The organism is Streptomyces sp. SP18BB07, assembly GCF_036322545.1.
GTDB lineage: Bacteria > Actinomycetota > Actinomycetes > Streptomycetales > Streptomycetaceae > Streptomyces > Streptomyces deccanensis.
Window position 1 is genome coordinate 56,695 of record NZ_JAQYWT010000271.1, and the last position, 114,679, is coordinate 171,373.

Here is a 114,679-nt window from a genome sequence, read left to right on the forward strand (position 1 = left end):
GGACGTCGTCGAGGGAGACGGTGTGCCCGGGCTCCGGGACGACGTAGAGGCAGACCCGCTCGCCCAGCCGGTCGTCCGGCATGGCCACGGCGGCGGCGCGGGCGACGCCCGGGGTCTGGTACGCGAAGTTCTCGATCTCCTCGGCGGAGATGTTCTCCCCACCCCGGATGATCATGTCCTTGTCGCGTCCCTCGACGACGAGGTTGCCGTCGGGCCGCAGCCGCACGATGTCGCCGGTGCGGTACCAGCCGTCCTCGGTGAACGCGCGAGCGTTCTGCTCATCGGCCCGGTAGTAGCCGCGCGGAGTGTACGGGCCCCGGGTGAGCAGCACACCGGGGCTCCCCTCCGGGACCGGGTCGCCCAACTCGTCCACGACGAGAAGCTCGTCGTCGTCGCACATGGGGCGCCCCTGGGTCGTACAGATGACGTCCTCGGAGTCGTCGAAGCGCGTGTAGTTGAGGAGGCCCTCGGCCATGCCGAACACCTGCTGGAGCGTGCAGGCCAGTTCGGGGCGGACGCGGCGGGCGACGTGGTCGGCGAGGCGGGAGCCGCCGACCTGGAGGAGGCGCAGCGAACTCAGGTCGTGCCCGGGGTTCTCCCGGTGGTGGTCCAGCCAGCGCTGGGCGATGGCCGGCACCAGGGCGCTCACGGTGACGCCCTCACGCTCGACGATCGGGAACGCCTTGTCCGGGTTGGGCGAACCGAGGACGACCCGCCCGCCGTGCAGCAGCGTGCCGAGCAGCCCCGGGCAGGCGAGGGGGAAGTTGTGCCCGAGGGGCAGGGCGGCGAAGTAGACCGTGTCGGGGCCGAGTTCGCAGACCTCGGCGCTGCGGCGGGCGTTGTAGAGGTAGTCGTCATGGGTGCGGGCGATGAGCTTGGGCAGTCCGGTGGTGCCGCCGGACAGCAGGAAGACGGCGATGGAGCGGCTGTCGGGCCGGTACGCGTCGACGGCGTCCCGGACGCCTGGCGCGGCGGGCTCGGCGCACAACTCCCGCAGATCCACGGCACTGTCGCCCACCTTGTCGCCGAGGACCAGCACATGAGCGAGAGTTGATGACCCATCAGCCACCTCGAATGCCATCGACTGATGGTCGTGGTCCTTGAGGAGGTCCGGGACGGCGATGGCCACGGCCTCGCTGTGCTCGACGAGATAGCCGATCTCGTGTCTGCGGTGGCCGGGCAGCGCCATCACCGGGATGACACCGAGGCGCAGACACGCGTACGTGAGGATCACGAACTCGGCCGTGTTGGGCAGCTGCACCACGATCCGGTCGTCCGGGCGGAGGCCCAGCGCGGCCAGGCGCAGCGCCGCGGCGTCCGCCCGTTCGGCGAGTTGCCGGTACGTCAGCCTGCGGTCGCCGTCGACGACAGCGATCGCGTCGGGGGTCGCGTCGGCGCAGGCGTGCAGCCGGTCGCCGAGGGCGATGCCCTCCCAGTAGCCCTTCGCGGTGTAGCGCTCGGCGTACTCCGTCGGCCAGGGCACAGCTCCGTCGCTGCTAGGCCTGGGCATGGTCAGTCTCCTCAGTGGGCACGATCACGGCGTCCAGGGCGATCAGCCCGTCGGCGGTGAGCCGCAGCGGGTTGATCTCGATCTCGGCGGTCTCCGGGCTCGCGGCCAGGGCGGCGGCGAGTGCGGCGACGGTCCTTCCGAACTCGGCGCGGTCCAGCACCGGCCCGCCCCGCCAGCCGTCGAGCAGGGCGCGGGCGGCCAGTTCGTCGGGCATGGTGGCGGCCTCGGTCACGGACAGCGGGGCGAGCCGGATCGCCACGTCGGCGAGCGCCTCGGCGGCCGTACCGCCCAGCCCCGCCAACACGACCGGCCCGAACACCGGGTCCCGCCGCACGCCGAGCACGAGGTCGACACCGGCCGGGGCCATCGCCTCGACGAGGTAGCGGCGGTCGGGGCCGATGGCATCCAGCGCCGCGTCGAGTTCCTCGGCGGTACGTACGCCCAGGTGGACCCCGCCGATCTCCGTCTTGTGCAGGATCGCGGCGTCGAGCACCTTGACGGCGACGGGGCCACCGAGCCGGCGCAGGGCGTGGTGGGCCTCGGCGCGGTTGTCGCAGGCGACGCGGTCGGGGGTGCGGATGCCGAGTTCGGCGAGGAAGGTCTTGGCGGCGTCCTCGTCGAGGGGGCCGGCGGGTACGGCAACGAGCGCCTCCGAGGGCAGCCCCTCCGTGTCCGACGAGGCCCGCTGTCGCGCGTCCGTGACCAGTGCCTGTACCGCGTTGGCGGCTGAGGCCGGTCCGGTGAGGGCCGGGACCCCGGCCTTGTGGAGTCGGGCCCGTTGTTCGGCCACGTCCTCGGGGAGGCCGCCGACGACCACCACGGCCGGGGAGTCGGCGCCGAGACCGGCGTCCTGGGCGGCGGAGGCGAGGTCGACGCTGTCGGGCTCGGTCAGGGCGTAGACGGCGAGGAGGTCCACCGCCGGGTCGGCTGCCGTGGTGTCGAGGACTCGGGCGAACGTCTCGGCGGGGCGGCCGGTGTCGACCGGGTTCCGCTGGTAGGTGAGCGGGGGCAGCAGTTCGCTCAACGCGTGCCGTGTGGTCGAGGTCAGCTCCGGTACGCGGATGCCGTCGGTGCCCGCCCGGTCCGCCAGGAGCAGCCCCGGGCCGGCCTGGGCGGTCACGATGCCGAGCCCCGGGTCCGACAGCGGGCGCAGCCGGATGCGGGACAGCGCGGTGAGCGCGTCCACCAGTTCCCGCTCGTCGTCCACGACCACCGCCCCGGCCTGCCGCAGCGCGGCCCGTGTCGTACGCCAGGACGTGGCGAGCGCGCCGGTGTGCGACCGGGCGAAGTCACCGATGTCACTGCGGCCGACGACCAGCGCCACGACCGGCTTCACGACAGCCAGCCCGCGCACGGCCGCCACCAGACGTGGTCCGTCCGGAACCGTCTCCAGATGCAGAGCCACAGCCGTCGTACGGCGGTCCTCCACGAGGTGCTCCAGGACGTCCGCGGCGGTGACGTCGAGGCCCGCCCCGATGCCGACGCCGAGGCTGATGCCGTTCCCGGCGGCGACCAGGTCGAAGGAGAGCGCGTGGTTGACGCCGCCGCTGGCCGCGACGACGGCGATCTCCCCGGCCGGAAGCTGTCCGGCGGCCGGTACGAAGCTGGCGGTGAGGCCCAGGTGGGGCGCGAAGAAGCCGGAGGTGTTGGGACCGAGCAGCCGGACCCCGGTCTCCCGGGCCACGCGCCGCAGTTCGTCGGCGTACTCCTCGCCCTCCGGGCCCGCCTCGCCGAAACCGCCGGCGCAGACCAGCGCGGCACGGCAGCCGGCGGCGGCCGCCTCGGCCAGGGCTTGCGCGCAGCCGGACGCGGGCACGCACAGGACGGCGAGGTCGAGCCGCCCGTCGGTGTGCGCGGCGGCCTCGGCGACGGAGGCGTACACGCCCTCGGCGGGGTCGGGGCGGCGGGCGTTGACCAGGGCGCGGGCGCCGGGGAAGGAGGCGAGGGAGCGGGCCATGGCGGCGCCGAGCTTCCCGGCCTGCCGCGAGGCGCCGATCACGACGACGCCCTCGGGCGCCAGGAGCGGAGTCAGGTCCGTGGTCATGCCTCGCCCCGTCCTTCCCCGGTGGAGGCGACCAGATCGGCCCGCCCCGACAGCAGCAGCGTCTCCGCCCGGTCGTCGTCCATCGCGTCCTCCACGATCAGCGCGGGCACGCCGTACACCAGCCGGGCCTGCTCGGCGAGCAGGGAGCGGGTGAGCGGGGTGCCGTCCTGGACGGCCACCAGGTCCGGGGGTACGTCATCGCGCAACGCGGCGGCCAACTGCTCGTACAGGGAGGGGAGTTCGGCCTCTCCGTCCGGCGCGGTGAGCCACAGGCAGCGGGAGCCCTCGGCGCGCAGTTCCGTGAGCTGGGCCGGGGTCAGTCGCCGACCGTCGAAGTCCATGAACGGGGTGTCGAGAGGAGCGGAACCTTCGTGGGCGACGCGCCAGTCCCGTACGACCGTGTCGACGAACTCGGGGTCGCGGCGGGCGATCCGCTCCTTGCCGATGCTTCGTGAAATGAAGTGGAAGGCGAACTGGGTGGGCCGGAACGCGTCGTGGTAGCGCCCGAAGTTCTCCCACCAGGACAGGCTGGGCCGGGCGGCGCCCTGGATCTTCTCGACCGAGGGGCGGCGGGCGGCCTCGTACGCCTCCAGGGCGGTCGGCAGGTCGTCGCGGTGGGCGAGGAGGGTGTCGGCGAGGGCGACGGCGTCCTCCATGGCCATCTTGGTGCCGGAGCCGACGGAGAAGTGCGCGGTGTGGGCGGCGTCGCCGAGGAGGACGACGTTGCCGCTGTGCCAGCGGTGGGTGCGGCGGGTGCGGAAGTTGCCCCAGCGTGAGTTGTTGACCAGCAGCTGGTGGCCGTCGATCTGCTCGGCGAAGAGCTTCTCCAGGTAGTGCCGGGTCTTCTCGTCGCTCGGGCCCGGCGGCTGCGCGGTGTCGAACTCGTCGAGGCCCGCGCGCCGCCAGGACTCCTCGTCGGTCTCCACGATGAACGTGCTGACCTGGTCGCTGATCGGGTAGCCGTGCACGGCGAACGTGCCGTGCGGGCCGTGCTCGTGGACGAAGGTCAGACCGTCGAAGAGGTAGTCCGTGCCGAACCAGATGAACTTGGCCGTCGCGACCTCCACCTCGGGCACGAGCACGTCGGCGAGCCGGTCGCGGAAGCGGGAGTTGGCGCCGTCGGCGGCCACGATCAGGTCGTAGTCGGCCAGTTGCTCCGGATCGGCGGGGATCTCGTGGCTGAAGCGGAGGTCGACGCCGACCTCCTCCGCGCGCCGGTGCAGGAGCTGGAGCAGGGCCTTGCGGGTGATGGCGGCCATGCCGTTGCCGCCGCACCGGATGCGCTGTCCCTTGAGCCGCACCTCGATGTCGTCCCAGTGCCGGCCGTGGTCCGCGAGCGCGGTGCGCAGCACGGGGTCGGCCTCGTGGATGGCGGCGAGGGTCGCGTCGGAGAACACCACGCCGAAGCCGAAGGTGTCCTCCGGGCGGTTCCGCTCGAAGACCGTCACCTCGACCGACGGATCGGCCTGTTTGATGAGCGCCGCGAAGAACAGCCCACCGGGGCCGCCTCCCACGCAAGCGATCCGAGAAACCATGGCCTCCGCCTTCACGTTCGAGTACAGGCCCAGACTCAGGCCCGCAGGCATCCTGTGTCAACAGATACACGGGCGTCAATAATTTGTTGCGCATTTCGAGCTGTGATTCCAGGGGACTGACTCATTCTGGCAACGGCCGTCCGTGTGACATAGTCGCTTTCGTGAAGCCTCGATCGATTGTCTTCGACCTGTTCGGCGACTACGTCCGCTACCGCGGCGGTGCCGCCCGGATGCGCACTCTGAGCACGCTGATGGGCTGCTTCGGCGTCGGTGAGAGCACCGTGCGCGTGGTGCTCGCCAGGCTGCGCAAGGAGGGCTGGTTCGATGTCCGACGCGAGGGCCGGGAGACCGTCTACGCGCTGAACAAGCGCAGTCTCCAGCTTCTCGACGAGGGCCGTACCCGCATCTTCGACCGGGCGCCCGCCGACTGGGACCGGCACTGGTACATGGTCATCTACTCGGTCCCGGAGACCGAGCGCGGTGTCCGGGACCGCATCCGCAAGGAGCTGGCGTGGCTGGGGTTCGGCCCGCTGGCACCGTCCACGTACGTGTCCCCGCACGACCGGCTCCAGCAGGTCCGGGAGAAGTTCGCGGACGAGCCCGCCGTACGGCTGGACACGCTGCGCTGCCAGTCCGGCGGGCTGCCCGTCGACCGGGAGATGGCGGCGCGGGGCTGGGACCTCGACGGGCTCAACGAGGACTACCGGGACCTGCTGCGCACGTACCGGGGGCGGATGGCCTCGTACCGGGCCGGGCATCTCAGTCCCGAGGAGGCCCTGGTCGAGCGGATGCGGCTGACGTACGACTACCGCCAGTTTCCGTTCCGCGATCCTGACCTGCCGACCGAGTTGCTGCCGGCGGGGTGGGTGGGGCGTGAGGCGTACGAGATGTTCATGGAGGCCCATGATGTGCTGGGGCCGGCCGCCGAGTCCTACTACGACGAGGTGGTCGGCAGTCGCAACTGAACGCTCCCCTGGGAACGCCGCGCCGCAGGATGCGCCTCGCCATGCCGTCGGGCGAGTGCCGCTGCGTCGTGGCTGGTCGCGCAGTTCCCCGCGCCCCTTTCGGGGCGCGGTTGTGGACCTACGTCAGGTGGCCCAGCTCGTGCGATGCCTCCGTCACCGTCGTCCGCAGTTCTCGGGTCACCTCGGCCACGTGGTCCGGGGTGCCCAGGCTTTCCGGGAGGACGACCGAGATGGCCAGGGGCAGCGGGTCGCCGGCGGCGAAGACGGGGGCGGCGATCGAGATGATGCCCGGGATGACGCTGCCGCGGGTCTCGGCGTAGCCCTTGTCGCGGACCTGTTCGCGGGTGGCCGCCAGGCGCTCGGCGGGCCAGTCGGTCTCCTTGCCGCGGAGTTCGTCGCGGAGCACCTCGTCGGTGAGGCTCTCGGGGAGATGAGCGAGGAAGACACGGCCGACCGATGAGGTGACCAGGGGCAGCGTCGCGCCGACGCGCACCGTCAGGGGTAGGGGGCGGGTGCCGTACGCCCAGCTGACGACGATGGGGCCGCGGTCGCCCCAGACCGCCAGGTTCACGGAGTGGCCAGTGCGGTCGCGGAGCCGCATGGCGTGGCCGCCGGCCACCGCGACCTCGTTCGTGCGGCGCAGCGCCTCCGCACCCATGCGGCGCATCGTGGCCCCGAAGTCGTAGAGGCCGGACGCGGCGTCCTGCGAGGTCAGGCCGATGCGGCCGAGGCTGACGAGATAGCGGTGCACCTTGCTGGGCTGCATACCGCTGGCCTGCGCGATCGCCGACAGGCTCAGGGCGCCGCCGCCGCTCTCCAGGGCCAACAGGACCCGCATCGCGGTCTCGACGGACTGGATGCCCTGCCGATCCCCGTTGGTCCCGTTGCTCTCCCTGGGCTCAGTACTGGTCACGGCACAGCCCTCTCCCCTGCCTGCGGTTGAACGCGATCAGCCTATCGGCGCGACAGGCGGACCAGCGTCTTCAAACAGATCCTACATTCACTATTGCGGAACGCGTTACGTTCTGGTGAACTGCGAACCGGTGGTGCTCACGCCACCCCGGCTGCTCCCCCGTCGCACCGACGGCCCGCTCGCAGCCACCGATGAGCCGCCTTCTGTCAGCGCACACGCCAGCGCTCCCCAGTGCCCGGTCACTCACACCCGACCCGCACCGCACCCCCGCTCCCCCGTCTCAACCCCGCTCCACCCGCACCTCCCTCGCCGCACTGGCGATCCCCCGAGGAGAACTCCGCAATGAAGCTGATCGGCCTCGAAGAGCACTTCGTGACCCCCGACCTGGTGGGCCATGGCGCGTCCACCGCCTCCATCGCCCAGCCCCATGCGTGGGCCGAGGCCTCCCGTCGGCTCCTCGACCTCACCGAAGAACGCCTCGACGGCATGGACGCGGCAGGCCTGGACATGCAGGTGCTGTCCCTCAACTCCCCCGGCCTCCAGGCGGAGAAGGACCCGGCCGCCGCCGTACGCCAGGCGATCGCGGTCAACGACTTCCTGACCGGTGTCATCGCCGAGCACCCCGACCGCTTCTCCGGCTTCGCCGCCCTGCCGCTCCAGGACCCGAGGGCGGCGGCCGACGAACTGGAGCGGGCGGTCACCCAGCTCGGGCTGCGCGGCGCCCTCGTCAACGCGCACACCCATGGCAGGTACCTCGACGACCCCGCCCTGCGCGTCGTCTGGGAGCGCGCCGAGCACCTCGACGTGCCGCTCTATCTGCACCCGGCGAACGGCGTCGACACCGCGCATGTGCTGTCCGGCCACCCCGAACTCGTCGGGCCGATGTGGAGCTGGGGCATCGACACCGCCACCCACGCCCTGCGCCTGATCTTCGGCGGCGTCTTCGACGACTTCCCGAAGGCCAAGCTGCTGCTCGGCCACATGGGAGAGGGCCTGCCGTTCGTGATGTGGCGCATGGACTCCCGCTGGGACTTCCACGCCCACCACGGCATCGAACTCAAGCGGGGCCGCCCCTCGGAGTACCTCCGGGAGAACCTCTACATCACCACCAGCGGTGTCTGTTCCTCCGCCCCGCTGCTCACCGCGCTGCTGTCGATGGGCGCCGACCACATCCTCTTCGGCACCGACTACCCGTTCGAGGACATGGAGACGGCCACGACGTTCCTCCGGAACGCGCCGATCAGCGACGCCGACCGGCAGAAGATCGGCCACCTCAACGCCGAGAAGCTGCTCGGCCTCGCCCCGACCCCGGCACCCGCGTACGCCGGTGTCTGAGCACGAGGGGACCCACATGTACGACGTCGCCGTCATCGGGTACGGACCCGTGGGCATGGTCACGGCGGCACTGCTCGGTCAGGCAGGCCACGACGTGATCGTGCTGGAGCGCTACCCCACCCTCTACAACCTGCCGCGCGCCGCCATCTTCGACGATGAGACGATGCGGACGTTCGACCGGCTCGGACTCTCCGAGACCCTGCTGCCCACGTTGCACGTCCAGCGGAACTACGAGTGGCGCAGCGGCGCGGGCGAGTTGCTCATCGAGCACGACTTCGCCGCCGTCGGCGGCCAGGGCTGGGCGGAGTGGTACATGATGTACCAGCCCTATCTGGAGGACGCCCTCGACGGCCTGGTCCGCGATCTGGAGAACGTCCGGATCCGGATGGACTCCCGGGTCACCGGACTCCACCACACCGATCAGGGTGTGGACATCCAGGTCGAGGGGGCCGACGACGCCGTCTCCGCCCGCTACGTCGTGGCCTGCGACGGCGGCAACAGCTTCACCCGCACCTGGCTGGGCATCGGCCAGGAGGACTACGGCTTCTCCGAGCCGTGGATGGTCTGCGACTTCCGGCTGACCGAGGGCGGGGGCGCGGACATCCCCAAGGCCCGCCAGGTCTGCGACCCGAAGCAGCCGATCTCGATCATCTCGCTGGGGCCGAAGCACCACCGGTTCAGCTTCATGCTCGACTCCGAGGACTCCTTCTCCGTCGAGCGGGAGCCCGACCGGGTGTGGGCGAGGGTCGCCGCCTATGTCGACCGGTCGCAGGCCGAGCTGATCCGGGTCGCCACGTACACGTTCCGCTCGCTGGTCGCGGAGCGGTGGCGCAGTGGCCGGATCCTGCTGGCCGGGGACGCGGCGCACCAGATGCCGCCGTTCCTCGGGCAGGGCATGTGCTCGGGCATCAGGGACGCGCAGAACTTCGCGTTCAAGCTCGACGCGGTGCTGCGCGGCGCGGACGACGCGGTGCTCGACTCGTACCAGAGCGAGCGTGAGCCGCATGTCCGGGCCATCATCACCAAGGGCATCGAGCTGGGCCGGGTGCAGACCATGCGCGACCCGGTGGCCGCCGCCGAGCGGGACGCCCGGCTGATCGCCCAGCGCGAGGCGAACGGGCGCCCGGAGAAGATGCGGTTCCCGGGGCTCGGCCCGGGTCTGCACGACGCGTCCCCGCAGGCAGGACACCTGATGCCGCACGGCCGCGTCGAGCACGACGGCACCGAGGGGCTCTTCGACGCCGTAGTCGGCCGTGGTTTCGTCCTCCTCGTCGACGGCCGCGACGGCACCTCGCTCGACGCCTCGGCCACAGCGGAGGCCACTCGGCTGGGCGTCCGCGTCCACCACCTCACCGACCGTCGCCTCACCACCGAGGGGTTCACCGATGTCGGCGGCGTCTACGGGCGCTGGTTCGACGAGACCGGCCGCGCCGCCGTTCTGTGGCGGCCCGATTTCTACATCCTCGGCACCGCGGACACCCTCTCCGGTGTCCCGGCGCTCCTGAAGACCCTTGCCAACGCAGTAGAGCCCATGCAGGCTCCTGCCACCGTCGGAGAAAGGATCCGGCCATGACCGCTCCCACCGTCATGCGTACGCGAATCAGCAGAGTGCCCGCGAACACCTTCATCCTGGTCGCCGCCTGGATCGTCTCCTCCCTGGAGGGCTACGACCTCGCCGTGTACGGCGTCACCGTCCCCTCCATCCTGGGTGACCCCTCGCTCGGCATCGACAAGGCCGAGGCGGGCACGATCGGCTCGCTCGTCGGCATCGGGATGCTGATCGGCGCGGCCTTCGCCGGAGCTCTCGTCCACCGCACCGGCCCGCGCCGGCTGCTGCTCGCCGGGACCGCCCTGTTCACGCTCGGCATGGCGATCTGCACGGTCGCGGGCGGTGTCCCGTCCTTCGGCACCGGACGTCTGATCGTCGGGCTCGGCCTGGGTGTCGTCCTGCCGACGATCAACGCGTACGTGGCCGATCTCAGCGACCCGGGCCGCCGCAGCCGCAACGTCGCCCTGATCATGAGCGGTTACGCGGCCGGCGCGCTGCTCTCCCCGCTGCTCGGCACGGCCCTGCTCCCGGACGTCTCGTACCGGTGGCTGTATGTGATCGGTGTGCTCCCGGTGTTCCTGGCCATCCCGCTCGTGCTCCGGCTGCCGGAGAGCCCGTTCCACCTGCGCCGTACCGGCCGCGCCGACGAGGCGCGCGCGGTGGAGGAGCGACTCGGGCTGGCACCCGCGGCGGACGCGCCGACGGCGGACCCGGGCCGCTGGCTGGGCCTCGGCTCGCTGCTGACCGGCGGACTCGCCGTCTCGACCGTCCTGTTCTGGGCCATGTCCTTCTGCGGGCTCCTGCTGGTCTTCGGCATCAGCACCTGGTTGCCCAGCATCATGCAGGCCGCCGGCTTCTCCCTCGGCTCGGCGCTGCTACAGACGGCGGCCATGTGGCTGGGTGTGGGCGTCGGGGCGATCGTCGGCGGCCGGATCGCGGACGCACTGGGCGCCAAGCGGGTCGTGGTCGTCGCCTTCCTGGTCGGCACGCTCAGCCTGATCGCGATGAGCACGCGTCCGCCGACGGCCGTGATGTTCGTGCTGATGTTCATCAGCGGCTTCGGGTTCATCGGTTCACAGATCCTCGGCAACGCGTTCATCGTGACCCGCTACCCGGACGCCGTGCGCGGCAACGGTCTCGCCTGGGCCCTGTCCATCGGCCGGTTCGGCGCGATCGTCGGCCCGTCCCTGGGCGCGTTCGTCCTGAGCTCGGGCGCCGACATCGAGTGGGCGTTCTACGCCTTCGCCGTCCCCGCGCTCCTCGGGGCGTTCGCGGCGGGTGCCGTGCCCCGGGCCCGGACGGTGGCCGCGTGACCGCTTCCGTGGTCTACGAGTCCTGGGGCCAGCGAGTCGTCTTCGGCTCCGGCACCGCACGGGACGACGTGGCGGCCGCGGTCACCGGACTCGGCGCGAGCCGGGTCCTGGTGATCGCGGCCGACGGGGAGCGGGCCCTCGCCGAGGACATCTGCGAGGACCTGCCCGTCGTGGCGGTCTTCGGCGAGGTCCGCCCCCATGTGCCGGTCGAGGTCGCCGAGGCCGTACGCGCCGCCGCCCACCAGCACGAGGCCGACCTGCTGCTGAGCGTCGGCGGCGGCTCGACCACCGGCACCGCGAAGGCGGCGGCACTCACCACCGGGCTCCCGATCCTCGCCGTCCCGACGACGTACGCCGGCTCCGAGGCGACCCCCGTGTGGGGCCTCACCGAGGACGGCCACAAACGCACCGGCGTCGATCCGAAGGTCCTCCCCCGGGTCGTCGTCTACGACGCCACGCTGATGCTGTCGCTGCCGACCCGGCTGTCGGTGACGTCGGGACTCAACGCCCTCGCCCACTGCGTCGACGCGTGGTGGGCGCCCCGGCACAACCCGATCAGCTCCGCCCTGGCCGCCGAGGGCGTCCGGTCGCTGGCGTCCTCGCTGCCGCGCGTCGTCGCGGACGGCCAGGACGTCGCGGCCCGGCGCGACATCCTCTTCGGCACCTATCTCGGGGCGGTCGCCTTCGCCGGGGCCGGTTCGGGGCTGCACCACAAGGTGTGCCACGTCCTCGGCGGCGCGTACGACCTCGAACACGCCGCCCTGCACTCGGTGGTCCTGCCGCATGTGGTCGGCCTCAACCTGACGGCAGCGCCGGAGGCGGAGCGGTGGCTGGGAGCGGCGCTCGACGCGCCCACCGATCCCTTCGGGGCACTTCTCGACCTCTACGCGAGCCTCCGACCACCACGTTCACTGGGCGAGTTGGGGTTCGCCGAGGAGGAACTCGACCGGGCCACCGACCTGGTCATGGCACAGGTGCCGGACTCCAACCCGCGCCGCGTGACCCACGACGAGATGCGCGCGCTGCTGGGGCGGGCGTGGCGCGGGGACGTCCCGGTGCAGGTCTCTCTCCTCCCCGGGACGGAGGTTCACCGATGAATGAGCAACGCCTGACCGACCAGGTCGTCGCGAGCTTCGAGTCCGCGAAGGACGACCGTTTCCGTGAGCTGATGCAGGCCCTGGTACGCCACGCGCACGCGTTCGTGCGCGAGACGCGGCTCACCGAGGACGAGTGGAGCGCGGCGATCGGGTTCCTGACGGCGGCCGGTCACATCACGACCGACACCCGCCAGGAGTTCGTCCTCCTCTCCGACGTCCTCGGTATCTCGATGCTGACCGTCGCGGTGAACGAACCGGGCGACGGCGAGGCCACGGAGTCCACGGTCCTCGGCCCGTTCTTCGTCCAGGACTCGCCCGGGATCGAGCCCGGCGGGGACATCGCGGGCGGTGCGAGCGGCGAACCGTCCTGGGTCAGCGGCCGGGTCACGGGCTCCGACGGCACCCCCGTCGCCGGAGCGCGCGTCGAGGTGTGGGAGGCGGACGACGACGGGATGTACGACGTCCAGTACGACGACGGCGCCGGTGAACTCGCCGGGCGCGCACACCTGTTCACGGACGCCGAGGGCGGCTACCGGTTCTGGGGGCTCACACCCACGCCGTATCCGATCCCGGACGACGGCCCGGTCGGCCGGCTGCTGGACCACGCCGGCCGTTCCCCGATGCGGGCACCGCATCTGCACTTCAAGGTGACGGCGCCGGGTTTCCACACGCTCATCACGCACATCTTCGTCGCGGGGGACTCCTGGCTGGAGCGGGACTCGGTGTTCGGGGTCAAGGAGTCGCTGATCCGCCCGTTCGAGCGCCACGAGGCCGGAACCCCGACGCCGGACGGGCGTCGGATCGACGGCACCTGGACCTCGGCGACCTTCGACATCGTGCTGAGGAAGGAGTAGCCGTTCCGGTCTGCCGACGCCGCCGTAGCTGCGGGCCGGTCGGCCCGTGGGGGTCCGCTGGTAAAATGGGGGCACGCTTCGACACCGCCGGGGCCCGTACCGAGGGGTACGGGCCCCGGTGCGTTCCGGGCGCCACACCAGGAAAGGTTCCCCCTTGCACGCGAAGCCGTCGTCCACCCCTGAGCCCCAGAGCGAGTCCCCGGCACCGGAGGCGGTGTCCCAGGAGCTGCCGCCGGCCGAGTCGTTCGACGCGCTCGGCCTGCCGCCGGAACTGCTGCGGACCATGACCGAGCTCGGCGTGCGGGAGCCGTTCCCGATCCAGGCGGCGACCCTGCCGAACGCGCTGGCCGGCCGTGACGTCCTCGGCCGGGCGCGGACCGGCTCGGGCAAGACGCTGGCGTTCGGGCTCGCGCTCCTGGTCCGGACGGCGGGGCGGCGGGCGGAGTCCAAGCGGCCCCTGGCGCTGGTCCTGGTGCCGACCCGGGAGCTCGCGCAGCAGGTGGACGACGCGCTCACGCCGTACGCGCGGACCCTGGGGGTGCGGCTGGCGACGGTGGTCGGCGGGCTGTCGATCAACAAGCAGCAGGCGGCGCTGCGGGCCGGCGCCGAGGTGGTCGTCGCGACACCGGGGCGGCTGGCCGATCTGGTGTCGCGCCGGGACTGCCACCTGGACCGGGTACGGATCACGGTGCTGGACGAGGCGGACCAGATGTGCGACCTGGGGTTCCTGCCGCAGGTGTCGGAGATCCTGGACCAGGTCCGCCCCGACGGGCAGCGGCTGCTGTTCTCCGCCACCCTCGACCGCGAGGTCGACCAGCTGGTCCGCGACCACCTGCACGATCCGGTGCTCGCCTCCGTCGACCGGGCCGCGGGCTCGGTCACCACGATGGAACACCATGTGCTGAACATCCACCCCGCCGACAAGTACGCCACCGCGACCGAGATCGCCGCGCGGGACGGCCGGGTGCTGATGTTCCTCGACACCAAGGCCGGGGTGGACCAGTTCACCCGCCATCTGCGGGCCAGCGGCGTACGGGCCGCCGCCCTGCACAGCGGCAAGTCGCAGCCCCAACGCACGCACACGCTCGGGCAGTTCAAGGACGGCGCGATCACCGTGCTGGTCGCCACCAACGTCGCGGCCCGGGGCATCCACATCGACGCGCTCGACCTCGTCGTCAACGTCGACCCGCCCGCCGACGCCAAGGACTATCTGCACCGTGGCGGGCGCACGGCGCGCGCCGGGGAGTCCGGGAAGGTCGTCACCCTGGTCACACCCAACCAGCGGCGCGACGTCAACCGGATGATGTCCGAGGCCAAGATCCGGCCGACGGTCACCCAAGTGCGGTCCGGCGAGGCGCAGTTGACCGTCATCACCGGGGCCAAGCGGCCACCGACCGACACGAGGTCCAGCGGGGGCAACGCGCCCTTCCGGGGCCTCGGTACCCGGCCGGGCCGCCCCGCGAAGGAGTCCCGCAAGGCCGCCGAGGCCCGGAAGACGGCGGAGGCCCGCGCGGCCGCACGGGTGCGCAAGGGCCGCTGACACCTGGGCGCCACCGGCGGGCCGCGCCGGAGGCGGCGCGGCCGACTCTCAGGAGTCGGGGGCGAGGCCGAGGGCGGTGAGGGCAGCCGTGCCGGTGGCGGTGTGCTCGCCTCCGGCGAGGAGGAGGGTACGGGCCGACTGGTAGGGGCAGTCGGCGGCGTCGAATGCCGTGGCGGCTGCGAACAGACCGGGCAGGTCGCCGTCCAGGAGCGCCTGTGCGCGGTCCAGTTGGGCGGTGGCGACCGGGTTGCCGGCAACCAGGTTCCGGGCGGTGGCGACCCGCGAACGGGCCTCCGGGTGGCCGGCGAGGACCGAGGCCTCAGCACGCAGGCCCACGTACCAGTGGTGCCAGATCCAGGAGACCCACTTCCACACCTCGTCCGGTTCCGGCGCGAGCCGGGCGAGGGCCGCGTCGGGGTCGCCGTGTTGCAGGAGCACCATGGCGTCGAAGACCGCGCCGTAGCCATGGTGGTGCTCCGCCGCGGTACCGGCCTCCGTGACGACCGCCAGCCAGCTCTCCCGCGCCGCGTGGTCGCCGCGCAGACCGTGGATCATCGCGACGCCCGCGGCGGCGGGACCGAGGGAGTACGACCGCTGCCGTCCGCTCCGGCGCCATGCGTCGAGGAACCGTTCGCTGCCGCCGAGCACGTCCCCGCCGTTGCCCGCGAACGCGTCCGCGACCATCAGCCAGGACGTGGCGTGGTGCTCCACCTCGGCGAACAGGGGATGGTCGGCGAGCTGCCTGGCCCACCGGCGGGCCTGCGCCAGCTCGCCCACGCCGAGTGCTGTGCCGGCCGCCATGGCGAGGGCGTCCATCAACTCCTGCGTGGCGGCAGGGGTGTGCGGCAGCGGGGTGAGGATTTCGATCCGGCGCCGGGCGGCCGCCGCCGCGCCGAACGAGTCACCGGCCCAGGTCCGGGCCCCGGACAGCGCGTCGAGAGCGGCGGACTCGGCCACGGGATCCCCCGCCGCCCGAGCCAGCCGGACCGCCCGCTCGGCACAACCGACCGTCTCCCGCGCACTGTTGTCGACGTCCCCCTGCACGGCCCCGAAGGCATCCCTCACCACGGCGGCTTCGGCGAGCACGAGAGCGGCGACGACGGAGACGTCCGCGGCGACTGCCGGCTCGGGCGAGGGGGTGGGGGCTGGGGAGGCCGACGAGTGGGGCGCTGGGTCCGTGGCTATGGGGGGCAGGTCGGGGGTGGAGAGGGTCAAGCCGAGACCGGGCAGCGGGCCGGGGGCGCCGGGGGGAAGATCCGTGGCGCCGGGCGGCGGGTCTGCGGCAATGGACGGCCGGTCGGCGGCGACGGCCGGCAGTCCTGTGGCGCGGGAGGGCAGTTCCGTCGCGCCGGGCGACGGTTCCGTGGCGCCGGGCGGCAACTCCACGCCACCCGAGAGCAGGCCGGGGGCGCCGGGCGGCGGATCCGTGACGCCGGACAGTTGGTGCGCCGTTGTCAGGAGCGCGGTGGCCTCCGCCGGAGTGGGGAGGTGCGCGAACTCGCTGGAGAAGCGGTACGCGACCGTGGCGGCGGCTGCCAGGTCGCGGGCCGCGCCGGTGTGGTCACCGGCGCGCAAGGCGGCCTCGGCGGCCGCGCGGTGCAGGCGGTACATGTCATCGCCGAGCCGACGGCAACCGGCCACCCCTGCCGCCTCCCGCAAGGCCGCGGCAGCAGCAGCGGCACCGCCCGCCCCACCACCCCGACCACCCACGCCCCCCACCACGCCGGCCTCGTCCACACCGGTAGCGTCCGCAACCGCCCGGTCCGGGTCCGCGCCGCCCACGGCCCCACCAGCGACGCCGACGGCCTCGGCGAGCGTCGCCGCCTGCTCATAGCGTTGCTGGCTCTCGCCCAGCAGGTTGCGGGTGAAGGTCAGGCCCGCGAGGGCCAGGGCGAGGCGATGGGCGGACGGGCGGTGGTCAGGGTGGGCGGCGGCCCAGGCCAGGGCCGCGCGGAGGTCGTCGGCCACGGCGTCGAAACGTGCGCGCCAGTCCGGTCCCTCGCCCCCGGCGAGGGCGGTCGCATCGGCCAGGCACCAGGCGACGTGACGCGATCGCACGCCGGTCAGCTCCTCGGCGTCGGCGAGCCGCTCGGCCCCGTACTGGCGGATGGTCTCCAGCGCCTGGTAACGGGTCCCGGTCGCGGTCGGCGTCGCGGTGAGCAGGCTCTGTTCGGCGAGCCGGCCGAGCCCGTCGACAACCGCTGCCGGCTGGAGCGGCGCGAACCCGGCGACGGCTTCGGCCGCCTCCGCGGTGAACGGCATGACGAACACCGAGATCCGCCGCAGCAGCGCCCGGTCCGGCGGCTCCAGCAGATCATGGCTCCAGTCGAGCGCGGCCCGCACCGACCGGTGCCGGTCGTCCGCACGGGAGCCGCCCGCGAGGATACGAAGCTGGTCGGAGAGCCCGGCGGTGAGACCGTCCAGTCCGAGGGTGGGCCAGCGTGCCGCCGCCAGTTCGATCGCGAGGGCCATGCCGTCGAGGCGTTCGCAGATGTCCGCGATCCGGTCGCGCAGGGCCGGTTCCGGTGGCCGGCCGACCGCCGCCGCCCGTTCCAGGAAGAGCGTCACGGCCTCCGAGTCGGCGCCGCCGTCCGAGGACAGCGGCGGCACCGGGAACACCCATTCGAACGGCACCATCATCCGGGCCCGGCTCGTCGCGAGCACCCGGAGCCTCGGGCAGGCGACCAGCAGCCGTTCCAGGAAGGGCGCGACCCCCTCGCGTATCTGCTCGCAGTTGTCCAGGACCAGCAGCGCCTCACGGTCCGCCAGGGCCGCCGACACCGATTCCTCGACGCCGCGCCCGGGTTGTTCGCCCACACCGACGGCCGCCGCGACCGCCGCGCCGACCCACGCCGGGTCGGTGACCGGGGCCAGGTCGACGAACCACACCCCGTCGGCGAACTCACCGGCCGCGTCCGCCGCCACCGCCAGCGCGAGCCGGGTCTTGCCGACCCCGCCCGGACCGACCGCGGTGACCTGCCGACGCGTCTTCACCGCGTCGGCCAGTTCGGCGCGTTCGCGCACCCGGCCGACGAACGCGGTCAGCGGTGCGGGGAGGGCCGGTGCCGGGCGACGCCGGTCGGCACGGGCGAGGTCGGCCGCGCGCCGGGCGAGCGCCCGCCGGTCCGGTTCGTCGAGCTTGCGCAGCAGGGCGGAGACATGGGACTCGACCGTGCGTACGGAGATGAACAGGCGGGCGGAGATCTCCGCGTTGCTGAGGTGCTCCCCGAGCAGCGCGAGCACGTCGGCTTCCCGAGCCGAGACCACTGGACTGGACACCGGGTCATTATCCGCCGCTCCGTGGCCTCTCGGTGGCCGCTCGGTGGTGGATTCCGTGCTCACCACGGAGGCGGGCCGTGGCCCCGCCGGGGGAGGCTGTGACCACGGCGAACGCACCCGGCGGCCACACCGGACGGGTCGCGGCCCCGCCCCCGTGAGCCCGAGCGATTCAGGAGTGACCATGCCCGGTTCGTCCGCCACCCAGCCGGCCGACCGGCCTGCCGACCAACTTGCCGACCAGCCGGCCGACCAGTCCGCCGCCGCCCCCGCCGCCCCCCGCCCTCGCGCGGTGCGTCGCCGCGACACGGAGCACCGGCTCACCCACGACGCCGATGTCTGGGTGGCCAGCGCCTCGGTGGACGGTGTGCCGTACCTGGTTCCGCTGTCCTTCGACTGGGACGGCGAGACGTTGCTGCTGGCAACGCCCGGCGACAGTCCGACGGGCAGGAACCTGGCCGCGACCGGCACCGCCCGGCTCGGGCTGGGCCCCACCCGGGACGTGGCCATGATCGAGGGCGAGGTGGAAGTGCTCCCGATCGACGCGCTGTCGGCGGAGCGGGGGGACCGGTTCGCCGCGCGCACCGGTTTCGACCCCCGGGTCTCGGCCGTCTCGTACCGCTGGTTCCGCGTCACCCCGACGCGGGTGCAGGCGTGGCGTGAGGCGAACGAGTTGACAGGGCGTCAACTGATGCGTGAGGGCAGCTGGCTCGACTGACGGACATCATCACTGTGCTGTGCGAGGAAGGAAAACTGTCATGACGAACACGACGAACACACGGAAGACCCCCCGGAGTTCCGCTACGGCCGAGAAGAAGTTCGACGGGTTCTCGGCCGAGGAGCGCGAAGCGATGCAGGAGCACGCGCGGGAGCTGAAGACGTCCGCCCGTCGCGGATCGCGGGCCGCCAAGGGGGACTTGGAGAGCGAGGTGCTCGCGAAGATCTCCGAGATGGAGGACGCGGACCGCGTTCTCGCCGAGCGGGTGCACCGGATCGTCGCCACCGCCGCACCCGGCCTCTCGCCCAAGCTCTGGTACGGCATGCCCGCGTACGCCAGGAACGGCAAGGTCGTCTGCTTCTTCCAGAGCGCGCGCAAGTTCCGGACCCGGTACGCCACCCTCGGCTTCAGCGACCAGGCGCACCTCGACGAAGGTGCCCTGTGGCCGACCACGTACGCCCTGACGGAGCTGACGGCCGAGACGGAGGCACGGATCGGCGAACTCGTCCGGAGGGCGGCGGGCTGAGAGGACAGCGGCTGACTCGGCTGCGGCTGAGAGGTGACGGGCTTCCCACACAAAGAGGCCAACTTCCTTCACAGCAAGGCACCTTGACCCCCATCCCGCTCACTGGTTCCGTGGGGAGGCCATACATGGGAGCGCTCCCAATCGGTGAGAAAGGATCCCCATGCTGACCTTCCCCCACAGGTCCGGCAGAGGCGGCCTGGCCGCCGTCCTCACAGCGGTACTCCTCGCCTGTCTGCTGTCGCTGGCCGGCGCCACCCGGGCGCAGGCCGCGCCGGGCGACGGCTCGGTCTCCGACCCGAACATCGTGTACGTCGGCCGCTGGGACACCAGTTCCGGCACGACGGCCGTCGCGAACTGGACCGGCGCGTACGTGCAGACGTCCTTCACCGGCACCACGGTGAAGGTGCGCGCCAGGGACGTGGTCAACTTCTACGTCAGTGTCGACGGCGGCCCGGACGTCTTCCACGCCGGCGTGCGCGGCACGGTGAACCTCACTCCGCGCCCCCTGGCGCCCGGCACGCACTCCCTGCGGATCGCCTACCGGTCCGGCGACACGGTGTTCCAGGGCCTGGTCCTGGACTCCGGCGCTCGTACGGTCGCGCCGGGCGCGTCACCGGGGCTGGTCGAGTTCGTCGGGGACTCCATCACCGCCGGGGCCCTCACCGACCGGCTGGCGCTCGACTCGTACGCGTGGAAGACGGGCGAGCGGCTCGGCATGCGGCACACGCGGATCGCGCGCGCCGGGTACTGCCTCGTCGCACGGTCCGGCTGCACGGGCCTGAGCGGACAGTTCTTCAAGGTCGGCAGTACGGGTGGCACGGACTGGGACTTCTCCCGGTACCGGGCGAACGCGGTCGTCATCAACCTCGGCACCAACGACATCGGGCACGGGGTGACCGGTGCCGAGTTCCAGGCGGCGTACACCGCCCTGCTGCGGGACGCCCGGGCCAAGTACCCGGACGCGGTGCTCTTCGCGGTGCAGACCCTGAAGAAGCGGTACGTCACCGAGACCAGGGCCGCGGTCGCCGCGCGCAACGGCGCCGGGGACGGCAGGGTGCGGTACGTCGACACGACGGGCTGGCTCACCGACGGCGCCGACTACGAGGACGGCAACGGGCACCCCAACGAGGCGGGGCACACCAAGTTCGCGAACCGGCTGGCGCCCGTCGTCAGCGGCGCGCTGAACGGCACGGCGACCGCGTCCGCCACGTCCGCCACCGCGCGGGCCGCCGCGCCCGGCCAGCCCGGCGACCCGAACATCAAGTTCGTCGGACGCTGGGACACCACCGGTTCCGCCACCGCGTACACGCCCTACTGGGCGGGTGCCTACTACCGCGTCGGCTTCACCGGGCGGACCGTGCAGCTGAAGCAGCGGGGCACGATCGACTTCTGGGCGCGCATCGACGACGGGCCCGTGCGGTTCTACGACGACGTGAAGGGGACGGTGAACCTGACACCGGTCGCCCTGTCGGCCGGCCGCCACACCCTTCAGGTCAACTACCAGGTGGTGGCGGGCTCCTATCGCGGTGACGCCGTGTTCCAGGGGCTCGTCCTGGACAGCGGTGCCACGACCTTCGCACCGCCGGCGCCGAGCAGGACGGTCGAGTTCGTCGGCGACTCGATCACCGTGGGCACGACGACGTCGCAGAACGCCCGTACCGCGTACGGCTGGCTGATCGGGGAGCGGCTCGGCACCGAGCACACCCGGATCGCCCAGGGCGGTGCCTGCCTGGTGGCCGCGGCGGACGGGTGTGTGGGGCTGGAGCGGCAGTACGGCAAGCTCGACCCCAACGCGGCGACGCCGGACTGGGACTTCTCCCGCTACCGGGCGGACGCCGTCGTCATCAACCTCGGCACCAACGACGTGGGCCACGGGGTGAGTTCGGCGCAGTTCCAGGCCGCCTACACCAGTCTGCTGCGCAAAGTCCGCGCCGCGCACCCCGGCGCCTGGATCTTCGCGTTGGAGACCTTCCGGGGACGGTTCGTGCCGCAGACCGAGGCCGCCGTTCAGGGGGCGATCGCGGGCGGGGACTCCCGGGTGTCCTTCGTCGACACCACGGGCTGGCTGGGCGCCGGCGACCTCACCGACTCCGTCCACCCCAACGACCGGGGGCACCGTGCCATCGCCGATCGCCTCGCCCCGGTCATCGCCGCGCGGATCGGCGGCTGACACCCGTCGTGCGACGGCACGGAGTCCGCCGCCGCCCCTACGATGGCGGCATGGCCGTCGTCCTCTTCGCAGGTATCCCGGTGAACGACTACACAGCGGCGCTCTCCTGGTACGAGCGCCTGCTGGGCTCCCCGCCGACGTTCTTCCCGAACGACACGGAGGCCGTGTGGGAGCTGGCGGAGCACCGCTATCTCTATATCGAGCACCGGCCCGGGCGGGCCGGTCACGCGCTGCACACCGTCTTCGTCGACGACCTCGACGCCCGGATCGCCGGGATCACCGGCCGGGGTCTGGAGCCCAGCAGCCGCGAGACCTACGCGAACGGCGTACGCAAGGTCACGTACCACGATCCGGACGGGAACGAGATCGGTCTCGGCGGCGGTCCGGCCCCAGAGCGGTGAGGGGTCGCGTCATCCCACCGGTGCGGTGATCTCCCGCTTGAGGATCTTTCCGCTGGGGCCCGTCGGCAGGCTGTCCATGAGCCACACCTCACGCGGGTACTTGTACGCGGCGACCCGGTCCTTGACGAACTCCCTCAGCTCGTCGGGGGTCGCGTGGGCACCGGGCCGCAGGACGACCGCCGCCGCGATCTCCTCGCCCAGGTGGGCGTGCGGCACCCCGACCACGGCGGCCAGGGCGACGGCGGGGTGCTCGTGCAGGGCCTCCTCGATCTCGCGCGGGTAGACGTTGTAGCCGCCGCGGATGATCATGTCCTTCTTGCGGTCGACGATGTAGAGGTAGCCGTCCTCGTCCTGGCGGGCGAGGTCGCCGCTGCGCAGCCAGCCGTCCGGGATCGCGGCCGCCGTCTCCTCGGGCCGGTTCCAGTACCCCTTCATCACGTTCGGCCCCCGTACGGCGAGCTCGCCGACCTCGCCGGGCGCGACGTCCTGGCCCTTGTCGTCCAGCAGCCGCACCTCCACGTCCTGGATCGGGGTGCCGATGGAGCCGGCCTTGCGGGGGCGGTCCGGGTGGTTGAACGTGACCACCGGGCTGGTCTCGGACATGCCGAAGCCCTCCAGCACCGCGCAGCCGAAGCGTCGTTCGAAGCCGTGCAGGATCTCCACCGGCAGCGAGGCCCCGCCGGAGACGCACATCCGCAGCGTCGACACGTCCGCCCCCGCCGGATGCTGGAGCAGCGCCGCGTACATCGTCGGAACGCCCTCGAAGACCGTGGCCCCGTCGCGGGCGATGGCGTCCAGCACGGCCTGCGGCTCGAAGCGGGGGATCAGGGTGAGCGAGGCACCGGCGCGCACGGCCACGCTCATGGTGCAGATCTGGCCGAAGATGTGGAACAGCGGCAGACAGCCCACCACCACGTCCTCGGGTGTCATCCGCTGGACGTGGACCGTGTTGACCTCGGTGTTGTGCCGCAGTCCGCCGTGGGTGAGCGTGGCGCCCTTGGGGCGGCCGGTGGTGCCGGAGGTGTAGAGCAGCACGGCGACATCGTCGTCCGCCGTCTCCGCCACGCCGGGCAGCGGCTCGTGTCCGGCCAGCGCCTGCGCGAAGGCGGCGGGCTCGACGGCCGTGTGCCGGACACCCGCGGCGGCCGCGCCCCGCGCGCCCTCACCGGGCGCCTGATGCCATTCGAACAGCAGCACCGCCCCGGAATCGGTCAGGTGGTACTCGGTCTCCCGCGTCTTCAGCAGCGGGTTCATGGGGACGACGACGCCTCCGGCGCGCAGCACGCCGTAGTACAGGACGACGAACTCGGGCACGTTCGGCAGCATCAGGGCGACCCGGTCCCCCGGCCGTACGCCCTCGGCCCTCAGCAGCGCGGCGGCGCGGGCACTGCGCTCGTCGAGTTCCGCGTACCCGGTCACCTGGTCCCCCAGGCGCAGCGCGGGGCGCCCCGGCTGCCGCTGTGCCGTCTCCACCAGGTACTCCGCCAGATTGGCCATGGCCCGTCCTCCACGAAAGTCGCCGTCGAAATCCGCTGTTCACGTGCACGACATCGTGCTGCCGCCCACGTCGGCGGCCTATGGGCCGTACGACAGTGCCCGCCGCCCAGGCTTGTCCCGGTGAACAAAACATGGGCGTTAGGCTGCGGTGATGGACATCTCGGGCGTGGCCGCGGCACTGCATTCCAGGCTGCCGGAACTGGGCGAGCGGATCGCGGGACGCATCCGGTCGGACGTCGACGCCTACGCCGACGAGTCGCTGATCCCCTTCGACTCGCTGCGCCGCTCGTGCACGGCCAACGCGGACCTGATCCTCAACCACCTCCGCGCGGGAGCCACCGGGGACCCCAGCCCGGCCCGGGAGACGGGGCGCGTCCGTGCCGTGCAGGGCGTGCCGCTGGCGGACACCCTGCACGCGTACCGGGTCGGCTTCGAACTGCTGTGGACGGAGATCGTGGCGGAGTCGCGCACCCATCCGGAGGTCTCCGCCGACCAGTTGGTGGCGAAGTCCGCGGAGATCTGGGCGCTGTTCGGCCTGTACGCGGAGGCCGTCGCGGCGGCCTACCGGGAGACGGCGGCCGAGTTGACGTCGCGGGGGCAGGCCCGGCGGTCGGCTCTGGTGGAGGCGCTGTTCACGGGTGTGATCGCCGACCGGACGACGCTGTGGGAGGCCGCCCGGGAGCTCGGCCTGCCCGAGCGGGGGCCCTACACGGTCGTCGCGGCGGCGGCCGGCGCGCCCGGCGAGGAGCCGCTGGCGGGGGTCGAGGCGGGGCTGCGTCAGGCGCAACTCCCCTCCGCCTGGCGGTTGTTGCCCGACCAGCAGCTCGGTCTGATCGCCCTGCCGACGGCGGCGGCGGAAGACACCTGCCTGGGTGTGCTGCGCCGGACCCGTGCCCGGGTGGGGGTCAGTCCGAGCTTCGACTCCCTGCGCGACACGCCGCAGGCGCTGCGGTTCGCCCGGCTCGCGCTGGCCGGGCTGCGGGGCGACGGTCCCGGCGTGGCCCGGTTCGACGACGATCCGCTGGCCATGGTGGTCGCCGCCGCGCCGGCCGAGGCGGCGCACCTGGTGGACGTGGTCCTCCGGCCCGTGGTCGACCTCCCGGTCGTGGAGCGTGCTCGGCTGCTGAGGACCCTGGAGCACTGGTTCGCCGCCGCGGGTTCGGCCACCGCCGCGGCCCGCAGCCTGTTCGTCCACCCCAACACGGTCCGTTACCGGCTGCGCCGCGTCGAGGAGCTGACGGCCCGCTCCCTCTCCGACCCACGAGCCGTGGCCCACATCGGCACGGCCCTCCTTGCCGTCCGCGACCCCGGCGCCGGCCACAGGGAACAGCCACTCACCGAGCCAAGCTGAACTGGGCGGACGAACGGGCTGACGGCTGACGGCTGACGGCTGACGGCTGACGGCTGACGGCTGACGGCTGACGGCTGACGGCTGACGGCTGACGGCTGACGGCTGACGGCTGACGGCTGACGGCTGACGGCTGACGGGCATGCGAGCACGGAGCGGGGCGGGGCGCGGGCGCATTGGCTGCGGGTGAGACGCGGCACGGGGACACACGGCGTTCCACGCCACGTACAGCGCGGCAGCGGCAGCGGCAGCGCACGGTCGCATTCGGCACGGCGGCGGAGGTCGCGGCGGCGCGGCGCGGCCGCGGGGGCCATCCGACCCGGTGGGCCATGGCCGCCGTCCGAGGGCGGTGGCCGGGCGGCGCCGCGTGACGCACCGGCCCCCGTCCGGCAGTGCCCGATCCTCGCCACGGCCACCGTCGAGTCTCCATCCGCCCCACAACCCCCGTCCGCATCCACATCGGCACCCACAACCCCCACCCGCACCCGCACCCGCACCCGCACCCGCACCCGCAGCGCCCCCGCACCGATCCCATCGCCGCACCCCGCCCCGGCGAGGTGCCCCACCCGCATGCTGCCGCCGCGCCGTGGGCGTATGGTCCGCATATGGGTGACGATCGGCGGCTGGCCGCTCGCTCCTCCGGACCTGTCCGGGGCGGGTGAGGACGTGCCTGGTAGCGGTGCCCCCGGTCCGGAGCTGCTGGAGTCCGCCCTGATCGAGGTCGCCCGGGAGAGCGGCACCTCGGTGGCGGCGGTGTATCTGCTCTTGCCTGACGAGCCGCTGCTGCAGTTGGCGGTGCTGGGTGGGGTCCCCTGGGAGATCTCCATGCCCTGGGCACGGGTGGCGCTGAAGACCCCCTCCCCGGTCTCCGACGCCGTGCGGGAACGCCGGCTGGTGTGGGTGAGCGGCCAGGAGGAGCTGGCGCGCCGCTATCCACGGCTGGCCCTGGTCGTGCCGTACCGCTTCACACTGGCCGCCGCTCCCATCGCCACGGGTGCGGACACCTGGGGCGGCCTGGTGCTGCAGTGGCCGGCCTCGCACCCGCCCCGGCCGAGCCCCCGGGAGCGGGAGGAGATCACCGGCGTCTGCCACCGGCTGGGGCAGCTCCTGCGGAAGGCGTCCGACGGCGGCCACCCGATACGGCCGGCCGCCGAGCCGGTGATGCTGCCGACGCTGCGGGACCGGAGCGCGGGGCCCGCCGAGGCACAGGGCGCGGTCGACTTCGCCGAGCGTCTCCCCGGCGGCAGCTGCTCGCTCGACGCGGACGGACGGATCGCCTTCGTCAGCACCAAGGCCGCCGAACTGCTCGGCACCGGTATCCCGGATCTGCTCGGCGCCAAGCCTTGGGAGGCGCTGCGCTGGCTGGCGGGCCCGACCGCCGAGGACAGCTACCGGGCGGCCATGCTCAGCCGGGAACCGGTGTCCTTCATCGCCCTGCGCCCGCCGGACCGCTGGCTGTCCTTCAGCCTCGTACCGGACGCGTCCGGCATCAGCGTCCGCATCACGCCCACCACCTCGGCCCACGCCCACACTCCGGTCACACCGACGCCCCGGGCCCGTGCATCGTTGCCCGCCGCGCCCGGACGGGCCGCCTTCCTGTACGACCTGATGCATCTGGCCGCCACGCTCACCGAGGCCGTCGGCGTACGCGACGTGGTCGACCAGGTCGCCGACCAGATCCTGCCCGCGTTCGGCGCCGCGGCCCTCGCCCTGATGACGGCGGAGGAGGGGCGCCTGCGGATCATCGGGTACCGCGGCTACTCCGCCGAGCTGATGGAACGCTTCGACGCCGCCCCGCTCACCTCGGACACCCCCGCCGTACGCGCTCTCGCCACCGGTGTCCCCACCTTCTTCGGCACGTTCGCCGACCTCAAGCGCGCCTACCCCCCGGCGGTCCTCCAGGACGCCATGGCCGCCTGGGCCTTCCTCCCGCTGATCACCTCGGGGCGCCCGGTCGGCACCCTCCTCCTGGCCTACGAGCGGCCCCACCCCTTCGCCCCGGAGGAGCGCGCCGTTCTCATCTCCACCGCCGGACTGATCGCCCAGGCCCTGGACCGGGCCCGTCTGTACGACACCAAGCAGCAGCTCGCACACAACCTCCAGGCCGGCCTGCTGCCCCACACCCTGCCCCATGTCGCCGGACTGGACGTGGCCGCCCGCTATCTCCCGGCCACCCGGGGCATGGACGTCGGCGGCGACTTCTACGACCTCATCCGCCTCGATCCCAGCACGGCGGCCGCGGCGATCGGCGATGTGCAGGGCCACAACGTCAACGCCGCCGCCCTCATGGGTCAGGTCCGCACCGCCGTCCACGCCACCGCCGGCGCGGCCCCCGACGAAGTCCTCGCCCGCACCAACCGCCTGCTCACCGATCTCGACCCCGACCTGTTCACCAGCTGCCTCTACGTCCACCTCGGCCTGAGCGCGCACACCGCCTGTCTGGCCACCGCCGGACATCCGCCCCCGCTGCTGCGCCACCCCGACGGCCGCACCGAAGCCCTCCACCTCCCGCCCGGGCTCCTCCTCGGCATCGATCCGGACGCCGACTACGCGTCCACCGAGATCCCGCTGCCGCCCGGCTCCGTACTGGCCCTCTACACGGACGGGCTCGTCGAGGCTCCCGGTACCGACATCGAGGACGCGGTGGACGACCTGGCCCGCGCCCTCGCGCGCTGCGATCCCTCCGGCCCGCACTCCATGGACGCCGTCGCCGATTCCCTCGTCCAGCACGCCCGTCGCTCCGCGCCGCGCAGCGACGACATCGCGCTGCTCCTCCTCCACCCCAGTTCACATACGTGATTGATGGATCAACCCATTGACCCGGAAGCGAGCCCTCCGTAAGGTTCCCGCCATTCCTACGTACGTGGCGGCTGTTCAGATACATGAACCGCCGGAGGGAGACAACGATGTCAGAAGTCCTCATACCCGATGCCGAGCGGCGTGCGGTCAGCAAGTTCCTGCGCCGTATGCTGCCGATCCTCGTCCTGATGCTGCTCATCAACCAGATGGACCGGACCAACGTCGGTTTCGTCCAGGACGAGTTGCGGGCGGACGTCGGCGTGAGCGCCACCGCGTACGGGCTCGGAGCGGGCCTGTTCTTCATCGGGTACGCCCTCTTCGAGGTGCCGAGCAACATGCTCCTGGAGCGGTTCGGCGCCCGGGTCTGGCTGACCCGCATCATGATCACCTGGGGTCTGGTGATCGTGGCGATGTGCTTCATCCACAACGTATGGATGTTCTACGGGCTGCGCTTCCTGCTCGGTGTCGCGGAGGCCGGCTTCTTCCCCGGTGTCCTGCTCTACTTCACGCAGTGGCTGCCGGACTCCAGCCGGGGCCGGGCGAGCGCGATCTTCCTGGGCGGCTCGGCCACCGCGTACATCGTGACCGGGCCGATCACGGGCGCGCTGCTGGAACTGCACGGGGTGGGCGGGTTCGCCGGGTGGCGCTGGATGTTCGCGCTCGAAGGGCTGCTGTCGATCGTCGTCGGCTTCGTCGCCGGTTTCTTCCTGATCTCCCGCATCGGGGACGCCCCGTGGCTCACGGCGGAGGAGAAGGAGGCGCTGAGCTCGGCGGTCGCCCGGGACGAGGAGGCGCGCAGCCGGGCCCCGAGGGTGTCGCGGATCAAGCTGCTGATCCACCCTCAGGTCGCGCTGCTGACCTCGGTGTTCTTCGCAATGGCCCTGACCGGGTACGCGATCACCTTCTGGCTGCCGAGTCTGGTCGAGGAGATCGGCGGGCTGTCGCCGTTCCAGGTCGGTCTGCTGTCGGCGATCCCCTGGATCTGCGCGGTGATCGCCATGTACTCGATGAGCCGGTTCACCGACCGGGCCCCCGACCGTCGCCCCTATCTCGCGGTCGCGCTGACCCTGTCGGCCACGGGCACCTTCCTGGCCACGCTGGGCTCCCCCTGGTTCGGGCTGGCGGCCATCACGCTCGCCGCGGTGGGCGGCAAGTGCGCGGCCACCTTGTTCTGGCCGATGGCGCAGTCGGGACTCGACCTGAGGATCGCGGCGCCGGGGCTCGCGGTCGTCAACTCCATCGGGAACCTCGGCGGTTTCGTCTCCCCCACGCTCTTCGGCTACCTCAAGGACACCACCGGCACCACGAACGGGGGCCTGTACACGCTGTCGGCGGCCTCGCTCCTCGCGGTGCTGGGGGTGGTGCTGATCCACAGGAACAGCGGGGGCGCGGGCTCGGACTCCGGTTCGGACTCGGGCTCGGTTTCCGGTGAATCCGCCTTCGCGAAGGGGCGGTTGGCGACCGGCGAGGCCCGATAGGCACCCGGACACCGCACCACCCCTGCCCGCACCCGTCGACATCTGGGCCGGCGGCTCAGGGCCCCCTCGCTCATCTCACCCCGCGTGCGCGTCGTTTCATACGGGGCACACGGTCGAAGATCGCGGCGAGGCGGGCCCCCTGGGCGAACAGGCTCTCCGGACGGGAGCGGTCGCCGTCGAGATGGGTGAGGGTCTCCATGCCGAGGTAGAAGGCCACGGCCGCACCGGCCAGAACCCGCACCCGGACCACGGACCCCAGGGGTTTGCCGCGCAGGAGGACCGTGAGCTGTTCCTCGGCCAGGTCCTCCCATTTCCTTGTTTCCAGGGCCAGTTGGGCGGCCAGCCGCGTTCCGGGCCGCGCCCCGGCGTACAGCTCCTGCACGACGGCGATGTGCCCGGTCTCGCTGTCCTCGTCGTACAGCTCGCGCAGCCGCGCGACCACGGGGACGGCGCGGTCGAGGCCGGCCAGTTCGGCACGGTAGCGGTCGACGCGGGCCCCGCTGGTCCGTTCCAGCGCCGCCACCAACAGGTCGTCCAGGTCCGCGAAGTGGTAGTAGATCACCCCGGGCGCGAAGCCGCCGACCTGAGCTATCGCCCGCGCGGTGGTCCCGCCGTAGCCGTGGCGGACCAGACACGCGAGGGCGGCTTCCAGCACCCGGTCACGGGTGCCACGGGGGCCTCGGTGCTCAGACAACGCGCACCGGCCGTACCCCGTGCGCGGCGAAGTGGCCTTCGAGTCTGCGGGCCAGCTCCGGCAGGTGATGACTGGGCACCCTCGGGTACAGGTGGTGTTCCAGGTGGTACGTCAGTTCCAGGAAGACGGCGGGGATGATCCTCCCGCGCAGGGTGCGGGTCTGCGTCAACGGGGTGTCTCCGTAGTCGTGGTGCGGCAGATACACCGTCAGCAGGGGGTACACCCAGCTGCCGACGATCGCCATCACCGTATAGAGCAGCGGTCCCGGCGTGTACGGCAGGAGCAGCACTCCCCCGGTGAGCGCGGCGAACGGGGCCGCCGCCTCCACCAGCAGCCAGCGGCGGTCGCGGCCCCGCCGGTAGGACCAGAGCCAGAGGCGTACGAGGAAGACGGGGCCGTAGCAGACCGCGCCCAGGAAGGACAGTTCGGCGGGGTAGCCCTCCGGGTCGTCGGGGTGCGGGAAGAGACGGTGGTGCTGGGTGTGCGTGGCCCGGTAGGCGTGCCCGCTCTCCAGCAGGGCCAGCCCCATCGCGAACAGCGCCCAGTCGGTCGCCCGTGGGGACAGGCCGATCGTGCGGTGCACCACGTCATGGGTGACGGTCACGACCGCGACGAAGATCCCGAACACGATCAGGGGCGTCAGCCACCACCAGCCGAGCCACACCGCGCCCGTGAACAGCAGAACTCCGGCGCCCGGGCGGGCCAGCGCGACGATCCGCTGCCGGCGCGTGGTGACGAGCAGGTCGTCGCCGAGTTGAGCGAGGGTGGGCAGGCCCGGGGCCGGGCCGTTCGAACCGGTCGGGCCGGGGTCGTCGCATGCGGTCATCGCGCGCGTCTCCTCTCCTTCAGCAGTCCCTCGGCGACGATGCGGCTGCCCAGCACACAGGCGACCGTGCCGAGGCCGGGCCAGGTGGTGTCGCCGACCAGCCACAGGCCGGGGCCGCCGAGATCGTGCGGTACGGCGTGCTGGTTGGTGTTGGCCAGGCGCTGGCGTACGCCGCCGACCGCGCCCTCCGGGCGGAAGGCGAACCGTGCGTAGCTGCGGGGCGTGCCCGTCTCGGTGAACACGGCACGCTCCCCGAGCCGTGGGTACGCACGCCGCGCGAGGGCGACGAGTCGCTCGCCGGCCTCCTTCTTGCGTTGCCCGTACTCCGCGGCGTCGAGGTCGCGCCAGTGGGCGAGGTCGGTGTGGGTCGAGAGCATCACGGCCCGATGGCCGGGCGGTGCGCTGAGGGTGTCGCCGGGCGCGGAGACGGAGACGAACATGTTGTTGCCGTCGCCCAGGGGTCGGTCGTAGGAGTGCAGTAGTTGATGGTGCGTCAACTTCTGGTCGGCGACCCCGGACTCGGGTACGCCGAGGAACGTGACGACCGCGCCGCCGAGGGCGTCCGCGTCGCGTTCCAGGTAGGCGCGCAGCCTGCGGGCCACCGGCAGCCCGGCGCAGATCGTAGCTGTGGTGCCCACCGGGACCGCGCACACGATCCGCCCCGCATGGAAAACACCTTGACGGGTCGTCACCTCGTAGGCGCCGGGCGAGCCCTGGACCCGGGAGACCCGGCAGGCGGTCCGGAGTGCGCCGCCCAGCGCGCGGTAGCGGGCGACCAGCACACGCCAGAAGCCGTGCATACCGCCGCGGTGTCTGCTGAGGCCCGCGCCCCGGATGGTCACCCCGAGGGCCGCGTTGATGAGGGGCGCGTCGTCGACCCCTGTGTGGACGGTGTCCTCGACCAGCATGGCGAGCAGTCCGACCAGCGCGGCGTCCGCGCGCAGACCGTGGTCGCGCAGCGCGTCACCCAGGGTCCGGTGCAGATGGCGGGCGTACGGGAGCCCCGACCAGCCCACCGCCCGCAGGTCGTGCAGGGCGTCGGCGGGGCCGCGGATCGGCAGCCGTATGCCCGCCCGGCTTGCCCGCCAGAAGGTGTCGGCGAGCCGGTCGAGCAGGTCCCAGAACGCGCGGTGCCGTTCGCTGTCGCCGAGGACGCGCAGCCGTTCGGCGTGCCAGGCGGCCGGGTCGCGATGGAGCACGACCTGACGGTCCGGCAGATGAGCGCGGTAGCCCGGGAGTTCCTCGGCGTCCAGGGGTGGAATCCCGACCGTGGCAAGGAGTTCGCCGCCCACGCCTCCGGGGCCGAAGTCGACGAGCGTCGTCGCGCCCACATCGAAGGAGAAGCCGCGCTTGCGGTAGTAGCCGGCGCAGCCGCCCGCGTGTCCGTGCGCCTCCAGCACGATCGTGGACAGACCCGCCCGCCGCAGCCGCAGCGCCGTGGCCATGCCGGCCATCCCGCCGCCGATCACCACCACCTCGGCGCGGCCACCGCCACGACCGTGTTCACGGTCGACCGCGTGCCCGTCACCCCAACCGGCCGCCGCCCGGCCGTCGTTCTGAACGTTTGTTCTGAACATTCGTTCAGAGTGCGGCAGTTCATCGTCGACGTCAATGGTTCCGGCCTGTGTGAAGAGACTCGCGGGAACCGCTCCCTCCTGGATTGCGTACCTCTGTACGATCACCGGTCACACACGGGGTACCGCGGTGGAGGGGGCTGGTGTTGGACGACAGAACAGCTGGACGAAGAGGCGGTTGGCGGCTGAGAGCCGCTGCGTCGGGGGCCGCTGCGGCGGTGTTCCTGAGCGGTTGCAGCGCGGGGGCCGCGGAGCACGCGGGCAAGTCCGAACCCAAGGCCTCCGGGTCGTCGACGCCCTCCGCTGCCGCTTCCGGACGGGTGTCCGCTGAGGGCGCGCAGGACGCGGAGCCGACGGCGACACAGTCCGCCACACCGTTCGCGGCGGACCCGGATCGCGTGCCGCGTGCGAGGGAGGACGGCGCCGCGCTGGCGGAGGCGGTCGCGATGCGGCCGCGGGACTGGGGCGCGGGCTTCGAGGCCCAGCCGCTCGCCCGTAGTGCCGAGGGAACCATCGCCCTGCTCGACGACCAGTGCCGGTGGCAGCGCCGGGCACTCCCCGACGACGTACTCGCCTCCCTGTCGCTGTACAGCCAACTGCCTGGCACCGGGAAGCGCGGCACGGTCAAGGTGACCGCGACGGTGACGGTGCACACGGCGGTGCTCGACGCCGACGACCATGTGTCCGCGACCTTGGAGGAGGCGTTGCGCTGCCCCGAGCAGCAGGTCCGCGCCGACGAGCGGATCGCCCAGCTGATGTCCGTGGGCACCCCGCGCGGTACACGCGGCAACAACTACGCCGACGACTCGGTCCTGGAGACGGGCGTCTATCTCACCGGCACCGGCAAGGCGGACTACCGCTGGATGGTCCTCCGGCTCGGCACGGTCACCATGACGGTGTCGATCAAGGGCGCCGAGGGCTACACCGTCGACGAACTGGAGCAGTTCATGACGCGGGGGACCACCACCATGCTCGACCGGGTGGAACACGAGCTGGGCGGAGGCGAGGGCTGATGGAGCGGCTGCGTTCGTCCGACCCGGCGCGGATCGCCGACCACCGGTTGCTCGGCCGGCTCGGCGCCGGCGGTATGGGCGTGGTGTACCTCGCCCGTACCTCGGCCGGTTCGCTGGTCGCACTGAAGGTGCTGGCCGCGGAGTACGCCGAGGACACGGGTTTCCGGGAGCGGTTCCGGCGCGAGGTGGAGGTGGCCCGGCGGGTCCGCAGTCCCTGGGCGGTGCCGCTGATCGACGCCGACGCGGACGCGGAGGCGCCGTGGCTGGCGACGGCGTACGTGCCCGGTCCCTCCCTGGCCGAGGCCGTGGCCGCCCACGGGCCGCTGGGCGAGCACGGGCTGCGGGTCCTCGGGGGCAGGCTGGCGGCGGCACTGGGCGAGGTCCACCGGGCGGGGCTGGTTCACCGGGACCTCAAACCCGGGAACGTCCTGCTGGCGGCGGACGGGCCCCGGCTCATCGACTTCGGCATCGCCAGGGCGCCCGAGGACAGCGGACTCACCGCGACGGGGCTCGTCGTCGGGACGCCCGGCTACCTCTCCCCGGAGCAGGCCGAAGGGCGTGGCGGCCGGACCATCGACGCGCCCAGCGATGTGTTCTCCCTCGGCTGCGTCCTGGCGTTCGCGGCGACGGGCCGGCCGCCGTTCGGTACGGGGGCGCTCGACGCCCTCCTCTACCGGGCCGTGCACGACCCGGCCGACCTCGACGGCGTACCGGCACCGCTCGCCGAACTGCTGGCGCGCTGCCTGGAGAAGGACCCGGCCGACCGCCCCGAGGTGGCGGAGCTGATACGCGAGCTGCTGCCCGCCGAAGCGGAGCGGGACACGGCCCACGACGAGGCCTCGATCCCGCCCTCGGACGCTCCCGTCGACAGTCCCGGCGGCGCCTTCGAGTCCTGGCTGCCCGACGAGGTGGTCCGGCTGATCGCCCGGCGCTCGACCGAGGCGCTCGCGCTGCCGGACATCGACCGCACCGAGATATCCGCCGCCGCCCCGGAGACGGGGGACACCGCCTCGGGCACCGCACCGGACTCCGGCTCCGACTCCGACTCCGACTCCGACTCCGACTCCGACGACACCGTGCCCGTGGCGGCCACCGGTACCCGCGACACCCCCGCGAGGCGCCGCGTCCTCCTCGCCGGCGCCGGTGTGCTGCTCGCCGCAGGGGGCGGCGCGACCTGGTGGGCCACGGGCCGGGGTGATGGCGGTTCGGGAAACGAGAAACCGTCCGCGTCCGCCTCCTCACGACGGCGCGCCCACATCGTCGCGCTGCACGGCGACCTCAGCGGCGACCAGCGGGACACCGGCAGGGCCCAGGAGAACGGAGTGCGGCTGGCCGTCGCGGAGTTCAACGCCCGCCGCGACGCGCCGTTCCAGGTGGAGGTGCGGGCCGAGGACGACGCCGGCGACCCCGCCGAGTCCGCCCGGGTGGCGAAGCGGCTCGCCGACGACCCCGCCGTACTCGCCGTCGTCGGCCCGACCACGGACGCGACCGCCCAGTCCGCGCTTGCCGCCTACGACGCCGCCCTGCTGCCCGTGCTCGCCGTGTCCCCCGGCGCCATCGGCCTGTCCGTGCATGGCTTCCGTTCGTTCCTGCACGCGCGCCTGCCCGACTCCCTGTTGTCGTTCTACATGGACGCCTACCTCCGGAGCACCCGACCGCGCAGGGTCGGGGTGGTCGTCGACCGGGCGTCCGACAGCTACGGCTGGGAGGTCAGCGCCAATCTCAGCAAGCAACTGGGGACGGCCGGGCAGCCGTACGTCCCCCGCGTGGTCAGCGCCATGCGGAACGGTTTCGGGGACACCGTGGACGACCTGCTGGCCGCCGGCATCGACTCGTTCGCCTTCGCCGGACTGTCCGACCGGGCCGCGTCGTTCGCCCGGACCCTGCGCGAGCGCGGTTTCACCGGTGCCCGCGCCGCCGGACCCGCCCTGCTCGACCCCCGCTTCCTCACAGCGGCGAAGGAGGCCGCCGACGGGTGGACGATCGTCGCACCGGTCGTCGACCCGGCGGACGTCCCCGAGGCGAAGGCGTTCGTGGCCGCCTACCGCGAGCGGTGGAAGAAGGCGCCGCCCCGGTACGCGGCGGAGGCCTACGACGTGACGTCGATGGTGCTCACGTCCCTCGCGGACCTCCCGTCCAGGAGTCGTACCCGGGAGGAGCTGCTCGCCGCGCTGCGGGCCGCCAAGTACCAGGGCGTCACCCGGACCTACGCGTTCCAGAAGGTCGGTCTGCCGGTCATCGACGGCACCGGCGGCTACCTCTGGCGCGTCGAGAACGGAGCGTTCGTGTACGGCGGTCCGGCGCCGCTGGTCGCCTGATGGAGCCGCTGCGCACCGCCGATCCGTCGCGGCTGGGCGACTACCGCCTGCTGCGGCGGCTCGGCGCGGGCGGCATGGGCGTCGTCTTCCTGGCCCGCGCGCCCGGCGGGGCGTTCGCCGCGGTCAAGGTCGTCCGGGCCTCCCACGCCGACGACGCGGGGTTCCGGGCACGGTTCCGCCGGGAGATCGAGGTGGCCCGGCAGGTGGACAGCCCCTGGGTGGTCCACCTGCTGGACGCGGACGCCGACGCGGAGGATCCATGGCTGGCGACCCCGTTCGTACCGGGGCCCTCGCTCTCGGAGGCGCTGGAGGAACACGGGGCGTGGTCCCCCGCGTCCGTGTGCGTGCTGGGGTTGCGGCTCGCCGAGGCGCTCGACGCGGTCCACCGCGCGGGCCTGGTGCACCGCGACGTCAAACCGGGCAACGTGCTGCTGGCCCCGGACGGTCCGCGCCTGATCGACTTCGGTATCGCGCGCACGCCGGAGGGTACGGCGCTCACGTCCACCGGCGTCATCGTGGGCTCGCCCGGCTTCCTCTCGCCCGAACAGGCGCGGGCGCGCGGCGCCGGGATCGGCCCGCCCAGCGATGTCTTCTCACTGGGCTGTGTCCTGGCCTTCGCCGCGACCGGCGTACGGCCGTTCGGCACCGGCGCGGCCGCCGGAGTGCTGCTGCGCACGGTCTACGACGAGCCGGAGCTGCCCGGGATCCCGGAGGCGCTGGGGCCGGTCGTACGGGCGTGTCTGGACAAGGATCCGGCACGCCGGCCGACCGCCGTCGAGGTCGGTACGGCGCTGGAGGCGGCGGTGCCCCCAGCCGTGAGGGAGCGGTGGTTGCCGGAGCCGGTGACCCGGCTGATCGCACAGCGCTCGGCGGCGGTGCTCGCGATGGGGGCGATCGAGCCGACCCGGGTGACCACACCGGCATCGACGGCTTCGGCAGCGGCTTCGGCAGCGGTGCCGTCGGCGGCGGACCCGGGTGTGGTGACGGTGACGTCGCTCAAGGACGCGGCAGCAGCGGCCCCGTCTCAGGAGCGGGCGCGCGCCCGGGCCACGGGTCGACGCCGTTTCCTGGCGCTCGGCTCCACGGGGGCGGCCGGACTGCTGGCGGTCGGCGGCGGCGCGTGGTGGTGGCGTGACCAGGGCGAACGGAAGCCCGCTGCGGGAGGCTCGCCCTCGTCCGGCCCGCGCGCCGACCTCGTCGTGGCCTTCCAGGGCGACCTCTCCGGCGCGACCGGCGAGATCGGGCGGGCCCAGCTCGACGGCGCCCGGCTGGCCGTCGCGCACGTGAACGCCGACGACGACCGTCCGCTGCGGCTGACGCTGCGCGCGTACGACGACGGGGGCGAGCCCGAACGGACCCTGGACCGGGCGAAGCGGCTGGGGAAGGACGACAAGGTCCTCGCGGTGCTGGGCCCGACCACGAACGCCTGTTTCCTCGCCGCCGAAGCCACATACACGAAGGCCGTACTGCCCGTCGTCTCGGTGTCGGTGGGCGTGTCGTCCCAGGTCAGGAACGCCGGTGCGTCGACGTTTCGTTCGCACGCTCAGCTCTCGCCGGAGGAGGAGTTGCTCGCCGCCCCGTGCAACGCCTATCTCAGGGGCGGAACCGACGCACGCAAGGTGTTCCTGGTCGAGGACCGGGCCGAGGGCGACTTCGCCTGGGTGCTCTGCAACTACATCCAGCGGGCGCTCGGCCGCGACGGCAGGGACACGAGCCTCACGAGTGTCCCTACCGGGACGTTCGACCACACCGCGCTCGCCGCGCGGGTGGTCGCGTCCGGGTCGGACGCGGTCGTGTTCAGCGGAGGACAGGAACGAGCGGGCGCCTTCGCGGCGGCGCTGCGCGAGGCGGGGTTCTCGGGAGCCCGGATCGCCACCCAACGGGCGTTCGGTCCACGGTTCTTGGAGCGCGCGGGCCGGGCGGCCGACGGCTGGGTCCTCGCCACCACCTTCATCGATCCGACGGCGACCCCGGCGGCCCGCTCGTTCACCGAGAAGTACGAGGCACGGTACGGGGAGCGGCCCGGCCGGTACGCGGCGGAGGCGTACGACGCGGTGCTGTTCCTGGCCGAGGCCTGCGCCGACGGGAAGGCGGCCCTGCGGGAGCGCGGCGCGATCGTACGCCGTATGCGGGAGGTCTCGTACACCGGCATCAGTCGGACCGTCGCGTACACCCCGGACAACGGGTACAACCACGACGCGATGTTCCTGTACCGCGTAGCCGAAGGGGAGTTCGACTTCCTGGGGCAGTACCAGCGGGCGAAGGTATGACGGCGGCGGTCGGACCGGAGCCGGGAGCGAGAGTGGTCATCGGGCCCGGTCCCGAGGGGCTATCGTGCCTTCATGTCGCAGGACCTGATTCGTATCGTCTCCCGAGACTCACCCATGGCTCTGGCGCAGGTGGGGCGCGTACGCGCCGAACTCGCCGTGCTCCACCCGGCACTGCGCACCGAGGTGGTCCCCGTGAAGACGACCGGGGACAAGTGGATGGGCGATCTCTCCAAGGTCGAGGGCAAGGGGGCCTTCACCAAGGAGGTCGACGCCGCGCTCGTCGCGGGCGAGGCCGATCTCGCCGTGCACTGTGTGAAGGACATCCCCGCCGACCGGCCCCTCCCGGCAGGCACGATGTTCGCGGCGTTCCTGAAGCGGGACGACATCCGGGACGCACTCGTGGACCCCGCCGGGCGCACCCTGGACGAACTGCCCGCCGGAACCCGTATCGGCACCTCCTCCGTGCGGCGCACCGCGCAACTCGCCGCCTCCCACCCGCACTTGGACTGCGTCCCGTTCCGCGGCAACGCCAACCGCCGGCTGGAGAAGCTGGCCGCGGGCGAGGCGGACGCGCTGCTGCTGGCGGTCTCCGGGCTGGAGCGGATCGGCCGTGCCGACGTGATCAGCGACATCCTGTCGGTCGACACCATGATGCCGCCCATCGGCGCGGGCGTATTGGCGCTCCAGTGCCGGGAGGACGACACCGACACCATCGACACGGTCAGTGGGCTCGGCGATCCGGACACCCATCGCGAGACCCTCGCCGAGCGTATGTTCCTGCATGTGCTGCAGGGCCACTGCAACAGCCCCATCGCCGGCTTCGCCCGCACGGACCGCAGCGGCGAACTCTCCCTGCGGGCCTCCGTGTTCACCCCCGACGGCAAGACGGTCCTCAACGCCCACGAATGGGCGGGCCGCCTGGACCCCGCGACCCTGGGCACCTCCGTCGCGGTGGCCCTCCTCCGGCAGGGCGCCCGCGACCTCATCGACGGCATCCCGCACTGATCCGCGCCGGCTCCTCTCCGGCGTCCGGCCCGGCCGCTCAGCCGAGTCTGCGGGCCAGTACCTGGCCCGGCCAGGTGCCGGAGAGGAAGGGCGTGGTCCGGGTGAAGCCGTTGCGTTCGTAGAACGCGACGAGACGACCGCCCTCGCCCGCCCAGCAGTCGACGCGGAGGAGGTCCACGCCCGCGCGGCGGGTTTCGTCGACGGCGTGGGAGAGCAGGGCCGCGCCGATGCCGCGACCGGCGTGCCGGCGGTCGGTGACGAGGAGGCGGACGTAGCGCTCGGGTTCGTCGGCCGGCGGGATCGGCATCTGCGGGCTGGGGCCGGAGTCCAGGACCAGTGCTCCGACGGGTGTGCCGTCCCACTCCGCGATGTACGGGGTGTTCTCGGTCGTGTAGCGGTCGATCCTCGACGGTCCCTCGGGGCGCGCCGAGTACGGGATCGTGCCCCACTGTTCGGTGTTGCCGCGCGCGTTCATCCAGGCCACGGCCGAGTCGAGCATACGGAGGATGGCCGGTGCGTCGGCCGGGCCACCGGGCCTGATCCGGAGGGCCTCGGGGGTGTGGGGGGCTTGGGCGGTGTGGGGGGTGTGGGTCACGTCGGCAGCCTAGGTGTTGTCGTGTTCGGTGCGGCCGGGGGCGAGGCCCAGTTCGCGGTCGCCCAGCGGGGCGAAGAAGCGGTTCACGTCGGCGTCGGTGACGTCGGCGAGCGTGGCCGGGGTCCAGCGGGGGCGGCGGTCCTTGTCGACGACCTGGGCCCGGATGCCCTCGACGAGGTCGGCGGTGGCCAGGGCGGCGCAGGAGACGCGGTACTCCTGGTCCAGCGTCTGTTCCAGGGAGCCGAGGCCGCGGGCCCGCCGCACGGCGGTGAGGGTGACCTTGACGGCGGTGGGGGACTTGGCCAGCAGGGTCTCGGCGGTCTCCTTCGCCGCCGGGTCGCCGTGGGCGAGCAGGCGTCGGACGATCTCCTCGGCCGTGTCGGCGGCGAAGCAGGTGTCGATCCATTCCCCTCGCTGCGCCAACTCGCCGGGCGGTGCCTGCCGTACGTTCCGTGCGACGGCGTCCTGGGCGGGCAGTTCGGCGAGGTCGTCGAGGAGCGCGCCGAGCGACCCGGACGGCACGTAGTGATCCGCGAGTCCGCACAGCAGGGCGTCGCCGGCGCCGATCTCCGCGCCGGTGAGGGCGAGGAGGGTGCCGAGTTCACCCGGCGCGAGGGCCAGCAGACGGGTGCCGCCGACGTCCGGGACGAAGCCGATGCCGGTCTCGGGCATGGCGATCCGCGACCGTTCGGTGACGATCCGGACGCTGCCGTGCGCAGAGATCCCGACGCCGCCGCCCATCACGATGCCGTCCATGACGGCGACGTAGGGCTTGGGGTAGTGGGAGATACGGGCGTTGAGGTGGTACTCGTCGCGCCAGAACGCGGCCGAGGCGGTGCCGTCACCGTCGCGGGCGTCGTCGTGGACGACCCGGATGTCGCCGCCCGCGCACAGTCCGCGCTCCCCCGCGCCGGTGACGACGACGGTCTCCACGGCCGGGTCGTGTTCCCAGGCGGTGAGTGCCTCGTCGATGCGCCGCACCATGGTGTGGTCGAGGGCGTTGAGCGCCCTCGGCCGGTTGAGGACGATGTGACCGGCCCGACCGGTGGTGTGCAGGAGGACGGGCTCTTCGCCGCCGCTCACCTGTCGGCCTCCCTACGACGTCGGGTCATGTTCGCGTGGACGCGCATGTTCTGGTGGTTCCTTCCGACTCCGGACCGGCGACCGCCCGCCATGAGACGGGCCCCGCTCCTAGCCGGAGCCAGGCGGGCGCGGGCGCCGGCAACGCCCTGAGCTTGCCGGCACCCCGGGCCCGTCGAGCCTACCCGCACGTCCTCGCCACCCGACAGCGAGATCCATGGCCGCCGACCGCCGACGGACAACCGCCGTCGAAGGCGCCGACGAAGGCGGTGCCGTTCACCCCGCGGGCTTCCGCCAGATCCTGATCTCGGTCGCCGGAAGGCGCTCCGCGAAACCGCCGTCGGGGGCCGTCGCCGCGAGCAGCGTGCGCAGCTCCCGCTCGAACCGCGGCAGTTCGTCGCCGAAGAGGTGGGGCGCGGAATCGGACCGGGAGAACACCCACGCCACGATGTCGTCCGAGGTGCGGGTGACGACCTCCCCGGCCGGCACCACCAGTCGCTCGGGACCGGCGAACCCGGCGCGCTCGATGATCGCCGCCTCTCCCCCCGGCGTGCCGTCGACCAGTACGCCCTGCCCCGCGCGGCGCACCGGCCCCAGATATCGGCGTACCAGGTCCCGGATCGGACCGTACGGCGGGCCGGGCGACGGCGCCGGCTCGGGAAGCGGCTCCTTCAGGTCGCTCACGTGGACGAACGCGCCCCCCGGCTCCAGCATCCGCAGCACGGTGGCGGCGACCCGGTCCCGGTCCGTCCAGTGGAAGGACTGGGCGAACACCACGGCCCGGAAGGACCCGAGGCCCGCCGGCAGGTCCTCGGCGCGGGCGGCCACCCAGCGCGCGTTGGTCACCCCCAGGCGTCCGGCCCGGCGTTCGGCCTCGGCCAGCATGTCCTCGTCCGGGTCGACGCCGACGGCCTCCGCGACGTACCGCGCCATCGGCAGCACCACGATCCCGGGTCCGCAGCCGACGTCCAGGAGCCGGCCGCGGCCGTCCAGTCCGAGTGCCCCGGCGAGGGCTTCGGCGAATCCGGTGGCGTACGGGAGCCGGCCCCGCTCGTAGTACGCCGCGCTTCCCCGGAAGAGCGTGGGGTCCCACTGCCATTCGTCCGGCACACCGCCTCCCCTGTCTCTCCGCTCACCGCTCCTCGTGACGGAGCGGGCCGCTCCGTCGGTCCCCTCGAACTCCTCGACGGACTCCCCTGATTGGTGTCAGGCGCCGAAGCCGAGCAGGGCGACCTCCAGCGGGAGTGCGGGGCGTTCGGGGAGGGCGGGGGGATTCTCTCCGCGGCCGGTGTGGGTGGGCGGGACGGGGCGCAGTGCCTTGATCCCGTCGGCGGCCCATCCCGCGTCCGTCGGAGGCAGCGACAGGGTCATGCGCCGGCCGTCGGCCAGCGTGGTCTCGATCGTGCCCGGGTCGTTCGTCGTCATGGCAACCCACCTCCGTCGCGCACCGGATGCGTCACTTGATGGACGCGCGACCCCGGCCCGGAAGTTCCGGAAAAGGTGAACTGGCGTACGGAAATGGGGTGTCGGGACGTAGGTTGTGTCCGGAACTCCTCGCTTCGGCTGAAAGACGGACGGTAGACATGACCGACCACGCGACCACGCCCGGCCCGGCTGCGCATCAGAAGATCGACACCTCGGTGCCGCACTCGGCCCGTATCTGGAACTACTGGCTGGGCGGGAAGGACAACTACCCCGTCGACGAGCAGGCCGGTGACGCCTACACCGCCGTGTTCCCGGGCATCGTGACCATCGCCCGCAGCAGCCGCGCGTTCCTGCGTCGCAACATCACCCACCTGGTCGCCGAGGCGGGCATACGGCAGTTCCTGGACGTCGGTACGGGTCTGCCGACCGCCGAGAACACCCACGAGGTGGCCCAGCGGATCGCCCCCGAGTCCCGGATCGTCTACGTCGACAACGACCCCCTGGTCCTGGCCCACGCCCGCGCCCTGCTCTACTCCACCCCGGAGGGGGCGACCGCCTACGTGGACGCCGACGTGCTCGACCCCGACCGCATCCTCGCGGCGGCCGCCGACACCCTGGACCTCAGCCGGCCCACCGCGCTGATCCTCAGCAACATCCTGGGCCACGTCGCCGACCACGACCAGGCGCGTTCCATCGTGGACCGTCTGATGGGGGCGCTGCCGACCGGTAGTTACCTCTCCATCAACGACGGTTCGCGGGGCATCGACCCGGTCTTCGAGCAGGCCCAGGACGGCTACAACGAGAGCGGCGCCGTGCCGTACAACCTGCGCACCGTCGACGAGATCACGTCCTTCTTCGACGGCCTGGAACTCCTCGACCCCGGCGTGGTCTCGGTCCCCCTCTGGCGGCCGGACGCCACCGACCCCGCCCCGGAGGTCATCGCCGAACACGGGGGCCTCGCCCGCAAGCCGTGAGGGGCCGCTGAAAAACCTGTGGTGCCGGTCGGGCGTCTCCGGCAGGCTGCGCGGCGATGAGCGACGACGCCGCGAGCGGCCAGGTGTACGCCCCTCCGGGGACGTTGGAGGGGCTGCTGCAACGCGGGCGCGGGCTGGGCGCGTTGCGGGCGCTCGACGCACCGGAGGCGGCCGCCGCGGCGGTCGTCGAGGTCCTGCGGCGGGACTGGCGGTGGGACACCATGGTCGACGACCGCGCCCTCTATCTGGCGCGCCTCGTACGGGAATCGGGGCTCGCCCTGGACCCCGTGTTCGCCCTCCTAGCGGGCGACGAGGACGACTGCGAGCGCGCCACCAGGATCCTGGAACTCCTCGCGCTCTCGGGCTCGGCCGAGGCGCGCGAGGCGTTGCGGGCGTACGTCCGTGAGGGCGAGCACTGGACCGATGTGCTGGAGTCTGTGGCGGACGCGTGGCCGGTCGAGTGGTGGGACGACCTGGCCGGCGTCGCCCGGGACCGACTCGGCGGGGAGCAACCGCGGTTGTGGCGCTCCGAGCCCTGGGCGCGCTGGCGCGCGGGGGCCGAAACACATCCCCCCGTCCGCCCGCGACGTCCGCACCCGGTCGACGTGGGTCCGAGCGGTACCCGGCTGCTGGAGGTCCTCGCCGACGGCGGATCGGCCCGTCACACCCGGATCCAGGCCCTGCGCTCCCTGGCCGGGCGTCCGCCGGAGCCGGGGCTCCTCCCGCTGGTGCCGGGCCTTGCGGAGGCGAACGGCGAACTGCCCCTGCCGGGGCTCGGGTCCGCTGTCCTGCGACTCGGCCCGCTCGCGGTCCCCGAGGCACGGGCCTGGGCGGCGGACGGGCGGCCGTGGTTGTCGTGGATCGGCGTCCAGGTACTGGCGGAGCACGGCGCGCTCCGGGACCTGCCGGTACTCCTCGCGGAACTCGTGGCGCACGAAGCGGCACGCCAGTGGTGCGGTCCCGCCGTCCCGGCCGCCGGGATCGCCCGTTTCGGCGCGGCGGGAGCCGAGGCGGCGCCGGTGCTGCGCCGCCTGTGGCTGCGCACCCCGCACTCCTATGAACGGCCCGCCCTGCTCAAGGCGTTGGCGGCCGTCGCGCCGGCCGGACTCGACTTCGTGTACACCGAGTCGCTGTGGGACTGCGAATCCGGCGCCCGTCTGCTGGGGATCGCCCACGCGCCCGATCTGCCGCACGTCGACAAGCGGCTGGCGGAGTTGCGGGACGATCCCATGGAGGGGACCGAGGTGCGGGCCGCTGCCGGGAAGCGCCTGGTCACCGGCGTTCGGTGATCGCTCGGTTTCCGCCAAACACTTGTTGTGCTCCTGACACAGGAGCTCCACATCTGTCACTCTGTGCACACTCCGTCTCACGACGGCGCACGCGCACCCGCATCGCAGCACTCCCTGCACGACCCGGTGCCTCGACCCGTGCACCGGGGCCTTCGTACGGCCGCTCGTCCGACCGGCCGCAGCAAAGGAGTTCGCGTGAGATCCACCCCCCACAGACGCACCACGGCCACGGCCGCCCTCGTCGTCGCGGCGGCGGTACTCGCCGTCGCCGTCCCGGGCGCCCCCGCGATCGCACGTGGCGACGGCGGCGAAGGCACCGCCCGTCCCACGGCGGCCAAGGCGGACCGCGGGGCGCTGCCCGCACAGCTCACCCCGGCGCAGCGGGCGACGCTCGTCCGGCAGGCCGAGAAGGCCACGGACACGACCGCGGACCGCCTGGACCTCGGCGGCCAGGAGGAGTTGCGGGTCCGCGACGTCGTCAAGGACGCCGACGGCACCACGCACACCCGCTACGAGCGCACCTACGCCGGTCTGCCCGTGCTGGGCGGAGACCTGGTCGTGCACGCTGCCAGGTCCGGCGCGGTCGAGAGCGTCACCCGGGCCTACAAGCCCGAGTTGAAGGTGTCGGACCTCAGCGCCGAGGTCAGCAGGGCCACCGCCGAGAAGCAGGCGCTCAAGGCGGCGAAGGAGGAGGGGTCCACCAAGACCGCTCCGGACAGCAGCCGCAAGGTCGTCTGGGCCGCGAAGGGCACGCCGACCCTCGCCTACGAGACCGTCGTCAGTGGCTTCCAGCACGACGACACGCCCAGTGAGCTGCACGTCATCACCGACGCGCAGACCGGGAAGAAGCTGTACGAGTACGAGGCCGTGCACACCGGCACGGGCAACACCCGCTACAGCGGCACGGTCACCCTCGGCACCAGCCAGTCGGGCTCGTCGTACACGCTGACCGACGCGGACCGGGGCAACCACCGCACGTACAACCTGAACCGGGGCTCCTCCGGCACCGGCACCCTGTTCAGCGGCGCCGACGACGTCTGGGGCGACGGGACTACCGCCAACCTGGAGACCGCGGGCGCCGACGCCCACTACGGCGCGGCGCTGACCTGGGACTACTACAAGAACGTGCACGGCCGGAACGGGCTGCGCAACGACGGGGTCGCGCCGTACAGCCGGGTGCACTACGGCAACAACTACGTCAACGCGTTCTGGCAGGACTCCTGCTTCTGCATGACGTACGGCGACGGGTCGGGCAACGCCAACCCGCTCACCTCGATCGACGTGGCCGCGCACGAGATGACGCACGGTCTGACCTCGGTCACCGCGGGCCTCAACTACAGCGGCGAGTCGGGCGGGTTGAACGAGGCGACCTCCGACATCTTCGCCGCCGCCGTGGAGTTCGCCGCAGGCAACACCAACGACGTCGGTGACTACCTCGTCGGCGAGAAGATCGACATCAACGGCGACGGTACGCCGCTGCGTTACATGGACAAGCCCAGCAAGGACGGCTCCTCGCGCGACTACTGGTCCTCCACGCTCGGCAACGTCGACGTCCACTACTCCTCGGGCCCGGCCAACCACTGGTACTACCTGGCCTCCGAGGGCAGCGGCGCCAAGGTCGTCAACGGCGTCTCCTACGACTCGCCGACCTTCGACGGGCTTCCGGTGACCCCGATAGGCCGGGACGCCGCCGAGAAGATCTGGTTCCGGGCGCTGACCACGTACATGACGTCCACGACCAACTACGCGGGCGCCCGTACCGCCACGCTCCAGGCCGCCGCCGACCTGTACGGGCTCGGCTCGGTGACCTACAACAACACCGCCAACGCCTGGGCCGCGATCAACGTCGGTTCGCGGATCCTCGACGGCGTGACGGTCGTCCCGCCGGCCGCCCAGTACTCCCTGGTCGGCCAGTCGGTCACGCTGGACGTCCAGGCGTCGTCCACCAACGCCGGCGCCCTGTCGTACGCGGCCACCGGACTGCCGGACGGGCTGTCGATCGACGCCGCCACGGGCCGGATCTCCGGGACCCCGACCACGGCCGGCAACTCGACGGTGACGGTCACCGTGACGGACGCGGCCGACGAGACCGGCACGGCGAGCTTCGCCTGGCGCGTGGACGAGGAGGGGAACCAGTCGGTGTTCGAGAACACCGCCGACTACCAGATCCCCGACAACTCCACCGTGGAGTCGCCGATCAACGTCAACCGGGCCGGGGCGGCACCCAGCACGCTCAGCGTGGACGTCAACATCGTCCACACCTGGCGCGGTGACCTGGTCGTCGACCTCGTGGCCCCGGACGGCACCGCGTACCGGCTGAAGAACTCCTCGTCGGCCGACTCTGCGGACGACGTGGTCGCGACGTACACGGTGGACGCCTCCTCGGAGACCGCCGCCGGCACCTGGAAGCTGCGGGTGCAGGACGTGGCCAGCCTCGACACCGGCTACATCAACAGCTGGAAGCTGACGTTCTGACGCGTCGTCACATTCCGTGTGACTGAGTCAGTCAGCTGCCGAGCGGTCGGTCCCGCCCCGTCGGGACCGACCGCTTCGCCGTGGTCCCCTCCGCGTCGATGTGCGGCATGATCCGGTCCAGCCAGTGCGGGGTCCACCAGGCGTGGCGGCCCAGCAGGGTCATCACCGCGGGCACCATGAGCAGGCGGACGACCGTGGCGTCGATGAGGACGCTGACGGCGAGCCCCAGCCCCAGCATCTTGACCACGATGTTGTCGCTGACGATGAACGCGGCGAAGACACTGACCATGATCAGGGCCGCGCAGGTGATGACCCGGGCCGTGATCTCCAGGGCGTGGGCCACGGAGGCACGGGCGTCGCCGGTGCGCGTCCAGGCCTCGTGGACGCGGGAGAGCAGGAAGATCTCGTAGTCCATGCTGAGTCCGAAGATGATGGCGAACATCATCATCGGGACATAGCTCTCAATGGGCACCTTGCCGTTGACGCCGAGGGCGGGCCCGCCCCAGCCCCACTGGAAGACGGCGACGACGACGCCGTACGAGGCCGCGATGGACAGCACGTTGAGCACCGCCGCCTTCACCGCGACCAGGAGGCCGCGGAAGACGGCGAGGATGATCAGGAAGGCGAGGCCGACGACCACGGCGATGATGAGGGGCAGCCGGCTCGCCACGATGTCCCGGAAGTCGACCTGGGAGGCCGTCGTCCCGGTGACATAGCCCTTCGCCTTGGTGCCGGAGACCGAGGCGGGGAGGGTGTCGTCGACGAGGCGGTTCGTCAGGTCGGTGGTGTCGGCGTTCTGCGGGGACTCCTCGGAGTAGACCGTGCCGACAAGGACGTCCCCGTCCTGGGTGGGGGTCAGCGGGGTCACCGCGTACGCTCCGTCGACCGCGTCGAGGTTCTTCTGCGCGGTGCTCTGCAGACTCTGCCGGTCCGACGACGGGACCGAGCTCTGGTCGATGACGACGGTGAGCGGACCGTTGGAGCCCGGGCCGAAGGCGTCGGTCATCAGGTCGTAGGCACGGCGGTCGGTGAACGAGGTGGGGTCGGCACCGTCGCCGATATGGCCGAGCTGCATGGAGAAGGTGGGGATCGCGAGGATCGCCACGGCCAGGACACCGGCCGACAGGAACCGCCACGGATGGTGCTCGACACGCTGGGCGTAGCGGTGCCAGGTGCCGGTGATCTCCTCTCCGGTGTCGGCGCCGGTCTCGGCGACGGGCCGCCGGACGTGGTAGCGGTCGATGCGTCTGCCGATGAGACCGAGCAGGGCCGGGACCAGCGTGAGCGCGCCGATGATCGCGGAGACGACGGTGACGGCGGCGGCGAGTCCGAGTTTGCCGATGAAGCTCACCCCGGACGCGTACAGCCCGGCGAGGGCGACGATCACCGTGCAGCCGGAGACGAGGACGGCGTGGCCGCTGGTCGAGGCGGCGCGGCCGGCCGCCCGTACCGGGTCGTCACCGTCCATGAGGTTCTGCCGGTGACGGGTGATCAGGAACAGCGCGTAGTCGATGCCGACACCGATCCCGATCATCGTCGCCAGGGTCGGCGAGACGGTCGCGAACGTGAACGCGGCGGCCAGGAGACCGAGACAGGCGAGGCCGCCGATGACGCTCAGCAATGCGCTCACCAGGGGCAGTCCGGCGGCGATGACACTGCCGAAGCCGATCAGCAGGACGACGATCGCGACCGCGAAGCCGATCAGCTCGCTCACCCGGTCGTCGGCGGCCGGACGGGCCAGCTCGCCGAGCGGTCCGCCGTACTCGACCTCGGCGCCCGCCGACCGCAGCGGCTGGACCGAGTCGTCCACGCCGTCGAGATAGCCGTCGCCGAGGGTGGAGGGCTGCACGTCGAAGCGGATCGTGATGTACGCCGTCTTCTGGTCGGAGGACAGAGGACCGACGTTCGGCTGCTGCGACTGGCCCGACGACTGCGACGACTGGCCGGAGGACGCGTCCAGCGGGTTCTGGACGGACAGCACGTGCGGCAGTTTCTGCAGGTCGTCGACCGTCTCGGACATCTGGGAGCCGAGCGAGGTCAGTGCCTTGTCCTCGTCGTGCAGGACGATCTGGCTGCCGTAGCCGCCGGCGGCCGGATCGTGCTCCTTCAGCACGTCCAGGCCTTTCTGGGACTGCACGCCCGGCAGGGAGAAGTTGTCCGAGTAGTCGCCGCCGTAGGACCGGTTCAGCACCTGCACCGCCGCGAGAGCGACCAGCCAGGCGACGATGACGATCACGAAGTGCCGGGCGCACCACTCGCCGAGCCGCCGCAGCACGCCCCCGGCAGCCTCGGCCTCGCTCTTCCCAGCGGTACGACCTGAGCGCATCGTCTCTCCCACGGAAGCGATCTCCGGCCCTCATTACACGACGCCGCCAGGGACCCGGCACGTCAGGAGGGAGCCGGTCCCCCGGTTGGCGGGCCCGGCTTGACGGGCGGACGATGAGGGGGGTGGGACGGAACGGAAGGAGCCGTCATGCTGGAGATCAAGTCGGTCGAGAAGCCGGACGAGCGGCGCGACTTCCCCCGGGGTCACCTGGAGGCCGTGCACCTCACCGGGCTCGACTTCGCCGTGGCCACCTTCGAGCCGGGCTGGCGCTGGTCGGAGTCCGTCGCCCCCATCGCGGGCACGGAGAGCTGCCAGGTCCACCACAACGGCTATGTCGTCCAGGGACGCATGCACATCCGTATGGACGACGGCGGTGAGGGCGAGGTCGGACCGGGCGACACCTTCGTGTGTCCGCCGGGGCACGACGCCTGGGTCGTCGGCGACGAGCAGTGCCTGCTGTACGACTTCGCCGGCCAGATGGCCCAGGACTACGCGAAGGCGAAGGGCGACTGAGCCGATCGGGGTGCGCGAGGGAGCGGAGGCGGTGGCGCGACACGCCCCGCCTCCGTCCGCGTCAGATGCCGTCGGACTCCCGCAGGTTGTCCAACGTCGCGTTCGTGTCGTTCTTGAGCCAGTCCACGACCTCGTCGACGTCCGGCATGCTCACGTTGTCGTAGCTGGAGCCGTAGGCGCTCCACCGCATCTCGTACGTCATCCAGCCGTCGCGCACCGCGAGGGTGGCCGACCGGCTGCCGCTGGTGTCGTCGCCCGAGGTGGTGTCCTCGGTGATGAGGTACGCCTCGTCACCGAAGCCGTCGACCTTCTCGACCTCGTAGTCGTCGTAGCGCTGGTCGTACTCGGACCACAGCGCGGTGAACTCGGGGCCCGGGTCGGTCTTCTTGTGCAGGTCCATCTGCACCGAGAAGTACGCGTCGGAGATGGTGGAGGACGAGGACTCCTTGAGGGAGATGCTGCAGTAGCTCTGGTCGATGGCCGCGTGCTTCAGGGAGTTGTTGACCGGGGCGTCGTCCTCCTCCGGGTACTCGTTCTTGAAGGACGAGTAGTCCACCGACGGGCAGATGTCCGACTTGGCCCGGTAGCCGCGCAGGTCCGCCTCGGTGTCGCCCTTGCCGAGCAGGAAGACCCCGCCGGCCCAGACGGCCGAGGCCACCGCCGCGCCGACCAGCGCCCACAGCACAGCACGGCCCCCGGCACCCGTGGCGGGCGGCGCCCCGAGGGGCGGATAGCCGCCCGGCGGGTAACCACCCGGCGGGTAGCCCCCCGGCGGCTGACCGTACGGGTTGGCCTGGGCGGTCGCGGCGGCGACCGGAGGGCCGTAGCCGACCGGGGGCTGGGGATGCGGCGCCGGGGACTGCGGGTTCGGGTAGGGGTAGGCGCTCGGGACGGCCGCCTGCGTAGGAGCCTGGGCCTGCGCCGGAGCCGGGGTCTGGGCCGGGGTCGGGGTCGGCTGGGCGGGTATCTCGGCCTGGGTGGGTGTCTGCGGCGGGGCCTGCCCGGGCGGGGGCACCGGCGGGAACGCGGACGGCTGGTCCTGGGGCTGTGGCTGTGGCGGCGCACCCTCGGGGCGTTCGGTCATCGGGATCTCCTCGGTCGTGGCGGACGGGGTGCGGCGGCGGAGCCGGATCGCCCCACGGGGCCGCGGGGCGGGGCGGAGGGATGTCGTGGTCGAACGCGTGGAGGAGGGATACCCACGGCCGGATCCCTTCCATGCGGCCGCACCGAACCCGGGCGCACCGGAAGATCCAAGGCTCGCAGAACCCCTCCCGCCCGGTCGTCCGTAGAACTACGCACCTTGGTTACGGAACCTGGCGCGGGGGCCGGGGCGGGCAGCGGTACGGTGGCCGTCCTGGGGCGGACGTCCGTGCCCGGTGCTTTCATGGGAGGCATGACCAGCAGAAGTGTCGTCGTCGAGCGTCGGGTGGCCGCTTCCCAGGGCCGGGTGTGGGAGGCCCTGACGGACCTCGGCGGGATGGATCGGATGCTGAGCGGTGTCACGAGGGTCGAGGTCCTCACGGACGGGGGCTTCGGGGTGGGCACCCGGTGGCGGGAGACCCGTCGTATGTTCGGCAAGGACGCCACCGAGGAGATGTGGGTGACCGTCAGCGAGCCGCCCGAGCGCTATGTGGTGGAGGCCGAGTCGCACGGCTCCCGCTATGTCTCGGAGTGGGTGCTGCGGGCCGACGGACCGGAGTCGACGACGGTCCTGATGACGTTCTCCGCCCGGCCGACCGGCTCCGTCGCGGGTCTGCTCGCGAGGGTCATGGGCCCCATCGGCGCCCGCGCCGTACGCAGGGCCATCGCGAAGGACCTGGACGACGTCGCCGGGTGGGTGGAGGGCCGCAGGGGCTGAGCCGCCGCGGCCCTCCGGTCACCGTGCCCGGGTGCGCGTCAGGAGTTCAGGCCGTAGCCCGAGGTCACGTAGGCGCACTCTGTGTAGATGTAGCCGGACTCCAGCTTGGCGGTGTCGGAGGCGGCGCTGGAGGCGTTGTCGCCCTTCGGCTTGTGCAGGAAGTACGTGGTGCCGACCGGCAGGCTGATCGTGCGCTGCGGGTACTTGTCGTTGCCGCTGCACGGCTTGAAGCTGGAGACCAGGGTGCTGCTCCAGTCGTAGCTGGTGCAGGTGGAGCAGCCCTTCAGGGTGAAGGTGCCGGTCACCGGGCCGGTGTACATGACCTGGATCTCGTCGGGGCTGTCGTTCTTGACCGTGACGGAGATGCTGCCGCCGGTCCGGGTGGTGGGCAGCTTCTTGCCCGCCTCCGGGACCTCCTGCGCGATCTCGGCGGCGATCGCTATCTTCTTGGCGCGCGGCGCGTTCTTGTGGTTCTTGTTGGCGTCGACGAAGTCGTTCATCGACGTCACCGCCTGGGCGAACTCGCCGTCGTTGTACTGGTCGACACCGCAGGTGTAGACACCCGCGGAGGCGGCGTTCTCGGCCTTCCCGGAGGCGGCGGTGAGGGCGTCGGCGACTCCGGCCTTCTCCCCCGGCAGCGCCTTGACCTGGGAGCCGAGCGTCTCCAGCTGATCCACGGCGGTGCACGGGTCGTCCCCGCCGACGGCCTTGACCGCCTTGTCGACGGCCGCCTCGACGTCGGGTCCGACCTTCGCCGCCTGCTCGGAGTCGGGGAACGTGGTGAGGAGGTCGCTGAACTGGTCCTGCCAGCCCTCGGTGTTGCCCGCCAGGCTTTCCGACGCGCACTCGTACAGCGAGGTGGCGAGACGGTCGTCGGGCCAGGCCGCCAGCGAGCCCAGGTCCTGCTTGTCCACGGTCTTCGGGACCGTCCGCAGGTATTCGAGGGGGGCGACGGCGTCGCAGTACCGCTGCTCCTCGTAGGGCGCGCCGACCGTCGTGTAGAAGGTCTTCAGCCGGTCCGGGACCTTTTCGGCGGCCCGGGAGTCCGCGTGGTCGGTGCTGAGGTCGTCGTAGGCGGCCAGAGCCCTGCGGTACTCGGACTGGGTCGTCGAGAAGGACTCGCCGGAGGCCTTGTCCACGAGTTCGTCGGCCTTCGCCAGCCGGTCCAGGAGCATCTCCTCGACGGCTTCCTTCCGCGCGGTCTCGTACAGCAGACCGCTCGCGACCGGTACGCCGAGGAGGAGGACGCCGAGCACGATGGCCAGCGGGGACTTCGCGGGCCACACCAGGCGGTTGCGCAGGCCCAGGAAGGCGCCGTGGGCGGCCGCGAGGAGGAGGAAGAGGCCGTAGACGGTGAGGGTGGCGCCCGAGACGCCGTCAGGGTCGGCCGGCAGGACCGAGAAGAGCAGCAGGCCGGTGGCGGCCCAGCACAGCAGCGTCAGGAACGGGCGGCGCATCAGGGCGTAGCCGAGCCCCAGTCCGCTGAGGTTCAGCACGCCCACCCCGACGGCCCGCCAGCCGTCCGCGGGGCCGGGGGGCGGTGCCGACGGCATCGGCGGCACGACGTAGCTGTGACTCCACCCGTCCTGGTCTCTTACACCGTACTGATCCCCGGACATCTCGGATCCCCCCGTCAACTCCACCCGCATGCTTACGAATTGTCAGTGTACGGCCGAAACTCGATGCCGCGACAGGTGATTCTCGGGCGCAGGCAGAGATCGATTTCACTTCGTGACCACCGCCCGAGAGCTGGCGCGAAACCATCGGTCGCACCGTCGGTCGGTGCGTGGAAACTACCGGCCCCACACCTGGTTGACGCACCGGGGTCACCTTCCGGTTCGCCCCGCGGGCGAGGTGTTCCCCGTCGCAGGGGCGGCATCGGGGGCGCGGCGGGCGGGGACGTCTGGGCGAGGACCACGGCGGCCGCCACGCCCGTCGTGAGGACGCCCGCCACCAGCAGGATCCCGTAGGGGGCGGTCGGGTCGTACGGGGCGCGGCCGGCGTAGGCGGTCGCGGTGACCGCCCAGAAGACGACGGCGTACCCGAGCGCCGCGACGGCCAGGACCCACCCGGCCCGACGGGGCGGCAGACGGCCCGCCTCGCACCAGATCGCGAGGACGGCGAGGAGTTGGATGCCGTGCAGTCCGGTGGCGTGGGCCAGTTTGGCGCTGCCCGCCGCGCCGAACAGGATGTCCCGCGGTACGCGTCCGGTGTCGTCGAAGGCGGCCTCCCCGATGGCGGCCATGTCGCCGCCGATGTACCCGGCGACCAGGACGGCCGCCAGCCCGACGAGGGCGGCGACACGGGACGCCGCAAGGACAAGTCCTGAGCAGATATTCGGTTGCTCGCCTGTGAGGGTGGTGGATGCAATGTCCGGCATGGTGACTGAGGTCCGTCCGCCGCGGCGAGATGAAATGGCTGCGTACTACCGAGCATTGCCGTTCGCGAACGGGTTACCGAGCTGGGAGCCTGCGGACGCCGCGTGGCATGGTGGCCCCGAGCCGTGGCCTCCACAGCGCACGCCTGCGAGCGCGGAGCAGCTCGAGAATTTGGCGGCAGTCGACTTCAAGGACGAGTCCTTCCACCCGATCGCGACGTTCGTCGACGGTAGGTGTGTCGGCGCGTCGGCGACCATCTCCTTCGAGGTGACGGTACCCGGCGGGGGCACGGGGAGGATGGCCGGCGTCACTGCTACCGGGGTGATCGCGACACATCGCCGGCGCGGTTACCTGCGGCAGATGATGCAGGCCATGTTCGAGGCGGCCCTGGAGCGAGGCGAGCCGTTGGCGATGCTCAGCGCGAGCGAGGGCAGCATCTATGGACGGTTCGGGTTCTCGCCCGCGACCTACCGCACTCGGTGGGAGCTGGCCCGTCACGAAGCGGCCCTCCTTCCGGCGGAGCGGGATCCCGGGTCGCTGGAGCTGGTCGACGCCGCGCAGGCGAAGAAGGCCTGGCCTCGGGTGCATGCGGACGTACGTGCACACCGCGTCGGGGAGCTCAGCCCTCTCCCCGGGCGCTGGGAGGGGCTGTCCGACGAAGCTGACGGCACAAACGGACCGCTGCGCTTCCTCGCCCACCGCGACCAGCACGGCGATGTGGATGGCATGGCCAACTTCCGACTGCCGTGGTCTGCGACCGCGGACCGTGCGGGAACGCTCGTGGTGGAAGCGCTGGAGGCGACGAACCCTGTGGCCTACCGCGCGTTGTGGGGACTGCTGATCGACTTCGACCTCACCAAGACCGTCGTGGCGCCCGGTCGTCCGCGCGACGAACCCCTGCGGTGGATGCTCACCAACCCGCGGGCGATGCGCGTCACTCGTCAGACGGACAACCTCTGGGCGCGCCTTCTCGACGTCCCCCGAGCCCTGACGCAACGCTCGTACCTCACGCCCGGCGAGCTGAGGTTCACCATTGACGACGACCAGATGTGCCGCGCGAACAACAGGACATGGCATCTGAGAGCAGACGGCCCCGTGGTGGCGTGTGTTCCGACCGACGAGACGGCGGACCTGACGATCAGGCTCGCAGCGCTCAGCTCGCTCTACTTCGGTGGCATGTCGGCGCACCACCTGGCGTCTGCGGGCCACATCACTCCGCACACCGACGGCGCGATCGGACAGCTTGCCCGAATGTTCTGGACCGACCCCGAACCGCACAACTCGTTCGGCTTCTGACAACGCGGTGCGTGACAGCGGGTGAGACCGTCGGCCTCAAAGAGGCGCGGCGCCGTCTCGCGCAGGAAGCAGCCGAACGCGAGGCTCAGCGGCCGGTGCGCGCCGACTGCGGACAGAAGTTCACCGATGACCGGTGGGAGGCCAGCATTGCGGTCGACTGGGGCCGTGGGGACAGTCACCCGCACCTGTGCGACGACTGCAAGGTGAGGGCGCTCGAGGCGGAGCGGCAGGCGGAACAGGCCGAACGCGACCGGCAGGAGCAGGAGCGCCAGGAGGAGGAGGCGGCGGCGCAGGCCTCGAAGGCCGGCGGCTGGCTCGGACGCTGGCGCAGCTGACCCGGGCCAGACCTCCCGGCAGCGCGAGGGCTTTCCCAAGCACCCCTTGGAAAGCCTCGTTGGCGGTGGCGGCTGCGACGCTGAACGATATGGACAGCGACGATGAGCAGCTGCTGCGCGGCCGGATCTACGGCTCCGACCACGACCACCCTGGGCCCGAAGCCGGGACGCAGCTACGCCGAACTGGTCGGCGGCCCGCTGGACGGCCTGCTGCTCTTCTCTGAACTACCCAGTTGAGGCAGTACGTTGGTCCGATGACCGATGCTGTGCCGCCCGGCGGCGCTGTCCTTGATGCGGACGAACTGGATGCTCGGTGGGCGAATGCCTGGCGGCCAGAACAGGTTGCGGAGCGGTTGGCTGGTGTCAGTGCGCCCTGGTGCGTCGTGGCAGGGTGGGCGCTGGATCTGTTCCGCGGAGGCCAGTCGCGGCCCCACGGTGATCTGGAGATCGCGGTGCCCGCGGCGGGGTTCACGGAGGTTCGGGACCGCTTCCCCCAGTACGTGTTTGACGCGGTGGGCTCGGGACGGGTCTGGGCGAGGGCAGGAGCTGAGGTGCTCGCGGCCACGCACCAGACCTGGCTGCGGGATCCGGTGAGCGGTCAGTTCCTGTTCGATGTCTTCCGTGAGCCGCATGAGGGTGGGACGTGGATCTGTCGGCGGGACGCGAGCCTGCGGCGGCCGTACGACGCGATTATCGAGCGGACTGCAGACGGCATCCCGTATCTGGTGCCGGAGCTGGTGCTGTTGTTCAAAGCGAAGGCGTCACGACCCAAGGACCATGCGGACTTCGACGGGGTCCTGCCGTTGTTGAGCCGGGCGCGGCGCGATGTTCTCAGCGGGTGGCTAACGCGCGTACATCCTGGACATCCATGGCTGGCGAAACTGGCGAGGCAGTGAAGCAGGCTCTGCCTGTGGAACGCCACCGACGAGTTGTGTGCACTGAGTGCTGGGCGGTGGCGGTCGTCATGATTCCCTTCGGGGCTCACCGATCCGTGTGATGTCGTCCTTACGAGCCGGGCCGGGGAATTTCACGTCGCTTGTGCGAGCGACGATCTGCTCGAACGTGGGGATCCCCATGAAGACAGAAGACCCCCTGCGTTGCTCTCTCACGTCAAGCTGGGTGATCTTCTCCTCAGCAGCAGCCAGGCTGGTGGAGAGGCCTTCGACTTCGCCGAGCCAGCCTTCGCGTTGGGCTTCGGCGATCCGGTCGGCGAGGTTGTCGCGGATCTGGATTGGCGGGCGGCGAGCTGGAAGGCATGCGCGTCCAGCTGATCGCCGACGCGGCCGCCGCCCTGCTGGTACTGCTCGCCGCGGCCGCTCTGTCGGTCTTCAAGCCGCGCGGCGTGACCCGCTACGGGCGCCGCCGCCAGCGCGAGCAGAACCTCCTGCCGCACTGAACCTCTCTCCCGGGCCGGTCGGTCGCTGGACGTCGCCAGATGAACCGCTGCAGCGCAAAGGCGCCCGGGTGCACCCTCAGAAGGTGCACCTGGGCGCGCGCCTGCGTGTGAGAGGTCAGTGGTAGGCGTGGACGACGGCGTGGCCCTTGCCGCGGCCGATCATCCACTTGTTGACCGGGGTCGTGATCACGAAGGCGACGGCGAAGCCGCCGAGCAGCGCGGTCCAGAACAGGGCGTCGGACAGGTGGGCGTCCATCGCTCCGCTGAGGGCGATGACGCCGTTGTCGACGAGCTCCATGATCGCGATGGAGACGGTGTCCGCCGCCAGGGCCACCTTGACGGCGCTCTTGAAGTCCAGGCCCGCCTTGCGGAGGGCGAACAGGGTGAAGGAGTAGCCGAAGACGAACGCCAGGGTGATCGCCAGGACCATGGTGGGCACGTTGCCCCACAGCAGGGCCGTGCCGATGACCATGCCGACGATCTCGCCGATCGCGCATCCGGTCAGGCAGTGCAGCGTCGCCTTCGCCGCCGTTCCCCAGGACGCGCCGCCATGCCCACCGTGCGCCTGGTGTGCGGCGTGGCCGTGAGCGGTGCTGGTGTGGTGTGCGGTGTGGTCCATAACCGTCATCCCCATTCCCGTCCAGTGTGGCCTGCCCCCTTGTCCCACCTCCTCAACGATATACCCCTAGGGGGTATTCCCGTGAAGTGGTGGGACGTGACGAGCAGTGGGGGTGTGCGGGCCCGCGCCGGCGCCCGACACCCCCACTGCCGGAGTGGGTCAGCTCTTGCCGAGGAGGTCGTTCATCTGGGTGATCTCAGCGGTCTGCGAGGTGATGATGGCGTCGGCCATCTTCTTGGCGTCGGGGAAGGCGCCGTCGGTCTTCTCGGTCTTGGCCATCGCCACCGCGCCTTCGTGATGCTTGATCATCATCTCCATGAAGGCGGTGTCGAACGCCTTGCCGGACGACTTCTCCAGCTGGTCCATCTCCTCGGCCGTCATCATCCCGCCCGTGCCGTGAGCGGAGTGGTCCATGGCGCCCTCGGCGGGCACTTCCTCGCCCCACGAGGTCAGCCACCCGGACAGGGTTTTGATCTCCGGGTCCTGGGCCTGCTTGATCTGCTCGGCGAGCTTCTTCACCTCGGCCGACCCGGCGCGGGACGTGGCGAGATCGGCCATCTCCACTGCCTGGCGGTGGTGGGGGATCATCCCCTGGGCGAAGGCGGTGTCGGCGGCGTTGTGCCGGCCCTGCGAGGCGGAGGCCGAAGCGGATGCCGAGGTCGCGGTGTGGCCGTTGTGCCCGGCCGCGCTGTCGCCGCTGCCGCCGCATGCGGCCAGGAGGAGAGCGGCCGTGCCGACGGCGGCCACGGCGGTGCCGCGGCGGATCAGGGAACTCTTGCGGATCATGGTGGTGCAACTCCTTGACGCGCGCCCGTCTCAGGCGCGCGGGATTCAGGGGATGAGAGCAGGGCGAAAACACGGCGCCCACCCCGGACGGGGCGTACGGGGGCGCCGCGCAGGCCGCTCTAGATCCGCAGGAGTTGCAGTTCGGACAGGTCAGGTGGCGCCCGGCTCTGCACGGCCGATGTCGGCGCGTCGACCGGAACACCGGCAGCGGCCGGGGCGTCGGGCAGGGCGGCGGCCAGCGCGGGCGGCGCGTATGCGGAGCCGATACCGGCCGCCGCGCACGTACCGTCGGCGTGTGCGAGGTGCCCGGAGCCGCCGTCGGTGTGCGAGCATGCCGCGCGGGCCTGCTCCGTGGCAGGAGCATGGGCCATAGCCATGGCGTGCTCGGGTGCCGGCGCTCCGCCGGGAGCCAGTGCGTGCATGCCCAGGAGCCCGGCCAGCACCGTGAGCACCAGCAGCGCGAACAGCGGCCCGGCGGGGCGGCGGCTCGGTCGGCTGCTGGTCATGCCCGCCATCGTACGGATACACATGCAACAGCGTGACGTTGACGGGACACTCGAGCGCCTGGCTGCTGGCGGGCACGGACTCATCGCGTGAGGCATCCCGTGCTTTGAGCAGGCCCACTTGCCCGTTCTGCCCTGCCTCGGCCGCCTGCGGCCCCTTTCGTGGCGAGGCTCTTCATCGTGGGCTGTCGGTGTTACGCCCCGCCGCCGGCCTCGGGTACCGGTGCGCCCGGGGGCGTGAAGGCGGCGAGCACCGTGGCGGCGATGTGGCCGGCGGCATGCTCGGGGGTGAGACGGCCGGCGCGGATTTCCTCTGCCGCGCTGTGCATGACCGTGTGCAGGACATTGACCATCCATGCGATCGACAGGTCCGTACGGAAGGCTCCTTCGGCGCGGCCGCGGGCGACCAGCGTCTCGACCCGGGCGGCGGGCCCGGCGTGCAGCTCGCGGATGCGTCCTGCGGAAAGTTCGCGTTGCGCGGCGGCGAGCAGGGCGCGTGCCTGATCCACCAGGTGCCAGCCGGCCTCGATGTACCGGGTTAGGGCGAGCAGCGGGTCACCGGTCAGGTCGACCGCGTCCAGTACTTCGTTGCCCCGGTCGATGGCGCGGCTCATCGCGGCGTCGACGACCTCTGCCCGGGAGTTGAAGTGCGCATACAGCGTCACCCGGCCCACGCCCGCGGCCCGGGCGATCTCGCTCAGGCTCGCTTCCGGGTTGCGTCCGAGGCATTCGGCCGCTGCCCGCACGATCGCGTCGATGCTGCGCAGCGCGTCAGCGCGCTTGGCCGCCGTGGAGTTCTTGCTGCCCATGAGCCCACAGTACCCCAGCAAGTCGTACAACCCTGTTTGGCTTATACCCCCCGGCCGTATAACGTGAACGCCATTGTTCGACTTAGCGCGCGAGGGGTGAGCGTCATGAGCGACACGGAAACCACCACCACACGCGCACCGGATGCACCGCATCCGCTGCGCTGGACAGCCCTGGGACTGCTGGGGCTGGCCCAGCTGATGCTGATCCTCGACATCACCGTCGTCGCGATCGCCCTCCCCGACATGGGCACCGAACTGGACCTGGGCCGCGCGGCCTTGACCTGGGTGGTCAGCGGATACGCCCTCACGTTCGGCAGCCTGATGCTGCTCGGCGGCCGGGCCGCGGACCTGTTCGGCCCGAAGCGGGTCGCCCTGGCCGGGCTCGCGGTCTTCACCGCCGCGTCCCTGGCCGCCGGACTCGCCACCGCCGCCCCGCTGCTGCTCACCGCACGAATCGCCCAGGGAGTGGGCGCCGCGATGCTCTCACCCGCTGCGCTGTCCGTGGTGGTGCGGCTGTTCGACGGCGACGAGCGCAACCGCGCGCTGGGCATCTGGTCGGCGCTCGGCGGCGGGGGCGCCGCCCTCGGCGTACTGCTGGGTGGACTGATCACGGCAGGTCCGGGCTGGGCATGGGTCTTCTTCGTCAACGTCCCCGTCGGCCTGGGCGTCCTCGTCTCGCTCGCCCGGATCCTGCCGAGCCTGCCCCGTGCTGGCAGCGGTTCCCTCGACGTACCCGGCGCCGTCCTGGTCGCCGCCGCGACGGGCGCCCTCATCTACTCTCTGATCCGGGCCGGCGACCACGGCTGGCTGAACACCGTCACCGTTGCTCTGGTCGCCGTGTCGGCAGCCGCCTACGCGGCTTTCGCCCTCTGGCAGCGCCGGGCGGCGGCACCGCTGATGAATTTGCGGCTGCTGGGCCGGCGCCCGGTGGTGGCGGGCACCTTCGTGATCGCTGTGACGACGGCGCTGATGGTGGGGGCCTTCTTCCTCGGTTCCTTCTACCTTCAGAACCTCCAGGGCCATGACGCCCTGATGACTGGTGTGCTGTTCTTGCCGGTGGCGCTGCTGACCATGGCCGCCGCCGCAGCCGCCGGCCGGGTGATCGGCCGTCTGGGAGCTCGGCTGCTGGCCGTGGTCGCCCTGGCGATCGCGGCCGCCGGGTTCCTGGTTCCGGTCCTGTGGTCCGGAACGACCGCGATGGTCACCGGCGTGAGCGTCGCCGCGGCGGGACTGGGCGGCCTGTTCGTCGTCGCCTCCGCCACCGCGCTCGCCAGCGTCGCTCCCCACGAGGCCGGGGTGACGTCGGGCATCGTCAGCACCTTCCACGAGTTCGGCGCCTCGGCCGGAGCTGCGGCCGTCTCCAGCGCCGCCGCCACGAGCATCGCCGCCCACACCAGTGCACAGAGTGCCTCCGGCTTCGACGACGCGTTCCTCGTCGCCACCGGCATGGCCGCGGTCTCCGCCGTCATCGTCCTGTGGCTGATCCCCGCCAAGCAGCAGTAGGCCCCCGCCCAAGGCCGGCACAGCCGCAGCCGAAGACCCGCCCCATGCACCCCTGCCGGCCGCGGCACCGCAGCGATCCCACCCACAACGGAACGGGCGTACCACACGCCCTCAAAGTGCTCATGGAGGCACTCGATGAAGCAAGGCAAACGCCGACTGCTGACAGCCGGAATCGCCGCGGCAAGCGTCGGCGCGGCACTGGGCATAGCTCTCCTGATCAGCAGCACGCAGCAAGAGGGGGACAACGGGAAGACCGGTCGGCAGGAAGCGGTCGCCGAGCGCGGCCGGACCGTGATGCCCTTCGACCTCGAAGAGACCACCCATCACTTCACCCCGACCAAGGCGGGCGGCGTCCAGGACGTGGTCGCCGACCAGCCCGACGACGCCACGCAGGTCAACCTCATACGCTCCCACCTCCAGCAGGAGGCCAAGGCGTTCAGCCGGGGAGACTTCGGCGACCCCGCCCAGATACACGGCGACAGCATGCCGGGCCTGGCGGAACTGGAAGCCGGCTACAAACGCATCGAGGTGCGCTACCGGGAACGTGCCGACGGCGCCACCCTCACCTACACCACCGGAGAACCCGCCCTGGTCGACGCCCTGCACGCCTGGTTCGAAGCACAGCTCAGCGACCACGGCGACCACGCCGAACCCGGCCACTGACCTACGGTACGAGCACCGCGGAAGACCATCAGGCGCACACCTCACGATCGGAGTGGATGACTTGAACGACCCGTACGAACTGGGCGTGGGCATACCCACCGTCGAGGTCTTCCGCCGCCTGCGCACCGCCGCCGGCCTTTCGGACAAAGCTCCAGAAGCGGTCGCGCTCGCCCTGCCCAACACCTGGCACGGCGTGGTCGTTCACCACGAAGGGGAGCCCATCGGCATGGGGCGGATTATCGGGGACGGCGGTACGGCGTTCCAGATCGTCGACGTCTGTGTCCACCCCGCGCACCAGGGCCGCGGCCTCGGCAAGCGCATCTTGGCCGCGCTCACCGAGGAACTGGAGCGTCGGGCGCCCGCCACTGCCTACGTCTCCCTGATCGCCGACGGCCCCGCCCGCTTCCTCTACGAGAAGTACGGCTTCGCAGATACCGCCGCGCACAACTCGATCGGCATGTACCGCGTGCTGGGCGCAGGCTTCGGGTTCAGAGGATCACGAGGGGGCCGATAGGCGGGACGTGATGTGGGCGAACACCGCGTGTCCAGCACCATGCGTCCCGCGCCGGCCTGGACCAGCATGGCGTTCACCGAGTGGCCGACGACGTCGTGCAACTCCCGGGCGATGCACACCCGTTCGGCGACGACCGTCTCGCGGCGCAGTAGCCGCCGCAGCTCCTCCGTCTCCCTGCGGCGGCGGGCCGTGGCGCAGCCCGCCGCCCACACCAGCAGCCAGACGAGGACGACCGCGACCTGGGTCACCCACGGGTCGTCCTTCGGGGCGAAGTGGGCCAGCACACCGGGCGGTACGAGGAGCGCGCCGAGCCCGGCCCTGCGGGGACTCGCGTACAGGCCCAGCGAGTGGACGCCGATGAGGTTCGCGACCGGCGTCAACTGGCCGGGGCCCACCCACAGGGCCTCGACGACGAGCCCCACCGTGCCCACCACGTACCCGGCGAGCGCGGCACGGCGCCGGACCGCCAGGCCCGCGGCGATCACCGCGCCGAGCGCCAGTACGACGGGCAGGGGGCATCGGGTTCGTCTCCCGCGCCGAGCCGTACGGCGGTCATGGCCACGAGCAGCACGGCCGCCGCCGCGACGTCGCCCGGCGGCAACCGCAGCCGCCGGGCCCACCCCTCCGCCATGCTCCGCCCCGCCCGCCCAGCTGATGCAGGATCAAGTCCCGCTCAAACCAACAAGGTTGGCGGAGGATGGACATCGCATCCGTCGGCGGTACGGGATCAGTAGTTCCCGCGCCGCACCCTGCGCAGCAGGACGACACCGGCGAGCACGGCCACGCCGCCGATCATCGCGGGCCACAGCTGCGAACCGGTCTCGGCGAGACTGCCCGTCGCCGACCCGGACCCCTGTGCGCCGGGCTGCCCGGCGGCCGACGGCACGTTCGCCGCGGGCGTCTGCTCGGGGGTCGCGGCCTCGTCGCCGACGTCCCCGGCGTCGTCCGCGCCCTCGTCGCCGGCGTCGGCATCGGCATCGGCATTGCCGCGCTGGGTCGCCTTCACCGAGCCGAGGACCTGGGGCTCCTTGTCGCCGCCCTGGTTCGCCTGGTCGTCCGCGCCACCGGGTGCCTGAGCGGTCTCGCTGGGCTCGGCCGGGTTCTCGTCCTGGTCCTGCCCCTGGTCCCCGCCGTCGCCCTGACCGTCGCCCGGCTGGTCCTGGTCCTGACCCTGATCCTGCCCCTGGTCCTGCTCCTGGTCCTGGCCGTCGCCCTGGCCCTGGCCGGGGTCCTGCCCCTGGTCGCCGCCGTTCCCTTCGTCGCCGCCGTTCCCCTGATCCCCGCCGTCGCCCTGGTCGCCGCCGAGGTCGGCCGCGTCGCACTCGCGGCCGTCGTTGATGCAGTCCACCATCGCCCGCATCAGGTCCTCGTCGAAGACGTTGATGAAGTCGCCGTGATCGGTGACGGCCTTGTGGAGCTGCTCGGGGAAGGAGTCCACGGCGAACAGCGGGGTCGTACGGCCGCCGTCCTGGAGGCTCGGGGCGTCGACGTCGTAGACGATGCGCTGGACCAGCTGCGGGATGGCCTTGAACCCGGCCGCGCAGCTGCCGTCCGCGGCGGCGAAGGCCACATGGGTGCGGTGGTTGGCGCTGTCGATGTTGCGGCCGTCCCAGCAGCTCTGGAACTTGAAGGTGCGTACGACGTCGCTGCCGGAGGGGCAGAGCGGGTACTTGTCCTTCAGCTGCCGGTCCTCGAAGCCGGTGCAGCTCCAGGACGCGTTGGCGTTGGCCGGGCCGTTGATGAAGGCCTTGGCGTCGCCGGTGATGATGCGCAGCAGCCGCGGCATCTCCACGACGTCGCCCCGCGGGCTGCCGACGAAGGTCATCGTGACCTCCTTGGGCGTCACGATCTCACCGGCGTTGCCCTCGATGCCGCCGCCGGGCGCATTGGCGTCCTGCTCGGCCGTGCCGTTCTGCAGACGGATCACGGGCCAGAAGTACGACGACCGGTCGCCCTGGTTCTCACAGCTGGTGTCGGCGGCGGCGAGGTCCTCGTCACTGGCGAACGCGTTGTTGCCCTGGTTGCCGACGTAGTCGTGGAAGTGGTGCGCCCCGTTGGAGACGCCGGGGGCGACGATGACGTTGTCCGAGTTGAACAAGCCGCCCGCGTTCACCCCGCAGTCGGTGCTGAAGGTGCCGGTGGAGCCGTTCTGCCCGCCTCCGTTCCCGGCGTTCGGCTGGACGGACCTGATGTCGGCGTAGTCCGCGGCCACGGGCCCGTTGCCGGCCTGACCGCCGTTGCCCTGCTGCCCCTGACCGCCCTGCTGGTCGCCCTGTTCGCCCGCGTCCTGGTCACCGCCGTTGCTCTGGCCGGCGCCGTCCTGCTCTCCGCCGTTCTGCTCTCCGCCGTTCTGCTCTCCGCCGTTCTGCTCTCCGCCGTTCTGACCGCCGTCCTGGCCGGTGTTCTGCTCCTCGGCGGGACGCAGTTCGCAGGCGGCGAGGGCGTCCAGCCCCTCGGGGCGGTCCCCGACGCGGTCGATGGCGATCGCGATCCGCTCGATCGTCGCCGCCCGCTTCTCCTTCAGCGGGTTCATGATCGCGTTGTCGGCGAACCCGCTGTCCTGCTGCTGGGCCTGGACGGAGTTCTGCAGCCGCTGGTAGGCCTCGGCTATCTGCTGGTCCAGGGCCGCGAGTTCCTTGTCGACGCCCGCCCGCGCCCCCTCGGGCACCTCCGTCAGCTCGCTGCCGACGTCCGGGCAGTCGATCGTGCCGGCGGCGGAGCCGACCTGCTCGACCACGTCGTCGGGCGAACCGTCCTCGGTGGCCGACGCGTAGACATTGACGGCCACGAGACCGCCTCCGCCCAGGATCAGCGCGATCGCAGCAGAGGTCGCGCGCCGCGCTCCGGATGGGCGTCTGCGCCTGGTGGTGCGTCCCACGGATAGCTCCTACAACGTCGTCGTCGGGTCCGGGCATGAAAAACCCCAGCGTTATACGGAGCCGGACCCCGATGTGTTCAAGCGCCTCGCAGATTCACAGGAATCCGACAGGTAGCAGGGCATCACATATGGTCAAAGGGGTAGCAAGCGCTCTCCCCGTCGCGTGGCCGACGGCACCGGCCGAGGCAGCGTGCCACCCCCTCTCGCCTCAGGGCGCGGGGCAGTGTAGACATGGGCACATGGTCCGTCTCCTGGGTCGATCTCGCTCTCAGTCGACCCGCCGTCCCCAGGGTCGGCCTGCGCAGGGCCGGGACCACCGTGCCCGGCGGGTACCGCACGGATCGGACGGCGGCGCAACCGGGGAGTCGGGACACGGCTGGGGCCCGCTCTCGGGACTGCGCTCGGCGCTGAGCGGGCGCAGTGTCGCCGGGCAGGTGTTCCTGCTGCAGGTCGTGATCGTGCTGGTCCTGGTCGTGTCGGCCGTGGTGGCGCTGGTCCTCCAGGTACGGCACGACAGCTCCAAGGAGGCGCACAACCGTTCGCTGGCCGTGGCGGAGACGTTCGCCAACGCGCCGGGCACCCGGGAGGCGCTGAGCTCCCCCGATCCCACGGCGGTGCTCCAGCCGAGGGCCGAGGCCGCCCGGGTCCAGTCCGGCGTGGACTTCATCGTCGTGATGAACACCGACGGGATCCGTTACACCCATCCGAAGACGGACCGCATCGGCAAGCAGTTCGTCGGCACCATCGAGCCCGCGCTGAAGGGCGAGTCCTTCACCGAGGAGGTGACCGGCACCCTCGGTCCGCTGGTCCAGGCCGTGGTGCCGATCAAGGACCCCGACGGCAAGGTCGTGGGCCTGGTGTCGGCCGGGATCACCACCGAGAACGTGGGCGGGGCCGCCGAGCAGCAGCTGCCCCTCGTGGTGGCCGCCGCCGCGGCGGCCCTCGCCCTGGCCACGGCGGGCACGGCGCTCGTCAGCAAACGGCTGCTGCGGCAGACCCACGGGCTCGGCCCGTCGGAGATGACCAGGATGTACGAGCACCACGACGCGGTGCTGCACGCCGTGCGGGAGGGCGTGATCATCGTCGGCGGCGGGGGCCGGCTGCTGCTCGCCAACGACGAGGCGCACCGCCTGCTGGACCTGCCCGCGGACGCGGAGGGACAGGACGTCCACTCCCTGGGTCTCGAAGCGCACATGGCGGAGCTGCTGGCCTCGGGCCGGGTCGCCAACGACGAGGTGCACCTGGTCGGGGACCGGCTGCTCGCGGTCAACCAGCGGCCCACCGATCTGCAGGGCGAGCCCTCCGGCAGCGTCGCCACGCTCCGCGACTCCACCGAGCTGCGCGCCCTCTCGGGCCGCGCGGAGGCCGCGCGGGAGCGGCTGAGGCTGCTCTACGACGCCGGGGTGGGCGTCGGCACCGGCCTGGACGTGACGCGTACCGCCGAGGAGCTGGCGGAGGTCGCGGTCCCCCGGTTCGCGGACTTCGTCACCGTGGACCTGGCCCCGGCCGCGCTCAGCGGCGACGAGCCCGAGACAGCCACCACACTGCGCCGTACGGCGAGCAGCGGGATCCGCGAGGACGCGCCGTTGTACAAGGTGGGCGAGCGGATCGACCTGGTCCCCTCCTCGCCCCAGGCCCGCAGCATCGACAGCGGCAGCTCGACCCTCGTGGCCGACCTCAGCCAGGCACCCGGCTGGCAGGCCCAGGACCTGGAACGGTCCGCACAGGTCGTCGAGTACGGCATCCACTCGCTGATCACCGTGCCGTTGCGGGTGGGCCAGCTGGTGATGGGGGTCGTCACCTTCTGGCGATCGGAGAAGCCCGAGCCGTTCGACCAGGAGGAACTGGCGCTCGCCGAGGAGCTGGTGGCCCGCGCGGCGGTCTCCATCGACAACGCGCGCCGCTACACCCGCGAGCACACGATGGCCGAGACGCTGCAGCGCAGTCTGCTGCCGCGCCACCTGCCCGAGCAGAGCGCCCTGGACGTCGCCTACCGCTATCTGCCCGCGCAGGCCGGGGTGGGCGGCGACTGGTTCGACGTCCTGCCGCTGTCCGGCACCCGGGTCGCCGTCGTCGTGGGCGACGTCGTCGGTCACGGTCTGCACGCGGCGGCCACCATGGGGCGGCTGCGCACGGCGGTGCACAACTTCACCGCGCTGGACCTGCCGCCGGACGAGATCCTGGGGCTGCTGGACGAGATGGTCAGCCGGATCGACCAGGACGAGGCGGTCCTCGACGGCAACGCCCCGATCACCGGGGCGACGTGCCTGTACGCGATCTACGACCCGGTCTCGCGGCGTTGCACCGTCGCCCGCGCCGGCCATCCGCCGCTCGCGGTGGCCCGGCCCGACGGCACGGTCGACTTCCCCGAGGTGCCCGCCGGCCCACCGCTCGGTCTCGGCGGACTGCCCTTCGAGACGGCCGAGCTGGACCTGGCCGAGGGCAGCCGCATCGTGCTGTACACCGACGGTCTCGTCGAGGACCGGGAGCGGGACATCGACGACGGTCTGGAACTGCTGCGCACCGCCCTTACCGGGGCCGACACCTCGCCGCAGGGCACCTGCGAGGCCGTCCTCGACGCGCTGCCGCCGAGCCGGGCGAGCGACGACATCGCGCTGATCGTCGCCCGCACCCGGGCGCTGGACACGGGCCGTGTCGTCGAGTGGGAGGTGCCCGGCGACCCGGCCGCGGTGCGCCGGGCGCGCTCCGAGGCCACCCGGCAGCTGGCCGAGTGGGGCCTGGAGGAGCTGGAGTTCACCACCGAGCTGATCCTCAGCGAACTGGTCACCAACGCCATCCGGTACGGCGGCGGCCCCATCCGGGTCCGCCTCATCCACGACCGGCAGCTGATCTGCGAGGTCACCGACAGCAGTCACACCTCGCCCCATCTGCGGTACGCCGCCACCACCGACGAGGGCGGCCGGGGCCTGTATCTGATCGCCCAGCTCACCCAGCGCTGGGGCACCCGCTACTCCCCCACCGGCAAGACGATCTGGACCGAACAGGCGCTGCCCTGACGGCCGTCGGACCGACCCGCCCCGGGCCCCGAGGGGCTCCGAAGGACATCGCACCCAACCCACAAGGAGTGGCCGGAGCATGCGTATAGGACTGCTCGGAACCGGACCGTGGGCCGAGATGGCCTACGCCCCCGCGCTGAGCGCGCACCAGGAGCTGGAGTTCGCGGGGGTGTGGGGCCGGCGCCCGGAGGCGGCCAAGGAACTGGCCGACCGGCACGGCGGCCTGCCCGTGTACGAGGACGTCGACGCCCTGTTCTCGGACGTGGACGCGGTCGCCGTGGCCCTGCCGCCCTCGGTCCAGGCGCCGCTCGCGGTGCGCGCGGCCCGGGCGGGCTGTCATCTGCTGCTCGACAAGCCGCTCTCGACCGACGTCGAGCAGGGGCGGGCCGTCGTCCGGGCGGTCGAGGAGACCGGGGTCGCCTCGGTCGTCTTCTTCACCGCCCGGTTCCAGACGGCGATCGACGCGTGGATCACCGAACAGGCCGCCCGTGAGGGCTGGTTCACGGGGCGGGCGGAGTGGTTCGGGTCGCTGTTCGACGGCGAGAGCGACAGCCCCTTCGCGGCTTCGCCGTGGCGGCGGGAGAAGGGCGGCCTGTGGGATGTGGGCCCGCACGCCCTGTCCGTGCTGCTGCCGGTCCTCGGGGACGTGGAGAAGGTGGCCGCCGCCGTACGCGGGCCCAGGGACACGGTCCATCTGGTGCTCCTGCACACCGGCGGGGCGTCCAGCACCCTCACCCTCAGCCTCACCGCCCCGCCCGCGGCGTCCGGCGCGACGGTCGAGCTGCGGGGCCGGACCGGGACGACCGTACTGCCCACGACCGACGAGGGGGCCGTACCGGCTCTCGCGCGGGCGGGGGACGCGCTGCTGGCGGCGGCCCGCAGTGGTCGTCCGCATCCGTGCGACGCCGCGTTCGCACTGCGCGTGACGGAGCTGCTGGCCACCGCTGAAGGACAGTTGACCGGCTGACGGGCCGCCACCGAGCCCCCGCGGGGCGGGGCGCTCGTCGGCGGCGGGCTCAGACCCGGGAGCCGGTGAGGAAGCGGTCCAGGGTGGCGGTCAGCTCCGCCGGCTTCTCCACGGGGAGTTCATGGCCCGCGTCCAGGATCCGCACCTCGGCGTCCTGGTAGGCCTTGGCCATGCGGAGCATCTGAGCGACGGGCAGCTGGATGTCGTGGTAGCCGTGGACGAGGAGGGTGGGGGTGCTGACCTCGCCGAGGCGGTCGAGGACGTCGAAGGCGCGCATGGCGCCGTACAGGGTCATCACGACCTCGCGCGGGGTGGCCGCGGAGGCGCGGATGTACGCGCGGATCTCCTCGCGGGGGTAGCCGGGCGCGAAGGCGCGCTGGATGTTGGCGGCGACGAACAGCTTGAAGGGGACGCGGGTGGACGCCGCCATCAGCAGGCCGCGGCCCCGGCTGTAGGCCATGCGGCCGATGGAGTTGACCAGCACCAGGCGTTCCACCCGCTCGGGGTGGGCGAGGGTGATGGTCTGGGAGATCATGCCGCCCATGGAGTGTCCGACCAGGACGAACCGCTCGACCTCCAGATGATCGAGGAGGGCGAGCACGTCCGACGCCAGCTCCTCGATCGTGCGCACCCCGGCGCCGCCGCTCTCGCCGTGCCCGCGCAGGTCGAGCCGGATCACGCGCCGCTTCCGGGCGAAGTGCTCGACCTGGTGGTCCCAGCGGTGGCGGTTGGCGGTCCAGCCGTGGACGAACACCAGGGGCACACCGTCGCCCTCGCGGGGGCCCTCGTCGTCGTACGTCAGCGCGGCGCCGTCGACTTCGAGCTGCGGCATGGGGGCCTCCTGCGGTCCGGTCCGGCCCGGTGCGGTCCGGTTACTGACCGGTACGGTAGCCGGTGGCCCGGTCCGCGTAAATCGTGCGCGCCCCCCTGCGCCCCCCTGCGCCGCCCTGCTAACTTCCCCCGGTGTTCTCCCTCCAGCAACCCCCGTTCTTCACACGGCTGCGCGACGCGCGGCGTGTGCTCATAGCCGGTGCCGGTGGCGGCTTCGACGTCTACGCCGGGCTACCGCTGGCCCTCGCCCTGCGGTCGGCCGGCAAGGAGGTCCATCTCGCCAACCTCTCCTTCGCCGATCTGTACGGTCTGAGCCTCGACGTGTGGCTGGAACAGGACGTCGCGGCGGTCGGCCCCGACACCGCCTTCCGGGGCGACTACTTCCCCGAGCGCACCCTTGCCGAGTGGCTCGACCTGCACGGGATGCCGAGCACCGTGTACGCGCTGTCCCGTACGGGTGTGGCGCCCCTGCGGGCGGCCTATCGCGCGCTCCTCGGGCATCTGGGCGGGGTGGACGCCGTCGTCCTGGTCGACGGTGGCACCGACATCCTGATGCGCGGCGACGAGCACGGGCTCGGGACGCCGGAGGAGGACATGGCGAGCCTGGGTGCCGTCGCCGGTCTGGACGAGGTGCCGGAGCGGCTGGTGGCCTGCCTGGGCTTCGGCGTGGACGCCTACCACGGGGTCAACCACGCGCTGGTCCTGGAGAACCTGGCCGCGCTGGACCGCGACGGCGCCTATCTGGGGGCGTTCTCGCTGCCCCGCGACAGTCGCGAGGGCACCCTCTACCTGGACGCGGTGGCGCACGCCCAGCGGGCCACGCCGACGCATCCGAGCATCGTCAACGGCTCGGTCGCGGCGGCCGTGCGGGGCGAGTTCGGCGATGTCCGGTTCACCGAGCGGACCCGGAACAGCGAACTGTTCGTGAACCCGCTGATGGCGCTGTACTTCTGCGTGGACGCGGTCGGTCTGGCCCGCCGCAACCTGTACCTCGACCGGCTGGAGAAGACCGAACTCACCCGGCAGATCAGCTCGGTCGTCGCCGACTTCCGCGACGAACTGCCCCGGCAGCGCCAGCCGCGCGCCTTCCCGCACTGACCACCGGGAACAGGTGACAGACTGCCGCCATGGAAGAACGCGCATTCGGTAGGTCGGGTCAGCACGCGTCCGTGGTCGGTCTCGGCACATGGCAGCTGGGCGCCGACTGGGGAGACGTCGACGACAAGGAAGCCCTCGCGGTGCTGGAGACCGCGGCCGAGTCGGGGGTGACCTTCTTCGACACGGCCGACGTCTACGGCGACGGGCGCAGCGAGCAGACCATCGCCACGTTCCTGCGGAGCAGGCCCGATCTGCATGTCCTCGTCGCGACGAAGATGGGCCGTCGTGTGGAGCAGATCCCCGAGAACTACGTCCTCGACAACTTCCGGGCCTGGAACGACCGCTCCCGCCGCAATCTCGGCGTGGACCGCCTCGACCTGGTCCAGCTGCACTGCCCGCCCACGCCGGTCTACTCCTCCGACGAGGTGTTCGACGCGCTCGACACCCTGGTCGAGGAGGAGCGCGTCGCCGCGTACGGGGTCAGCGTGGAGACCTGCGCCGAGGCGTTGACGGCGATCGCCCGGCCGCACGTGGCGAGCGTGCAGATCATCCTCAACCCGTTCCGGATGAAGCCGCTCCTGGAGGTCCTCCCGGCGGCCGCGGAGGCGGGGGTCGGGATCATCGCGCGCGTCCCGCTGGCCTCGGGGCTGCTGTCCGGCAAGTACACCCAGGACACGGTCTTCCCGGAGAACGACCACCGCACCTACAACCGGCACGGCGAGTCCTTCGACCAGGGCGAGACCTTCTCCGGTGTCGACTACGGCACGGGCGTGGAGGCGGCCGTCGAGTTCGCCGCGCTCGCCCCCGAGGGGTTCACCCCGGCCCAGCTGGCGCTGCGCTGGATCATCCAGCTGCCGGGCGTCACGACGGTCATCCCGGGCGCCCGCACGCCCGAGCAGGCGCGCGCCAACGCGTCGGCCGCCGCACTGCCGGAGCTGTCCGGCGAGACGCTCACCGCGATTCGGGAGCTGTACGACCGCCGGATCAAGGAGCAGGTGGAAGGCCGCTGGTAGGACGGCCTGCGGGGGTCGTCCGGCGCCGCGCGCCGGACGACCCCCGCAGGCAGGTCGAGGCAGGTCAGATACGACCGCCGGTGAGGCGGGTGATCGGGCCCTGGACTTGGCGGCCGGAGCGGCGGCCGACCGCGTAGGAGGCGGCCGTCAGGGCGGTCAGGCCCGCGCCCACGCCGGCGGCGACGAGCTTGCGGTGGGCGATGACGGTCATCGCCGTCTTCGCGGTGGCGGCCACCTGGCCGGAGGCCTGCACCACCGCCTGGCGGCCGGCCTCGACACCCTTCACGGCGCTGTGCACGGCACTGTTGGTGCTGTCGGCGGCACGCTTGGCCGCGTCGGCCGCGTGTCCGGCCCCGGCCTTGGCGGACGATGTCGCGCCGTCCACTTTGACCGCGGCCGTCTTCGCGGACGCGGTGGCCGGTGCCGTCGCCTTGCCGGCGGTCCGGCGGGCCTTGGCAGCGGTCGTCTCGGCGGACGCGGAGTTCTCGTTCGGGTCTTTGTTCGGTCCAGTCATGGAAACCGCGTTGCCGTTCACCGGCGCGGCAAACACATCACGTCGGCGAAGGTCCCCGCCGTCCGGCCATTCCCCCGGATGGCATAAGATCGCTTTATGAGGTCATAGACCCGACCCACGTACCTGGTAAGGGTTACCTTAGTTTAGGCTTGCCGACGAGAAGCTTTTCTTCCGCTCGAAGGGAACCTGAACATGCCCCGCCCTCTGCGGGTAGCCATTGTCGGAGCCGGACCCGCCGGGATCTACGCCGCCGACGCGCTGCTGAAGTCCGACGTCGCCACCGACCCCGGTGTGTCCATCGACCTCTACGAGCGGATGCCCGCCCCGTTCGGACTGATCCGTTACGGCGTGGCCCCCGACCACCCCCGCATCAAGGGCATCATCACCGCCCTGCACCAGGTGCTCGACAAGCCGCAGATCCGCCTCTTCGGCAACGTCGACTACCCGACGGACATCAACCTGGACGATCTGCGCGCGTTCTACGACGCCGTGATCTTCTCCACGGGCGCGACGGCCGACCGCGCGCTCGACATCCCCGGCATCGACCTCGACGGCTCCTACGGCGCGGCCGACTTCGTCTCCTGGTACGACGGCCACCCGGACGTCCCGCGCACCTGGCCCCTGGAGGCCGAGAAGGTCGCCGTCCTCGGTGTCGGCAACGTGGCGCTCGACGTCGCCCGGGTCCTCGCCAAGACCGCCGACGAGCTGCTGCCCACCGAGATCCCGGCCAACGTCTACGAGGGCCTGAAGGCCAACAAGGCGCTGGAGATCCACGTCTTCGGCCGCCGTGGCCCGGCGCAGGCGAAGTTCTCCCCCATGGAGCTCCGGGAGCTCGATCACTCCCCCAACATCGAGGTCATCGTCGACCCCGAGGACATCGACTACGACGAGGGCTCCATCGCGACCCGGCGCGGCAACAAGCAGGCCGACATGGTCGCGAAGACCCTGGAGAACTGGGCGATCCGCGACACCGGCGACCGCCCGCACAAGCTGTTCCTGCACTTCTTCGAGTCGCCCACCGAGATCCTCGGCGAGGACGGCAAGGTCGTCGGCCTGCGCACCGAGCGCACCGCCCTCGACGGCACCGGCAACGTCAAGGGCACCGGCGAGTTCAAGGACTGGGACGTCACCGGCGTCTACCGCGCGGTCGGCTACCTCTCCGACAAGCTGCCCAAGCTGCCCTGGGACGTCGACTCGGGCACCGTCCCCGACGAAGGCGGCCGGGTCATCGAGGAGACCGGCGCGCACCTGCAGTCGACGTACGTCACCGGCTGGATCCGGCGCGGCCCGGTGGGCCTCATCGGGCACACCAAGGGCGACGCCAACGAAACCGTCTCCAACCTCCTGGACGACTTCGCGAACGGGCGGCTGCACGAGCCGTCCGCGCCCGCGCCGGAGGCCGTCGACGCGTTCCTGGCGGAGCGGAACGTGCGCTTCACCACGTGGGAGGGCTGGTACCGGCTCGACGCGGCGGAAAAGGCGCTCGGTGAGCCGCAGGGCCGTGAGCGCGTGAAGATCGTCGAGCGTGAGGACATGCTGCGCGCGAGCGGCGCGTAGCGCTCCGCTGGGTAAGCCGGATCGGGGGACTGCGCGTGGTCGGTCGGCTGCGAGTTCGTTGTGGCTGGTCGCGCAGTTCCCCGCGCCCCTCGACAGGGGCCTGCGGCCCCATCGAGGGCCGTGCGTCGCTCGTGGGCATAAGCTCGGTCAATGGCCAAGTACTACGACGTGCACCCCGACAATCCCCAGCCGCGTGCCATCGGGCAGGTGGCCGACAGTATTCGTCAGGGTGGGCTCATCGCGTATCCGACGGACTCCTGCTTCGCGCTCGGGTGCCAGCTGGGCAGTCGTGACGGCATCGAGCGGATCCGTACGATCCGGCAGCTCGACGACCGTCACCACTTCACCCTGGTGTGCGAGAACTTCGCGCAGCTGGGCCAGTTCGTGCACGTCGACAACGACGTGTTCCGTGCCGTGAAGGCGTCGACACCGGGCAGTTACACCTTCATCCTTCCCGCGACGAGGGAGGTGCCCCGCAAGCTGCTGCACCCCAAGAAGAAGACCGTCGGTGTGCGCATCCCCGACCACCGGGTGGCCCAGGCGCTGCTCGCGGAGCTGGGTGAACCGCTCGTCTCCAGCACGCTGCTGCTGCCCGACGAGGAGGAGCCGCTGACGCAGGGCTGGGAGATCAAGGAGCGCCTCGACTACCTCGTCGACGCCGTGGTGGACTCCGGCGACTGCGGCACCGAACCGACGACCGTCATCGACTTCTCCAGCGGTGAGGCCGAGATCATCCGCAAGGGCGCGGGCGACACCGCACGGTTCGAGTGACCGCCGGGGCGGCGGGCCTCAGGTCTGCCGCAGCGGCTCGTACGCCTCGGCGCTCAGGCCGAACGTCCAGGCCACTCCCTCCCGGGCCGTGGTCGTGGTGGGCGGCACCCGCAGCCAGTAGGTGCGGCTCGTGCCGTCCGGCTCCGGTGTGGAGTTGACGACCTCCACCATCACCACGTCCTCGTCGCCGGGCAGGGCTATGCGCCACAGCACGCCCGTCTCGTCGCGGTGCACCGGCTGCGCGCCGGACTCCTCCAGATAGCGGTCGTAGCCGTAGAACTCGAGCATCACGCGGCGCAGTTCCGCGTTCTCCTCGGCCCTGATCAGCTGCGGGGTCAGCGTGCCCAGCCGGTCGAGGAACTCACCGGGGACGGGCAGTCCGCGCCAGGCGTGCAGGGCGAAGCCGTCGGAGAAGGCGAGCGCGGGTCCGTCGCCGCGGTCCAGCCGGCCCGCCTCGTCGCGGTGCAGTTCCACCGGCCGTTCGGCGACGACCGCGACCTTCTCGTACGGCCACCACCAGCCGGCCGTGCGGGCCACCTCCGAGAGCCCGTCCAGCTCGGGGGCCGCGTCGAGGGCGGAGAGCCAGGCCGCGTCGTGCTGGCCGAGGACCGCGTCCAGGAGGAGCAGCCGGACGCCGGTCTCCTCCTCTCGGCCGGCGGGGGCCATCGCCTCGACGATGCCGGTGCGGATACGGTCGACGAGAGGCCGGGTGGTCTCCCAGAGGTCGGCGCCGGTCGCCCGCCAGTGGTCGCCCCAGCCGGTGGGGCCCAGTCGGATGTGCAGCGCGGCGCGGGCGGCGGCGACCGGTCTGTTGCGGACGGCGTCACGGACGCTCGCCCCGGTCGGGGGCAGCACCTCGCCGTCCTCCGGGGCCACTCCCGAGAGCAGGCGGACCGCCGCCAGGGGCGAGCGGGCCCACACGATCCGCTCGGGCTCCGCCAGCCCCGCCCGCCGGTACGCGAGCCGCACGCCCGCCTCGGTCCGCGCCCGGTCGCCCGCCCCTGTGGCCGCCGCCACCGCCCGCCAACTCGCCTGTCCCGTCACGCCGTTCCTCCTGAAGATCCTGATCCCTGTCCCTGCGGCCGCCGTAGATCACGGCCGCACGGGCCGCCGTACGTCACGGCCGCCCCGCCCCGCGCCCCCACGGGTTCAGTCGGCGACGATCCGCACCGAACCCGGCACGTACTCGCGCTGGCGTATGACGCGGTACCAGCCCTTGGGCAGGCTGATCGCGGCGTGCTCCTCGTGGACGACACGGGCGCCCTCCGGCACGTGCAGCAGCATCGGCCCGAACACGCTCGCCTCGCGGATCAGGCGGCCGGGGCCGACCACGGCGTGCGCGTGACCGGTGACCTCGCCGAGGGCGAGGACGAGCCGACCACGCCCGTCGCGCGGCTCCGACGCGGCGTCGAGTGCGCCCCGGGGCACGGCGCTCTCCGCCAACGGCGCGATGAGGACGTCTCCTTGCCGGTACATGGGTCTCCCTCCCGTCGGGCACTCCTGGTGCCACGAGACGACCGTAGGGGCAGCCACTGACAATGGGGGCCGCACGGCCGTTCGCCGGGGCGAGCGCGGGTGTTCGTCCACAGGACAGGGGTCCGCCGCACACGGTGTCAGTGCGGCTTGGTAGAACTCCCCTACCCGGCAGCGCTGTCTGCTCCGGGTGCGCAGCGGGCGGACCGGGCGGGGACCCGGCCTCCGTCCATGGACTTGGAGCGAAGGGGCGGGGCGCGCATGACCATCGGGAGCCATCTGGAGGAGTTCCACGACCTGCCGGTCCACCGCTTCCCCAAGTCGGTGAAGGACCCGGGGGGCGCGGCCCAGCTGCCCGCGCCCGAGTCGGTGGCCTGGAGCATCAGCGTGGGCTCGTACGACAGCGAGGAGGCCTGGGAGGAGGCGTTCGCCCGGTTCCTGGCCTCGGTGGACACCGAGAAGGTGCGGGCGCTGGTGGTGGGCGCCTGGAGCGACGCCTACGACAACGGCCCCGAGGAGATCATCGAGGCCCTGGTGGCGGCGAAGGACCGGCTGCCGTCGCTGCGCGCGCTGTTCCTCGGCGACATCGTGATGGAGGAGTGCGAGATCTCCTGGATCAACCAGGGGGATGTGGGCCCGCTGCTGAACGCCTTCCCTGAGCTGGAGGAGTTCGGGGTGCGCGGCGGCCAGGGGCTCGTCTTCCCGGCGCTGCGGCACGAGCGGCTGCGGTCGCTGACGGTGGAGACCGGCGGCATGCCCGTCGAGGCGGTCCGGGGTGTCGCGGGCAGCGATCTGCCGGCCCTCGTCGAGCTGGACCTGTGGCTGGGCACCTCCGAGTACGGCGGCGACAGCGAGGTCGCCGACCTGGCGCCGATCCTCGCGGGCACCCGGCTCCCGGCCCTCAAGCATCTGGCGCTGCGCAACAGCGAGATGCAGGACGACATCTGCGCGGCGCTGGCCGCCGCCCCGGTGGTGGCCCGCCTCGACGTGCTGGACGTGTCGATGGGCGTCCTCACCGACGACGGCGCGACCGCGCTCCTCACCGGTCAGCCGCTCACCCACCTCAAGACCCTGGACCTGCACCACAACTACCTGAGCGCGGCCGTACGCGACCGCCTCCGGGGCTCCCTGGAGGCCGAGGGCGTCCAGGTCGACGTCGACCCCGACGACGCCGAGTCGGACGAGGAGGAGGACGGCACGGTGTGGCGGTTCGTCGCGGTGGGCGAGTGAACACGTAGGAGTGCGGGGGTTCTTGGACGAAGGGGGCGGTGTGACCGGTTGGACCGGTGCGACGGGCGCGGGGCCGGGCCCGTACAGGTGGGCGGTCGTTGGGAACGGGGAGAACCGTCGCGTCGGGTTGTTCGTCGCGGCGGCCGAGGCGGCCGGGGTCGGGACGCCACGGGTCGTCGAGTGGCGGGACGTGCTGCGCGACGGCGGCCACGAGTTCGCCGACGACGAGATCGTCCGGCTGGACTCGCCGGGCGAGAGCGCCGAGGTGGACCGGCTGCTGCGAGGCGTCGACGACCCGACGCGCGTGGAGGGCTCGGCCACCTGGTACGCCCGCTTCCTGACCGCCGTGGGCTCACTGCGGGGCGGGGTGCGGCTGGACGCACCCGCGGACCTGGCGGTGCTGTTCGACAAGCGGCTGTGCCACGCCCGGCTCGACGCGGCGGGGGTCCCGGTGCCGCCGTCGCCCACCTCGGGCGACACGCTCGCGGTGCGCGGCTGGGACGACGTCCGGGCGGTGATGCGGGACCACGGCATGCCGCGCGTCTTCGTGAAACCGGCCCACGGCTCCTCCGCGTCCGGTGTGCTGGCCGTCGAGTCGACGGCCAGCGGACGGCTCCGGGCCACCACCTCGGTGGAGGTGGCCGCCGACGGCGGGCCGCACACCCCGCCCCGGCTGCACAACTCGCTGCGGGTGCGGCGCTACTCGGACGAGCGGCAGATCGCGGGCATCGTCGACGCCCTCGCGGCCGACGGGCTGCACATCGAGCGCTGGCTGCCGAAGGCGTCCGCCCAGGGCCGGTCCGCCGATCTACGGGTGCTGGTCGTGGCGGGACGGGCCACGCACGCCGTCGTCCGCACCAGCCGGTTCCCGATGACCAACCTCCATCTCGGCGGGGCACGGGGCGAGCTGACCTCCGTCGTGGACGCGGCGGGCGACCGCTGGCGGCAGGCGCTGGACATCTGCGAGCGGGCCGCCGCCTGTTTCCCGGACACGCTGTGCGTCGGGGTGGACCTGCTCCCGGCGATCGGCTGGCGCCGGTTCACGGTGGGCGAGGTCAACGCGTTCGGCGATCTGCTGCCCCGGCTGACCGGACTGCCGGGCGGCCCGGCGGAAGGCCTCGACACCTACGCGGCACAACTCGCGGCGATACGGGGCTCGATGCTCCCGACGCCCACGCACCACCCCCAGGCAAGGAACGACCATGCGCGCTTCTGACCGGGCCGACACGGCCCAACGGCCCTCCACGACCGTCCCGCCGCCCGACATGAACGAGGTGGTGGGCCGCGACGACCTGCTGCTGCTCACCCTCGACACCCTGCGCTACGACGTGGCGGAGCGGCTCGTGCGGGAGGGCCGGCTGCCGAACCTGGCCGCCCGACTGCCGGGCGGCACCTGGGAGAAGCGGCACGCGCCCGGCAGTTTCACCTACGCCTCGCACCAGGCGATGTTCGCCGGGTTCCTGCCCACCCCGGCGGCGCCCGGACCGCATCCCCGGCTCTTCGCGGGCCGGTTCGCCGGCAGCGAGACCACCGAGGGCCGCACCTTCGTCTTCGACAGCCCGGACCTGGTCTCGGGGCTCGCCGCGCACGGCTATCGCACGGTGTGCGTCGGCGGTGTCGGCTTCTTCAACAAGCAGGGCGCGCTCGGCAGTGTCCTGCCGGGCCTGTTCCAGGAGAGCCACTGGGAGCCGGAGTTCTCTGTCGCGTCACCGACGTCGTTCGAGTCCCAGGTGGCCCGCGCCGAGCGGGTCGTGGCCGAACTCCCCGCCGACCGGCGGCTGTTCCTCTTCCTCAACGCCTCCGCGCTGCACCAGCCCAACTGGTTCCATCTGCCGGGCGCCACCCGTGAGGCGGGCGACAGCCTGGCCACGCACGCGGCGGCCCTGGAGTACGTCGACCGGCACGTCGGCCGGCTCTTCGCCGCGATGAGCTCACGCCGCCGCTGCTTCGCCGTCGTCTGCTCCGACCACGGGACCACCTACGGCGAGGACGGGTACACCGGGCACCGCCTCGGCCACGAGGCCGTGTGGACCGTCCCCTACAGCCACTTCTTCCTGGAGCCGTCCGCATGACCGTGACCGCGCCGCTGGTCCGCCCCTACCAGCACTACGTGTACGCCTACCCGCACAAGACGGCGTACCGGAAGCTGCCCGGCGGCCCGTCGCTGGCCGAGCTGTGGGCCGGGGAGTCACGGCAGGCGCTGTCGCTGTACGCGCACATACCGTTCTGCGAGGTGCGCTGCGGCTTCTGCAACCTCTTCACGCGGATCGGTGCGCCCGACGGGCTGACCGGCCGCTATCTCGACGCCCTCGAACGGCAGGCGATCGCGGTGCGGGAGGCGCTCGGGGACGCGGAGCCGGTGCGGTTCGCGAACGCCGCGTTCGGCGGTGGCACCCCGACCTATCTGGAGGCCGCGGAGCTGGAGCGGCTGTGCGACATCGCCGAGCGGCACATGGGCGCCGACCTGCGGGCGATCCCGCTGTCGGTCGAGGCCTCCCCGGCCACGGCGACCGCCGACCGGCTGTCCGTGCTGGCCGAGCGGGGCGCCACGCGGCTGAGCCTCGGCGTGCAGAGCTTCGTACCGGAGGAGGCGCGTGCGGCCGTACGACCGCAGCGGCGGTCCGACGTGGAGGCGGCGCTGGCCCGGATCCGGGACGCCGGCGTGCCCGTCCTGAACATCGACCTGATCTACGGCATCGACGGGCAGACGGCGGCCAGTTGGCAGGTGTCGCTGGACGCGGCCCTCGCCTGGCGGCCGGAGGAGATCTACCTGTATCCGCTGTACGTCCGGCCGCTCACGGGCCTCGGCCGGAACGCCGACCCGGTGCTCGCGGACCGCGAGTGGGACGAGGCCCGGCTGCGGCGCTACCGCGAGGGTCGCGACCACCTCCTCGCGCACGGCTACGAGCAGGTGTCCATGCGGATGTTCCGCCGCGCTGACGCTCCCCCGCAGGGCCCGGACGATCACGCCTGCCAGACCGACGGCATGATCGGCCTGGGCTGCGGCGCCCGTTCGTACACGTCGACGGTGCACTACTCCTTCGACTACGCGGTGAACATGGGCCAGATCCGCACGATCATCGACGACTACACCGCCACCGAGGACTTCTCCCGGGCCGTGCACGGCCGGGTGGTCGACGAGGACGAGCGGCGCCGCCGCCATCTGCTGCAGTCGCTGCTCCAGGCGCGGGGACTGCCGGTGGCGGACTACCGGGGGCGGTTCGGGTCGGAACCGTACGCGGACTTCCCCGTGGAGCTGGACCTGCTGGCCGCGCGCGGCTGGCTGGCGGACACGGGCCCCGGCCTGCTGCGGCTGTCCGCCGAGGGGCTGGCGCACTCGGACGCCATCGGTCCCGAGTTCTTCTCCCCCGCCGTCCGGGCGGCGATGGCCGCGTACGAGCTGAAGTGACGGCGACCGTGGACCTGACGATCCTCTACCGGGGCCCGCTCGCCTCCTGCGACTACGACTGCCCCTACTGCCCGTTCGCCAAGCGCCGCGACTCCACGGAACGGCTGCGGGCCGACCGCGCGGCCCTGGACCGTTTCACCGGATGGGCCAGGGACCAGACCGGCGACCGGCTCTCGGTGCTGTTCACGCCATGGGGCGAGGGACTGGTGCGCTCCTGGTACCGGAAGGCCCTGGTCGAGCTCTCCCACGAGCCGCACATCGACCGGGTGGCGATCCAGACGAACCTGAGCTGCCGCACGGAGTGGCTGTCGGAGGCGGACCCGGACACGGTGGCCCTGTGGTGCACCTACCACCCGGGGCAGACGCCGTACGAGAGGTTCCTCGGCAAGGCACTCCGACTGGCCGCGAACGGGATCCGCTTCAGCGTGGGGATCGTCGGCCTGCCCGAGCACCTGGAGCACGCCCGACGACTGCGCCGGGAGCTGCCGGAGCAGGTGTACCTCTGGGTGAACGCCGCCGAGGGACACACCTACACCGACGAGGAGGCGGCGCTCTGGACCGAGTTGGACCCCCTCTTCCCCTTCAGCCGCCACCCGCACCGCTCGGCGGGCCGTGCCTGCCGTACCGGCTCCACGGTCGTGTCCGTGGACGGGGAGGGCACGGTACGGCGCTGTCACTTCGTCAAGACGGAACTGGGCAACCTCTACGACGGATCCTTCCGCACGGCACTCGCCCCCCGCCCCTGCCCGTTGTCCGTCTGCGACTGCCACATCGGCTACGTTCACCTCGAAACGCTGCCCCTGTACGACGTCTTCGCGGGCGGCGTCCTGGAGCGTGTGCCGACGCCGGCGGCGCGTCGAGGAACCGAAAGGCGAGTGAGTCCATGACCTCAGCGGTCAACAGCGGTCCGTGGGTACGGCGTTACCGGCCCGCGCCGGAGGCTGCCGTACGGCTGCTGTGTCTGCCGCACGCGGGTGGTTCGGCGAGTGCCTACCACCCGATGGCGCTGGCGCTCGCCCCGGCGGCCGATGTACTGGCCGCGCAGTACCCGGGGCGCCAGGACCGTTTCGCCGAGCCGCCGTCGGAGAGCGTGCGGGAACTGGCCGAGCGGATCGTCGGGGCCGTCACCGGCGACGACGATCCCCGGCCGCTGGCCCTCTTCGGGCACAGCATGGGCGCGCTGGTCGCCTACGAGGCGGCGCTGGCACTGGAGGCGGCCGGGCAGACCCCGGCGCGGCTGTTCGTCTCGGGGCGCCGCGCTCCCTCCACGGCTCGGACCGGCCCTCGGCTGCACCTCGGCAGCGATGCCGAACTGCTGCGGGCGGTGCGCCGGTTGGGCGGCACCGACGGGCGGGTCTTCGACGACGAGGAGCTGGTGCAGCTCGTGCTGCCCGCGCTGCGCGGCGACTACAAGGCGCTGGAGACGTACGAGCCGCGCCCCGACGACCGGCTGACCTGTCCGGTCACCGTCCTCACCGGCGACGCCGACCCCGTCACGCCGGTGGCGGAGGCGCGGGCCTGGAGCGGCCACACCGACGGACCGACCGAGCTGTGTGTGTTCCCCGGCGGCCACTTCTACCTCAACGACCGGCCGCGGGAGGTCGTCGACGTCGTACGCCGGCACCTGGGGCTGTAGCCGGGCGCGGCCGGCGGGAGGGGTGTGGACCCGCACAAAACGGGGGCCCGGTGCCTCACACCCGCCAGCTGTACCGTCGCTCCGGGCGCCCGGCCACGCCGTAGCGCAGGGAGACGTCCGCGCTGCCGGAGCTGTGGAAGTACTCCAGGTAGCGGCGGGCGGAGACCCGGGAGATACCGGTGAGGGTGGCGCACTCGGTGGCGGAGAGGGTGCCGTCGGCGGCGCGCAGGGTGGCCTCGATCAGCTCGGCGGTCTCCACGCTCATGCCCTTGGGCAGGGCGCCGGCCGTCGACGCCGGGGCGGAGGCTCCGGCGAGGACCCGGTCGATGTCGGCCTGGCCGCGGACGACGGTGGTGAGCAGTCGGCCGCGCTGGGCGGCGTACCGCTGGAGCCGGGAGCGCAGCTCCTCGAACTCGAAGGGTTTGAGGAGGTAGTCGACGACGCCGTGGCGGACCGCGCCGCGCACGCTGTCGGCCTCCCGGGCAGCGCTGATGACCATGACGTCGCAGTCGTGTCCGGCGGTGCGCAGCCGGGGTATGACGTCGAGTCCGAAGCCGTCGGGGAGGTAGAGGTCGAGGAGGACGAGGTCGGGGCGGAGTTCGTCGACGGCGGCGACGGCCTGTTCGCCGGTGCTGGCAACGCCGACGACGTGGAACGGCTCGACGCGTTCGACGAAGGTGCGGTGGACCCGGGCCACCATGAAGTCGTCGTCGACCACGAGCACGTCGATGGTGCCGGGCGTGCCGCTCGGGGCGGACGGCCCGCTGCTCGTGCCGGGCGGGCTGCTCGTGCCGGTCATGGTGTCGCTCCTTCCGCCACCGCGTCGGCGAGGTGGCTGACGGTCATGCGGGCGGTGAACATGGCCCCGTCGGGGGTGTTGGTCACCGAGATCTCACCGCCGTGGCGTTCGCAGACCAGGCGGGTGAGGGCCAGGCCGATGCCGCGTTCGCCTTCCCGGGCGGCCTTGGTGGTGAAACCGTGGGAGAAGACCTCACGGGCGAGTTCGGGGGCCACACCGGGGCCCGAGTCGCGGACGACGATCTCCACACTGGAGGCGTCCTGACGCAGTTCCACCTCGACCCAGGCCTCGCGGGCCTCGGCGCCGGCCCAGCGGACGGGGTCGTCGGGCGCGGTCGTGGTGGCGGCCGCGTCCACGGCGTTGTCGACGAGGTTGCCGACGACGGTCGCCACGTCGGCGGCGTCCTCGGGGGCGAGCCGGTCGAGGTTGGTGGCGTCCGAGATCCGCAGGGTGACCCGGCGTTCGGCGGCCAGCGAGGTCTTGGCCGTGAGCAGGGCGGCGACGGCGGTGTCGCGGACGCGGCGGCTGAGGGTGACGTCGAGGGAGTGGCGGTGGCGGCTCAGGGCCCGGATGTAGTGGACGACCTCGTCCTGCTCGCCGATCTGGATGAGCCCGGAGATGGTGTGGAGCTGGTTGGCGAACTCGTGGGCCTGGGCGCGCAGCAGCTCGGAGGAGCTGCGGAAGGAGCCGATCTCGCGTTCGAGGCGGGCCAGCTCGGTGCGGTCCCGGAGGGTGGTGACGGAGCCGAGGTGGCGGCCGTCCTTGGTGACGGTCATCCGGTTCATCACCAGGACCCGGCCCCGGCGGATGACGACCTCGTCGCGCTGGTGGGGGGCCTCTTCCTGCACTCCGGCGAGGACGTCCCGCAGCCGTCCCTCGATGCCGAGGTCGGTCAGGCTCTTGCCGACGCAGTCCTCGGGGAGGTCGAGCAGGCGTCGTCCCATCTCGTTGACGAGGGTGAGCCGGTGGTGGGGGTCGAGGGCGATCACGCCCTCGGCGATGCCGTAGAGCATGGCCTCGCGGTGTTCGGCGAGGCCGGCGATCTCCTGGGGCTCCAGGCCGAGGGTCTGCCGTTTGACGCGGCGGGCGAGCAGCCAGGAGCCGACGAGGCCGAGGCCGCTGGCGATGCCGAGGTAGGCGAGGAGGTAGGAGGAGGCGCCGCTGAGGCGCTGCCACACGGTCGGGGAGGCCTCGCCGATCATGACCGTGCCCAGCAGCAGTCCAAGGTTGTCGTTGGTGGTGGCGCCGAGCACGGGGACCTGGGCCACGAGCTCGCGGTTGCCGTCGAGGGTCAGTGAGCCGGACCAGCCGCGGCCCGCGACGGCGCCCTCGCCCACCGGCATCGGGTCGCCGATCGCCGTGGGGTCGGTGGAGCTGACGATCCGGCCGTCGGCGTCGGCGACGGTGACCGAGGTGACCCCGGACTGGGTTTGGGTGGAGTTCACCAGGGGGGCCAGCGCCTCGTGCGCGACGGGCCGCGCGAGGCGGTCCCGGACCAGCGGGTTGGCGGCGAGCTGTTCGGCGAGCGCGGTGACCCGGCGGCCCTCGACCCGGTTGAAGGTCGCCGCCGACTGCGTGAGCGAGACCGCCGCGACCGCCAGCAGCACCACCACGACGATGGCGAGCTGGAGGACCAGCATCTCGCCTGCGAGGGTATGGCGGCGGAACACCACGACGGACTCTTCTCTCGTGCCGACGCCGCCCGGGGCGTCCCGATCTTCACTCGTGCCGACGCCGCCCGGGGCGTCTCGCGGCCGGGGTGCGGCCTTGTGCGGTGGGTCGCACAATCATGGCGCCCGCGTGCGATCCGGGAAAGGGAGGCGTGGGGGACGTGCCCATAAGGTGACAGGGGCCGTGACCACTACGACCACAACCTCCGTTGCTTCCGCAAGGGCGTCAGGACCGTCCCACGCGGGCACGATGTGGCCCAGGTCACCCTTCCCCCCTCGACCCGACCGACAGGTGGTGGCATTCGTGCAGCTGCGCACCCCGCTCGCCCCGCTCGGGGCGGCCGTGCTCGTGCTCGTGGGACCGCCCCTACTGTCCACCGGCGGCGGCACCGAGAGCGGTACGCAGATCCCCGGCCTGCGTTTCATGGTGCCGAACACCCCGGGCGGCGGCTACGACATCACGGCGCGGACGGCCGCGAAGAACGCCGAGGACGCCGGGCTCACCCACAACATCGAGGTGTTCAACCTGCCCGGTGCCGGTGGCACGGTCGGTCTGAGCCGGCTGGTGAGCGAGCACGGCAACGGCAGGCTCGCGATGTCGATGGGGCTCGGTGTCGTCGGCGCCGTCCGCTCCAACGACGCGCCGAAGACCCTCGCCGACACCACGCCGATCGCCCGCCTCACCGAGGAGCAGGACGTCGTGGTGGTCGCCAAGGACTCCCCGTACAAGACGATCGACGAGCTCGTCGGGGCCTGGAAGGAGGACCCGGGCAAGCTGCCGGTGGGCGGGGGTTCGGCGCCGGGCGGGCCCGACCATCTGGCGCCGATGCTGATGGCGCAGGCCGCCGGGATCGCGCCGAAGGACGTCAACTACATCCCGTTCGACGGCGGCGGTGAGCTGCTCGCCTCGATCCTCGGCGACAAGGTCGCCTTCGGGGTGTCCGGGGTCGGCGAGTACCTGGACCAGATCAAGGCGGGCGAGCTGCGGCTGCTCGCGGTGACCGGCCCGAAGCGGGTCGCCGGGCTGGACGCGCCGACCCTCCAGGAGGCCGGCTACGACGTGAACTTCACCAACTGGCGCGGCATCGTCGCCCCGCCCGGCCTCACCGAGGCCGAGCGCGACAAGCTCACCCGGCTGATCGAGGAGCTGCACGACTCTCCGGAGTGGCGGCAGTCGATGAAGCGACACGGCTGGGACGACGCGTTCCTCACCGGCGAGAAGTTCGGCGACTTCCTGGACGCCCAGGACAGGCGCGTGGTGTCGGTGCTGAAGGAGCTGGGCCTGTGACCGCGGAGACGGACACCACCGGCACGCCCCCGGCACCCGCCGACGAACGCCGCTCCTGGCTGCGCGACCATTCCGAGCTCGGCGTCTGTGTCCTGCTGATGGCGCTCGGCGTCCTGGTCCTGACCGACGCGCTCACCATGGACGTCGACATCGCGCAGCGCGGTCCGGTCGGCCCGAGGACCGTGCCGCTCGTGGTCGGCGGCGGTCTGCTGCTGATCGCCGCGCTGCTCGCGGTGGACGTGCTGCGCGGCGGCCGGGGCGAGGCGGAGGGCGGCGAGGACATCGACCTGTCCGAGCCCGCCGACTGGCGCACGGTCCTGCTGCTGGCCGGGGTGTTCCTCGGCGCGGCCGTCCTGATCGAACCGCTCGGCTTCCCCATATCCGGCGCCCTGCTGTTCTGGGGCGCGGCCTACGCCCTCGGCAGCCGGCACCTCGACCGTGACCCGCTGATCGCGGCCGTCATCTCCCTGGTCACGTACGCGGTGTTCGACAACCTGCTGGGGGTGCCGCTGCCCGGCGGTCCGCTGATGGGAGTGCTCTGACATGGACGCCTTCAGCTCCCTCCTCGACGGCTTCGGTACGGCGCTGACACCGATCAACCTGCTGTGGGCCGCGATCGGTGTCCTGCTGGGCACGGCGATCGGGGTGCTGCCCGGGATCGGGCCCGCCATGGCGGTGGCGCTGCTGCTGCCGGTGACGTACGGGCTGAACCCGGTCGGCGCGTTCATCATGTTCGCGGGCATCTACTACGGGGCGATGTTCGGCGGTTCCACCACCTCGATCCTCCTGAACACGCCCGGGGAGAGCGCGGCCGTGGTCGCGGCCATGGAGGGCAACCCGATGGCCAAGTCCGGGCGCGGCGCGCAGGCGTTGGCGGCGGCCGCCATCGGCCACTTCGCGGGCGGCATGGTCGGCACGGTGCTGCTGGTGGCGCTGGCGCCGAAGGTCGCCGAGCTGGCCGTGGACATCGGCGCCCCGGACTACTTCGCGATCATGGTGCTGGCGTTCATCGCGGTGACGTCCGTCCTCGGCTCGTCCCGTATCCGGGGCCTCGCGTCCCTCCTGATCGGCCTGACGATCGGTCTGGTGGGCCTGGACCAGATGACCGGCCAGCAGCGGCTGACCTTCGGTTCCCTGCAACTCGCCGACGGTGTGGACGTGGTGATCGTCGCGGTGGGTCTGTTCGCCATCGGCGAGGCGCTGTGGGTCGCCGCCCACCTGCGGCGCAGCCCGCCCGAACCGATCCCGGTGGGCCGGCCGTGGCTCGGCCGCTCCGATGTGAAGCGGACCTGGAAGTCCTGGCTGCGGGGCCCGTTCATCGGCTTCCCGTTCGGCGCGATCCCGGCGGGCGGCGCGGAGATCCCCACGTTCCTGTCGTACGTCACCGAGAAGCGGCTCTCCCGGCACAAGGACGAGTGGGGCAAGGGCGCCATCGAGGGCGTCGCGGGCCCGGAGTCGGCGGCGTCGGCCTCTGCGGCGGGCACGCTCGTCTCCATGCTGACCCTGGGCCTGCCGACCACGGCGGTCGCGGCGGTGATGCTGGCCGCGTTCCAGCAGTACGGCATCCAGCCCGGCCCGCTCCTCTTCGAACGCGAGCCGGACCTGGTGTGGGGCCTGATCGCCTCGCTCTTCGTCGGCATGGTGCTGCTGCTCGCGCTCAATCTGCCGCTGGCCCCGGTGTGGGCGAAGCTGCTGCGGATCCCGAGGCCGTACCTCTACGCGGGGATCCTGTTCTTCGCGGCGGTCGGCGCGTACGCGGTCGGCGGCGAGGTGATCGACCTGGTGATCCTGCTGGTCATCGGCCTGATCGGCTTCGGCATGCGCCGCTACGGCCTGCCGGTGCTGCCCGCCGTCATCGGCGTGATCCTCGGACCCAACGCCGAGCAGCAGCTGCGCCGGGCCCTCCAGATCAGCGACGGCAGCGTCACCGGCCTGGTGAACACGCCGTTCTCGGTGACGGTGTACGTGATCATCGCCTTGCTGCTGACGTGGCCGCTCTTGAGGCGGCTCGTCACCCGCGGGCGCAGGGCGGAGGCAGGATGAGCGGGGGCCGTGCGCTCAGCTCGCGCCCCGCTCCGCCTCCTCGTGCAGGAAGGCGCTGATCTGGCCCGCGATGTCCGCGCGGCCCGGGCCGCCCGCCGGGTCGAGGAGGTCCTCGTCGACGCCGATGCCGCCGGACCACAGGTACCGCTCGGTCCACTCCTCGTCGGCACGCAGCTGGACCTGGATGTCGAACTGGGTGAGGTGGGCCTCCGGGGCGGCCGCGTAGAGGACGGAGGTGGCGCGGCGCAGCGGGTAGAGGTCGAAGCCCTCGATGAACTTGGAGTTGCGCCAGTCGAGGAAGGCGCTCTCGCCGTCGGGGCCGGTGCGGATGTCGAGCTGGCCGTCCTCCAGGTGGAGGCCGACGTGGTCGCTGCCCCGGTTCTCCACGGTGACCCGGAACCGGAAGTACGTCAGGCCCTCGGCGGCGTCGTCACGTCCCCGTGGGGGTTCCGCGCACTCCACTCCGTGGACGCGCACACGCAGGCCGGCCAGGTCGCCGTCGTACTCCTGCCAGTCCCCGATCACGTTGGGCTCGCGCACCGTCCACCTCTCCACATCGGCGGGACACCTCCCGCGTCGCGCGCACCACAGTGCCACACCCGTCGGACGTCCGGGTCCGGGGCATTACCGCCGGTCAGAGGTGATCAAGGCGTGTGCAGCGACGATTCCTGGGTGGGTCCCACGAAGGAGGTCGGGCACGTGCCGCACATCACGTTCACGGTCCACGGTGCGGATGTGCGGCGACCGACTTGGCGATTCCCCGGGCGGGTTTCGGCGCCGTACGCTACGTTCGATCACCGCCGGTTGGCGCACCGTCGGCGAGGTCGCGTGCAGGGAAGGTTCTGAGCGTCGCATGGGCAACTTCGGCATCGCTCCGTCGACGGGCCCGGTCATGGCCGGAGGGCTGGCCGATCCGCTGTTCGAGACGGCGAACCGCGATCCCGCGCTGCCACAGCTCGCCCGCCGCGACGGCTCCTCCCTCGACTCCCCCGACTCCCCAGACACGTGGACGCGGGTGAGCGCCGCCGAGGCACGGGACGAAGTGTCCGATCTGGCCAAGGGGTTGATCGCGTCCGGGATCCGGCCGGGCAACCGGGTGGCCGTGATGGCGCGGACCCGCTACGAGTGGACGGTGCTCGCCGTCGCGCTGTGGGCCGTGGGCGCGGAGATCGTGCCGGTCTGTCCGACGTCGTCGCGCGACCAGATCGAGTGGATCCTGCGGGACGCGGCCTGTGTGGGCGTGGTCGTCGAGGACGACTTGGGTGTGATGACCGTCGGCTCGGTGTGCGCCAAGCTGCCGTTGCTGCGGTACGTGTGGCAACTGGACGCCGAGTCCCTGCCACAGCTGGTGGAGGCGGGCCGGGACGTACCGGACGCGACGGTGGACTCGTTGCGCCGTATCGTCATGCCGGACTTCACCGCCGTGATCGCGTACACCTCCGGCACGACCGGCCGGCCCCGGGGGTGCGCGCTCTCCCACCGCAGCCTCGCCAGTCCCTGTGACGCCCTGCTCGCCGGCTGGCGGCAGACGGCGGCGGCGCCCGGGGAACAGCCGGCCATCCTGGCCTTCCTGCCGTTCTCGCACGTCTACGGTCTGATGATCCAGGGGATGTGTCTGCGCGGCGGGCTGCTCCTCGCGCACGAGCCGGAGTTCAGCGAGGAGGCGCTGTCCGCCGCGCTGCGCTCGTTCCGGCCGACGTTCCTCTTCGGTGTCCCGTACCTCTTCGAGCGGATCTACAAGAACTTCCTGCGCAAGGCCCAACAGGCGGGCCGGGGGCCGCTGTTCGAACGGGCCGTGCGCACCGCCCAGGACCACGCCCTCGCGGTCGAGCGGCAGCGGCTGGGCACGGGTCCCGGGCCGGCGATGGATCTGAAGCTCCAACACGCCTTCTACGAGAAGACGGTGTACCGCAAACTGCGCGCGACGCTGGGCGGCCGGGTGCGCGGCGGCACTTCGGGCGGCTCCCCCCTCAACCGCGATCTGGCGCTGTTCTACGCGGGCATCGGCATCCTCGTCCACGACGGGTACGGGCTGACCGAGACCGCCGGGGGCATCACCGCCCAGCCGGTGGGCCGGGAGAAGTTCGGCACCGTGGGCCGGCCGCTGCCGGGCACCGAGATCCGGGTGGCGCGAGACGGGGAGATCCTGGTCAACGGGCCCTCGGTGTTCCAGGGGTACGTCAACGACGAGGCGGGCACCCGGGCCGCGCTGCAGGACGGCTGGCTGGCCACGGGGGACATCGGGCGGCTGGACTCCGAGGGGTATCTGTCGATCACCGGCCGGAAGAAGGAGATCATCATCACCAGCGGGGGCAAGGGGGTCGCTCCCGCGCCGCTGGAGGAGCAGCTGCGGACGCATCCTCTGATCCACCAGGCGGTGGTCGTGGGCGACAACCGTCCCTGTGTGGGTGTGCTGCTCACGCTGGACCCGGAGTTCCTCGCGCACTGGCGGATGTCGTTGTCGGCGCCGGGTGAGCTGCTGGGGCGGGAGGCGCGGGAGGAGAACGCGCTCCGGCAGGAGGTGCTGCGGGCGATCGCCGCGGCCAACAGCACGGTGTCGCGCGCGGAGTCGATCCGCGTCTACCGCATCCTGCCCGAACCCTTCGACCTCGCCAACGGCATGCTGACCCCGTCGATGAAACTGCGCCGGGACACCATCGTGCAGCGGTACGAGGCCGAGATCGAGGCGATGTACGCAACCTCGGCGCGGACCGCCCGCCGCACGCTCGCGGAGGAGATCGCGGGCTGGGACGACTCGGACTCCGACGACGTGTTCCGGCGGGCCCGGCACTGACCGCGCGAGCGACCGCCGACGGCTGAAGGTCCCCGTCCGACCACGGGTCGGGGCCGTTGTTGACGAAACGGTCCTTCGGATGCGGAGATGCTCCAGGCACCAGCGGGGAGACCGCTTGCCCGAGAGCACTCCGCACCACCGTGAGACGCACCGTGAGACGAAGGACGAGGACCCATGGCACTGCAGATCAGCGCCACCAACCCGGAACACCCCGCGCTGCTGCTCGAACTGCCGTGGCACCTGCCGCTGGAGGAGTGGCCCGACCACCACCTCGTGCCGCTCCCCCGGGGCATCTCCCGCCACGTGGTGCGCTACGCCCGCGCCGGCGACGAGGTCGTCGCCGTCAAGGAACTCGCCGAGCGGCCCGCCCTGCGCGAGTACGAGCTGCTGCGCGACCTCGACCGGATCGGCATCCCCGCCGTGGACGCGCTCGGCGTGGTCACCGGCCGTCTCGACGAGGCGGGCGAGCCGCTGGAGCCGGTGCTGATCACCCGGCACCTCGGCGGTTCGATGCCGTACCGCTCGATGTTCGAGACGACCATGCGCCCGGCCACCATGCACCGGCTGATGGACGCCCTCGCCGTCCTGCTGGTGCGGCTGCACCTGGCCGGGTTCGCGTGGGGCGACTGCTCGCTGTCCAACACGCTGTTCCGGCGGGACGCGGGCGCGTACGCGGCGTACCTGGTGGACGCCGAGACGGGCGACCTGCACGCCCGGCTGAGCCAGGGGCAGCGGGAGTACGACCTCGATCTGGCCCGGGTGAACATCAGCGGCGAGCTGCTGGACCTGGAGGCGTCGGGGGCGCTGCACCCGTCGGTGGACCCGATCGACTTCGGCAACGAGATCTGCTCCCGCTACCACCGGCTGTGGGAGGAGCTGACCCGCAGGTCGGTGTACCCGGCCGGGAAGTACCACTACATCGAGCGCCGGATCCGCCGTCTCAACGACCTCGGTTTCGACGTCGCCGAGATGCAGATCGAGCACGCCGACAACGGCGACACGGTGACCTTCGTGCCCAAGGTCGTCGACGCGGGCCACCACCAGCGGCAGCTGCTGCGGCTGACCGGTCTGGACACCGAGGAGAACCAGGCCCGGAGGCTGCTGACCGACCTGGAGAGCTGGATGGCCACCCAGGACGACTACGCCCCGGGCGACCCCCTCGGCGCCCGTCCCGAGGTGCTGGCGCACCGCTGGGTGCGGGAGGTGTTCCGCCCGACCGTGCGGGCCGTCCCGCTCGAACTGCGCGGCTCGATGGACCCGGCGGAGATCTACCACCAGCTCCTCGAACACCGCTGGTACCTGTCCGAGCGGGCCCAGCACGACATCGGCCTGGACACGGCGGTGAAGGACTACATCGACAACGTCCTGCCGAAGACGCTCGCGCTGCTGCCGCCGAAGGTGGACGACGTCACCGCCGAGTGAGCCGACGGCACGTCACTTGTGGGGGACCACCGCGACCGGGCAGCGCGCGTGGTGCAGGACGCCGTGGGCGACCGAGCCGATGCGGGCGCCGACGGCCGTACGGCGGGCACGGCGCCCGACGACCACCAGCTGCGCCCGCTGGGCCACGGACAGCAGCACCTGCCCGGCGCTGCCCATCTCGACGTGCTGGGTGACCCGCACCTCGGGGAAGCGCTCCCGCCACGGTTCCAGCGCGGCGGCGAGCGCCTTCTTCTCGTACGGCTCCAGCCCGCCGGCCTCGTCGAGGAGCTTGAGCGAGCCGGGGCTGTACGCGTACAGCGGGGGCAGTGTCCACGCCCGCACCGCGCGCAGCGACGCCCCGCGGGCGGCCGCCGTCTCGAACGCGCACCGCAGCACGTCGGCGCTGTCCTCCGGGGTGCCCTGCTGACCGACGACCACCTCGCGTCCGGCGGCCTCGGCACTCGGGCTGTCCTCGGCGCGCACGAGCACGACGGGGCGCGGTGACTCGACGATCACCTGCTGGCCCACGGAGCCCAGCAGGAAGCCCACGACGGCGCCGTGTCCGCGCGAGCCCAGCACCAGGGTCTCGGCGTGCTCGGCGGCGCCGACCAGCGTGTCGACCGGCGGGCCCTCCACGAGGTCCGTCGTCACCTCCAGCTCCGGGTGCCGCTCGGCGACACCCCGCGCGGCCTCGGCGAGGGCCTCCCCGGCCCACCGCGCCTGTCCGTCCCGGTCCACGGTGATCGCCTCGTGCGGCTCCCACCGCCACGCGTGCACCATCCGCAGCGCCAGGCCCCGGCGTACGGCCTCCCGGCCGGCCCACGCCAGTGCGGCGAGGCTCTCGGGGGTACCGTCCACTGCGGCGGTGATCGGGCGCGTCGTCATCGGCCACCTCTCGGTCGTCACATGGCTGACGGGTCCAGTCTTCACTACGCTCGCCGTATGACCTTGGAGTGGGAGCAGCTGCTGGTGGACGCGGCCGATCCGGCGGCGCTGGGGCGCTGGTGGGCCGAGGCGCTCGGGTGGGTGGTGGTCGACGAGTCGCCCGACGAGTACGAGATCCGCCCGGCGCCGGACCGTCTCCCGGGCCTGCTGTTCGGGCGCAGTCCGGACACCAAGGACGGCAAGAACCGTCTCCATCTCGACTTCCGCCCCGTCGACCAGGAGGCGGAGGTCACCCGCCTCCTCGCCCTCGGGGCCCGGCACGCGGACATCGGGCAGACCGGTGACGAGCCCTGGGTGGTGCTCCAGGATCCGGAGGGCAACGAGTTCTGCGTCCTGGCGCCGCGCGCGGACTGACGTCGCTGCCGGGGTCCCGCGCCCGTGGCCCCGCGGAAACCGCGCGAAGCGGCACGGTCGAACATACGATGGCCGCATTGTCTCGGGGTGGAGGAGTATGACTCAGGCGGTCGGTCCGGCGCGGAGCGTGATCCTCACGGTGGATGACGATCCCGGGGTGTCCCGCGCGGTGGCGCGGGATCTGCGCCGCAGGTACGGCGAGTCGTACCGGATCGTGCGGGCGGAGTCCGGGCAGACGGCGCTGGAGGCCCTGCGGGAGCTGAAGCTCCGGGGCGACCAGGTGGCGGTGATCCTGGCCGACTACCGGATGCCGGAGATGAACGGCATCGAGTTCCTGGAACAGGCCCTGGACGTCTATCCGGGGGCGCGGCGGGTCCTGCTCACCGCGTACGCCGACACCGGAGCGGCGATCGACGCGATCAACGTCATCGACCTCGACCACTATCTGCTGAAGCCGTGGGACCCGCCGGAGGAGAAGCTCTACCCGGTCCTGGACGACCTGCTGCAGGCCTGGCGGGCCGCCGACCGCACCTGTGCGGGCACCACGAAGGTGGTCGGGCACCGGTGGTCGGCGCGGTCGTCGGGCGTACGGGAGTTCCTGGCGCGCAACCAGGTGCCGTACCGCTGGTTCTCGTCGGACGAGCCGGAGGGGCGGCGGCTGCTCGCGGCGGCCGGCGCGGACGGCGAGCGGCTGCCGCTGGTGGTCACCCCGGACGGTACGCCGCTGGTGGCGCCGGAGGACCCGGAGCTGGCGGAGAAGGTGGGGCTGGCGACCACGCCGGCCCAGGAGTTCTACGACCTGGTCGTCATCGGCGGCGGACCGGCCGGGCTGGGCGCGGCGGTGTACGGGGCCTCGGAGGGGCTGCGGACGCTCCTCGTCGAGCGGTCGGCGACCGGCGGGCAGGCGGGCCAGAGTTCACGCATCGAGAACTACCTCGGGTTCCCCGACGGGGTGTCCGGCGGCCAGCTCACCGACCGGGCGCGCCGTCAGGCCACCAAGTTCGGCGCGGAGATCCTCTCGGCCCGCGAGGTGAACGCCCTGGAGGTGAACGGGGCCGCGCGGACCGTCCGGTTCTCCGACGGTTCGGCGGTCGCCGCGCACAGCGTGATCCTTGCGACGGGCGTGTCGTACCGGCAGCTCGCCGCGCCGGGCTGCGCGGACCTCACCGGCTGCGGGGTGTTCTACGGTTCCGCCCTGACCGAGGCGGCCGGCTGCCAGGGCCACGACGTGTACATCGTCGGCGGCGCCAACTCGGCCGGGCAGGCGGCGATGTACCTGTCCCGGGGTGCCAAGTCGGTCACCCTCCTCGTCCGCGGCGACTCGCTCACCGCGTCCATGTCGCACTATCTGATCCAGCAGCTCGCCGAGGCCCCCAACATCTTCGTGCGCCCCGGCACGATCGTGGAGGCCGCGCACGGCACGAACCAGCTGGAGCAGCTGACGCTGAAGGACGTGGCGAGCGGGCGGGAGGAACTCGTCGACGCGCAGTGGCTGTTCGTGTTCATCGGCGCCGAGCCGCACACCGACTGGCTGGAGGGGACCGTGCTCCGCGACGAGCGCGGGTTCATCGTGGCCGGGCCGGACATGACCCCGGACGGGAGTCCGCCCGCGGGCTGGGAGCTGGACCGGCCGCCGTACCACCTGGAGACCAATGTGCCCGGTGTGTTCGTCGCCGGGGACGCTCGGTCGGAGTCCGCGAAGCGGGTCGCGTCGGCCGTGGGAGAGGGGGCGATGGCCGTGATGCTGGTGCACAGGTATCTGGAGCAGTCATGACCGGTGCTGAGGCCTCGGAGGCCGCGTCATGAGCGGGGAGCCGTCGCCGTGCGACCGGGCCGAGCTGGGCCGGCTGTTCCTGTTCGAGAAGCTGGACGACGAGCAGTTGGACCGGCTGTGCCGTGAGGGCCGGGTGGAGCGGTTCGAGCCGGGGCATGTCTACCGGGAGGGCGAGCCTGCCACCTGCTTCTTCGTGCTCCTGGAGGGCACGGTGGTGCTGTCGCGGCAGGTCGGCGACGACGACGTGGAGGTCAGCCGCAGCTCCCAGGTCGGGGTGTACGCGGGTGCCTTCCAGGCGTATCTCGGCGACCATGCGGACCAGGCCCGCTACAAGGGCTCCATGCGGGTCACCGTCCCCTCGCGCTTCTACGTCCTGCCCGCGGCGGCCTTCGCCCAGATCATGCGCGACTGGTTCCCCATGGCCGTCCATCTGCTGGAGGGTCTGTTCTTCGGGAACCAGAACACCCAGCGGACCATCAACCAGCGGGAACGGCTGCTGGCGCTGGGCTCGTTGTCGGCCGGACTCACCCACGAGCTGAACAACCCGGCGGCGGCCGCCGTCCGGGCGACCTCGGCGCTGCGGGAGCGGGTGGCCGGGATGCGGCACAAGCTCGGGGCGATCGCCGCCGGACCGCACAAGCGGGCCATGCTGGAGTCACTGGTCGATCTACAGGAACGGACGGCCGAGCAGGTCGCCAAGGCCACTCCGCTCAGCCCGCTGGAGGCTTCCGACCGGGAGGACGAGCTGACGGACTGGCTCGACGACCACGGCATCACGGGCGGCTGGCAGCTCGCGCCGAACTTCGTGCAGGCCGGACTCGACACCGCGTGGCTCGACCAGGTCGCGGAGGCCGTGGACGAGCACACCCTCGAAGGGGCGGTGCGCTGGCTCAACTACACCGTCGAGACCGAGCTGTTGATGAACGAGATCGAGGACTCCACGACCCGCGTCACCCAGCTCGTCGACGCGGCCAAGCAGTACTCGCAGCTCGACCGCGCGCCCTACCAGAACGCCGACGTCCACGAACTCCTCGACAGCACCCTGCTGATGCTGTCCGGGAAGATCGGCGAGCGGATCGAGGTGGTGAAGGAGTACGACCGCTCGCTGCCGCGTATCCCCGCCTACCCCGGTGAGCTGAACCAGGTGTGGACGAACCTGATCGACAACGCGGTCGCGGCGATCAACGACACGGGGGGCGTGGGCACGCTGACGGTACGGACGGCGCTGGACCACCGGGACCAGGTGCTGGTCGAGTTCCGTGACACCGGTCCCGGCATCCCGGCGGAGATCAAGGGCCGTATCTTCGACCCGTTCTTCACCACCAAGCCCGTCGGACAAGGCACCGGGCTCGGCCTCGACATCTCCTGGCGCATCGTCGTCAACAAGCACCACGGGCACATCGAGGTGCACTCGCGGCCGGGCGAGACCCGCTTCCAGGTCTTTCTGCCGCTGACGGCGCCGGCGGCCGATCTGGACATCACGCTCGCCGACGATCCCGAGGAGACCTCATGACCCTGCCCGCCGGAATCGACCCCGCCGTTCCGCCGAGCGGCGACGGATGCGTGGAGTGCGACGCGGCCGACGGCTGGTGGTTCCATCTGCGGCGCTGCGCCCAGTGCGGCCATGTCGGCTGCTGCGACTCCTCCCCGGCCCAGCACGCCACGGCCCACGCGGAGGCCGCGGGGCACCCCTTCGTGCAGAGCTTCGAACCGGGTGAGTCCTGGTTCTGGAACTACGAGACCTCCGAGATGTACGAGTCTGGGCCCGACCTCGCGCCGCCCGCGAGCCATCCCGAGGACCAGCCGGTGCCGGGCCCTGCGGGACGCGTCCCGCGAAACTGGACCGAGGCCCTGCACTGACGGGGTCGCGTTGTCGGGTGCGGCCCGGTGGGGCTTCTCGCGCAGTTCCCCGCGCCCCTAAAAGCTGCAGGCCCCTGCGGGCCTGAAAAGCACGGGGCGCAGCCCCGGCTTTTCAGGGGCGCGGGGAACTGCGCGACCAGCCCCCACGCACCCGCACCCGACAACCCACCCCATGACACCTGCCCCACCGAACGGAGTGACATCGTTGTTGATCGGGATCGGCGAGATCCAGGACGCCGCCGAGCGGATCGCCGGCCACGTCGTGCGGACCCCCACCGTGGCGAGCCCGGGGCTGTCCGCGCTGCTCGGCGCGCCGGTGACCGCGAAGCTGGAAGTGCTGCAGCGGACCGGCTCGTTCAAGGCACGCGGCGCGACGGCGAAGCTGCTGACGTTGACGGAAGCGGAGCGGGCGGCCGGGGTCGTCGCGGTCAGCGGCGGCAACCACGGCATCGCCCTGGCGCACATGGCCGCCGCGCTGCACATCAAGGCGACCGTGGTGATGTCCCGTTCCGCGCCCCGCCGGGCGGCCGACCTCGTGGAGGCCGCCGGTGCCTCGCTGCGGCTCACCGACGGGATGGCGGAGGCGTTCGCGCTCGCCGAGCGGCTCCGCTCGGAGGGCCTCACCCTCGTCCACCCGTTCGACGACCCGTGGGTGATCGCCGGGCAGGGCACCGTGGGCCTGGAGTTCGCCGAGGACCTGCCGAACTCCGGGGCGACGGCGGGCTCCGGGGCGACGGCGGGCGGCGCGCTCACCGACGTGCTCGTCAGCATCGGTGGCGGCGGTCTCGTCGCCGGTGTCGCCGCCGCCTTCCGGGCCCTGCTGCCGGGCGTCCGCGTCTGGGGCGTGGAAACCGTCGGCGCCACGGCCATGGCCGACGCGCTCACGGCGGGCGGCCCCGTGACCGTCCCTCTCTCCTCCATCGTCACCACCCTCAGCGCGCCCTCCGTCTCCCGGCTCACGTACGACCATGTGGCCTCCCTCGTCGAGGACGTCCTCGTGGTCTCCGACGCCGAAGCCGTGCAAGGGGTCCTCGACTTCGCCGAACACGGCAAGGTGTGGACGGAGCCGGCCGCCGGCTGTCTGCTGCCCGCCGCCCGGCAGGTCCTCGCACGCGTCGGCGACGGCGCCCGGCTGGGCCTCGTGGTCTGCGGCGGCAACGCGACGACGGCCGACATCACGGAGTGGGCACGCCGGTTCGAACTGCGGTGACCCGGAGCCACCGATGCCCCAACGCCCCTGTCCCGCACAGCACTTGAGGTCGCTCACCGGTCGCCCGGCATAATGCTCGGGTGACCACCCCCACTCCCCTCCCGGGCCCGACTCCGCCCGAGCGCACCCCCGTCGTCATCGTCGCCGCCGGCCCGGCCGGGCTCACCGTCGGCAACATCCTGCGCGCCGCCTCCGTCGACTGTGTGGTGCTGGAGACCGAGAGCCGCGCGTTCATCGAGCGGCGCCCCCGGGCCGGGTTCCTGGAGGAGTGGGCGGTGCGTGCGCTCCAGGGGCGCGGACTGGCCGACCGGCTCGTGGAACGAGCCCCGGTGCACACGGAGTTCGAGTTCCGTTTCGCCGGTGAGCGGCGCCGGTTCCCGTACACGGAGATCACCGGCCACCACCACTACGTCTACCCGCAGCCGCTGCTGGTGACGGACCTGGTCCGGGAGTACGCGGACGTCCGGGGCGGCGACATCCGCTTCGGTGTGCGTGACGTCGAACTGCACGACATCGACGGGGAGCGCCCGTCCGTGTCGTACGTGGACCCGGCCACCGGTGAACGGCACGTCCTCGCCTGTGAGTTCGTCGCCGGGTGCGACGGCGCCCGTGGGGTCACCCGGGCCGCGCTGCCGGCCGAGCACGCCACGGTCGCCCGGCACGACCACGGGGTCGGGTGGCTGGCGCTGCTCGCCGAGGCGCCCCCGTCGTCCGACTGCGTCGTCCTCGGGGTGCATTCCCGGGGGTTCGCCGGGCACATGGCGCGCAGCCCAGAGGTCACCCGCTACTACCTGGAGGTCCCGGCCGGTGACGACCCGGCGAACTGGCCGGACGACCGGGTCTGGTCCGAGCTGCACACCCGCCTCGCGGCACCCGGCGCCCGGCCGCTCACCGAGGGCCCGTTGGTCGAGAAGCGGGTGCTCGACATGCACAACTACGTCACCGAGCCGATGGCGTACGGCCGGCTGTACCTCGCCGGTGACGCCGCGCACCTCGTCGCGCCCATCGCCGCGAAAGGCATGAACCTGGCCCTGCACGACGCCCTGCTCCTGGCGGACGCCCTGATCGCCCACCTGGGAAAGGGCGACGACAGCGGGCTGCGCGGCTACTCGGACGCCTGTCTGCGCCGGGTCTGGCACTACCAGGAGTTTTCGCAGTGGCTGGCGGAGCTGCTGCACGGGCCGTCGTCCGGCGACCCGTTCCGGGCCGGCGCCGCCACCGCGAGGCTGCGCCGCGTGCTCGGCTCCCCCGCCGCCGCGTCGACCTTCGCGGAGCTGTTCATCGGCAAGGGAACCGATCACTGACGTCAGCCGCCGCCGGGACCACGTTCGTCGGGGCGGCGCCGACGTCGAGACGTCAGTGGCCGTCGTGGCAGCAGCCGTCCCGGCGCATCAGCCGGCCGACCTCCAGCCAGTCCTCCTCCGTCCCGGCGGCCTTCGCACGTGGTGCGGCGGGCCGGTACGCGGCCACCAACTCCTCGGTGGTGAAGGGGGTTCCGCCCCGCAGGACCGACGTCGTGCGGATGAGGTCGGCAAAGTCCGTGAAGGGGTCGCCGTCGATGATCGTCAGGTCGGCGAGCTTGCCCGTTTCGACCGTGCCGAGGTCGTCGTCCAGGCCGAAGAGGCGGGCCGGGAGGACGGTCGCGGTGCGCAGGGTCTCGGCGGGGGTGAGGCCGCCGGCGTGCAGGGCGCGCAGGGCGAGGTGGAGGAAGAGGCCGACGGGGCCGAGCGGCTGGTCGGTGCCGAGGGCGACGATGCCGTCGGCCTCTAGGATCCGCCGGTAGATGTCGGTCTCGGTGCGCAGCGCGGCGAGTTGGGCGGCGGTCGGCGGGATTGCCGCGCCCTGCCGGACGACGGCGGCGTCCCACGGTGGCATGACGACCGTGACGCGCGGGTCGTCGGCCAGCGTCGGGTCGGCGCCCATGAGGGGTGCGGCCGTGAAGGGGGTGGCGATCAGGGAGAAGTCCACGCCCTGCCCGGTGTAGATCTCCACCACGTCCTCGTAGGCCTGTCCGCTCGCGGTGATGGCGTGGCCGAACTCCCCGCGCTGGGTGGCCTGGAGATGGGTCGTCAGGTCCTGGCCGAGCTGCACGCCCGGGGAGAGCAGATGGCCGCCGGTGCGGACGCCGAGGCGTTCGTGGGCGAAGCGCGCGGCCTCGCTCATCACCCAACCGGGTGCCCGTACATAGGTCTTGACGAAGTCCCAGTCGAGCGCCTCGGCTCGTTCGAGGGTGCGGCGCAGTCCGGCCTTCGTGCGGTGGGCGCGTCCCATGCTGTACGCGACCCGGGCGCCGTCGAGGAGTTCGCCGGTGGTGAGGAGCCGGGGTCCGGCGAGTCGGCCGGCGTTCACCTCCTCGCGGATGCGGGCCTGTTCGTGGGCGAAGCCGCCCAGGGAGACGGCGGTGGTGACGCCGTAGGTGAGCTGTGCGGTGGCCTGGCGGCTGCCGTAGGTGCTCTGCCAGGGGTGGGTGTGGCTGTCCCAGAGGCCGGGGATCACGGTGTGCGCGGAGGCGTCGATCCGGCGGAGCGCGGCGCGGCGGTTGCCCCGGTGCGGTTCGACGGCGGTGATGCGGCCGCCGCGGACGACGATGTCGACGTCGTCGCGGACCGTCTCGCCGGTGCCGTCCCACAGCCGTCCGGCGTGGACGACGGTGTCGGCGGAGGTGCGCCGGGTGCGGTCGAGCGGTACGCGGACGGTTCGGGTGTGGTCGCCGGTGACGTCGATCAGGCGGAGCCGGGTGCCGGACTGGTAGAGCAGGGTCGTGGAGTCGCCGGACCAGGTGGGGTGGTCGGCGGGTTCGGTGGTGAGGGTGCGGAGTCTGCCTCGGGGGGTGCCGTCGGGGGCGACGGGCAGCAGGCACAGCGCGGATTCGACGATCACGGCCATCCAGCGTCCGTCGGGTGACCAGACGGGGCCGGAGTCGTAGCGGTCGGCGATGGAGGTGTGCGGCGCGACCGCGTGCAGCCGGTCGGCGCCGGTCGTGGCGTCGACGATCCGGATCAGGTTGTAGCCCTCGCGGAAACGGGCGCCGAGACGGTTGCGATCGCACAGCGCGAGGTACCGGCCGTCGGGCGACCAGCTCGGCCTGCCGGGGATGCCGCCCCCGCCGAGCGGTGCCACGAGGACGTGCTCCGCACCGCTCGCCAGGTCCCGTACGACGAGCCGGCCGGCCATGTCGAGGCACGCGAGCCGCTCGCCGTCGGGCGAGAGCGCGGGCATGACCCGGCCGCCGGTCGCGAGCGCGGTCTCCTCGCCGGTGGCCGGATCGTGTCGGTACACGCCGAGCAGGCCGTCGCGGTCGTCGGCGTAGACGAGCGATCGCCCGTCGGGTGCCCAGGAGGGCGCGAGCAGGGTGCGGGTGGGCGGCGACTGGCGCAGCTTCCTCGGTCGGCGGCCGCCCGAAGTACCGGTCAGCCAGAGGGAGTTGAGGGCGGCGAAGGCGATGCTGCGGCCGTCCGGCGACAGTGCGGGCAGGTGGATGCCCCGTACCGGGCGGACCCGTTCCTCCCCGAGGTCGTACTCCTTGACCCGGTAGCGCGGCCGGTCGACCGGGAGCACGCCCTCGAAGGGGATCCGCTCGGCCTGCGCGGGTTCCTCTGGGCGTACGAGGCTGAACCCCCCGTCCAGGGTGACCAGCAGTCGGCCGTCGGCCGTCCAGCGGGGTGGCACGGGCGCGAGGTCGCCGTCGACCTCGACGGGCCGCCCGTCGACGACGAGGGTGCAGGAGCCGTTGGGGGCGGCCGTGGTGCGCAGGTGGGCGAGGCGGCCGTCGGCGGCGAGGGCAGGCGTCATGACCTGGGCGGCGGTGGTCTCGGTGTGCTCGACGGTCACCGCGCCGGTGCCGTCGGCGGCCACGGCGGCGACCGTGCGGGACTCGACGGACGGGGTGGTGCCCGAGGTGACGACCTTGCCGCGCACGAACAGCAGCCGGGTGCCGTCGGGTGACCAGGCGGGGTCGAAGTCCTCCCACGGGCTGTCCTGGAGGGGGCCGTCCTGGTCGGGCAGGCCGGTGACGGGGGTGATGTCGCCGGTGGAGAGGTGCAGGACGTGGATGCGGTAGGGGCTTCCGCCGGAGGCGGCGCCCGGGTCGCCGCCGCGTTCGGAGCCGAAGGCGAGCCGGGTGCCGTCCGGTGACCAGGCCGGTGCCCGGTCGTCCCAGGGGCCGTCGGTGCGCTGCGTCAGGCCGGAGCCGTCGGGGCGCATGGTCCACAGGTGGAAGCCGCCGCCCTGGTAGGCGCAGAAGGCGACGAGTTCGCCGTCCGGGGAGTAGGTGGGCCGGTTGGGTTCGAGGCCGGCCGGGGTGAGGGCGACCGCCTTGCCGCCGCCGCGCGGAACCGACCACAGGCCGCTCTGGATCTCGGCGACCAGGGTGTCGCCGGCGGGCGCGAGGGTCGCCGAGCCGTTGGTGGCCCGGGTGAAGGTGAGGGTGAGGCCCGCGTCGGCGGTTCGGGACCGGGCGGCGGCGGGTGCGGCCGGGCCGACGGTGCCGAGGACCGCGGCGGCCCCCGTGGCACCGGTGGCGGCGAGGAGTTGACGGCGGGTCAGGGGAGGAGTGGGACGACTCTGGTCACGATCCATGACACGTCACGCTCGCGCACCACCCGCCCCACGGGCAACACCACCATTCACGCCATCGGGGGGACGTCACCCACGGGTGTGACGGCGCAGGTCAGTCGCCGGCGTGGCGGCGGCGGATCCAGGCCGGGAGTGCGAACCAGCACAGCAGGTACCAGAGGACCACGCAGCCGACGAGCCACGGCACGTACTCGTCGTGGGTGGCCACGCGCAGGATCAGCAGCAGGGCCGCCGTCATCGTGGCGAGGAGCAGGATGAGACCGACGACGGTCAGTCTGCTCGCCCACTCCACGGCGGCCGGCTTGATGCGGCGACCGGCGACGATCCGGTGGAAGGACACGGGGCCGATCAGGGCGCCGGTGGCGGCGGCGCCGAGGACGACGGTGACGATGTAGATGGTCTTCTCGGTCTGCGGCAGGTCGTGGTAGCGCTGGGTGAAGACGACGGTGAGGAGGAAGCCGAAGAGGATCTGCACCCCGGTCTGGGCCACCCGCACCTCCTGGATGAGTTCGCTCCAGCGGCGGTCGGCGCGCTCGTCCTCGGTCTCGTCGCGGCCTCGGTCCCGGCTGCCGTGCACCTCGGTCACAGGTCCTCCCGGTCGGTCGATGTTCCCTTCCCTGGATGGTGCCGTGGCCCGACCGGGCCCGCACACCCCTCCACAGTTTCACTCACACGAGTGAATCCAGTTGGCAGATCGGTCACTTGTGTCATTTCCGGCTTAGCGTGATCACCGTGACCGACTCCTCAGCAACGTCCCGCCGGGGTTTCCTCCTCGGCGCCGCCGCGCTCGCCCTCACCCCGCAGTTCGTCCGCCAGGACCCGGCCGCCGCCGCGGCCGACGTGCCCGGCTTCCCCTCGGACGTCGAGCTGTACAGGTCGGTGTACCGCAACTGGGACGGGGAGATCACCGCCTCCGGGCTGTGGGCGTGCGCGCCGGCCGACGCGGAGCAGGCGGTTACGGTCGTCAACTGGGCGCGGCGGCAGGGCTGGAGGGTCCGCGCGCGCGGTCTCTCCCACGGCTGGTCGCCCCTGACCATCACCCCCGGCACCGACTCCGGCGCCCCGTTGCTGCTCGTCGACACGACCGCCCACCTCACCGCCATGACGCTGGAGTCCACCGACCCGGCCGCCGTCCGGGTGGGCTCCGGCGCCTCGCTGGAAGGGCTGCTGACCTTCCTGGAGGGCCACGGCCTCGGAGTGACCGCCTGCCCCGCGCCCGGTGACCTCTCGATCGGCGGCGCCCTCGCCGTCGACGCGCACGGCACGGCGGTGCCGGCGGTCGGGGAGACCCGGCCGCCCGGTCACACGTACGGCTCGCTCAGCAATCTCGTCCTGTCGCTGACGGCGGTGGTGTGGGACGCCGACAGCGACGCGTACGTCCTGCGGACGTACGGGCGGGACGACGCGGACGGGGCGGCGCTGCTCACCCATCTCGGCCGGGCGCTGGTCACCGAGGTCGTGCTGCGCGTCGGGCGCAACGCCCACCTGCGGTGCCTGAGCCGGACCGACATCCCCGCCGGGGAGCTGTTCGCCCCACCCGGCACCGGCGGGCGTACGTTCGCGAGCTTCCTGGACGAGGCGGGGCGCCTGGAGGCGATCTGGTTCGCGTTCACCGAGTTCCCCTGGTTCAAGGTGTGGAGCGTGGAGCCGACCCGCCCGCTCACCTCACGGCACGTGACCTCGCCGTACAACTACCCCTTCTCGGACAACGTGCCGACCGTCGTCGCCGACCTCGTCGGGCGGATGGTGTCCGACGGCGCCTGGTATCTCGCGCCGGTGTTGGGCAAGACCCAGCTGACCACGGCCTCGCTGGGGCTGACGACCACGTTCTCGGCGGACATCTGGGGCCCGTCCAAGAACACACTGCTCTATCTGAAGCCGACGACCCTGCGGGTGACGGCCAACGGGTACGCGGTGCTCACCTCACGGGACCAGGTGCAGCGTGTGGTCCACGAGTTCACGACGTTCTACCGGGAGCGGCTCGCCGCGTACGCGGCCCGGGGGCGGTTCCCCGTCAACGGGTCGGTGGAGATCCGGGTGACCGGCCTCGACGACCCCGCGGACGCCGGGGTGGCCGGCGCGCGTGCCCCGCTGCTGTCGGCGCTGCGGCCGCGCGCCGACCGGCCCGATTGGGACACCTCCGTGTGGCTGGACGTGCTGACGCTGCCGGGGACGCCGGACGCCGAGGCGTTCTTCCGAGAGCTGGAGCGTTTCCTGCTCGCCACCTACGACGGCGGCCACGCCCTCACCCGGGTCGAGTGGTCCAAGGGCTGGGGTTACACGGACGAGGCCGCCTGGAGCGACGAAGAGGTGCTCGGCACCGTCGTACCGGAGTCCTTCGACGACGGCGCGGGGCCGGGCTGGGCCGGCGCGAGTGAGATCCTGGACCGCCTCGACCCGCACCGGGTCTACGGGAACGCCTTCCTCGATCGACTGTTCCCGTAAGCGAATCCCACAGAGGTGAAGCCGGCGTCCGGCCGGAGGCACCGCGTCCCGCTCTCCGGCCGGCTCGACTCCCTGACGTGCCTCACACCTTGCGCCAGCGCGCCATGGCGAACGAGAACAGCCCGAACAGGACCAGCCCGACCGCGACGCAGGCCAGGAGCACCGGGCCCACGGGGGTTTCGGCGAAGGAGCGGAGGGTGTCGTCGAGGCCCTTGGCCTTGTCGGGTTCGTACTCGATCGCGGCGCGGACGGCGAAGACACCGACCGCGGCGAACAGCAGACCCCGGGCGACACCGCCGCCCACCCCGCTGATGTCGACGAGACGGCGGGTCCGCGGTGACATCTCGCCGAGCCTGAGGTGCTTGTGGTACGAGCGCATCGCGGCCCGTACGCCGATCCACCCGCCCGCGGCGATCACACCCACGCCCGCCGCGCCCACGAGCCACTGGCCGCCGGGAAGTTCGAGCGCGCGTGCCGTGACGTCCCGGGACTGCTCGTCGCTGGAACCGCCACCGCCTCCCCCACTGCCCCCGCCCGCCGCGAAGATCAGCACCGAGTAGGCGACGAAGGCGTAGAACACGAAGCGCGCGGCGGACGCGAGCCGCTTGGTCCACTTGCGGCCGTCGGGGCCCGCCGCCCCGAACACGGCCTCCGACAGCCGCCACAGCGCCATGCCCACCAGGCCGATGCCCAGGGCCCACAGCATCACGGAGCCCAGCGGCTTCTCGGCGATCTCCTCCAGGGCGCCCTGCCGGTCCGCCTGTTCCGAGCTCCCGCCGAAGGCGATCTGCAGGGCCAGCGCCCCGACCAGCAGATAGATGACGCCGCGCGCGGTCAGCCCGGCGCGGGCCGCGCCCTCGGTCACCGAGCCCCGTGCCGCGCGCCTGCTGCCCACCCCCAGAGTCGTCATCAGCCGCGTCCCTCCCGACCCTCGACCCGCAGCTGGAGCTGGACCTCCTGGTCACCGGCGTCCACGCCGACCTGACGCACGGTGTACTCCTCCTCCAGGGCGGACCGCAGCAGCCGTACGGCCGGCGGGCTGCCCTGGACCTCGACCGTGACGGGCGCGGACGGCGGCTCGGGGTGTCGGCCTTCGCCGGCGGTGACCGCGGCGGCCGTGTCGTACATGCCGGTCCACATCGTGGGCCGGTCGGTGCCCGTCTCGTGCGGCGGGTCGTCGGGACGCCGGTCCGACTCGAAGTGGGCGCGCAGACAGGCGAAGACGCGTTCGGCGTCCTGGGCGGAGCAGTCGCAGAGCACGACCTCCACCTGGGACACGGGCAGACTGGGCAGGGTCACGAGCCTTCTCCCTCGTGTGAGCGACAGGGTGCGGGTACCCCGAGTACCCCCATCGTCTGCCCGAAACGGGGTTCTCGCAGGTCGCGCGATCGACCCGGCGCCGCATGGGCCGTGGGCTATGTTGAGTGCTCGTGGGAGACGAAGGAGGCACGCGGGTGCCATCGCCGCAGCAGGCACGTGCGCAGGCATCAGCGATCACGTCCGGGCGGACCGCGCCGGAGACCGGGCAGTCGCCCACGTCCCGGCTCAGGGAGCTGTTCGACGGCCCCCGGCTCTCCCCCGGGCAGCGGCGGATCGCGCAGTATCTGATCGAGCACATCACCGAGGCCGCGTTCCTGTCGATCACCGACCTCGCGGAGCGGGTCGGGGTGAGCCAGCCCTCGGTGACCCGGTTCGCGGCGGCCGTCGGCTTCAGCGGCTACCCCGCACTGCGCGAGCGGCTCCAGTCCATCGCCCTGGCCACCCTAGGCAGCGCCCCGGGTATCTCGGCGGCGGACCGCAGCAACGAGTTGCAGGCGGCCGTGGACGCCGAGATCGAGAACCTGGAGAACCTGCGGCGCGACTTCGCCGATCCCGACCAGGTGATCGAGATCGGCCGCGCCCTGTCCCTGTCGGCCCCGCTGACCGTCCTCGGCCTCAGGATCTCCGGCGCGCTCGCCGAGTACTTCGCGTACGCCGCCCGCCGTATCCACCCCGACGTCCGGCTGGTGACCAAGGGCGGCACGGTCGCCTACGACACGCTGCTGCAGTCCCGTGAGGCGGGGGGCACCTGGGTCCTGGCGTTCTCCATGCCCCGGCACGCCCAGGAGACCCTGACCGCGCTGCGGGTCGCCCACGGTGCCGGGCTCAAGGTGGCCCTGGTGACCGATCTGGCGCTCGGGCCGCTCGCGGACGAGGCGGACGCCGTCTTCGCCACCGGCACCGGCTCACGCCTGGTCTTCGACTCCTACGCGGCCCCCGTGATGATGTCCTCCGCCCTGCTCCAGGCCATGACCGACGCCGACCCCGAGCGCACCCAGGCCCGGCTGGAGGCGTACGAGCAGGTGTCGGAGCAGCACCAGTTCTTCCTCAGGGACTGATCCCACTCCACCCCCATGCCAGGACAGCGGCGGATTCTTCCTGTCATTCCCGGCATGAATTTTTCCATGCCCTTGCATACTCAGGGGTATATATAAATACTGCTCGCGGATCGTGACCCGGTGGAACGCCGGGTCACGTCGTCCACCCGGGACCGTCCGCTCCTACCCGCCACGGCGCCCCGGGAGGCGGCCCCGGCCATCCCCTATGCCGGGGCCGCCCGGACTCCCCCACCCGCTGCTGCACCCATGGCGTCGATGCAAGACCGGAGTGTTCAAACATGGCCCTGACCACCTCGCCCCTCCGCACGGACTGGCCGTGTCAGGTCAAGACACCCGGCAGTTACGACTGGGAGAGGTCCGCGGCCAAGTGGCTGCGCGAGCTGGTGCCGGCCCGCTACGGCACCTACCCGGCGATGATGCGCCACCCCGTGCTGCTCGCCCGCCACGCGCAGATCCAGGTCCAGCACGAGATCCGGGTCGCCCGCACCGCCCTGCAGACCGCCCGCGCCGAGCTGCCCAACCTCGGCATGTCCGAGTCGGTCATCGAGCACACCATCAAGATGTACGCCGCCGAGGTCATGCAGCTGAACCACATGGCCCGCTCCATCCGGGCCGTCAGCCAGGCCCTCGTCGACCACAACCTGGCCCGCGCCTCGCACTGACCCGTCCCCGCCCCCGCGCGCCGCGGTACACGGGACCGCCCGGGGGAAGACGATGGACAGGCACCGGCCGGGCGCACCGCCCGGCCCGACAGAGGGGCGGGACCGATGGACTCCTGGACGTGGGTGATCGTCGCGGTCGCGGTCGTCGCGGCCGCTCTGCTCGGAGCGGCCGTCTGGCTGCTCCTGCGGCTCGTCCGCACCCGACGCGAGCTGCGCCGGGCCGGACTCCCCACCGGCCCCAAGTGGGTCTTCTGGGGTGCCGTCCTCTATCTCGTCCTGCCGACCGACCTGGTGCCGGACCCGGTCTACCTGGACGACATCGGCGTCCTGCTGCTGGCGATCAGGTCCATGCGCTCCGGCCGCCAGGACGCCCTGGCCGCCATGGAGCGGCAGGAGGGCACGGGAACCGCCCTGCGGGGATGAGTCGTTGTCGGGCTGACGGTCACTGCGACGGACGGCACCGATGAACGAGCTGGTACCCGGGGGCAACGTCCCCCTGCCGAGCGGCACTCTGACGATCAGGGTGCCGGGCCCCTTCGACGTCTCCGCCCTCGTCACCGACGACACCGGAAAAGTCCGCGGCGACGCGGACTTCGTCTTCTACAACCAGCCGACGGCCCCGGGGGCCCGGCTGGCGGGTGACACCCTGACGGTGGATCCACCGGGCCTGCGCCCCGGCGCGACCCGTCTCACCGTCGCCATCAGCCCCGCCGAGCCGGGCACCCCGTTGGGCCATCTGCCCGGACCGACGCTGCTCGTCACGGGCCGCGACGGCCGCACGCTCGCCCGCTTCACCCCACCGAGGCCCCGAAGCGAGACCGTACTGCTGTTGGCGGAGCTGTACCGCAAGGGCGCGGACTGGAAGATACGGGCCCTCGGCCAGGGATACGCGGACGGTCTGGCGGGGGTGGCGAGGGACTTCGGCGTGGAGGTGCTGGAGGACGCGACGGCGGGCGCGCGCCGTCAGGGGCGCGGGGAACTGCGCGACCAGCCCCCACCGACCCGCACTCGCCCCACACCCCCACCATCCCCCACCTCCCTCCCCACCCACTTCATCGACCTGGTCAACTCCACCCGGGCCACCGCGGGTTCTCCGCCCGTCGCACCCGACGCCCGTCTCTCGACCGCCGCCCAGGCCCACGCCACCGCGATGGCCGCCCACGGCCGGCTCGCCTCGGAGAGCGACGGCCTCTCCGTCCACCAGCGCGTCACCTCCACCGGCTACGCCTACCTCACCATCGGCGAACACCTGGTCTCCGGCCCCCGCACCCCCGCCGAGTTCGTGGACTACTGCCGCTCCGACCCCAAGGCCAGGCGCACCCTCTGCGAACCCGCCTGCATCCAGGCGGGCTTGGGCCACGCCACCGACCCCCGCTCGGGAACCGTCTACTGGACGGCCCTCTGGGCGCAGCCCTTCTCCCCCGCCGGCCTCCACCGGACCGCCACCGACGTCATCACCCTCACCAACGGCGAACGGGCCAGGGCCGGCCTCCCCCCGCTCTCCCCCGACCCCCACCTCACCGACGCCGCCCAGGCGCACAGCGCCGACATGGTCGCGCGGGCCTTCTACGCGCACACCTCCCCCGACGGCGGCGAACCCTGGCACCGCGCGGCGGCGGCCGGCTCCACCCGGCGGTCCATCGGGGAGAACATCGCGTGCGGCCAGCGATCCGCCGCCGAGGTGGTGCTCGGCTGGATGAACAGCCCCGGGCACCGGGCGAACATCCTCAAACCCGGCTTCACCCATATAGGTATCGGCTTCGTCGGCGGCGGCGCGGCCGGCACGTACTGGACCCAGCTCTTCGGCGGGTGAAACCGATCCACCCGACTGTCCCTCTTTCGAGTCGGGCAACTCGCCCCCAGACCTGGCTACTTGACTCTCCGTGATCGCTCGACTCCAATGCACCTGTCGATGACGGCGGGCAACAGGAGACGAATCGGATGGTTGAGATGGTTTCGAGAACGGTGGGCACGGGTGTGGCGACGCTGGGCGCGGTCGTCCTGTCCCTCCTGACGGTCCCCGCCCACGCGGCCCCGGCCGCGGGCCCGGACACGACCGAGCTGCGAAAAACGCTGCGCACGGCGCTGACACAGGGAGCGCCGGGCGCGTTCGCGAGGATCGACGACAACGGCAAGACGCACCACCTCGCGGAGGGTGTCGCGGACCGGTCCACCAAGCGGGCCCTCGGCACCGGGGACCGCATCCGCGTCGGCAGCGTCACCAAGACGTTCACGGCGGTGGTCCTGCTGCAGCTGGTCGACGAGGGCAAGATCAAGCTCGACACCTCCGTCAACACGTATCTGCCGGGGCTGCTGCCCGACAAGAAGATCACCGTGCGCCATGTGCTGAGCCACCGCAGCGGCCTGTACGACTACGCCAACACCCTCTTCTCCCCCAGCGTGGCGGGGTTCGAGAACGTGCGGAACAAGGTGTTCACCTACCGTCAGCTGATGGACCTCTCGCTCGCCAAGCCGCTGACGAACAAGCCGGGCGCGTCCTACGCGTACTCGAACGCCAACTTCGTGGTCGGCGGCATGCTCATCGAGAAGATCACCAAGAAGTCGGTGGCGACCGCGTACCAGGACCGGATCATCAAGCCGCTGAAGCTCGCGGACACGTTCTACGTCCACCCGAAGAACACGATCCCCGGCAGGCACTCGCGCGGTTACATGACCGCCGACTCCACCGGCAAGAAGATCGACTCGACGCTGCAGACGACGTCGTGGGCGCAGAGCGCGGGCGGTCTGGTGTCCGGCGCCAAGGACCTGAACACCTTCATGTCCGCGCTGGTGCAGGGCAAGCTCACCTCGGCGGCCCGGCTGAAGGAGATGCTGACGTGGACTCCGGTGAACAGCACCCAGGCGTACGGCCTGGGGCTGCGTCGGCGCGACCTGTCGTGCGGGGTCTCGGTGTACGGGCACACGGGGACGGTGCAGGGCTACTACACCTGGGCGTTCACCTCGAAGAACGGCAAGCGCAGTGTGACCTCGTTCGCCAACACGTCCAACAACGGCACGGTGTACGCGACGGTCAACCGCACGCTGGAGTCCGCGTTCTGCGGCTGACGGCCGCGCGGAGCACGTCCTCGACCGACCCGGCGTCTCAGCCCGCCCTCCCCCGGTGGCGACCGGGGCGCCGGTGCGGCGGCTGGTCCGGCGCCGGGCCGGGTGGTTTCGGTGCCGGGATGTCCAGGCGCCGGGGTTTGTCCCCGTGGAGGGTGACCGGTTCGCCGTGGTGGCGGATCGTCAGGGAGTCGCCGGAGAGCAGGGTGTAGGTGGCGTGGCGGGGTTCGATCTCGACGCGCAGACAGGTGTCGAGCAGCCCGAGGTTGAAGGCGAGCCTGCTCAGGCGCTCGGGGAGGCGGGGTGCGAAGCCGATGGTCGTGCCGTGGTGGCGCATCCCGCCGAAGCCCGCGACCAGCGCCGTCCACGTGCCGGCGAGGGCGGCGATGTGGAGGCCGTCGCGGGTGTTGTGCTCCAGGTCCGCCAGGTCCATCAGCGCCGACTCGGTGAGGTAGTCGTGGGCGAGGTCGAGGTGGCCGACCTGGGCGGCGATGACGGCCTGGCAGCAGGCGGACAGTGAGGAGTCGCGGACGGTGAGCGGCTCGTAGTAGGCGAAGTCGCGGGCCATCTGGTCGTCGTCGAAGTGGTCGCCGCACTTGTACATCGCGAGGACCAGGTCGGCCTGTTTGACGACCTGCTTGCGGTAGAGGTCGAAGTAGGGGAAGTGCAGCATCAGCGGGTACTGGTCGGGCCCGGTGTTCTCGAAGTCCCAGCGCTGGTGGCGGGTGAACCCGGCGTGCTGTTCGTGGACGCCCAGTTCGTGGTCGTAGGGGACGTACATGGCCTGCGCGGCGTCGCGCCAGGCGGCGCTCTCCTCGTCGTCGACGCCGAGCCGCCGGGCGCGGTCGGGGTGGCGTTCGACGACGTCGGCGGCGGCCAGCAGGTTCGCTCGGGCCATGAGGTTGGTGTACGTGTTGTCGTCGACAACGGCGCTGTACTCGTCCGGGCCGGTCACGCCGTCGATGTGGAAGGCGCCGTGGTGGTCGTGGTGGCCGAGGGAGCGCCAGAGCCGGGCCGTCTCGACGAGGAGTTCGACGCCGGTGTCCCGTTCGAAGGCGGTGTCGCCGGTGGCGGCGGTGTGGCGGACCACGGCGTCGGCGATGGCGGCGTTGACGTGGAAGGCGGCCGTGCCGGCGGGCCAGTACGCGGAGCGCTCCGAGCCGTCGATGGTCCGCCAGGGGAACGCGGCGCCCTTCAGGCCGAGTTGGGCCGCGCGTTCGCGGGCGGCGGGCAGGGTGTTCTGGCGCCAGCGGAGCGCTTCGGTGACCGCGCCGGGGGCGGTGTGGGTGAGCAGCGGCAGGACGAAGGCCTCGGTGTCCCAGAAGGCGTGGCCGTCGTAGCCGGATCCGGTGAGGCCCTTGGCGGGGAGGGCGCGCTGTTCGGCGCGGGCGCCCGCCTGGAGGACGTGGAACAGGGCGAACCGTACGGCCTGCTGGATCTCCTCGTCGCCGTCGACCTCGACGTCGGCGCGGGTCCAGAAGTCGTCGAGGTAGGACCGCTGTTCGTCGACGAGGCCCTGCCAGCCGCCGTACGCGGCGGCGGAGAGGGCGGCGTCGACCTGGTCGCCGACCGCGGGCAGCGAACGGGTGCCGGACCAGCCGTAGGCGACCGTCTTCTCCACCCGCAGGCGCTCGCCTGGCGCCAGGACGGTGGTGGCGGTGACGCGGGCGACGTCGTCCCTGCTCTCGCCGCGGGTGGTGATCTGGCCGGGCGCGGTGACGACGTGGTCGGCGGCGGCCGCGACGCGCAGGCCGCTGCGCCGGGTGCGGTGGACGAGCCGGAGCCGCGTCCCGTCGGCGAAGTGTTCCTCCGGCTCCAGCGGGGACTCCAGGGCGACGGCGGCCCGGGGATCGCCCTCGCGCCGGGGCAGTTGCTCGTTGGCGACCAGCTCCGACTGGACGACGATGCGTGCCTCGCCGTCGACGGCCTCGACCTCGTAGGCGATGGCGGCGATCGCCCGCTGGGTGAAGGACACCAGGCGGGTGGAGCGCACTCGGACGGTCGTGCCGGCCGGGGAGGTCCACTCGCAGCTGCGGCGCAGCACGCCCGCGCGGAGGTCGAGGACGCGTTCGTGGGAGCGGAGGCGGCCGTAGCGCAGGTCGAAGGGTTCGTCGTCGACGAGGAGGCGCAGGATCTTGCCGTTGGTGACGTCTATGACCGTCTGCCCGGACTCGGGGTAGCCGTAGCCGGCCTCCGCGTAGGGCAGGGGGTGCAGTTCGTGGACGCCGTTGAGGTAGGTGCCGGGCAGCCCGTGGGGTTCGCCCTCGTCGAGGTTGCCGCGCCAGCCGATGTGTCCGTTGGCGAGGGCGAACACGGACTCGCTCTGCGGCAGGACGTCGAGGTGCAGGCCCTGTTCGCGCAGCGCCCACGGTTCGACACCGTACGACCTGTGTGTGATCACGCCCACTCCCCCAGGTCCGTGAGGTCCGCCACGACGGTGTCGGCGCCGTGGGCGCGCAGCGCGTCGGCCTGGCCGACGCGGTCGAGGCCGACGACGTGTCCGAAGCGGCCCGCGCGTCCGGCGTCCATGCCGGCGAGGGCGTCCTCGAAGACGGCGGCGTCGGCGGGTTCGACGCCGAGATCGCGGGCGGCGGCGAGGAAGGTGTCGGGGCGGGGTTTGCCCGGCAGTCCGCGTTCGGCGGCGACCACGCCGTCGATCCGTACGTCGAAGAGGTCCTCGGCGTCGATGGAGCGCAGGACGTCCTGGCAGTTGGCGCTGGAGGAGACGACGGCGGTGCGCAGGCCGTGGGCGCGGACGCGTTCGATGTAGCGCAGGGTGCCGTCGTAGGCCTCGACGCCGTCGGTGCGGATGAGGTCCAGCAGGATCTCGTTCTTGCGGTTGCCGAGGCCGTGCACGGTGGGGGTGTCGGGCGGGTCGTCGGGGGTGCCTTCGGGGAGGTGGATGCCCCGGGAGGCCAGGAAGGTGCGGACGCCGTCGGCGCGGGGCAGTCCGTCGACGTACTGGTCGTAGTCGGCGGCGGGGTCGAAGGGCCGGAAGGCGTCGCCGTCGCGTCGGCGCAGGAACTCGTCGAACGCCTGCCGCCACGCGGCGGCGTGCACGACGGCCGTCCTGGTGATCACTCCGTCGAGGTCGAAGA

At 72.2% G+C, this 114,679-nt stretch carries 98 protein-coding genes (2 of these 98 running past the window's edge); 60 read left to right on the forward strand and 38 right to left on the reverse strand.

Annotated elements, in window-relative coordinates:
• The 3 genes in view from PUR53_RS12185 to PUR53_RS12195 are tightly spaced (each overlapping or abutting the next) and all read right to left on the reverse strand, a layout consistent with a single transcriptional unit that may run on beyond the window.
• Window positions 1-1,510 carry the 5' portion of a (2,3-dihydroxybenzoyl)adenylate synthase gene (locus PUR53_RS12185; RefSeq protein ID WP_329908315.1) on the reverse strand. 164 nt of this gene lie to the left of the window's left edge, so only the first 1,510 of its 1,674 coding nucleotides appear in the window; its start codon is at window positions 1,508-1,510; its stop codon lies beyond the left edge, outside the window.
• Complete coding sequence (locus tag PUR53_RS12190) at window positions 1,497-3,554, reverse strand: acetate--CoA ligase family protein (protein WP_329908316.1); 2,058 nt, start codon at window positions 3,552-3,554, stop codon at window positions 1,497-1,499. The genes PUR53_RS12185 and PUR53_RS12190 overlap by 14 nt, the downstream gene beginning before the upstream one ends.
• On the reverse strand, window positions 3,551-5,089 hold the full coding sequence (locus PUR53_RS12195) for an FAD-dependent monooxygenase (protein ID WP_329908318.1): 1,539 nt from the start codon (window positions 5,087-5,089) through the stop codon (window positions 3,551-3,553). Before PUR53_RS12195 ends, PUR53_RS12190 begins: the two co-directional genes overlap by 4 nt.
• A gap of 161 nt (window positions 5,090-5,250) precedes the next feature.
• Here PUR53_RS12195 and PUR53_RS12200 point away from each other — a divergent pair, with 161 nt between their 5' ends.
• Complete coding sequence (locus tag PUR53_RS12200) at window positions 5,251-6,054, forward strand: PaaX family transcriptional regulator (RefSeq protein ID WP_329895239.1); 804 nt, start codon at window positions 5,251-5,253, stop codon at window positions 6,052-6,054.
• 118 nt (window positions 6,055-6,172) lie between these two features.
• On the opposite strand, the gene PUR53_RS12205 is transcribed toward PUR53_RS12200, so the two are convergent.
• Window positions 6,173-6,967: an IclR family transcriptional regulator gene (locus PUR53_RS12205; RefSeq protein ID WP_329895238.1), complete on the reverse strand. Its 795-nt coding sequence runs from the start codon at window positions 6,965-6,967 to the stop codon at window positions 6,173-6,175.
• A 342-nt stretch (window positions 6,968-7,309) separates the two neighbouring features.
• Between PUR53_RS12205 and PUR53_RS12210 the strand changes: the two genes are divergently transcribed.
• From PUR53_RS12210 to PUR53_RS12235, 6 genes are all read left to right on the forward strand, one after another.
• Window positions 7,310-8,302: an amidohydrolase family protein gene (locus PUR53_RS12210; protein ID WP_329894762.1), complete on the forward strand. Its 993-nt coding sequence runs from the start codon at window positions 7,310-7,312 to the stop codon at window positions 8,300-8,302.
• A gap of 16 nt (window positions 8,303-8,318) precedes the next feature.
• The gene (locus tag PUR53_RS12215; RefSeq protein WP_329908320.1) at window positions 8,319-9,875 is read left to right on the forward strand and encodes a bifunctional 3-(3-hydroxy-phenyl)propionate/3-hydroxycinnamic acid hydroxylase; all 1,557 of its coding nucleotides are present in this window, start codon (window positions 8,319-8,321) and stop codon (window positions 9,873-9,875) included.
• Window positions 9,872-11,164: an MFS transporter gene (locus tag PUR53_RS12220; protein WP_329894764.1), complete on the forward strand. Its 1,293-nt coding sequence runs from the start codon at window positions 9,872-9,874 to the stop codon at window positions 11,162-11,164. Before PUR53_RS12215 ends, PUR53_RS12220 begins: the two co-directional genes overlap by 4 nt.
• Window positions 11,161-12,261 (forward strand): maleylacetate reductase, encoded by a 1,101-nt coding sequence (locus PUR53_RS12225; RefSeq protein ID WP_329894765.1) that lies wholly within the window; start codon window positions 11,161-11,163, stop codon window positions 12,259-12,261. The genes PUR53_RS12220 and PUR53_RS12225 overlap by 4 nt, the downstream gene beginning before the upstream one ends.
• Window positions 12,258-13,115 (forward strand): dioxygenase family protein, encoded by an 858-nt coding sequence (locus PUR53_RS12230; protein WP_329908322.1) that lies wholly within the window; start codon window positions 12,258-12,260, stop codon window positions 13,113-13,115. The genes PUR53_RS12225 and PUR53_RS12230 overlap by 4 nt, the downstream gene beginning before the upstream one ends.
• Window positions 13,116-13,329: 214 nt before the next feature.
• On the forward strand, window positions 13,330-14,655 hold the full coding sequence (locus PUR53_RS12235; protein ID WP_329908375.1) for a DEAD/DEAH box helicase: 1,326 nt from the start codon (window positions 13,330-13,332) through the stop codon (window positions 14,653-14,655).
• A gap of 48 nt (window positions 14,656-14,703) precedes the next feature.
• On the opposite strand, the gene PUR53_RS12240 is transcribed toward PUR53_RS12235, so the two are convergent.
• A complete protein-coding gene (locus PUR53_RS12240) occupies window positions 14,704-17,934 on the reverse strand; it encodes an ATP-binding protein (RefSeq protein ID WP_329908323.1) in 3,231 nt (1,076 codons plus the stop codon).
• 181 nt (window positions 17,935-18,115) lie between these two features.
• On the opposite strand from PUR53_RS12240, the gene PUR53_RS12245 reads away from it, so the two are divergent.
• The 4 genes from PUR53_RS12245 to PUR53_RS12260 all read left to right on the forward strand — a co-directional run bounded on the left by PUR53_RS12245 (window position 18,116) and on the right by PUR53_RS12260 (window position 21,746).
• Complete coding sequence (locus PUR53_RS12245) at window positions 18,116-18,649, forward strand: pyridoxamine 5'-phosphate oxidase family protein (RefSeq protein ID WP_329908324.1); 534 nt, start codon at window positions 18,116-18,118, stop codon at window positions 18,647-18,649.
• 40 nt (window positions 18,650-18,689) lie between these two features.
• On the forward strand, window positions 18,690-19,175 hold the full coding sequence (locus PUR53_RS12250; protein ID WP_329894769.1) for an iron chaperone: 486 nt from the start codon (window positions 18,690-18,692) through the stop codon (window positions 19,173-19,175).
• Between the two features lie 160 nt (window positions 19,176-19,335).
• Window positions 19,336-21,345: a GDSL-type esterase/lipase family protein gene (locus PUR53_RS12255; RefSeq protein WP_329908325.1), complete on the forward strand. Its 2,010-nt coding sequence runs from the start codon at window positions 19,336-19,338 to the stop codon at window positions 21,343-21,345.
• A gap of 50 nt (window positions 21,346-21,395) precedes the next feature.
• On the forward strand, window positions 21,396-21,746 hold the full coding sequence (locus PUR53_RS12260; protein WP_329894771.1) for a VOC family protein: 351 nt from the start codon (window positions 21,396-21,398) through the stop codon (window positions 21,744-21,746).
• A gap of 9 nt (window positions 21,747-21,755) precedes the next feature.
• On the opposite strand, the gene PUR53_RS12265 is transcribed toward PUR53_RS12260, so the two are convergent.
• Window positions 21,756-23,243: a long-chain-fatty-acid--CoA ligase gene (locus tag PUR53_RS12265; RefSeq protein ID WP_329908326.1), complete on the reverse strand. Its 1,488-nt coding sequence runs from the start codon at window positions 23,241-23,243 to the stop codon at window positions 21,756-21,758.
• Window positions 23,244-23,394: 151 nt separating this feature from the next.
• Here PUR53_RS12265 and PUR53_RS12270 point away from each other — a divergent pair, with 151 nt between their 5' ends.
• The 3 genes from PUR53_RS12270 (at window position 23,395) to PUR53_RS12280 (ending at window position 28,868) form a co-directional block, all read left to right on the forward strand.
• Complete coding sequence (locus PUR53_RS12270; RefSeq protein ID WP_329894773.1) at window positions 23,395-24,594, forward strand: PucR family transcriptional regulator; 1,200 nt, start codon at window positions 23,395-23,397, stop codon at window positions 24,592-24,594.
• Between the two features lie 591 nt (window positions 24,595-25,185).
• Window positions 25,186-27,390, forward strand: a complete 2,205-nt coding sequence (locus PUR53_RS12275; protein WP_329908327.1) for a SpoIIE family protein phosphatase — start codon at window positions 25,186-25,188, stop codon at window positions 27,388-27,390.
• Between the two features lie 107 nt (window positions 27,391-27,497).
• Window positions 27,498-28,868: an MFS transporter gene (locus tag PUR53_RS12280; protein ID WP_329894775.1), complete on the forward strand. Its 1,371-nt coding sequence runs from the start codon at window positions 27,498-27,500 to the stop codon at window positions 28,866-28,868.
• 70 nt (window positions 28,869-28,938) lie between these two features.
• Here the strand turns inward: PUR53_RS12280 and PUR53_RS12285 are convergent, their stop codons facing one another.
• The 3 genes from PUR53_RS12285 to PUR53_RS12295 are packed head-to-tail and all read right to left on the reverse strand — an operon-like array spanning window position 28,939 to window position 31,965.
• Window positions 28,939-29,562, reverse strand: a complete 624-nt coding sequence (locus PUR53_RS12285; RefSeq protein WP_329894776.1) for a TetR/AcrR family transcriptional regulator — start codon at window positions 29,560-29,562, stop codon at window positions 28,939-28,941.
• Window positions 29,555-30,388, reverse strand: coding sequence for a fatty acid desaturase family protein (locus tag PUR53_RS12290; protein ID WP_329894777.1), 834 nt, complete (start codon window positions 30,386-30,388; stop codon window positions 29,555-29,557). Before PUR53_RS12290 ends, PUR53_RS12285 begins: the two co-directional genes overlap by 8 nt.
• Window positions 30,385-31,965 (reverse strand): phytoene desaturase family protein, encoded by a 1,581-nt coding sequence (locus tag PUR53_RS12295; RefSeq protein ID WP_329908328.1) that lies wholly within the window; start codon window positions 31,963-31,965, stop codon window positions 30,385-30,387. The genes PUR53_RS12290 and PUR53_RS12295 overlap by 4 nt, the downstream gene beginning before the upstream one ends.
• Before the next feature lie 395 nt (window positions 31,966-32,360).
• Here PUR53_RS12295 and PUR53_RS12300 point away from each other — a divergent pair, with 395 nt between their 5' ends.
• The 4 genes from PUR53_RS12300 to hemC all read left to right on the forward strand — a co-directional run bounded on the left by PUR53_RS12300 (window position 32,361) and on the right by hemC (window position 38,568).
• Complete coding sequence (locus tag PUR53_RS12300; protein ID WP_329908329.1) at window positions 32,361-32,975, forward strand: hypothetical protein; 615 nt, start codon at window positions 32,361-32,363, stop codon at window positions 32,973-32,975.
• A complete protein-coding gene (locus PUR53_RS12305; protein WP_329908330.1) occupies window positions 32,975-35,293 on the forward strand; it encodes a bifunctional serine/threonine-protein kinase/ABC transporter substrate-binding protein in 2,319 nt (772 codons plus the stop codon). Before PUR53_RS12300 ends, PUR53_RS12305 begins: the two co-directional genes overlap by 1 nt.
• Entirely contained in the window at window positions 35,293-37,563 is a 2,271-nt protein-coding gene (locus PUR53_RS12310) for a bifunctional serine/threonine-protein kinase/ABC transporter substrate-binding protein (protein WP_329908331.1), read from the forward strand. Before PUR53_RS12305 ends, PUR53_RS12310 begins: the two co-directional genes overlap by 1 nt.
• Window positions 37,564-37,635: 72 nt before the next feature.
• Entirely contained in the window at window positions 37,636-38,568 is a 933-nt protein-coding gene (hemC, locus tag PUR53_RS12315) for a hydroxymethylbilane synthase (protein ID WP_329894782.1), read from the forward strand.
• Window positions 38,569-38,605: 37 nt separating this feature from the next.
• Here the strand turns inward: hemC and PUR53_RS12320 are convergent, their stop codons facing one another.
• The 4 genes from PUR53_RS12320 to PUR53_RS12335 form a co-directional block, all read right to left on the reverse strand.
• Window positions 38,606-39,067, reverse strand: a complete 462-nt coding sequence (locus PUR53_RS12320) for a GNAT family N-acetyltransferase (protein ID WP_329894810.1) — start codon at window positions 39,065-39,067, stop codon at window positions 38,606-38,608.
• A 105-nt stretch (window positions 39,068-39,172) separates the two neighbouring features.
• Complete coding sequence (locus PUR53_RS12325; protein ID WP_329894783.1) at window positions 39,173-40,246, reverse strand: enoyl-CoA hydratase/isomerase family protein; 1,074 nt, start codon at window positions 40,244-40,246, stop codon at window positions 39,173-39,175.
• A 273-nt stretch (window positions 40,247-40,519) separates the two neighbouring features.
• Complete coding sequence (locus tag PUR53_RS12330; protein WP_329894784.1) at window positions 40,520-41,353, reverse strand: class I SAM-dependent methyltransferase; 834 nt, start codon at window positions 41,351-41,353, stop codon at window positions 40,520-40,522.
• A gap of 96 nt (window positions 41,354-41,449) precedes the next feature.
• Entirely contained in the window at window positions 41,450-41,668 is a 219-nt protein-coding gene (locus PUR53_RS12335) for a hypothetical protein (RefSeq protein ID WP_239759495.1), read from the reverse strand.
• A 158-nt stretch (window positions 41,669-41,826) separates the two neighbouring features.
• Here PUR53_RS12335 and PUR53_RS12340 point away from each other — a divergent pair, with 158 nt between their 5' ends.
• The 3 genes from PUR53_RS12340 (at window position 41,827) to PUR53_RS12350 (ending at window position 46,406) form a co-directional block, all read left to right on the forward strand.
• Window positions 41,827-42,642, forward strand: coding sequence for an SAM-dependent methyltransferase (locus tag PUR53_RS12340; protein WP_329894785.1), 816 nt, complete (start codon window positions 41,827-41,829; stop codon window positions 42,640-42,642).
• Window positions 42,643-42,698: 56 nt separating this feature from the next.
• Complete coding sequence (locus tag PUR53_RS12345; RefSeq protein ID WP_329908332.1) at window positions 42,699-43,931, forward strand: hypothetical protein; 1,233 nt, start codon at window positions 42,699-42,701, stop codon at window positions 43,929-43,931.
• Window positions 43,932-44,126: 195 nt separating this feature from the next.
• Window positions 44,127-46,406, forward strand: coding sequence for a M4 family metallopeptidase (locus PUR53_RS12350; protein WP_329908333.1), 2,280 nt, complete (start codon window positions 44,127-44,129; stop codon window positions 46,404-46,406).
• 31 nt (window positions 46,407-46,437) lie between these two features.
• On the opposite strand, the gene PUR53_RS12355 is transcribed toward PUR53_RS12350, so the two are convergent.
• Window positions 46,438-48,732, reverse strand: a complete 2,295-nt coding sequence (locus tag PUR53_RS12355; protein WP_329894788.1) for an MMPL family transporter — start codon at window positions 48,730-48,732, stop codon at window positions 46,438-46,440.
• 147 nt (window positions 48,733-48,879) lie between these two features.
• On the opposite strand from PUR53_RS12355, the gene PUR53_RS12360 reads away from it, so the two are divergent.
• A complete protein-coding gene (locus PUR53_RS12360) occupies window positions 48,880-49,245 on the forward strand; it encodes a cupin domain-containing protein (protein WP_239759482.1) in 366 nt (121 codons plus the stop codon).
• Between the two features lie 61 nt (window positions 49,246-49,306).
• On the opposite strand, the gene PUR53_RS12365 is transcribed toward PUR53_RS12360, so the two are convergent.
• Window positions 49,307-50,329: a hypothetical protein gene (locus PUR53_RS12365; protein WP_329908334.1), complete on the reverse strand. Its 1,023-nt coding sequence runs from the start codon at window positions 50,327-50,329 to the stop codon at window positions 49,307-49,309.
• A 309-nt stretch (window positions 50,330-50,638) separates the two neighbouring features.
• Between PUR53_RS12365 and PUR53_RS12370 the strand changes: the two genes are divergently transcribed.
• The gene (locus tag PUR53_RS12370; RefSeq protein WP_329894790.1) at window positions 50,639-51,103 is read left to right on the forward strand and encodes an SRPBCC family protein; all 465 of its coding nucleotides are present in this window, start codon (window positions 50,639-50,641) and stop codon (window positions 51,101-51,103) included.
• Window positions 51,104-51,141: 38 nt separating this feature from the next.
• Here the strand turns inward: PUR53_RS12370 and PUR53_RS12375 are convergent, their stop codons facing one another.
• Entirely contained in the window at window positions 51,142-52,656 is a 1,515-nt protein-coding gene (locus PUR53_RS12375) for a hypothetical protein (protein WP_329908376.1), read from the reverse strand.
• A 98-nt stretch (window positions 52,657-52,754) separates the two neighbouring features.
• Window positions 52,755-53,483, reverse strand: a complete 729-nt coding sequence (locus tag PUR53_RS12380; RefSeq protein ID WP_329908335.1) for a hypothetical protein — start codon at window positions 53,481-53,483, stop codon at window positions 52,755-52,757.
• Between PUR53_RS12380 and PUR53_RS12385 the strand changes: the two genes are divergently transcribed.
• From PUR53_RS12385 to PUR53_RS12405, 5 genes are all read left to right on the forward strand, one after another.
• Window positions 53,482-54,777: a GNAT family N-acetyltransferase gene (locus PUR53_RS12385; RefSeq protein WP_329908336.1), complete on the forward strand. Its 1,296-nt coding sequence runs from the start codon at window positions 53,482-53,484 to the stop codon at window positions 54,775-54,777. The genes PUR53_RS12380 and PUR53_RS12385 overlap by 2 nt on opposite strands.
• A gap of 11 nt (window positions 54,778-54,788) precedes the next feature.
• Window positions 54,789-55,112 carry a hypothetical protein gene (locus PUR53_RS12390; RefSeq protein ID WP_329894793.1) on the forward strand — a complete coding sequence of 108 codons (324 nt, stop codon included), beginning with the start codon at window positions 54,789-54,791 and terminating at the stop codon, window positions 55,110-55,112.
• A 102-nt stretch (window positions 55,113-55,214) separates the two neighbouring features.
• Entirely contained in the window at window positions 55,215-55,349 is a 135-nt protein-coding gene (locus tag PUR53_RS12395; RefSeq protein ID WP_329894814.1) for a hypothetical protein, read from the forward strand.
• 17 nt (window positions 55,350-55,366) lie between these two features.
• Window positions 55,367-56,008, forward strand: a complete 642-nt coding sequence (locus PUR53_RS12400; RefSeq protein WP_329894794.1) for a nucleotidyltransferase domain-containing protein — start codon at window positions 55,367-55,369, stop codon at window positions 56,006-56,008.
• A 359-nt stretch (window positions 56,009-56,367) separates the two neighbouring features.
• Window positions 56,368-56,508, forward strand: coding sequence for a hypothetical protein (locus tag PUR53_RS12405; RefSeq protein WP_329894795.1), 141 nt, complete (start codon window positions 56,368-56,370; stop codon window positions 56,506-56,508).
• Window positions 56,509-56,623: 115 nt separating this feature from the next.
• On the opposite strand, the gene PUR53_RS12410 is transcribed toward PUR53_RS12405, so the two are convergent.
• The 4 genes from PUR53_RS12410 to PUR53_RS12425 all read right to left on the reverse strand — a co-directional run bounded on the left by PUR53_RS12410 (window position 56,624) and on the right by PUR53_RS12425 (window position 59,225).
• Window positions 56,624-57,136, reverse strand: coding sequence for a DUF4396 domain-containing protein (locus PUR53_RS12410; protein WP_329894812.1), 513 nt, complete (start codon window positions 57,134-57,136; stop codon window positions 56,624-56,626).
• Window positions 57,137-57,286: 150 nt separating this feature from the next.
• Window positions 57,287-57,913, reverse strand: coding sequence for a DUF305 domain-containing protein (locus PUR53_RS12415; protein WP_329908337.1), 627 nt, complete (start codon window positions 57,911-57,913; stop codon window positions 57,287-57,289).
• A 119-nt stretch (window positions 57,914-58,032) separates the two neighbouring features.
• Window positions 58,033-58,419: a DUF6153 family protein gene (locus tag PUR53_RS12420; RefSeq protein ID WP_329894797.1), complete on the reverse strand. Its 387-nt coding sequence runs from the start codon at window positions 58,417-58,419 to the stop codon at window positions 58,033-58,035.
• Window positions 58,420-58,610: 191 nt separating this feature from the next.
• The gene (locus PUR53_RS12425) at window positions 58,611-59,225 is read right to left on the reverse strand and encodes a TetR/AcrR family transcriptional regulator (RefSeq protein WP_329908338.1); all 615 of its coding nucleotides are present in this window, start codon (window positions 59,223-59,225) and stop codon (window positions 58,611-58,613) included.
• A gap of 105 nt (window positions 59,226-59,330) precedes the next feature.
• On the opposite strand from PUR53_RS12425, the gene PUR53_RS12430 reads away from it, so the two are divergent.
• The 3 genes from PUR53_RS12430 to PUR53_RS12440 all read left to right on the forward strand — a co-directional run bounded on the left by PUR53_RS12430 (window position 59,331) and on the right by PUR53_RS12440 (window position 61,905).
• A complete protein-coding gene (locus tag PUR53_RS12430; protein WP_329908339.1) occupies window positions 59,331-60,728 on the forward strand; it encodes an MFS transporter in 1,398 nt (465 codons plus the stop codon).
• A gap of 135 nt (window positions 60,729-60,863) precedes the next feature.
• The gene (locus PUR53_RS12435; RefSeq protein ID WP_329908340.1) at window positions 60,864-61,391 is read left to right on the forward strand and encodes an aspartate carbamoyltransferase; all 528 of its coding nucleotides are present in this window, start codon (window positions 60,864-60,866) and stop codon (window positions 61,389-61,391) included.
• Between the two features lie 52 nt (window positions 61,392-61,443).
• Entirely contained in the window at window positions 61,444-61,905 is a 462-nt protein-coding gene (locus PUR53_RS12440; protein WP_329908341.1) for a GNAT family N-acetyltransferase, read from the forward strand.
• Here PUR53_RS12440 and PUR53_RS12445 read toward each other — a convergent pair.
• The 3 genes from PUR53_RS12445 to PUR53_RS12455 form a co-directional block, all read right to left on the reverse strand.
• Window positions 61,800-62,390 (reverse strand): histidine kinase dimerization/phosphoacceptor domain-containing protein, encoded by a 591-nt coding sequence (locus tag PUR53_RS12445; RefSeq protein WP_329908342.1) that lies wholly within the window; start codon window positions 62,388-62,390, stop codon window positions 61,800-61,802. The genes PUR53_RS12440 and PUR53_RS12445 overlap by 106 nt on opposite strands.
• The gene (locus PUR53_RS12450; RefSeq protein ID WP_329908343.1) at window positions 62,387-62,536 is read right to left on the reverse strand and encodes a hypothetical protein; all 150 of its coding nucleotides are present in this window, start codon (window positions 62,534-62,536) and stop codon (window positions 62,387-62,389) included. The genes PUR53_RS12445 and PUR53_RS12450 overlap by 4 nt, the downstream gene beginning before the upstream one ends.
• 96 nt (window positions 62,537-62,632) lie before the next feature.
• A complete protein-coding gene (locus tag PUR53_RS12455; RefSeq protein WP_329908377.1) occupies window positions 62,633-64,693 on the reverse strand; it encodes a DUF1996 domain-containing protein in 2,061 nt (686 codons plus the stop codon).
• A gap of 329 nt (window positions 64,694-65,022) precedes the next feature.
• On the opposite strand from PUR53_RS12455, the gene PUR53_RS12460 reads away from it, so the two are divergent.
• Both PUR53_RS12460 and PUR53_RS12465 read left to right on the forward strand, forming a co-directional pair.
• On the forward strand, window positions 65,023-67,800 hold the full coding sequence (locus tag PUR53_RS12460; RefSeq protein WP_329894804.1) for a SpoIIE family protein phosphatase: 2,778 nt from the start codon (window positions 65,023-65,025) through the stop codon (window positions 67,798-67,800).
• Between the two features lie 79 nt (window positions 67,801-67,879).
• Complete coding sequence (locus PUR53_RS12465) at window positions 67,880-68,767, forward strand: Gfo/Idh/MocA family protein (protein ID WP_329894805.1); 888 nt, start codon at window positions 67,880-67,882, stop codon at window positions 68,765-68,767.
• Between the two features lie 49 nt (window positions 68,768-68,816).
• On the opposite strand, the gene PUR53_RS12470 is transcribed toward PUR53_RS12465, so the two are convergent.
• On the reverse strand, window positions 68,817-69,599 hold the full coding sequence (locus tag PUR53_RS12470) for an alpha/beta fold hydrolase (protein ID WP_329894806.1): 783 nt from the start codon (window positions 69,597-69,599) through the stop codon (window positions 68,817-68,819).
• 131 nt (window positions 69,600-69,730) lie between these two features.
• On the opposite strand from PUR53_RS12470, the gene PUR53_RS12475 reads away from it, so the two are divergent.
• Entirely contained in the window at window positions 69,731-70,696 is a 966-nt protein-coding gene (locus PUR53_RS12475) for a DUF1152 domain-containing protein (protein WP_329894807.1), read from the forward strand.
• A gap of 29 nt (window positions 70,697-70,725) precedes the next feature.
• On the forward strand, window positions 70,726-71,709 hold the full coding sequence (locus PUR53_RS12480) for an aldo/keto reductase (protein WP_329908344.1): 984 nt from the start codon (window positions 70,726-70,728) through the stop codon (window positions 71,707-71,709).
• A gap of 64 nt (window positions 71,710-71,773) precedes the next feature.
• Here PUR53_RS12480 and PUR53_RS12485 read toward each other — a convergent pair whose 3' ends face one another.
• Window positions 71,774-72,259, reverse strand: coding sequence for a hypothetical protein (locus PUR53_RS12485; RefSeq protein WP_329898153.1), 486 nt, complete (start codon window positions 72,257-72,259; stop codon window positions 71,774-71,776).
• 156 nt (window positions 72,260-72,415) lie between these two features.
• Here PUR53_RS12485 and PUR53_RS12490 point away from each other — a divergent pair, with 156 nt between their 5' ends.
• Together PUR53_RS12490 and PUR53_RS12495 are read left to right on the forward strand one after the other, a co-directional pair.
• Window positions 72,416-73,780 carry an FAD-dependent oxidoreductase gene (locus PUR53_RS12490; RefSeq protein ID WP_329898152.1) on the forward strand — a complete coding sequence of 455 codons (1,365 nt, stop codon included), beginning with the start codon at window positions 72,416-72,418 and terminating at the stop codon, window positions 73,778-73,780.
• Window positions 73,781-73,930: 150 nt separating this feature from the next.
• Window positions 73,931-74,551 (forward strand): L-threonylcarbamoyladenylate synthase, encoded by a 621-nt coding sequence (locus tag PUR53_RS12495; protein WP_152173297.1) that lies wholly within the window; start codon window positions 73,931-73,933, stop codon window positions 74,549-74,551.
• A gap of 18 nt (window positions 74,552-74,569) precedes the next feature.
• Here PUR53_RS12495 and PUR53_RS12500 read toward each other — a convergent pair whose 3' ends face one another.
• Both PUR53_RS12500 and PUR53_RS12505 read right to left on the reverse strand, forming a co-directional pair.
• Window positions 74,570-75,595, reverse strand: a complete 1,026-nt coding sequence (locus PUR53_RS12500) for a DUF6745 domain-containing protein (RefSeq protein ID WP_329898151.1) — start codon at window positions 75,593-75,595, stop codon at window positions 74,570-74,572.
• 105 nt (window positions 75,596-75,700) lie between these two features.
• Entirely contained in the window at window positions 75,701-76,027 is a 327-nt protein-coding gene (locus PUR53_RS12505) for a hypothetical protein (protein ID WP_086797801.1), read from the reverse strand.
• 258 nt (window positions 76,028-76,285) lie between these two features.
• Between PUR53_RS12505 and PUR53_RS12510 the strand changes: the two genes are divergently transcribed.
• Genes PUR53_RS12510 through PUR53_RS12535 form a run of 6 tightly spaced genes read left to right on the forward strand, consistent with a single transcriptional unit; the run spans window position 76,286 to window position 82,299 of the window.
• A complete protein-coding gene (locus PUR53_RS12510; RefSeq protein WP_329898150.1) occupies window positions 76,286-77,254 on the forward strand; it encodes an STM4015 family protein in 969 nt (322 codons plus the stop codon).
• A 40-nt stretch (window positions 77,255-77,294) separates the two neighbouring features.
• A complete protein-coding gene (locus tag PUR53_RS12515; RefSeq protein ID WP_329898149.1) occupies window positions 77,295-78,470 on the forward strand; it encodes an STM4014 family protein in 1,176 nt (391 codons plus the stop codon).
• Window positions 78,471-78,519: 49 nt separating this feature from the next.
• A complete protein-coding gene (locus tag PUR53_RS12520) occupies window positions 78,520-79,326 on the forward strand; it encodes an STM4013/SEN3800 family hydrolase (protein WP_329908378.1) in 807 nt (268 codons plus the stop codon).
• A complete protein-coding gene (locus PUR53_RS12525) occupies window positions 79,323-80,663 on the forward strand; it encodes an STM4012 family radical SAM protein (protein WP_329898148.1) in 1,341 nt (446 codons plus the stop codon). Before PUR53_RS12520 ends, PUR53_RS12525 begins: the two co-directional genes overlap by 4 nt.
• Window positions 80,664-80,671: 8 nt before the next feature.
• The gene (locus tag PUR53_RS12530) at window positions 80,672-81,550 is read left to right on the forward strand and encodes an STM4011 family radical SAM protein (protein WP_329898167.1); all 879 of its coding nucleotides are present in this window, start codon (window positions 80,672-80,674) and stop codon (window positions 81,548-81,550) included.
• On the forward strand, window positions 81,547-82,299 hold the full coding sequence (locus PUR53_RS12535; protein ID WP_329908345.1) for a thioesterase II family protein: 753 nt from the start codon (window positions 81,547-81,549) through the stop codon (window positions 82,297-82,299). Before PUR53_RS12530 ends, PUR53_RS12535 begins: the two co-directional genes overlap by 4 nt.
• Window positions 82,300-82,354: 55 nt before the next feature.
• On the opposite strand, the gene PUR53_RS12540 is transcribed toward PUR53_RS12535, so the two are convergent.
• Window positions 82,355-83,098, reverse strand: coding sequence for a response regulator (locus PUR53_RS12540; RefSeq protein ID WP_329908346.1), 744 nt, complete (start codon window positions 83,096-83,098; stop codon window positions 82,355-82,357).
• Complete coding sequence (locus PUR53_RS12545) at window positions 83,095-84,738, reverse strand: sensor histidine kinase (RefSeq protein WP_329898145.1); 1,644 nt, start codon at window positions 84,736-84,738, stop codon at window positions 83,095-83,097. The genes PUR53_RS12540 and PUR53_RS12545 overlap by 4 nt, the downstream gene beginning before the upstream one ends.
• Window positions 84,739-85,072: 334 nt before the next feature.
• Here PUR53_RS12545 and PUR53_RS12550 point away from each other — a divergent pair, with 334 nt between their 5' ends.
• From PUR53_RS12550 to PUR53_RS12560, 3 genes are read left to right on the forward strand one after another with little or no spacing between them, the layout of a single operon-like run.
• Window positions 85,073-86,056, forward strand: a complete 984-nt coding sequence (locus PUR53_RS12550; RefSeq protein WP_329908379.1) for a Bug family tripartite tricarboxylate transporter substrate binding protein — start codon at window positions 85,073-85,075, stop codon at window positions 86,054-86,056.
• Entirely contained in the window at window positions 86,053-86,598 is a 546-nt protein-coding gene (locus tag PUR53_RS12555) for a tripartite tricarboxylate transporter TctB family protein (RefSeq protein ID WP_329898144.1), read from the forward strand. The genes PUR53_RS12550 and PUR53_RS12555 overlap by 4 nt, the downstream gene beginning before the upstream one ends.
• A 1-nt stretch (window position 86,599) precedes the next feature.
• Window positions 86,600-88,099: a tripartite tricarboxylate transporter permease gene (locus PUR53_RS12560; RefSeq protein WP_329898143.1), complete on the forward strand. Its 1,500-nt coding sequence runs from the start codon at window positions 86,600-86,602 to the stop codon at window positions 88,097-88,099.
• A 15-nt stretch (window positions 88,100-88,114) separates the two neighbouring features.
• Here PUR53_RS12560 and PUR53_RS12565 read toward each other — a convergent pair whose 3' ends face one another.
• On the reverse strand, window positions 88,115-88,639 hold the full coding sequence (locus PUR53_RS12565; protein ID WP_329898142.1) for a hypothetical protein: 525 nt from the start codon (window positions 88,637-88,639) through the stop codon (window positions 88,115-88,117).
• A gap of 313 nt (window positions 88,640-88,952) precedes the next feature.
• Here PUR53_RS12565 and PUR53_RS12570 point away from each other — a divergent pair, with 313 nt between their 5' ends.
• Window positions 88,953-90,893 (forward strand): AMP-dependent synthetase/ligase, encoded by a 1,941-nt coding sequence (locus tag PUR53_RS12570; RefSeq protein WP_329908347.1) that lies wholly within the window; start codon window positions 88,953-88,955, stop codon window positions 90,891-90,893.
• 174 nt (window positions 90,894-91,067) lie between these two features.
• A complete protein-coding gene (locus PUR53_RS12575) occupies window positions 91,068-92,315 on the forward strand; it encodes a DUF4032 domain-containing protein (protein ID WP_329898140.1) in 1,248 nt (415 codons plus the stop codon).
• 12 nt (window positions 92,316-92,327) lie between these two features.
• Here PUR53_RS12575 and PUR53_RS12580 read toward each other — a convergent pair whose 3' ends face one another.
• Window positions 92,328-93,200 carry a universal stress protein gene (locus tag PUR53_RS12580; RefSeq protein ID WP_329898139.1) on the reverse strand — a complete coding sequence of 291 codons (873 nt, stop codon included), beginning with the start codon at window positions 93,198-93,200 and terminating at the stop codon, window positions 92,328-92,330.
• A 57-nt stretch (window positions 93,201-93,257) separates the two neighbouring features.
• Between PUR53_RS12580 and PUR53_RS12585 the strand changes: the two genes are divergently transcribed.
• The 6 genes from PUR53_RS12585 (at window position 93,258) to PUR53_RS12610 (ending at window position 99,762) form a co-directional block, all read left to right on the forward strand.
• Window positions 93,258-93,614, forward strand: coding sequence for a VOC family protein (locus tag PUR53_RS12585; protein WP_329908348.1), 357 nt, complete (start codon window positions 93,258-93,260; stop codon window positions 93,612-93,614).
• A 97-nt stretch (window positions 93,615-93,711) separates the two neighbouring features.
• Window positions 93,712-95,388 carry an FAD-dependent oxidoreductase gene (locus PUR53_RS12590; protein WP_329898137.1) on the forward strand — a complete coding sequence of 559 codons (1,677 nt, stop codon included), beginning with the start codon at window positions 93,712-93,714 and terminating at the stop codon, window positions 95,386-95,388.
• A gap of 28 nt (window positions 95,389-95,416) precedes the next feature.
• Window positions 95,417-96,901, forward strand: coding sequence for an ATP-binding protein (locus PUR53_RS12595; protein WP_329898136.1), 1,485 nt, complete (start codon window positions 95,417-95,419; stop codon window positions 96,899-96,901).
• Window positions 96,898-97,248, forward strand: a complete 351-nt coding sequence (locus PUR53_RS12600) for a UBP-type zinc finger domain-containing protein (RefSeq protein ID WP_329898135.1) — start codon at window positions 96,898-96,900, stop codon at window positions 97,246-97,248. The genes PUR53_RS12595 and PUR53_RS12600 overlap by 4 nt, the downstream gene beginning before the upstream one ends.
• Before the next feature lie 208 nt (window positions 97,249-97,456).
• Window positions 97,457-98,458, forward strand: coding sequence for a pyridoxal-phosphate dependent enzyme (locus PUR53_RS12605; protein WP_329908380.1), 1,002 nt, complete (start codon window positions 97,457-97,459; stop codon window positions 98,456-98,458).
• An 80-nt stretch (window positions 98,459-98,538) separates the two neighbouring features.
• The gene (locus tag PUR53_RS12610; protein ID WP_329908349.1) at window positions 98,539-99,762 is read left to right on the forward strand and encodes a 4-hydroxybenzoate 3-monooxygenase; all 1,224 of its coding nucleotides are present in this window, start codon (window positions 98,539-98,541) and stop codon (window positions 99,760-99,762) included.
• 52 nt (window positions 99,763-99,814) lie between these two features.
• Here the strand turns inward: PUR53_RS12610 and PUR53_RS12615 are convergent, their stop codons facing one another.
• Both PUR53_RS12615 and PUR53_RS12620 read right to left on the reverse strand, forming a co-directional pair.
• Window positions 99,815-103,036 carry an amidohydrolase family protein gene (locus PUR53_RS12615; RefSeq protein WP_329908350.1) on the reverse strand — a complete coding sequence of 1,074 codons (3,222 nt, stop codon included), beginning with the start codon at window positions 103,034-103,036 and terminating at the stop codon, window positions 99,815-99,817.
• Window positions 103,037-103,127: 91 nt separating this feature from the next.
• On the reverse strand, window positions 103,128-103,619 hold the full coding sequence (locus PUR53_RS12620; RefSeq protein ID WP_329898132.1) for a DUF6328 family protein: 492 nt from the start codon (window positions 103,617-103,619) through the stop codon (window positions 103,128-103,130).
• Between the two features lie 146 nt (window positions 103,620-103,765).
• On the opposite strand from PUR53_RS12620, the gene PUR53_RS12625 reads away from it, so the two are divergent.
• Window positions 103,766-105,478, forward strand: coding sequence for a cholesterol oxidase substrate-binding domain-containing protein (locus PUR53_RS12625; protein ID WP_329898131.1), 1,713 nt, complete (start codon window positions 103,766-103,768; stop codon window positions 105,476-105,478).
• 82 nt (window positions 105,479-105,560) lie between these two features.
• Here the strand turns inward: PUR53_RS12625 and PUR53_RS12630 are convergent, their stop codons facing one another.
• Complete coding sequence (locus tag PUR53_RS12630; RefSeq protein ID WP_329908351.1) at window positions 105,561-106,388, reverse strand: DUF1206 domain-containing protein; 828 nt, start codon at window positions 106,386-106,388, stop codon at window positions 105,561-105,563.
• Window positions 106,388-106,777 carry a hypothetical protein gene (locus PUR53_RS12635; RefSeq protein WP_329898129.1) on the reverse strand — a complete coding sequence of 130 codons (390 nt, stop codon included), beginning with the start codon at window positions 106,775-106,777 and terminating at the stop codon, window positions 106,388-106,390. The genes PUR53_RS12630 and PUR53_RS12635 overlap by 1 nt, the downstream gene beginning before the upstream one ends.
• A 155-nt stretch (window positions 106,778-106,932) precedes the next feature.
• Between PUR53_RS12635 and PUR53_RS12640 the strand changes: the two genes are divergently transcribed.
• The 5 genes from PUR53_RS12640 (at window position 106,933) to PUR53_RS12660 (ending at window position 111,584) form a co-directional block, all read left to right on the forward strand.
• Window positions 106,933-107,856, forward strand: a complete 924-nt coding sequence (locus tag PUR53_RS12640) for a MurR/RpiR family transcriptional regulator (RefSeq protein ID WP_329898128.1) — start codon at window positions 106,933-106,935, stop codon at window positions 107,854-107,856.
• Between the two features lie 278 nt (window positions 107,857-108,134).
• Window positions 108,135-108,518 carry a hypothetical protein gene (locus tag PUR53_RS12645; RefSeq protein WP_239759400.1) on the forward strand — a complete coding sequence of 128 codons (384 nt, stop codon included), beginning with the start codon at window positions 108,135-108,137 and terminating at the stop codon, window positions 108,516-108,518.
• Window positions 108,519-108,623: 105 nt separating this feature from the next.
• The gene (locus tag PUR53_RS12650) at window positions 108,624-108,941 is read left to right on the forward strand and encodes a YkvA family protein (RefSeq protein WP_230223156.1); all 318 of its coding nucleotides are present in this window, start codon (window positions 108,624-108,626) and stop codon (window positions 108,939-108,941) included.
• Between the two features lie 40 nt (window positions 108,942-108,981).
• Entirely contained in the window at window positions 108,982-110,331 is a 1,350-nt protein-coding gene (locus tag PUR53_RS12655; protein WP_329908352.1) for a CAP domain-containing protein, read from the forward strand.
• 137 nt (window positions 110,332-110,468) lie between these two features.
• Entirely contained in the window at window positions 110,469-111,584 is a 1,116-nt protein-coding gene (locus PUR53_RS12660; protein ID WP_329898126.1) for a serine hydrolase domain-containing protein, read from the forward strand.
• Between the two features lie 37 nt (window positions 111,585-111,621).
• On the opposite strand, the gene PUR53_RS12665 is transcribed toward PUR53_RS12660, so the two are convergent.
• Together PUR53_RS12665 and PUR53_RS12670 are read right to left on the reverse strand one after the other, a co-directional pair.
• On the reverse strand, window positions 111,622-113,982 hold the full coding sequence (locus tag PUR53_RS12665; RefSeq protein ID WP_329908353.1) for a glycoside hydrolase family 65 protein: 2,361 nt from the start codon (window positions 113,980-113,982) through the stop codon (window positions 111,622-111,624).
• Window positions 113,979-114,679, reverse strand: the 3' portion of a protein-coding gene (locus PUR53_RS12670; protein WP_329908354.1) for an HAD family hydrolase. Its footprint extends 58 nt past the window's final position; the window shows 701 of its 759 coding nt (coding positions 59-759); the start codon falls outside the window, past its right edge; its stop codon occupies window positions 113,979-113,981. Before PUR53_RS12670 ends, PUR53_RS12665 begins: the two co-directional genes overlap by 4 nt.

Bases quoted from the DNA above. Each gene is read 5' to 3' on its own strand.
- PUR53_RS12345 (WP_329908332.1), top strand. From the start codon at position 42,699: ATGAGCGACGACGCCGCGAGCGGCCAGGTGTACGCCCCTCCGGGGACG.
- PUR53_RS12510 (WP_329898150.1), top strand. From the start codon at position 76,286: ATGACCATCGGGAGCCATCTGGAGGAGTTCCACGACCTGCCGGTCCAC.
- PUR53_RS12560 (WP_329898143.1), top strand. From the start codon at position 86,600: ATGGACGCCTTCAGCTCCCTCCTCGACGGCTTCGGTACGGCGCTGACA.
- PUR53_RS12430 (WP_329908339.1), top strand. From the start codon at position 59,331: ATGAGCGACACGGAAACCACCACCACACGCGCACCGGATGCACCGCAT.
- PUR53_RS12450 (WP_329908343.1), bottom strand. From the start codon at position 62,536: ATGGCGGAGGGGTGGGCCCGGCGGCTGCGGTTGCCGCCGGGCGACGTC.
- PUR53_RS12595 (WP_329898136.1), top strand. From the start codon at position 95,417: ATGAGCGGGGAGCCGTCGCCGTGCGACCGGGCCGAGCTGGGCCGGCTG.
- PUR53_RS12470 (WP_329894806.1), bottom strand. From the start codon at position 69,599: ATGCCGCAGCTCGAAGTCGACGGCGCCGCGCTGACGTACGACGACGAG.
- PUR53_RS12395 (WP_329894814.1), top strand. From the start codon at position 55,215: ATGAGCAGCTGCTGCGCGGCCGGATCTACGGCTCCGACCACGACCACC.
- PUR53_RS12280 (WP_329894775.1), top strand. From the start codon at position 27,498: ATGTCAGAAGTCCTCATACCCGATGCCGAGCGGCGTGCGGTCAGCAAG.
- PUR53_RS12615 (WP_329908350.1), bottom strand. From the start codon at position 103,036: ATGGATCGTGACCAGAGTCGTCCCACTCCTCCCCTGACCCGCCGTCAA.
- PUR53_RS12570 (WP_329908347.1), top strand. From the start codon at position 88,953: ATGGGCAACTTCGGCATCGCTCCGTCGACGGGCCCGGTCATGGCCGGA.
- PUR53_RS12420 (WP_329894797.1), bottom strand. From the start codon at position 58,419: ATGACCAGCAGCCGACCGAGCCGCCGCCCCGCCGGGCCGCTGTTCGCG.
- PUR53_RS12590 (WP_329898137.1), top strand. From the start codon at position 93,712: ATGACTCAGGCGGTCGGTCCGGCGCGGAGCGTGATCCTCACGGTGGAT.
- PUR53_RS12645 (WP_239759400.1), top strand. From the start codon at position 108,135: ATGGCCCTGACCACCTCGCCCCTCCGCACGGACTGGCCGTGTCAGGTC.
- PUR53_RS12535 (WP_329908345.1), top strand. From the start codon at position 81,547: ATGACCTCAGCGGTCAACAGCGGTCCGTGGGTACGGCGTTACCGGCCC.
- PUR53_RS12360 (WP_239759482.1), top strand. From the start codon at position 48,880: ATGCTGGAGATCAAGTCGGTCGAGAAGCCGGACGAGCGGCGCGACTTC.
- PUR53_RS12580 (WP_329898139.1), bottom strand. From the start codon at position 93,200: ATGACGACGCGCCCGATCACCGCCGCAGTGGACGGTACCCCCGAGAGC.
- PUR53_RS12585 (WP_329908348.1), top strand. From the start codon at position 93,258: ATGACCTTGGAGTGGGAGCAGCTGCTGGTGGACGCGGCCGATCCGGCG.
- PUR53_RS12215 (WP_329908320.1), top strand. From the start codon at position 8,319: ATGTACGACGTCGCCGTCATCGGGTACGGACCCGTGGGCATGGTCACG.
- PUR53_RS12255 (WP_329908325.1), top strand. From the start codon at position 19,336: ATGCTGACCTTCCCCCACAGGTCCGGCAGAGGCGGCCTGGCCGCCGTC.
- PUR53_RS12335 (WP_239759495.1), bottom strand. From the start codon at position 41,668: ATGACGACGAACGACCCGGGCACGATCGAGACCACGCTGGCCGACGGC.
- PUR53_RS12490 (WP_329898152.1), top strand. From the start codon at position 72,416: ATGCCCCGCCCTCTGCGGGTAGCCATTGTCGGAGCCGGACCCGCCGGG.
- PUR53_RS12195 (WP_329908318.1), bottom strand. From the start codon at position 5,089: ATGGTTTCTCGGATCGCTTGCGTGGGAGGCGGCCCCGGTGGGCTGTTC.
- PUR53_RS12650 (WP_230223156.1), top strand. From the start codon at position 108,624: ATGGACTCCTGGACGTGGGTGATCGTCGCGGTCGCGGTCGTCGCGGCC.
- PUR53_RS12295 (WP_329908328.1), bottom strand. From the start codon at position 31,965: ATGTTCAGAACAAACGTTCAGAACGACGGCCGGGCGGCGGCCGGTTGG.
- PUR53_RS12415 (WP_329908337.1), bottom strand. From the start codon at position 57,913: ATGATCCGCAAGAGTTCCCTGATCCGCCGCGGCACCGCCGTGGCCGCC.
- PUR53_RS12275 (WP_329908327.1), top strand. From the start codon at position 25,186: ATGGTCCGCATATGGGTGACGATCGGCGGCTGGCCGCTCGCTCCTCCG.
- PUR53_RS12660 (WP_329898126.1), top strand. From the start codon at position 110,469: ATGGTTTCGAGAACGGTGGGCACGGGTGTGGCGACGCTGGGCGCGGTC.
- PUR53_RS12380 (WP_329908335.1), bottom strand. From the start codon at position 53,483: ATGCCGGACATTGCATCCACCACCCTCACAGGCGAGCAACCGAATATC.
- PUR53_RS12320 (WP_329894810.1), bottom strand. From the start codon at position 39,067: ATGCTCGACTCGGCCGTGGCCTGGATGAACGCGCGCGGCAACACCGAA.
- PUR53_RS12400 (WP_329894794.1), top strand. From the start codon at position 55,367: ATGACCGATGCTGTGCCGCCCGGCGGCGCTGTCCTTGATGCGGACGAA.
- PUR53_RS12305 (WP_329908330.1), top strand. From the start codon at position 32,975: ATGGAGCGGCTGCGTTCGTCCGACCCGGCGCGGATCGCCGACCACCGG.
- PUR53_RS12435 (WP_329908340.1), top strand. From the start codon at position 60,864: ATGAAGCAAGGCAAACGCCGACTGCTGACAGCCGGAATCGCCGCGGCA.
- PUR53_RS12575 (WP_329898140.1), top strand. From the start codon at position 91,068: ATGGCACTGCAGATCAGCGCCACCAACCCGGAACACCCCGCGCTGCTG.
- PUR53_RS12355 (WP_329894788.1), bottom strand. From the start codon at position 48,732: ATGCGCTCAGGTCGTACCGCTGGGAAGAGCGAGGCCGAGGCTGCCGGG.
- PUR53_RS12540 (WP_329908346.1), bottom strand. From the start codon at position 83,098: ATGACCGGCACGAGCAGCCCGCCCGGCACGAGCAGCGGGCCGTCCGCC.
- PUR53_RS12340 (WP_329894785.1), top strand. From the start codon at position 41,827: ATGACCGACCACGCGACCACGCCCGGCCCGGCTGCGCATCAGAAGATC.
- PUR53_RS12250 (WP_329894769.1), top strand. From the start codon at position 18,690: ATGACGAACACGACGAACACACGGAAGACCCCCCGGAGTTCCGCTACG.
- PUR53_RS12365 (WP_329908334.1), bottom strand. From the start codon at position 50,329: ATGACCGAACGCCCCGAGGGTGCGCCGCCACAGCCACAGCCCCAGGAC.
- PUR53_RS12410 (WP_329894812.1), bottom strand. From the start codon at position 57,136: ATGACGGTTATGGACCACACCGCACACCACACCAGCACCGCTCACGGC.
- PUR53_RS12290 (WP_329894777.1), bottom strand. From the start codon at position 30,388: ATGACCGCATGCGACGACCCCGGCCCGACCGGTTCGAACGGCCCGGCC.
- PUR53_RS12385 (WP_329908336.1), top strand. From the start codon at position 53,482: ATGGTGACTGAGGTCCGTCCGCCGCGGCGAGATGAAATGGCTGCGTAC.
- PUR53_RS12465 (WP_329894805.1), top strand. From the start codon at position 67,880: ATGCGTATAGGACTGCTCGGAACCGGACCGTGGGCCGAGATGGCCTAC.
- hemC (WP_329894782.1), top strand. From the start codon at position 37,636: ATGTCGCAGGACCTGATTCGTATCGTCTCCCGAGACTCACCCATGGCT.
- PUR53_RS12525 (WP_329898148.1), top strand. From the start codon at position 79,323: ATGACCGTGACCGCGCCGCTGGTCCGCCCCTACCAGCACTACGTGTAC.
- PUR53_RS12190 (WP_329908316.1), bottom strand. From the start codon at position 3,554: ATGACCACGGACCTGACTCCGCTCCTGGCGCCCGAGGGCGTCGTCGTG.
- PUR53_RS12655 (WP_329908352.1), top strand. From the start codon at position 108,982: ATGAACGAGCTGGTACCCGGGGGCAACGTCCCCCTGCCGAGCGGCACT.
- PUR53_RS12480 (WP_329908344.1), top strand. From the start codon at position 70,726: ATGGAAGAACGCGCATTCGGTAGGTCGGGTCAGCACGCGTCCGTGGTC.
- PUR53_RS12600 (WP_329898135.1), top strand. From the start codon at position 96,898: ATGACCCTGCCCGCCGGAATCGACCCCGCCGTTCCGCCGAGCGGCGAC.
- PUR53_RS12230 (WP_329908322.1), top strand. From the start codon at position 12,258: ATGAATGAGCAACGCCTGACCGACCAGGTCGTCGCGAGCTTCGAGTCC.
- PUR53_RS12425 (WP_329908338.1), bottom strand. From the start codon at position 59,225: ATGGGCAGCAAGAACTCCACGGCGGCCAAGCGCGCTGACGCGCTGCGC.
- PUR53_RS12245 (WP_329908324.1), top strand. From the start codon at position 18,116: ATGCCCGGTTCGTCCGCCACCCAGCCGGCCGACCGGCCTGCCGACCAA.
- PUR53_RS12265 (WP_329908326.1), bottom strand. From the start codon at position 23,243: ATGGCCAATCTGGCGGAGTACCTGGTGGAGACGGCACAGCGGCAGCCG.
- PUR53_RS12270 (WP_329894773.1), top strand. From the start codon at position 23,395: ATGGACATCTCGGGCGTGGCCGCGGCACTGCATTCCAGGCTGCCGGAA.
- PUR53_RS12375 (WP_329908376.1), bottom strand. From the start codon at position 52,656: ATGCCGTCGGCACCGCCCCCCGGCCCCGCGGACGGCTGGCGGGCCGTC.
- PUR53_RS12210 (WP_329894762.1), top strand. From the start codon at position 7,310: ATGAAGCTGATCGGCCTCGAAGAGCACTTCGTGACCCCCGACCTGGTG.
- PUR53_RS12220 (WP_329894764.1), top strand. From the start codon at position 9,872: ATGACCGCTCCCACCGTCATGCGTACGCGAATCAGCAGAGTGCCCGCG.
- PUR53_RS12630 (WP_329908351.1), bottom strand. From the start codon at position 106,388: ATGACGACTCTGGGGGTGGGCAGCAGGCGCGCGGCACGGGGCTCGGTG.
- PUR53_RS12505 (WP_086797801.1), bottom strand. From the start codon at position 76,027: ATGTACCGGCAAGGAGACGTCCTCATCGCGCCGTTGGCGGAGAGCGCC.
- PUR53_RS12520 (WP_329908378.1), top strand. From the start codon at position 78,520: ATGAACGAGGTGGTGGGCCGCGACGACCTGCTGCTGCTCACCCTCGAC.
- PUR53_RS12370 (WP_329894790.1), top strand. From the start codon at position 50,639: ATGACCAGCAGAAGTGTCGTCGTCGAGCGTCGGGTGGCCGCTTCCCAG.
- PUR53_RS12460 (WP_329894804.1), top strand. From the start codon at position 65,023: ATGGTCCGTCTCCTGGGTCGATCTCGCTCTCAGTCGACCCGCCGTCCC.
- PUR53_RS12545 (WP_329898145.1), bottom strand. From the start codon at position 84,738: ATGCTGGTCCTCCAGCTCGCCATCGTCGTGGTGGTGCTGCTGGCGGTC.
- PUR53_RS12405 (WP_329894795.1), top strand. From the start codon at position 56,368: ATGCGCGTCCAGCTGATCGCCGACGCGGCCGCCGCCCTGCTGGTACTG.
- PUR53_RS12495 (WP_152173297.1), top strand. From the start codon at position 73,931: ATGGCCAAGTACTACGACGTGCACCCCGACAATCCCCAGCCGCGTGCC.
- PUR53_RS12310 (WP_329908331.1), top strand. From the start codon at position 35,293: ATGGAGCCGCTGCGCACCGCCGATCCGTCGCGGCTGGGCGACTACCGC.
- PUR53_RS12260 (WP_329894771.1), top strand. From the start codon at position 21,396: ATGGCCGTCGTCCTCTTCGCAGGTATCCCGGTGAACGACTACACAGCG.